Consider the following 114,245-nt stretch of genomic DNA (forward strand, 5'->3'; position numbering starts at 1 on the left):
TGACGGTGGCACGCAGGCGGAGGTACTCCTCGACGCCGCCGGGCAGCTGTCGGACCCGCCCGTCGCCGAGCAGCGCCACCTGCTCGTCGGCGACGCGCTCGAGCAGGTAGCGGTCGTGCGAGACGACCAGCAGCGTGCCGGCCCAGCCGTCGAGGACGTCCTCGAGCGCGGTGAGGGTCTCGATGTCGAGGTCGTTGGTCGGCTCGTCGAGGAGGAGGACGTTGGGCTCGTCCATGAGGATGCGCAGCACCTGGAGCCGGCGGCGCTCGCCTCCGGAGAGGTCCCGGACGCGGGTCTGCTGGCGGGTCCCCGGGAAGCCGAGCCGCTTGGCCAAGGACGACGCGCTGACCTCCTTGCCGGCGAGCAACGTGACCTTGCGGACCTCCTCGACGGCCTCGATGACCCGTGCGTCGGCGAGCCGGTCGAGCTCGCGCACCTCTTGGGTGAGGTGGCCGATGCGGACGGTCACGCCTTCCTTGCGCTTGCCCGCGGAGAGCGGGACCTCGCCCGCGAGCGCCCGCAGCAGGGTGGACTTGCCGGAGCCGTTGACCCCGACGATCCCGATGCGGGCTCCCGGCGCGAGGTGCCAGGTGATGTGGTCGAGGAGCACCCGGTCGCCCGCCGACACCGACGCGTCGAGAAGGTCGATGACGTCCTTGCCGAGGCGGCTCGTCGCGAACGCCATGAGCTCGACGTCGTTGCGCAGCGGCGGCACGTCCTCGATGAGGGCGTTGGCGGCATCGATGCGGAACTTCGGCTTGGTCGTGCGCGCCGGCGCACCGCGACGCAGCCAGGCCAGCTCCTTGCGGAGCAGGTTGTTGCGGCGCTCCGCCGTGACGCGCGCCATCCGCTCGCGCTCGGCCTTCGCGAGGACGTATGCCGCATAGCCGCCGTCGAACCCGCCCACCTGGCCGTCGACGACCTCCCACGTGCGGGTGGCGACGGCGTCGAGGAACCAGCGGTCGTGGGTGATGGCGACGAGGGCGTTGTCAGGGCGCGACCGGTGCTGCACGAGGTGCTCGGCGAGCCAGGCCACGCCCTCGACGTCGAGGTGGTTGGTCGGCTCGTCGAGGAGGAGGACGTCGGGGTCGTCGACGAGGAGCTTGGCGAGGCCGAGCCGTCGCCGCTCACCACCGGACTTGCCCTCGACGACGGAGTCGAGACCACCCACGGCCGGGGCGTCGATGCCGCCCAGCAGTCCGGTGAGGACGTCACGGATGCGCGAGTCGCCGGCCCACACGTGCTCGGCCCGGCCGCCGAGGACCACCTCGCGGATCGTCGCCGAGGGGTCGAGCGAGTCGTCCTGGGTGAGGACGCCGACGGTGGCGCCGCCGAGTCGCGCCACGCGCCCGCTGTCGACGTCGAGCTCCCCGGCGAGGACGCGGAGCAGGGTGGTCTTGCCACCACCGTTGCGGCCCACGATGCCGATGCGGTCGCCGCCGGAGACACCGAGGGAGACCCCGTCGAGCACCTGGGCGGTGCCGAGCGCGAGGGCAGCGCGCTCGACCGAGATGAGGACGGCCACTAGTCGACCCGGGCAGGGATGACGTGGGCGCCGTGCACCGGGCCCACGGCCTTGCGGACCTCGCGTGCCGCACCGGTGGCGGTGAGCGCGACGGTGAGGTCGATCGCGGCCTCGACGTCCTCGACGAGGAAGGCCACCGTCGGGCCGGACCCGGAGACCACGCCACCGAGCGCGCCGAACTCCATGCCGCTCGAGAGCAGCTCGCCCAGCTCGGGGCGCAGCGAGATCGCGGCGTCCTGGAGGTCGTTGGTCAGCTGCGGCGCGAGGATGTGCGGGTCGCCGGTGCGCAGGGCGCTCATGAGCTCGGAGTTGGGGACCGGCTGGGGCACGGAGGCCTTCGCCTCGGCGCGCAGCCGGTCGCACTCCGCGTAGACCTCGGGGGTCGACAGCCCGATGTCGCTGATCGCGAAGACCCAGTGGTAGCTGCCGCGAGCGAGCACCGGGGCGAGCCGCTCGCCACGCCCGCTCCCCATCGCCGTCCCCCCGCGGATGAGGAAGGGGACGTCGGAGCCGAGCTCCGCGGCATACTCCTCCAGCTCCTCGGTCGACAGGCCGAGCCCCCAGAGCCGGTCGCACGCGACGAGGGTCGCGGCGGCGTCGGCCGACCCCCCGGCCATGCCGCCGGCCACGGGGATCGACTTGGCGATCGTCACGTGCACCGGGGTGTCGATGGCGGTCTCGTCGGCCAGCAGCCGGGCGGCGCGCAGCGCGAGGTTGGAGGAGTCGGTGGGCACGACGTCGGCGTACTGACCGCCGACGCTGCAGCCCCAGTCGTCGTCGAGGGCGACCGTGACGTCGTCGTGGAGGTTGACGGCCTGGTAGACCGTCGACAGCGTGTGGAAGCCGTCGTCGCGCCGCGGTCCGACAAGGAGCTCGAGGTTGACCTTCGCGGGGACGCGCACCGTCACGGGCGCAGGGTCCGTGTGGGCCGAGGTCATGCGGCCACCCTAGTCATGGCCCGGGCGTCCCCCGACATCCACGCTCTGCGCGAACACGCTGGCGGTGGGCCCGCAGCGCGGGTTCCACTGACGACATGCGACTTCTCGTGCTCGGTGGGACGGCGATGCTCGGGCGCGCGGTGGCGGCACACGCGGTGGCCGGCGGCCACGACGTGACCTGTCTCGCTCGCGGCGTCTCAGGCGAGGTGCCCGAGGGCGTGACCTGGGTGCAGGGCGACCGCGACACCGACGACGGCCTGGCCGCGGTGACCGACGGTGGCGCGCGCTGGGACGCGGTCATCGACGTCTCGCGGCAACCCGGTCAGGTCCGGCGTGCCGTCACGGCGCTCGAGCCGGTCGCCGAGCGCTTCGTCTTCGTCTCGACGGGCAACGTGTATGCCGTCCACTCCGGTCTCGGGACCGACGAGAGCGTGCCGCTGCTGCCACCGCTGCAGGGGGACGTCATGGAGGACATGACGACCTACGGCGAGGCCAAGGTCGCGTGCGAGGCCGCGGTGCTCGAGGGGTTCGGGCCCGACCGCAGCCTCGTCGCGCGTGCCGGCCTCATCGGCGGGCCGGGCGATGCCTCGGGTCGCTCGGGCTGGTGGCCGTGGCGGTTCGCCCACCCGGTCGGCGCCCACGGCGCGGTGCTCACCCCGGACGACCCCACGTTGCCGATGGCGATCGTCGACGTGCGTGACCTCGCCGCCTGGCTCGTACGCTGCGCCGCGACGGGGACGTCCGGGGTGTTCGACGCCGTCGGCGAACCCGACACCCTCGGCGGCCTCATCGCCACCGCACGCGAGGTGGCCGGTCACAACGGTCCGGTCGTCAGTGCGCCGGCGGAGTGGCTCGGCGAGCACGGCGTGAAGGAGTGGATGGGTGAGGACAGCATGCCCCTGTGGATCTCCGACCCCGAGTGGCGCGGGTTCGGCGCCCACACCGGAGCCGCGGCCCGGGCCGCCGGGCTGTCCTGCCGACCGGTGGCGGAGACGCTCCGGGACGCCGCGGCATACGAGGAGGTCCGGGACCGGACCGACCCGCGACGGTGCGGGCTCACGGACGAGACGGAGCGGCGGCTACTCGCGCTGCTCGGCCACTGAGGCGGGAGACCCGGCTGCCGCGGCGTGGGAGCTCGCGATGGCCGCGAACTGGTGCACGTCGAGCTGCTCACCACGGGTGCGTGGGTCGATCCCGGCGGCGACGAGCGCGGCCTCCGCGGCCTGGGCCGAGCCGGCCCACGAGGCGAGGGCCGCTCGCAGGGTCTTGCGGCGCTGAGCGAAAGCGGCGTCGACGCACGCGAAGACCTGCTCGCGGGTCGCCGACGTCTCCGGCGGCTCCCGGCGGGTGAGTGAGACGAGGCCGGAGTCGACGTTGGGCATGGGCCAGAAGACGGAGCGACTGACGTTGCCGGCGAGTGCGACGTCGGCGTACCACGCCGCCTTGACGCTCGGCACCCCGTAGATCTTCGAGCCGGGCGTGGCCGCGAGCCGCTCGGCCACCTCGAGCTGGACCATGACGAGGATGCGCTCGATCGACGGGAAGCGCTCGAGGAAGCTGAGCACGACCGGGACCGACACGTTGTAGGGCAGGTTGGCGACGAGGGCGGTGGGCGCCTCACCGGGCAGGGACTCCACGCGGAGAGCGTCGGCGTGCACGACGGTGAGCCGGTCCGCCACAGCCGGCGCCACGGACTCGACGGTGCCGGGAAGCGCCTCGGCGAGCACCGGGTCGACCTCGACGACGGTGACGTGGCGGGCGACCGGGAGGAGAGCCAGGGTCAGCGAGCCGAGCCCGGGACCCACCTCGACGACGACGTCGTCGGCGCCGATCCCGGCCACGCGGACGATGCGCTGGACCGTGTTGGCGTCGATGACGAAGTTCTGGCCCCAGGTCTTCGTGGGACGGATGCCGAAGCGCGCGGCCAACTCGCGGATCTGGGAGGCGCCGAGGAGCCCTGACGTCGACATGGGCGCAACCCTACGGCCGGGACACGGCTGAGGCCGGACCCCCTCACACGGGGTCCGGCCTCAGTCGGTGTGCCTGACGGGTCAGGCGGCGTGCGCGCAGCCCCACGGCTGGAGGCCGCGGTCGGCGTACACGCGGTTCGCGACGGTGATCTGCTCAGCGCGCGAAGCGAGGTCGGCGCGGGAGGCGAAGTCGCCACCGCCGGCACCGAGCCACGTCTGGATGTCGAACTGGAGGCCGCCGTAGTAGCCGTTGCCGGTGTTGATCGACCAGTTGCCACCGGACTCGCACTCGGCGATGCGGTCCCACATCGCGGCGTTCGAGAGGTTGATGCCGGCACCGGAGGTGTTGCCCGCGCTGGGCGCCGGAGCGCTGGGCGCCGGGGCGGGCTTGGCCTTGGTGCCCACGGCGACGACCTCGGCGACCGCGGCCTTGAGGACCTTGGTGCTGAGGACGCTGCTGGTGGTGACCCGGCCGTCGACGAGGGTGCGGCGCACGGTCACGGACTTGAGGCCGTCACGGCCCTCGGTGATGACCTTGCGGGTGCCCTCGAGGAGGGTGGAGTCCTTCTTGGTCGTCGTCGCGTGGGAGACGGCCTGGGTGCTCGTCAGCGTCTGCTGGTTGACCCGCTGCACGGTGACACCGAGGCCGTTCTTGAGCGGCGTGGTGGCGGCCGGGAGGATCCGGTCGTCCTTGTCGACGGTCACCTTGAGCTCGCGCAGCGCGTCGGCGACGGTGGCGGCGGTCGAGACGTGCTCGACCCGCTTCTTGTCGACCATGACGATGACGGTCTTGGGGGTGGTCAGCGCGAGCGAGAGGCCCTGGCGGCCGATCGGCTGCGAGCGCGACGTCGAGAGCTTGGCGTTGCTGCCGGCGCGGATGTTGAGGTCGCGGAGCGCGGCGTCGACGGTGGTGGCCGTCGTCCAGTACTCCTTGGCGACTCCGTCGATGTTGACGGTCAGCTTGCGGCCGTAGCGCACGGAGATGGTGTCGCCATCCTCGATCGGGGTGCCGACGGAGGGGACGACCTCGTCGTGCTCGCCGAGCGTGATGCCCTTCTTGGAGAGCGCGTCGCCCACGGTCGAGCCGAAGACGTGGAGGGACGAGGACTTGCCGTCGACCGAGAGGCCAACTGCCTTGTCGAGGTGGGCAACGCCGAACGAGCCGGCAGCCACCGTGAGTGCCGCAGCACCCTGGGCAGCAAGACGCAGGGGACGAGAAATCAAGAGTGCTCCGATGATCGAACTCTCCGGACACCGAGGGCGGGCGACGGTCCTCAGGGGTGGACCGCGGGGCCCCACAGGGGAGGGGTCCCGACAACAGGAGAGCGAGGTGCGCGCGGTAGGGGTACCGGCGTCCTCGCCCCTGTCTTCACCCGGAGCCCAGCTCCGGCCAACACAACAACCATCCCGAGAATCACCGCGAAGGTCAAATTTCGGTAACGGTGACGTGGCCCACGGGTGTCGCTGATGTGGCTCCTGTGACGGATGGGTTCAGGCCCAGGAGCCGTAGACCCGCTCCGAGTTCTCGGACAGGGCCTGACACAGGGTCGGCACCGCGACACCCAGCGTCGCGGCCATCGCGCGCACCGTGAGGGGTACGAGGTGGGGGGCGTTGACGGCACCTCGATGGGGGTGCGGGGTGAGGTAGGGCGCATCGGTCTCGACGAGCAGCCGGTCGAGGGGGGTCACGGACAGGGCGTCCCGGAGTCCGTGCGCGTTCTTGAAGGTCACGGTGCCGGCGAAGGAGAGGTAGTAGCCGCGCTCGGCACACTCCTGAGCCATCGGCAGGTCACCCGAAAAGCAGTGCAGCACAGTGGATTTCGGCGCGCCCTCCTCCTCGAGGATGCGCAGGACGTCGGCATGGGCGTCGCGGTCGTGGATCTGCAGCGCCTTGCCGAGGCGCTTGGCCAGGTCGATGTGCCAGCGGAAGCTGTCCTGCTGCACACCCTGCCCCTCGGGCCCGGTCCGGAAGTAGTCGAGCCCGGTCTCCCCCACGACCCGGATCCGCGGATGCCGCGCCAGCTCCTCGATCTCGGCGTATGCCGCGTCGAGACCTCCGCTCGCGACCAGCCCGGGGACCTCGTTCGGGTGCAGGGCCACACCGCCGAGCATCTCGGGGAATGTGTCGACCATCACGACGGTCTCTCGCGCGGCCGGGAGGTCGCAGCCGATCTGGACGAGCCGGTCGACCCCGACGGCCTTGGCCTTGGCGACGAGGTCCGCGACGTCGACCTCCACGCCTTCGCGCTCGATGTCGAGGTGGGTGTGGTTGTCGACGACCGCGATCGGCAGGGGGTCGGGCAGGTCGGGGACCGCCGAGCGGCTGGACGCGGTCACGACTGCCGGAGCCGCTCGAGCTCCTCCTCGACGACCGACTCGTCGAGCTTGACGAAGACACCCGTGGGCTTGGCGATGGGCGCACCGACGGTCACGGGCCGTGACTCCCATCGGGGCGTCGTCGAGTACTCCCCCGTGATGATCGGGTACGTCCGGTCCGCGTCGCCCTCGTCCAGGCCGTTGACCTCCTCGAGGACCGGCATCGGGGTGAACTCCCCCTCGCCGCCGATGAACGCGTGCACCCGGTTCGAGGCGTGCGGGAGGAACGGCGCGAGGATCGTGTTGAGGTCGCTCACGCACTGGATGAGGGTGTGCAGCACGGTGGCGAGGCGCTCGCGCTGGTCGCCGCCCTTGAGCTTGAACGGCTCGGTGTCGGTGACGTACTTGTTGACGTCGCCCACGGCCCGCATTGCCTCGCCCACAGCGGCCTTGATCCGCTGCTTGGCGAGGAGGCCGCCGACGGTGTCGAAGGCCTTGAGCGTCGCCGCCCGCACCGCCTCGTCGACCGGCTCGAGGGCGCCCGGCTGCGGGATCTCGCCGAAGTTCTTGGCGATCATCGCGCCGGTGCGGTTGACGAGGTTGCCCCAGCCGGCGACGAGCTCGGAGTTGTTGCGCTGGACGAACTCGGCCCAGGTGAAGTTGCTGTCCTGGTTCTCGGGACCGGCGGCGCAGATGAAGTAGCGGATCGGGTCGGGGCCGTAGCGGTCGAGGACGTCACGGATGTAGATGACGTGTCCGCGGCTCGAGCTGAACTGCTTGCCCTCCATCGTGAGGTACTCGCTGCTCACGACCTCGGTCGGCAGGTTGAGCTCACCGAAGGCCCCCGGCTCGCCGCCCTTGGCGCCGTGACCGGCATACGCGAGGAGCTCGGCCGGCCAGATCTGGGAGTGGAAGGTGATGTTGTCCTTGCCCATGAAGTAGTAGGACAGCGCCTCGGGCTCGTTCCACCACTCCCGCCACCGCTCGGCGTCACCGATGCGCCGGGCCCACTCGACCGACGCCGAGAGGTAGCCGATGACCGCGTCGAACCACACGTAGAGGCGCTTGGCCTGCTGGTCCTCCCAGCCCGCGAGCGGCACGGGGATGCCCCAGTCGATGTCGCGGGTCATGGCGCGCGGGCGGATGTCGTCGAGGATGTTGAGGCTGAACTTGATGACGTTCGGACGCCAGGTCCCGCTCGCCTCGCGTCCCTCGAGCCACTCGCGCAGGGCGTCGGCGAGCGCGGGCAGGTCGAGGAAGAAGTGCTGGGTCTCGATGAACTCCGGCGTCTCGCCGTTGATCCTGGACTTCGGGTCGATGAGGTCGGTCGGCTCGAGCTGGTTGCCGCAGTTGTCGCACTGGTCGCCGCGCGCCTCGGCGTAGCCGCAGATCGGGCAGGTGCCCTCGATGTAGCGATCGGGCAGCGTGCGACCCGTGCTCGGGCTGATCGCTCCGCGCGTCGTCTGCTCGATCATGTAGCCGTTGGCGTGGACCTGCCGGAAGAGCTCCTGGGCCACCGAGTAGTGGTTGGCGGTGGTCGTCCGGGTGTAGAGGTCGTAGGAGCAGCCGAGGTCGGCGAGCTCGCGGGCGATGATCGCGTGGTTCTTGTCGACGAGCTCCTGCGGCGTGACGCCCTCCTGGTCGGCGAGGACGAGGATCGGGGTGCCGTGCTCATCGCTGCCGCTCACCATGAGCACGTCGTGGCCGGCCATCCGCATGTAGCGGCTGAAGACGTCGGAGGGCACACCGAACCCGGCCACGTGGCCGAGGTGGCGCGGACCGTTGGCGTACGGCCAGGCGACAGCAGACAAGATTTTGCTCACCGGTGAATCCTAGGCGGCGCGCGCACCCGGGTTCGGCGCGATCCGGCGCTCGACCGCTTCCGAGACGGCGTCAGCCTCGGATTCGCGTGAGGATGGTGTCGATTCCACGGATGCTCGCGCGTCATCGAGAGTGAGGCGGGCACCGGGTCCGCCACCACCCAGGGAGCTGTCATGGCCGAGTACCTCATCTACTTCAACCAGCAGTGGGTCGGGGAGCACCCGCAGGAGTGGTTCCTCTCGCGCGTGGAGCCGTCGATGGCCGTCATCCAGGAGATGAAGGACGCGGGGGTGTACGTCTTCGCCGGCGGGCTCGAGGAGAACGGCCCCGTCCACTCCGCCGACGCCACCAGCGGCACGACCACCGTCACCGAGGGGCCCTTCGCCGAGACCACGGAGGTGCTCGGCGGCTTCACGGTCATCGACGTGCCCGACGAGGAGGCCGCGAAGTACTGGGCGGGGCGGCAGGCGGAGGGCTGTGGCTGGCCCCAGGAGCTGCGCCGCTTCGGGGCCAAGCCCGAGCTCTGACCCGCGCCTGATCGCTGGTGGGCGACGCGTTTCCAGTAGACATGTCCTGAGACGGCGCACGACCTGCGCCGCCGGACCAGGAGGTCGACACGTGATCGCCGCACTCACCGGGATGGGGCTCTCCGCGGCTGCGGGGCTCAACGCCTACATCCCGTTCATGATCGTCGCGCTCATCGCGCGGTTCACCGACGTCATCACGCTCCCCGAGAGCTTCGCGTGGATCGAGTCGCCCTGGGCGATCGGCGTCGGCGCGGTCCTCCTGCTCACCGAGCTCGTCCTCGACAAGATCCCTGCGGTCGACACCGTCAACGACGCCATCCAGACCTTCATCCGCCCGAGCATGGGCGGGTTGATCTTCGCCGCGACGACGGCGGCCGAGGACCTCGACCGGTCGACGTGGATGGGCGAGAACCCGTGGGTCGGCGTCGTCCTCGGCATCGCCGTGTCCGGGCTCGTCCACTCGGGCAAGATGGCGGCCCGCCCGGCGATCAACGCCGGCACGCTCGGCGCCGGTGCGCCCGTGGTCTCCACCGCTGAGGACGGCGCCTCGCTGGGCCTGTCGCTCGTCGCGATCTTCATCCCGATCCTCGTGATCTTTGCGCTCATCGCCCTCGGGTGGCTGCTCATCTGGCTCTGGCTCAAGGTCCGCAGGTGGCGCCGGAGGCGAGAACCGCGCGTCGGGCCGGACACGGCATACCCCCGCGTCTGACCGGCTCCCAGCGCACGTCCACGTTCGCTGCATAGGCTGCGCGGCATGGAGGCACCGGTCGAGCAGCGCGCCCTGACCCGTCGTGACCTGCTCGCCGAGACGTGGCTCGTCCTCGGCGTCTCCCTCGGGGCGTCGGCGATCTGGAGCGCGCTCTCTCTCGTCCGCAAGCTCACCGCCGGGCGCCCGCTCGGGTCGCAGACCACGGCGATGAACTCGTCGGTCACGCCGGACCGTCCGTGGCTCGACCTCACCTACCAGCTCGTCGGCATCGCCCTTGCTCTGGTGCCGGTCGTGCTGGCTCTGCACCTGCTGTCGCGCGGCGACGTGCGAGCGAGGTTCGCGATCGGCTGGGACTGGACGCAGCCGGCGCGAGACCTCGTGCATGGGCTCGGTCTCGCGGCCCTCGTTGGCATCCCCGGACTCGGCCTGTATGCCGTCGCCCGCGCCCTCGACCTCAACACCACCATCGCCGCGGCGAACCTCACCGACGTCTGGTGGGCCGTGCCGGTGCTCGTGCTCGCGGCGGCGCAGAACGCCGTGCTCGAGGAGGTCGTCATGGTGGGCTACCTCTTCACCCGCTGGTCGCAGGCCGGGTGGTCGACGTCGCGAATCCTGGTGTCGTCAGCGCTGATTCGCGGCGCGTACCACCTGTACCAGGGGTTCGGCGGGTTTGTCGGCAACGCGGTCATGGGGCTGCTGTTCGGGTGGCTCTACACGCGGACCAAGCGGGTCGGCCCGCTCGTCGTCGCCCACACGGTGCTCGACGTCGTCGCCTTCGTGGGCTACGCCCTGCTCAAGGACCGCATCGGATGGCTCTGACCCGGAGCGCCTGACTGTCGGGGTGACCTCGCGGTGTCGGGTGCAGCTGCGCGCCCGAGAACGCGAGATGGGCCCGACAACGGGAGCACCCGGCATACCGAGGCTTCTCGGTGTGCCGGGTGCGTCCGGAGTGGGTCAGTGGCCGTGCCTGAGGGCCGTGCGCAGGTCCTTGTTGAGCTGGCTGATGACGTCCTGCGGGATGCCCTTGGGGCAGGCCTGGGAGCAGGCGCCGATGTTGGTGCAGCCGCCGAAGCCCTCGTGGTCGTGCTGGTTGACCATCGACACGACGCGGGCGTCGCGCTCGGGCTGGCCCTGGGGCAGCTCACCGAGGTGGGTGATCTTGGCACCGAGGAAGAGCATGCCGCTCGCGTTGGGGCAGGCGGCGACGCAGGCACCGCAGCCGATGCACTCGGCCGCCATGAACGCGCGGTCGGCGTTGTCCTTGGGGACGGGCGCCGCGTGCGCGTCGGGGGCCGAGCCGGTGTTGGCCGAGATGTAGCCGCCGGACTGGATGATCCGGTCGAAGGCGCCACGGTCGACGACGAGGTCGCGCACGACGGGGAAGGACTCGGCCCGCCACGGCTCGACCGTGATGGTCTGGCCGGACTTGAACGAGCGCATGTGCAGCTGGCACGTGGTCGTGCGCTCGGGGCCGTGCGCGTGGCCGGAGATCATGAGACCGCACATGCCGCAGATGCCCTCGCGACAGTCGCTGTCGAACGCGATCGGCTCCTCGCCCTTGGCGTTGAGCTCCTCGTTGAGGACGTCGAGCATCTCGAGGAACGACATGTCGGGGCTGATGTCGCTCACCCGGTAGGTGACGAACCGCCCGGCGTCGTCGGGTCCGGCCTGACGCCAGATCTTGAGGGTCAGGTTCATATGGCTCACTTGTAGCTCCGCTGCTTCAGCTCGATGAACTCGTACACGAGGTCTTCCTTGTGGAGGACGGGTGCGCCCATGCCGGCGCCCACACCCTCCTGCTCGCCGTCGGGCGAGGTGAACTCCCAGGCGGCGACGTAGGCGAACTCGTCGTCCTGACGCAGCGCCTCGCCGTCCTCGGTCTGCGACTCGGCCCGGAAGTGGCCGCCGCAGGACTCACGGCGGTGCAGGGCGTCGATGCACATGAGCTCACCGAGCTCGAGGAAGTCGGCGACACGGCCGGCCTTCTCGAGCGACTGGTTGAGCGTGTCCGCGGCGCCGAGCACGCGGACGTTGCGCCAGAACTCGTCGCGCAGGCCACGGATGAGGTCGATGGCCTTGAGCAGGCCCTCCTCGCTCCGCTCCATGCCGCAGTACTCCCACATGATGTTGCCGAGCTCGCGGTGGAAGCTGTCGACGCTGCGCTCACCGTTGATCGCGAGGAACCGCTCGGTCCGCTCGGTGACGGCCTGGCGGGCCTCGACGACTGCCGGGCTGCCCTCGTCGAGGTCCGACTTGGGGACCTTGGCGAGGTAGTCGCGGATCGTGTTGGGGAGGACGAAGTAGCCGTCGGCCAGACCCTGCATGAGGGCCGAGGCGCCGAGTCGGTTCGCGCCGTGGTCGGAGAAGTTCGCCTCACCCGTGACGAACAGGCCCTTGATCGAGGACTGGAGGTCGTAGTCGACCCAGAGCCCGCCCATGACGTAGTGGACGGCCGGGTAGATCCGCATCGGGACGGCATACGGGTCCTCGCCCGTGATCCGGGCGTACATGTCGAAGAGGTTGCCGTACTTGGCCTCCACCGCGTCGCGGCCGAGGCGCTCGATCGCGTCGGCGAAGTCGAGGTAGACGCCACGGCGGAAGTCGCCGACGACCGGGCCGACGCCGCGACCCTCGTCGCAGACGTTCTTGGCCTGGCGGGAGGCGATGTCGCGGGGCACGAGGTTGCCGAAGGAGGGGTAGATCCGCTCGAGGTAGTAGTCGCGGTCCTTCTCGGCGATCTCGCGCGGGTCCTTGTCGCAGTCCTCGCGGTTCTTGGGCACCCAGATGCGGCCGTCGTTGCGCAGCGACTCGGACATGAGCGTGAGCTTGGACTGGTGCTCACCCGAGACCGGGATGCAGGTCGGGTGGATCTGCGTGTAGCAGGGGTTGGCCATGTAGGCGCCCTTGCGGTGCGCACGCCACGACGCGGTGACGTTGGAGCCCATCGCGTTGGTGGAGAGGAAGAAGACGTTGCCGTAGCCGCCGGAGGCGAGCACGACGGCGTCCGCGAGGTGGGTCTCGATCTCGCCGGTGACGAGGTCGCGCACGATGATGCCGCGGGCGCGACGCTCGGCACCCTCGCCGTCGACGATGACCTCGAGCATCTCGTGGCGGGTGTACTGCTCGACCGTCTTGGCGGCGACCTGGCGCTCGAGGGCCTGGTAGGCGCCGATGAGCAGCTGCTGCCCCGTCTGGCCACGAGCGTAGAAGGTGCGCGACACCTGGACGCCACCGAAGGAGCGGTTGTCGAGCAGCCCGCCGTACTCGCGGGCGAAGGGGACACCCTGCGCGACGCACTGGTCGATGATGTTGGCGCTCACCTCGGCGAGCCGGTAGACGTTGGTCTCGCGCGAGCGGTAGTCGCCGCCCTTGACGGTGTCGTAGAAGAGGCGCTGGACGGAGTCGCCGTCCTCCTTGTAGTTCTTCGCGGCGTTGATGCCACCCTGCGCGGCGATCGAGTGCGCGCGGCGCGGGGAGTCCTGGAAGCAGAACGACTTCACGTGGTAGCCGGCCTCACCAAGGGTCGCGGCGGCGGCGCCGCCCGCGAGCCCGGTCCCGACGATGATGACCGACATCTTGCGCCGGTTCGCCGGGTTGACCAGGGCCGCCTCGAACTTGCGGCGGGTCCACTTCTGCTCGATGGGTCCGTCGGGCGCCTTGTGGTCGGCGATCGGCGAGCCCTCGACGTACATGCCGTTGAAGGGGCGCGTGGCGTAGGAGCCGGTGGCCTGCTTCGAACCGGTGGTCTTGTCAGTCATTTGTCAGCGACACCTTCAGTCGATCAGGCCGAATGCGATGGACAGCGGCGGGATGAGGAACCCGACGACGATGAGCGCGGCGGTGACGATCCCGATCGTCCTCGCCCGGGCGTGCGCCTGCGGAGACCCGGTCCAACCGAGGGTCTGCTGCGCGCTGTAGACGCCGTGTATGAGGTGCATGAAGAGGGCGACCATCGCCGCGACGTAGATGAGCACCATCCACCAGACCTCGAAGCTCGCCACGACGAGCTTGTAGGGGTTGGCGGTGATGTCGACGCCCTGCTTGTCGCCGTTCGGCGACACCTTGACGATCGTGAAGTGGATGAGGTGCCACACGATGAAGAGGAGGAGGAACGTCCCGCCCCAGCGCATCCACGCCGACGTGGCCGCGGTCCTGACCGCGGCGTACTTCGTGCGGCGCGCGGAGCCGGCGCGGCTCCAGAGGGTGTAGGCGGCATACGCGTGGCCGACGATCGAGACGAGCAGGACGACGCGCACGATCCAGAGCAGCCCGCCGTACGGGAGCATCGGCTCACCGAACGTGCGCAGGTGCTCTGCGTAGGAGTTGAACGCCTCCTCTCCCTGCAGCGCCTTGAGGTTGCCGTACATGTGGAGCAGGAGATATCCGACGAAGACCAGGCCGGTCACTGCCATGAGCAGCTTGAGCGCGATCGTCGTGCTCCGCGCCGTGGTCCCGCGCGGGGAGAGCGTCGTCGTGGGCATGGACGAAAGGTACCCCGACCTGCGAGCGGTCTCTCGCTCAGGCCGACCTAACTCACGTGTGAGATATGCACGTTACCGACGCGTATGCCGGCCCACGCAGAGCGTGGGACCCGCGCTCCCCTTCCGCTCCTGGTTCGCGTCCCCGGGTGGGCTCACCCGTCGAGCCGGGACAGCTCCTCGTCGGTGAGCTCGAGGTCGGCAGCGGCTGCGGAGTCGGTGATCGACTGGGGCCGCTTCGCTCCCGGGATGGGAATGACGACCGGCGACTGGGCGAGCTCCCAGCCGAGCGCGACCTGCTGAGCGCTGACCCCATGAGCCTGCGCCACCTCGGCGAAGGCGGGGTACTTGTCGGCCAGCCCCTTGGCGTCGCCCAGGCCACCGAGCGGGCTCCACGGGAGGAACGCCAGGCCCAGCTCCTCGCAGACGTCGATCTCGGGACGGCTGCTGCGGAAGGCCGGGCTGAACTGGTTCTGGACGCTCGCGAGCGCCTCGCCGAGCACGAGGTGCGCGGCGCGGATCTGGTCGGGGTTCGCGTTCGAGAGGCCGACCATGGCGACCTTGCCGGTGTCGGCGATCTCCTTGAGGGTGCCGATGACCTCGTCGTAGGGAACCTTCGGGTCCGGGCGGTGGTGCTGCCAGAGTGCGAGCTGCTCGACGCCCAGGCGCTCGAGGCTCGCGTCGACGGCGCGGTGCAGGTGCTCGGCGGAGCTGTCGAGGTCCCAGCCACCGCCGTCGGTGCGGACGTGACCGCCCTTGGTGGCGAGCAGGACGCGGTCGCGCACCCCGAGCTCGTCGAGGATCGAGGCGATGAGCCGCTCGTTCTCACCCTGCGCGTCGATGCCCTTCTCGTCGCCGCTGCCGTAGGCGTCGGCCGTGTCGAAGAGCGTCACGCCGGCGTCGAGCGCGGCGGTCACCGTGTCGAGCAGCTGCTGGCGCGGCTGGGAGCCGGTCTGGTCGAAGGTCATGAGCCCGAGGCCGATCGCGCCGACCTGGGTGTTGCCGAGGGTGCGTGTCTGCATGACGTCCAACCTAGCTGCCGGGACCTCGGTGCTATGGCGCAGGTCACAACCCTGCTGACATGCTGTCGCTTCGAGGCAGTGCTGCCTCTCCGGCGAAAGGCGTCCCCATGCTCGCTGTCCCGACCCCCGCTCCCCGACGCACGACGCGCCGCCGCGCCACGCTCGGCGCCGCCCTCGTCGGCGCCCTGTGCGCGGCACTGCTGGGAGTGCCTGCGGCCGCGTCGGCACCGGCGGCATCGCCGACAGCCTTGGCATCGACGGCAGTCGCGGCGCCGGCAGCACCGAAGGCCCCACCGGCGGCTGCGGTCGACCTCGGGCCACGGGTCGTCGTCTTCGACCCCTCGATGCCGGTCGCCGAGATCCAGGCACGTGCGGACGCCATCCACGCCCAGCAGGTCGACGCCGAGATGGGCACCGCGCGCTGGAGCCTGCTCTTCCGCCCCGGCACCTACGGCACCGACACCCAGCCACTGCAGATCAAGGTCGGCTACTCGACCGAGGTCGCCGGGCTCGGCGCCTCACCCTCCGACACCGTGATCAACGGCAAGGTCGAGGTCTACAACCGGTGCCTGACCGACGCACCCACCCAGCCCTACTGCGTCGCCCTCAACAACTTCTGGCGGTCGATGTCCAACCTCACGATCCAGGTCAACGGTGCGGGCCAGGACGGGTGCCGGGCCTCCGCGAACTTCTGGGCCGTCTCGCAGGCCTCGTCGCTGCGCCGGGTCGACGTGCGCGGCGGGAACCTGTCGCTCATGGACTACTGCACCGACGGTCCGCAGTTCGCCAGCGGCGGCTACCTCGCCAACTCCCGCGCCGCCTTCATCATCAACGGGTCGCAGCAGCAGTGGATCACCCGCAACTCCGAGGTCGGCGGCTGGTCCAACGGTGTGTGGAACCAGGTCTTCGCCGGCACCATCGGCGCACCCTCGGAGGCCGGCTTCCCGAGCCCGCCCTACACGACCCTGGAGAACACCCCGGTGAGCCGTGAGAAGCCTTTCCTCTTCGTGGACGGAGCCGGGGCGTGGCAGGTGCAGGTCGCCGACGCGCGCACGAACTCGCTGGGGACCGACTGGGTCGGCGGCTCCGCGGCGGGGCGCACCCTGCCGCTCTCGGCGTTCCACGTCGCGAGCCCGTCGGACTCGGCGACCCAGCTCGCCAGCCAGCTCTCGCGCGGCAAGCACCTGCTGCTCACCCCGGGCGTCTACGACGTCGACCGGAGCCTCGTCATCCGTCGTGACGACACCGTAGTGCTGGGCATGGGGCAGGCGACGCTCACCGCGGTCGGCGGCGCCGTCCCGGTCGTCGTCGACAAGCGCGCCCACGGCGTCGTCGTCGCGGGTGTCACCATCGACGCCGGCACCACCCTGTCGCCGGTGCTCATGCAGGTCGGCGACTCCGGACCGGCAGCTGCCTCCGGGACGGGGGCGCGGGTCCCACGCTCTGCGTGGGCCGGCATACCCAGCACGACCCTCAACGACGTGTACTTCCGCGTCGGCGGGCCGCACGTCGGCAAGGCCGACGTCTCGCTCCAGGTCGACGCCGACGACGTCCTCATCGACCACGCCTGGGTGTGGCGGGCCGACCACGGGGTCGAGGGCTTCACCGCAGGAGTCAGTGGCGACACCGACCGGTGGCTGACCAACACCGGGCGGGTGGGCCTCGTCGTCAACGGCGACCGGGTCAGGGCCACGGGCCTCTTCGTCGAGCACTACCAGCAGCACAACACCATCTGGAACGGTGAGGACGGCGAGGTCGTGCTCTACCAGAACGAGCTGCCCTACGACCCGCCCTCGCAGGCCGACTGGAACCGGCCGGACGGCACCCGCGGCTGGACGGGCTACAAGGTCGCGGACGACGTCACGAGGCACCACCTCTACGGCGGCGGGGTCTACGTCTACAACCGCAACGACCCGTCGATCGTCACCGAGCGCGGCTTCGAGGTGCCCGAGCGCGACGGTGTGCGGCTGCACCACATCCTCACCGTCAACCTCGACGCGGGCGCGATCGAGCACGTCGTCAACGACACCGGCGACCGGGTCGACAGCACGCACCCCGGCATCCCGAGCTACGTCGTGGACTACCCGGCCCCCTGAGGATGTCGGGGCTGCGTGACAGCCTGAGGTGATGGTGCTGATCCGTGACGTCCTCGAGGCGGACCGCCGGGCCACGCTCGAGCGGCTCGCGGCGCTGAGTGGCGACTTCGACCGGATCGTCGACGCCTCCCGCGACAGCAACGCCGACGACGAGCACGACCCGGAGGGCGCGACGATCGCCTACGAGCGCTCACAGCTCGACGCCCTCGTCCAGCAGGCGCGGGTGCACCTCACCGAGGTCGAGGCAGCCCTGGCGCGGGTCGAGGACGGCACCCACGGGACGTGCGAGCGGTGTGGTGGCGAGATCGCGGCCGCGCGCCTCGAGGCGCGCCCGACGGCGAGGACTTGCGTCACCTGCCCGTCGCGCTGACCGCGTGCCCCGAGCGGCGGTCGGCGTCGCAGTCGAGCACGCCGACCAGGCGTCGAGATCGGGGAGACTGCACCCGATCGCGGCCGAAAGGTGCCGGCCGCCCGATCTCGACGCGCGCACACCACCCCGACGCGGCGCTCGGCGGCGCTCGAGGCGCTCGAGGCGCTCAGCGGGTCCCGGTCAGCGCTGGGCGGCCAGCGCCGCGTCGTACAACGCCTTCTTGGACAGACCCGTCGCCGAGGCGACGTCGGCGCACACGTCCTTGAGCCGCTCCCCCGCGGCGACCCGGTCGAGGATGCCCGTGAGCTGGCTGTCCACGTCACCGACGGTCACGTCGGCCCCCGCGACGACGACGGTGATCTCGCCCTTGACGCCGTCGTCGGCCCACGCGACGAGCTCCACGAGCGACCCCCGCCGCACCTCCTCGTAGGTCTTGGTCAGCTCGCGGCACACCGCCGCCCGGCGCTCCCCACCGAACACCGCCTCCATGTCGGCCAGCGACTTCGCGATCCGGTGCGGCGCCTCGAAGAACACCATCGTCCGGTGCTCCTGCGCGAGAGCCCGCAGCGCCCGCACCCGCTCGCCGCCCTTGCGCGGCAGGAACCCCTCGAAGCAGAACCGGTCGACCGGCAGCCCGGACACCGCCAGCGCCATGAGCACCGCCGACGGGCCCGGCACGCACGTCACCCGCACGTCGATCCCGACGGCCGCCGACACGAGGCGGTACCCCGGGTCGGAGACGGACGGCATACCGGCATCTGTGACGACGAGGACGCGAGCGCCCTCACGAAGTCGCTCAACGAGGTCAGCGGTCCGGGCCGCCTCGTTGTGCTCGTGGTAGCTGACGACCGAACCGCGCGGGTTGACGTCGAGCGCCTGGCAGAGGCGGCGCAGGCGGCGGGTGTCCTCGGCCGCGATGACGTCGGCGCCCGCGAGCTCGTCGCCCAGCCGTGGCGCGGCGTCGCGGGCGTCCCCGATCGGCGTCGCCGCGAGGACGAGCACTCCCTCACCCGGCACCAACGCAGTCATGGCGCGATCCTCCCACGCGTCCTCACAGTTGCGGCTGCCTACGATGTGCCGGTGACCCGGACCGACGAGCTGCGCGCCCGCCTGCTCGGGACCAGACCCACCGACACGCTCTGGGGCTGGGTGGGGCCGCTGGCCATCGCGGCGATCGGCGGGTTCCTCCGCTTCTGGCAGCTCGGTCGCCCCGACTCGCTCGTCTTTGACGAGACCTACTACGTCAAGCAGGGCTGGTCGCTCATCCAGCACGGCGTCGAGCTGCGCGTCGAGGGCAAGAACGAGGACGCCGACAAGCTCTGGAACGCCGGCAACGTCGACGTGTTCTCCGACCAGGGCGACATGGTCGTGCACCCACCCGTCGGCAAGTGGCTCATCGGCGCCGGGGAGTGGCTGTTCGGGCCGGGGAGCGCCTTCGGGTGGCGCTTCGCCGTCGCCCTCCTCGGCACCCTGTCGATCCTCATCGTCGGACGGGTCGCCCGGCGGATGTTCGGCTCGACCGTCCTCGGCTGCATCGCCGCGCTGCTCCTCGCCGTCGAGGGCACGCACTTCGCGCTGTCCCGCACCGGCATCCTCGACATGGTCGTGTCGTTCTTCGCGCTGGCCGGCTTCGCGGCGCTCGTCGTCGACCGCGACCAGAGCCGCGCCAAGCTGGCACGTGTCGTGGGGAGGCGCACACCCGGCATACCCCTCAAGAGAGGGCCGTGGCTGGGAGTCCGGCCCTGGCGCTGGGTCGCGGGGCTCTCGCTCGGGCTCTGCGTCTCCACGAAGTGGTCCGGGCTGTTCTTCCTGGCCGTGTTCGGCCTCATGACGGTGTTCTGGGACATGGGCGCGCGACGTGCGGTCGGCGTGCCCTCGTGGTGGCGCGAGGGCGTGCTCAAGGACGGCCCGTATGCCGCGGTGCAGCTCGTCGTGACCTCGGCCGTCGTCTACGTGGTGTCGTGGTCGGGATGGTTCGCGTCGTCGAAGGGCTACCACCGGCAGTGGGACACGTTCCACCCCGGCGAGGGGATCCAGTGGCTGCCGGCGGTGCTGCGCAACTGGGTGAAGTACCACCAGGACATGTGGCAGTTCAACACCACGCTGACAACGCCGCACTCGTACTCGTCGAACCCGTGGGGCTGGATGATCCAGGCCCGGCCGACGTCGTTCTTCTACGTCGGCACCAAGGACGGCGAGGGCGCGTGCACCGTCGAGTCGTGCTCGCAGGCGGTCCACACGATCGGCACCGTGTCGGTGTGGTGGGCGGGCATCGTGGCGCTGCTCGTCTGCGCGTTCTTCTGGGTCGTGCGCCGTGACTGGCGGGCAGGAGCGGTGCTGGCCGGGGTGGTCGCCGGGTACGGACCGTGGTTCCTCTACCAGGAGCGCACGATCTACGCGTTCTACACGGTCGCGTTCGTGCCGTGGGTGGTGCTCGGCGTGACGTTCTGCCTCGGGATGATCCTCGGTGGGCGGGCGGCGTCGAGGGAGCGACGGCGGATCGGGGCGCTGGTCGTGGGGACCTACCTCCTCGTGACGATCGCGCTGTTCGCGTGGTTCTACCCCATCTACTCGGGGCAGGTCGTGCCGTACGCGGACTGGCTGCGGCTCATGTGGTTCCGATCCTGGATCTGAGCCCGGTTCCGGGTCGCTCCACGGACGTGTCGGTGGGCGTCCCTATCGTGGGATCCATGTTCCTCCTCCGCGACGACGCGCGCCTGGTCCTCAGCCCGAGCGACCTGCGCCTCGCCTCCCAGTGCGAGTTCGGGCTCGTGCGCGAGCTCGACGTCGCGCTGGGTCGCCTCGCTCGGAGCGACGAGGCCGACGACCTCATGCTGGAGCGGCTCAAGGAGCTGGGCGACGCCCACGAGCGGCAGGAGCTGCTCCGCCTCTCCGCGGCGTACCCGGGTCGGGTGCGGCAGTTCCCGCGACCGGCCTACGACCTCGCCTCCCTCACGGCGGCGCACGAGACGACCATCGCGACCCTGCGCGGCGACGACACCGACGTCGTGTTCCAGGCGACGTTCTTCGACGGCGGCCTCGTCGGCCACGCCGACTTCCTCGAGCGCACCGCCGACGGCTGGCTCGTCTGCGACACCAAGCTCGCGCGTCACGCGTCCGTCCCGGCGCTGCTCCAGATCGCTGCGTATGCCGCCCAGCTGCGTGCCGCTGACATTCCGACTTCTCCCGTGGCCCGGCTCGTGCTGGGCAGCGGGCTGACGACCGACCACCTGCTCGACGACATCCTCCCGGTCTACGCCGCACGACGGGCTCGTCTCGAGGACGTGCTGGCCGTGCACCGGGCCGAGACCGGGCCGGCTGTCTGGGGCGACCAGCGCTGGCTCGCGTGCGGCCGCTGCGAGGTGTGCGAGGCCGAGGCCGAGGCGGCGCGCGACGTGCTGCTCGTCGCGGGGGTCCGTCTGCCGCAGCGTCGTCGCCTGCTCGAGGCGGGCGTCACGACGATCGACGAGCTCGCGGTGCGCACCGAGCCCGTGCCCGACGTGCGTGAGTCGACGCTAGCTCGGTTGCGCGAGCAGGCGCGCCTCCAGCTCGTCCAGGAGTCCGACCCCGAGGGCCGGGTCGTCGCCGAGGTCGTCTCCGGTGCGGCGCTGCTGGCGATGCCCGCCCTCAGCGACGGCGACATCTTCTTCGACTTCGAGGGCGACCCGCTGTGGTCCGAGCGCGGCTCCCACGACTGGGGCCTCGAGTACCTCTTCGGCATGGTCGAGGTCGACGGTGTCGATGTGGCCGCCGGCGAGAAGCCGCGCTTCCGCACCTTCTGGGCGCACGACCGCGCGCAGGAGAAGCAGGCACTCATCGACTTCGTCGCCTACCTGCACGAGCGGCGCCGGCAGTGGCCGGACCTGCACGTCTACCACTACGCGCCCTACGAGAAGAGCGCCCTGCTCCGCCTCGCCGCCCGCCACGGGGTGTGTGAGGACGACATCGACCAGTTCCTACGCGACGGGGTCTTCGTCGACCTGTATGCCGTGGTGCGCTCGGCCGTCCGCGTCTCTCAGCGCTCCTACTCGATCAAGAAGCTCGAGCCCCTCTACATGGGGCAGCGCACCGCGGGGGTCGCCAAGGGCGACGACTCGATCGTGGCCTACCACCGGTTCGCGCTGGCTCGCGAGATGGACGACGTCGAGACCGCCCGGCGCGAGATCCAGGACATCGCCGACTACAACGAGGAGGACTGCGTCTCGACCCTGCTCCTGCGCAACTGGCTCCTCGCACGGCAGGCCGAGTCGACCGCCGCGGCTGGCAGCGCCAGCGGTGCGACCGTCGCGCCACTGGCGGGTGACGGGTCGCTGCCCAACGCCGACGCGCAGGTGCCCAACGACGCGCGGCTCGCCCTGCTCGATCTCGAGCGGGTCCTCCGGTCGACCATCGACGAGGTCAAGCCGCAGGACCGGACGCCGGAGCAGCAGACCGTCGCGATGGTCGCGGCGACGCTGCTCTTCCACGCCCGCGAGGACAAGCCGTTCTGGTGGAAGCACTTCGACCGGCTGCGCCTCCCCGTCGGCGAGTGGATGTCCGACCCCGGCGTCTTCGTCATCGAGGACAGCGAGGTCGTCGAGGAATGGCGCCGCGACACCCCCCGCCAACGGCCTCGCCGCACGGTCGTCGTCAAGGGCGAGCCCATGGGTGGCGTGCTCCTCGGCCCGGGGTCCGAGGTCTCCGCTGTCTACGCGTGCCCGCCTCCGCTCGGCGTCGAGGTCCTGCCCGGCCACCTCAACGCCAAGTCGTCGGCGTCCGTCCGAGTCCTCGAGGCCGACGACGTCGTCGCGCCCAACGGGCACATCCACCAGGTCCTCACCCTCGAGGAGCTCATGCCCAAGGACGGCGACGAGCACGACTGCGTCCCGGTTGCGCTGGTGCCCGCCGGGATCGTGCGCACGACCAACATCGACGCCGCTCTCGAGCGGCTGGCCCGTCGGGTGCAGGCGTCCCTGCCCGAGCTGCCCGCGAGCGCCGGGGTCGACGTCCTGCTGCGACGCCCTCCACGACTGCGCTCGGGCGGCACGCTGCCAGAGGTCGGCGCGGGCGACGACCGCTACGTCCGCGCCATCCAAGCGGCGCTGCTCGACCTCGACCGCTCGGCTCTCTCGGTGCAGGGGCCGCCCGGGACGGGCAAGACCTACGTCGCTTCACAGGTCATCGCCCACCTCGTGCGCGACCACGGCTGGCGCGTCGGGGTGTGCGCACAGTCGCATGCAGCGATCGAGAACGTCCTCGCGGCCGTCGTCGCGGCGGGGGTGGCCCCGGACCAGGTCGCCAAGATGACCAAGGAACGGGTCGACCCGCCGTGGACCGACCTGGCCTCTGCCGACGACCTCGCCCGGTTCGCCGCGGAGCAGGAGGGCGGCTACGTCATCGGCGGCACGGCCTGGGACCTCACCAACCCCAAGCGGGTCCAGCCCGGCCAGCTCGACCTCCTCGTCATCGACGAGGCGGGCCAGTACTCCCTCGCCAAGACCCTGGCGGTGGCCGAGGCCGCCGACCGGCTCCTCCTCCTCGGCGACCCGCAGCAGCTGCCCCAGGTCTCGCAGGGCACGCACCCCGAGCCGGTCGACGCCTCGGCACTGGGCTGGGTGATCCGGGCCGAGCGCGACGACGAGCGTGTGCTCCCCGCCTCGCACGGCTACTTCCTCGAGACGACGTGGCGCATGCACCCCGCCCTCACCGAGCCGGTGTCGCGCCTCGCCTACGAGGGGCGGCTGGTGTCGCACGAGGACCGCACGGCCAAGAGGTCCCTGGAGGGCATCGAGCCCGGCCTGCACGTCCGGATGGTCGAGCACCGCGACCGCGCCCAGTGGTCACCCGAAGAGGCCGAGGTCGTCGTCGACCTCGTCCGTAACCACCTCGGGCGCTCGTGGCAGGTCTCCCCCGAGGACGCTCCCCGCCCGCTCGGGCAGAAGGACATCCTCGTCATCACGCCCTACAACGCCCAGGTCGGCACCCTGCGCGCTGCCCTCGACGCCGCCGGGTTCGACGACGTCGCGGCCGGCACCGTCGACAAGTTCCAGGGTCGCGAGGCCCCGGTGGCGATCGTCTCGATGGCCGCATCTGCCCACGCGGACGTCCCCCGGGGCATCGGGTTCCTCCTCGACCGGCACCGCCTCAACGTCGCGGTCTCGCGAGCCCAGCACGCGGCATACCTCGTCCGTTCGACCGTGCTCACGGACTTCGCGCCCCGCACCCCGGGCGACCTCATCGCGCTGGGGGCGTTCCTGGGGCTGTGCGAGCGGGCGGTGAGCACGACGTCCGGTGCAGTGACGGCCAGCCACCGCTGACCCGATCCGCGACCCGGGCCGTGGTTCCGACAGGTGACCACGGCCCCTGACGCCTTCACCCACGGTCCATGACGCGGGGACCGCGCACATTTGCGCTCGGGTGCGGTGGGGCTCGTGCTCGATCCGAGCTCCGGCTCGATCCTCGAGCCAGCGGTCTCGCGTCATGTGACCGAGGCATCGGAGTCTTCATCACCGTGACGGGATGCAGTGCAACCGCATGCTGCGACCGACACGACGGAACCCCAACGCACGAGGCCCCATCGGGCCCCACGAAGGAGCACGTCATGCTGAAGTCCAAGATCATCGGTACCGGTACCGCCGTCCTACTGGCGGGTGCTCTGGGCATGGTGCCGGGCGCCGCCTCGGCCAGCGCCGCACCTGTCTCCACCGCCAAGGCCGTCGCCGCCGCGCAGCCGGCCGCCACCACGCTGCCTGTCACCGGAACGCTGCCGGACGGCACCGCGTTCACGGGCGCCTTGAGCAACCTCACCACCTCGGTGGTCGACGGGGTCGTGCAGCTCACCGGCACCATCACGGGGACGGGACTGCCGACGGGCGGCACCGAGTTCACGGCGCCGATCCAGGACCTCGCCGCCACGGCGGGGTGCAAGATCCTCACGCTGGACCTCGGTCCGCTGAACCTGGATGTTCTCGGGCTGGTCGTCGACCTGGCACCGGTCTCGCTCGACATCACCGCCGTCCCCGGCCCGGGCAACCTGCTCGGCAACCTGCTCTGCGCCGTCGCGGGTCTGTTCGACGGCCCGGGCAACGCTCTCGGTGGCATCACCGCGCTGCTCAACCGGATCCTCAGCGGTCTCGGCCTGGCTCTCTGAGCCACCGACCCTGAGCCAGTGGCGCCCTGCCCATCACCCCAGGGCGCCATTGGCGCACCTCCCCATCGACAGTTCCGCGCAACGCTTGGAGGCACCCGATGACGGTGATCGCCTTCCGACCCCGACCCGGTCACGGAGAGACCTCCGTCCCGGACCCGCACGCCACCGCATTCAGCGGCGTGTTCCGCTCGCCACGCGGACGGACCGGGACGATGGCTGGGGAGCTGCGCATGCATCGGCTCGTCATCACCCCTCGCGGGGCCTTCGTCACGGGGGTGTTCACCGGGACCCTGCGTGACTTTGACGGCACCGTGGTGGGCGCGGACAGCCGACGACGCACCGTCCGCGCAGACCTCCGCCGCGGTGACGACGGCCTCCACGCCGTGATCCGGTCGATGCAGCTCGACCTCATGGGACTCTCCGTCGACATCGACGCCTTCGAGGTCGCCCCCACGGTCCCGTTCCACACGTCACCCCTGCGTCTTGACCGCGCGCGACGCGCGGTGGCGACCGGGCCCAGCCCGCTGCGCCCTCGATGAAGGCCGCAGCGCTGCTCACGCCGTTCCTCGTGCTCGGACTGCTCCACGTCCTGCAGCGACTCGAGGTCTGGACCGGGAGCTCGGGCGACACACGCCCCCCACGGAGGAAGGAACCGAGAATGACCCAGCAGCACGAGGGGCAGACCGAGCCGACCGGGGAGTCACCCCTGCTTCGCGACCCTCCGCCCCCGCCGGGCTACGTCGAACCCCTGGCGGGCAGCAGCGCCGAGGATGCCCTCCCCGCCCCGGCGGACGACGGTGCGCCTGACGACACGGCGACGGACAGCTCCGCGAACGGTCTCCAACCGCTACACCGGGCTGCGCGCTGACCCCACCGTCCCGACATCGCAGCGTAAGGTCACAGGCGTGACTCAGGCGCAGGCTCACGACGAGCCGGAGCGGGTCGACGAGGCTGCGCGCGTCGCTGACCTCATCCCCATGCTCCGGCGCATCGTGGGCGCTCGCATCGGTGCGCATCCCGCGGCGGAGGACATCGTCCAGGAGACGCTCGTGCGGGTTCTGGACGCCGAGGAGCGCATCGAACCGGGGATGCTCGAGCCCTATGCCATCACGACGGTGCGCAATGTCATCGCCACCATGTGGCGGCAGGACGACCGCGACGCTCGCAACCAGCACCGCCTTCACGACCCCAGCGAGCCCGAGGACGCGGAGCACCGGGTGGTGGCGACCGAGGAGCAGTCCGCCATCAGCGAGGCCCTCGGTCGTCTGAGCGACCGGGAACGCCAGATCCTGCTGGCGCACGAGGTGAGTGGCCAGCCCACGCAGACCTTGGCCGACGAGACCGGCAGCACGGCGGGGGCCGTGGCCGCCCAGCTCAAGCGAACTCGGGCGCGCTTGCGCGTCGAGTACGTTCTGGCCCTCGAAGGCGTCGAGCCTCCGACAGACCGGTGCCGGCCCGTGCTGCTCGCCCTGAGCAGCGCCGACCGTCGCCGGCAGCGTGAGCTGGACGCCCCCCGGCACCTCCTCGACTGCCAGGTCTGCGCTCGGCTGAGCGAGCCGCTGCTGAGCAGGGGGCCGCTGCGTCAGGACGAGATCCACGTGGCGATCAGCGCCGATCCCGACATCGTGGCTGCGCGCCAGGCAGCGCGCGAGCTCGCGGTGCGCGCTGGGTTCGTGGGTACCGACCTCACGATGCTGGCCACCGCGGTGTCGGAGGTGGCACGCAACATCGTGCGGTTCGCCTCGAGCGGCGAGGTGAGCATCGAGCTGCTCGACGGGCCACGGTCCGGCATACGCGTCGTGGCCCGGGACAGCGGGCCCGGCATACGGGACGTCGACCGTGCGCTCGAGGACGGGTTCAGCACCTACAACGGCCTGGGCCTGGGACTGCCCGGCTCGCGACGCCTGATGGACGAGTTCAGCATCGAATCCCAGCCCGGCACGGGCACGACGGTGACGATGACCAAGTGGATCGAGAAGAAGGACTGAGCATGGACGCCGACAACACCGAGGGCCTTCCTCCGCACGCAGACCAGTCGCCGACCGGTGACGACATGCTGCTCCCCCAGCTCGTGGCACACCTGCGCGAGCACCGGGCGACGCTACGCGACGACTGGGCCTCCCGGATCCACGACGCCCATCTGCTGGAGGCGATGACGCCGCAGGAGATGGTGGCCGAGACCACCTCCGTCTACGACAACTACGTCGAGGTCCTCGAGACCGGCAGCGTGGAGGCTCTGCAGCACTACGCCCGCGACCTGTCCGAGCGCATCATCCCTCGCGGGGTGGAGACCCACGAGGTCGTGGGAATCGTGCTCCTGCTGCGTGACGTCCTGGCCCGGTCACTCTTCGAGAAGTACCAGGGCGACGTCGGCCTCCTCAACCGCGTCCTCGACGCGTACGAGCCGGCCGCCAACCGCATCGCCAACACGGTTGCGGTGAGCTTCGTCGACGAGCGCGAACGCGTGATCCGTCAGCAGCAGGACGCCATCCGGGAGCTGTCGACGCCGGTCCTCCCGGTCCGCGAGCGGCTGCTCATCCTCCCGATCATCGGCGTCCTCGACAGCGACCGTGCCAAACAGCTCACCGAGCAGCTGCTGGGCGGGATTCGCACCCACCGCGCCAAGGTCGTGGTCATCGACATCACCGGCGCACCTGAGGTCGACGAGGCGGTGGCCAACCACCTGGTGCAGACCGTCGACGCGTCGCGGCTCATGGGCGCCAGTGTCATCATCACCGGCCTCTCCCCGACCATCGCGCAGACCCTGGTCACGATCGGCGTGGACCTCAGCAAGATGAACACGATCGGAGACCTCCAGGGTGGTCTCGAAGAGGCAGAGCGGCTCCTCGGCTACACCGTCACTCGCAAGGAGGTGACGGACGGATCGTGAACTCCGGACCGGCTCTCGTCTCCATCCTGCGGCAGGGTGACACCCTCGTCGCGTCGGTCCACACTGCCCTGGACGACTCCGAGATGGTCCGGTTCCAGAATGACCTCGTCCGCCAGATCGGTGAGTACCGAGCCCGCGGCGTCATCATCGACGTCGCGGCCCTCGACGTCATCGACAGCTTTGCCTCACGAACTCTCCAGTCGATCGCAGACATCTCCCGTCTGCGGGGGGCGGTCACGGTGATCGTCGGGATCCAGCCCGACGTCGCCTTCGCGATGGTCCGCCTCGGCATGGGGATGGGCGAGGTCGCGACCGCCCTGGACCTGGAGGAGGGCATGGCCTACCTCGCGCAGGTACGCGACGCTCGCGACCGTCGATGAGCGACCTCGAGGGACTGACGCGGGACTACCGAGTGGCCTTCCAGCGGTACCTTCCCCGAGGGAGCGAGGCCGCCCTGACGTCGGGCTACGAGATCGGCCGACGGGCCGTCGAGGAAGGCGTCAGCCTCCTCGATCTTGTCGGCGTCCACCACGTCGTCCTCGCCGAGGTCCTCGATGACCGCCCTACCGACGACACCGGGATGGTCGTGCGGTCCGCGTCGGACTTCCTCCTGGAGGTGCTGTCCACCTTCGACATGGCTCATCGAGGCCTCGCTCGCGGTCACGAGGACGTCGGCCTCGCGGAGTGACGACCGCGTCCGTGCGCGTGCCACGGCAGCCCGCAGCTCACGTCGGGGTGGTCGGGGTCTCGCGGGGCGGCTCGCCGACCGGCGGGTCGACGGGTCGTTCGAAGTCGACGTCGATCTGCTGGTACTGCTTGAACCTCCCGATGCGCGCCTGCTGGGCGTAGGCCCGCCGGTCCCCGTCGGTGAGGTCGACGTTGTCGGTGAACGGCGTGAGCAGCGCCCGCGGGTGCAGGCGGTTGGCCCGCACCACGTCGGCCTCGGCGAAGAAGACCGCGCCGAACGCCGCGAGGTGGAAGAACGCGAAGAGGCCGATGACGAGGCCGAAGACACCGTTGGTCGCTGAGGTCGAGCTCACCGCACGCTCGACGAAGCCGACGCCGTAGTACTGGAGTGCCTGCCAGGTGACGGCCGCACCGAGCGCACCGACGGCCACATGGCGCAGCTTGAGGTCGAGGGCGACGGCCCGGCGCATGCCGAGGGCGAACGCGAACGCCGTGCCGAGGAAGGTCGCGACGGTCACAGCGACCCGGGTGGTCAGGGGGTAGGTGCTGATCGCCCTGGCGCTCACGATGGTGAGCGCGGTCGTGAGGATGACGAAGGCGAGGATCGTCAGCAGGAGCAGGAAGCTGCGGCCCCGGGCGTGGAACGGGTTGGGTCGTGCGTTGCGGGGCACGCCCCAGACGGTGTTCATCGCGTACTGGAAGGCCTGCCCGACACCGAGGCCGCCATAGAGGGCGACGATCCCGCTGACGAGAAGCCCGGTCCCGCTGCCACGAAGGGTCTGCGGCTGGCCGAGCTGCTCACCGATGACCGGGATCTCTGACATCGCCGAGTCGATGACGCGCTGCTGGAGGTCCGGGTAGTTCGAGAGGACGACGCTGAGAGCCGTCGTGAAGATGAGCAGCAGCGGGAAGAACGAGAGGAATGCGTAGTAGGCGATGAGGCCGACGAGGTAGCCGGCCTGGTCGTCGAAGAACTTGTAGACGACCGCGAGGGGGTAGCCCACCACGCGGTGCTTGCGCTGGAACCGGTCCAGGCCGTCGACGACACCCACGCCCGCATCCCACCACACCATCCGGTGCGGTCGAGCCATCTTCAGGCCCCCGGCGATCGGAGCCGGCCGCCCGGGTGGCCCGTTGGTGTGCCTTGGGTGCCATGGACCTCGCCGCACTGCGGCTGGAGACTGAGCGAGGTGAAGGCGAAGCAGCTCGCATGTCGGTTGCGCGGTCACCGCTGGAGGCGCTGCCGCGCCAATCCCTCCCCCGCCCCCCCTGGCGGCGAACCTCACGGGGAGGGTTCAGCGCTTGGTGGGTATCGCCTGCAACCGGAACAGGCCGGCTGCCGAAGCCCCGGCCAGCATGACGAGGACGGCGCCGACGCGCAGCAGCGACTGCCGCCCGGACACGTCTGCGGCATAGACGGTGAGGATCGCACCGAGGACGCCGTACCCGAAGCCCATCCACAGGGCGACGACCATGACCCGCGTCATCGCGCGCTGGGCCTCGGTCGGTCGACCGCGGTGGGGCTGTCCAGTGGTCATGTCATCCACCGTGTCACGGCACCGTGACTCGTGGTTCGCAAGAGCCGGGCCATCTGTCGACCGGCCCACCCGGCCCAGCCCATTCCGTGGATGCACTAGTCGATCGGCGTCGGCGCACACCGCCGGTTGGTGCCCGTCCTCACGCTTCCGGACGCGAAAGGTCAGCGTGACTCGACGTTCCGCCTGGCCGGAGGCTCACCTGTCAGCGTGTCGGGGCGCCGAATCCAGTCTCACGAACCACCTTGGCAGGCACGCCGGCCACGATGGTGTGGGCTGGCACGTCCTTGGTGACGACCGCGCCCGCGCCGACGATCGCTCCGTCGCCGATCGTGACGCCGGGGACGACGGTCACCGACGCGCCGACCCAGACCTTGCGGCCGATGACGATCGGTGCGGGCACCATGTCGGCGCGCCTTTCAGGATCCGGGCTGTGGTTGAGCGTGGTCAGGGTGCTGCCGTGGCCGATGAGACTCCCGTCGCCGATGGTGATTCCACCGGTGTCCTGGAAGCGGCAGCCGATGTTGATGAAGACGCCCTTGCCGATGGTCAGGTTCTTCCCGAACTCGCTGTAGAAGGGTGGAAAGACCATGACCGACTCATCGACCTCCTTGCCGGTGAGCTGAGTCAGCAGAGCCCGGATCTCTGCCGGGGTGCGGTATCCGCCGTTGAGCTCGGCCACGATCAGCAGTGCGGCCTGGGCTGCGCGCTGCATGAAAAGGTGCTGGCGCGACCCGCCTACGATCAGTGCGCCACCGTTCACGTGCTCCAGGAACTCCGTGAGCTCCCGAGTGGGGGCAAGGTCAGTCATCATGTGCCTCGACCTTCGCAGTGACTGGACCGTCGACTCGTGCGAGGCGCTGCGCCGCGTCACCGTCGAGCTGGCCGAGGATGACGATGCCGGGGAAGAAGGACTGGTCGCCGTAGTAGAGGACGAGGTCGTTGCCGGGTGCGTAGTAGCCGACGTCGCCCACGTCGGGGTCCGCCCCGTCAGGTTGCCCTTCCAGGGAGAGCGGTGACGGCAGCCGGCCTGTCTTCTCGACCTGACCGTGGTCGACCATGTCGATGCTCACCGGAAGCTGCGCGACGAGGTCCCGGACCGCCGCGCTGTCCGAGAGGGTCGCGGTGAGGCGTTGCCCTCCGATGGTGATCTGGACCTTCATCCTGTCCTCCTGGGGTGTGTTCTTGCTCGAGGTGGGGCTCGGTGACGACGTCTGGCTGCTGCGGACGGTCGTGGCGGGCAGGTCGGTGTCGTTGGTGGGTCTGGGTCCACCACACCCGGCACCGAGCGTGGTCAATGTCGCGGACAGCGCCACGATCAGCGCCGGGTGAGAGGAGGAGGGCGAGGTCATCGTTCGCATGAAGTCTCCGCATGCGGCCGTCCGTACCTGACCACCTGACGCATCGCCATGGGCTCCTGTTCCTCGTGGGCTTCTCGAGCTGCCGTGCCACCGACACGGGCCACGACATCGAGTCAACTCGCTCGCCCGTCGTCATGGAAGTCACTGTCGATGGGTGTACTGAGAGGGCATGTCTCAGGAGAGGAGCCGGGACCGGGCTCGGCCTAGGCTCGATCTCGTGGACAACCGCCGAGAGCTGCGCCAAGAGGTGAGTGAGTTCCTCACCACCCGTCGTGCTCGCCTCACCCCGGACCAAGTGGGCCTGCCGGCCACCGGCAGCCGCCGTGTGCCCGGACTACGCCGCAGCGAGGTCTCCTCATTGGCCGGCCTGGTGTCGAGTACTACGCGCGCTTGGAGCGCGGGCAGATCGCCGGTGCGTCTGCCGGAGTGCTCGACGCCCTGGCCCGGGCCCTGCAGCTCGACGAGACGGAGAGAGCGCACCTGCTCGACCTCGCTCGCGCGGCCGACGGCATACCGACCTCGGGCCGACCGCGGCGCCGAACCGCCAGCAGGGCGGCGAACCGGTTGAGCCTGCGGTGGACCCTGGAGGCAATCACCGATGGAGTCGCGTTCGTCCGCGATCCCCGCCAGAACCTGCTCGCCACGAACGGCTTGGGCCGTGCGTTCTACTCGCCCGTCATCGGCGCCGGTGGCCGAATGCCGAACCTGGCGAGGTTCCAGTTCCTCGACCCCGCCTCGCGCGACTTCTACCCCGACTGGGAGCTGTTCGCCCAGATGTGCGTCGGAATCATGCGGACCGAGGCGGGGCGCGACCCGCACGACCGCGGACTGCAGGATCTCGTCGGGGAGCTGTCCACCCAGAGCGAGACGTTCCGGCGCCTCTGGGCAGACCACGACGTCCGCACCCACGGTGCAGGCTCGAAGCGGTTCCACCACCCCGTCGTCGGCGAGCTGACCCTCGCCTACGAGGAGCTGGCCATCACCGCCGAGCCGGGCCTGGTGCTGATGGTCTACACCGCCGAACCGGGCTCGCCCTCGGCCGAGCGCCTTCGTCTGCTGGCGTCGTGGGAAGCACCCACTGAACGACCCGCCACGTCCCGCGGACTCGTCGATCGAACCTGAGGCAGCTGGCGAACATGACTGCCTTGCCTCGGAGTACACGGGGGGTCGACGAACAGGTTCGGTCCGAACGAGAAACCCCGTCCGACCAGCACCGAAGTGCTGGTCGGACGGGGTCTTCGTCGGGTGGAGCTGAGGGGATTCGAACCCCTGGCCTTCTCATTGCGAACGAGACGCGCTACCAACTGCGCCACAGCCCCAAAGCGGGGATCACGATAACACCGGGGACGGCCCCGGACGAAACCGGTGCGGGCCCGGCATACGCTCACACCCATGCGACTTCGTATGCCGTCCAGCAGGGCCGGTCAGGCCGACCCCGCGGACCTCCCCCGACTCGGGGCTCCCCCACCCGCGACCAGCCCGACGACCGAGCCGGTCGACCCCGATCCGGCCCACCAGCCCGCGGCCTGGCAGGTCCCGATCGGGGTGCGCACCGCGAGCGAGTGGGCCTGGCGGCTCATCGTCGTCGGCGCGGCCCTCTACGGCGCGTTCTGGCTGTTCGCCTACCTGTCCGAGGTCACCGTCCCGCTCGTCGTCGCGCTCCTGCTCGCCGCCCTGCTCCACCCCCTCGTGCACGTGCTCTCCCGGGCGCTCCCCCGCGGAGCAGCCGCCGGGCTCACCGTCGTCGGCACGCTCGCCTTCATCATCGGGATGCTCAGCTTCGTCGGCTCGCAGTTCACCTCGCAGTTCAGCGACATCAGCGACCAGGTGGCGCAGGGCGTCAACGAGGTGCGCAGCTGGTTCCGCGACACGTTCGGCATCACCGACACGCAGGTCGACGGCTACATCGACCGTCTGCGTGAGGAGCTCAGCTCGGACAACGGCAACATCGGTGAGACCGCCGCGCAGGCCGGGCTCACCGTGACCCACCTCGTCGCCGGCTTCTTCATCGCGATGTTCGCGCTCTTCTTCTTCCTCTACGACGGTGAGCGGATCTGGGCGTGGATCGTCCGCCTCTTCCCGCGCACCTCGCGCGACCGCGTGCACACGTCCGGGCTCATCGCGTGGGGTCAGCTGTCGGCCTTCACCCGGGCCACGATCCTCGTCGCCGCCGTCGACGCGCTCGGCATCGGCATCGTGGCCGCGGTGCTCGGTGTGCCCTTCGCCTCCGGCGTCGCGGTGCTCGTCTTCTTCGGCGCATTCGTGCCTGTCATCGGCGCCCTGATCTCGGGCGCGGTCCCGGTGCTCCTCGCCCTCGTCGCGTTGGGCCCGGTCAAGGCGCTCATCATGCTCGGCGGGGTCATCGCGGTGCAGCAGCTCGAGTCGCACGTGCTGCAGCCCTTCCTCCTGGGTCGCGCGGTGCGCGTGCACCCCCTCGCGGTCATCCTCGGCATCGCTGCCGGAGTCGTCGTCGCCGGCATCATCGGCGCCCTCATCGCGGTCCCGCTCGTCGCCGTGCTCAACGCCGTCGGGCACCACCTGCTCGACGACCACGACGTGCCGGACTCGCTCGAGGACGAGGTCGAGGAGGCCGAAGCCGAGAAGTAGCCCCGCCACCGGCACCCCCACGCACGAGAGCGCCGGTCCCGAGTCGGGACCGGCGCTCTCGTGCGTGGGGGTGGCGGTCAGAGACCGCTGATCCGCCGCTGCGGGAGCTCGTCGTATGCCGTCCGCTCGCCCTCGTCGTCCGCCTCCACCTGCGTGGCCGGCGCGGGACGATCGGGCGCCTTGGCCTTCATCGTGTAGGTCGGGCGGGGCACCGGACGGGGGTCCCACGTGAGCGGGATGTCGTCCTCGTCGACCTCGGGCAGGGCGACCTCTAGCACGGCGGCCGGCTGCTCGACAACCGGCTCGGCAGCGGGCTGGACCTCGGCGGGCGCGGGAGTGCTCGTCGGTGCGGCGACGTCGAACGGGGCCGAGGCCACCCGGGTCGTCTCGGCGACCTCGTGCTGCTCGACCGCGGTGGCGGCACCGGACTCGTCGCTGGCTGCCTCACCTGCGACCTCGTGCTCACGCGCCGGCGAGGCCGAGCGCGTCGGCGAGGACGAGCGCGTCGGCGAGGCAGGTGCGAGCTCGGAGCGCGAGGACGTGGGACGCACCCGCTGGCGTGCAGCGGAGCCGGCCTCGTGCCGGGCCCGGATCTCGGAGCGGACTCCGGCGCGCAGCCACGCGAAGCCTGCCGCCGCCATGACCAGCGGCACGAAGGGTGCCCACAGGACGAGGACCCCGAAGGCTGCCAGGGCACCGAAGACGAGGGTCCCGAGGAGGCCGACGAGCAGGACGATGCCCCGGGTGGCGCGGCTCGGGCGCATCGTGGCGACCTCGGGTTCGACGTCGTGGACGGGCAGGCTCCGGCGCGCCGGCATGGCCGACGTGGTCGGCGCACCTGATGTCGTGGCCGCAACCGGGGGCGCGACAGCCGGCGTCTCCGCCCGCTGGCTCTGGACGGCATACGCCTCGGCGCGCTTGACGGTGACCTGGGGGCGCATCGCGCGGGCGGGGCTCACGGCATACGTGCGCGGAGCCTGGCTCCCGGAGTCGAGCGAGGGCAGCGGAGCGCGACGCTGGAGGACCCGCATCGTCTCGGAGAAGGCGTCCACGGACTGGATCGTGGCGAGGTGCTCGCGGCGACGGACCCAGTACTGGACGAAATAGGCAGCCCAGATCCCGATGATGACCAGGAAGATGAGGCTGCTCGGCTGCACGAAGACGACGTTATGCGTGCGGGAGGTCAGGCAGTCGGACCCTCAACGGTGTGTCGCCCAAGTGACTGCTGTGACGAGTGGGTCAGACGGTCCATGACCGACTGGTTGTCCAGATCCTCCGTCGTCAGAGCGAACGACCGGTGGTCGCGCCAGTCCCCGTCGATGTGCAGCATCCGCGGCCTCAGGCCCTCGTCGCGGAACCCGAGCTTGCGGACGACGGCCAGGCTGGCGACGTTCTCGGGCCGGATGTTGACCTCGACCCGGTGCAGGCCGAGCGCGGCGAAGGCGTGGTCGGCGGCGAGCGCCAGCGCCGTGGGGACGATCCCGCGCCCTGCCAGGGACTGCGCGACCCAGTAGCCGACCGTGCACGAGCGGAAGGACCCGAGCACGATGTTGCTGACGTTGACCTGCCCGACCAGCGCGCCCTCGACCTCGACGACGAACGGCAGCATCCGTCCGGCCAGCGCCTCCTCCTGGTAGAAGTCGACGACGTCGTCGAAGGTGCGCGACCCGGAGACCGGCACCGGCGACGTCGCGTCCCAGGGCCCGAGCCAGTGACGGTTGCGGGCGCGGACCGAGACGTACTCCTCGGCGTCCTCGGGGCGCAGCGGTCGCAGCAGGATCGGGAGCCCGCCCGGGGTGGTGCCGGTGAGCACGACCGTCCAGCTCTCACGCCGCCTGCCCCACAGCATCAGTGGTCGCCCCCGGCGAGCTGGCTCAGCGCGTGGGCCAGCACCGGCTCGAGGACCTCGAGGGCGTCACGCACCCCGCCGCTCGAGCCGGGGAGGTTGACGACGAGGGTCGACCCGGCGACTCCGGCGAGGCCGCGCGACAGCATCGCGGTCGGCACCCCCGCCGCCACGCCCGCACCCCGGATCGCCTCGGCGATGCCCGGGACCTCGCGGTCGAGCAGGGCCGCGGTCGCCTCGGGCGTGCGGTCCGTCGGGCTGATCCCGGTGCCCCCGGTGGTGAGCAGCAGGTGTGGCCGCAGTGCCAGCGCCGCAGAGAGCGCGGTCGCGACCTCGGCGTCCGGGACGACGGTCGCGTCGTCGACCTCGGCGCCCCAGGTCCGCAGGCTCTCGACGATGAGCGCGCCTCCCTTGTCGGGGTAGACCCCCTGCGCGGCGCGGGTGGACGCAGTGACGACGACGGCCCGGCGCCCGCTCAGCGGCCCGCTCACGGCTCGACCCAGTCGCCCGACCGGCCGCCGGACTTGGCCGTGACCCGGACGTCGGTGATGCGGGCGTGCTTGTCGACGGCCTTGACCATGTCGATGAGGGCGAGGGCGGCCACGCTCACGGCGGTGAGCGCCTCCATCTCGATGCCGGTGCGGTCGGCGGTGCGGACGGTGGCGGAGATGTCGACGCCGTCGTCGGTGACGTCGAGGTCCACCGAGGCCGCGTGCACGGCGACGGGGTGCGCGAGCGGGATGAGCTCCGGGGTGCGCTTGACCGCCTGTATGCCGGCCAGCCGAGCCACCGCGAGCGCGTCACCCTTGGGGACGGTTCCGTCCCGGAGGGCGGCGACGGCGTCGGCCGAGAGCAGCACCCGCCCTCGTGCGCTGGCCTCGCGGGCGGTGACGGCCTTGGCGGACACGTCGACCATGTGTGCCGACCCGTCGGCCCGGACATGCGTCAGACCGCGACCGGCCCCGCCTGCCGCATTATCGGGTGACCCGATAATGGGCCGCTCGACCCGAGGTGGCGGCTCGGGTGAAGCGGGACCTTGTCGGGTCGAGCTCGGGTCGGGGAGGGCCACATCGTCAATCCTGCCCCACGAGCGGCAGCAGGTGGACGGGGTCCCCCGGCCGGATCTCCGTCGTCCGGGCGTCCACCACGGCGAGGTGCGTCGCCTCGGCCAAGGCACCGAGCATGTGCGAGCCCTGGCCGCCGGAGGGACGGACGCCGTCGCCGTCGAGGACGACCCGGGTGAACTCGACCTTGCCGGACACCGACGACCAGCCCTGCGCGGCAACGCCCCTGATCAGTGCGACCTCGGGGTCGAGGCCGGCCAGGGCGCGCAGGACGGGAAGCACGAAGACGTGGAACGACACGAACGAGCTCACCGGGTTGCCCGGCAGGGTGATGATCGGCGTGCGCCGCGGACCGACGACCCCTGCACCCTGCGGCATCCCCGGGCGCATCGCCACCTTGACGAAGTCGACGGTGCCCGTCCCCGAGAGCACCTCCTTGACGGTGTCGTACGCACCCATCGACACCCCACCCGTGGTGAGGAGGAGGTCCGGCTCGCCCGGCACGTCGGCGAGCAGGGACGCCCAGGCGTCGGCGTCGTCGTCCAGGTGGCCCACCCCCACGAGGTCGCCACCCGATGCCCTGACGAGCGCCGCGAGCATCGACCCGTTGGAGTCGACGATCTGTCCGTGGGCGAGCGGGTGCCCGACGGTGACGAGCTCGTCACCGGTGGAGAGGACGTGGACGCGCGGTCGCGCCACGACCTCCACCGCCGCGACGTTGCTGGCCGCCACCAGCGCCAGCCGTCCGGGGGTCACCCGGACTCCGGCCCGCAGCACCACGTCTCCGGCACGCACGTCCTCACCGCGTCGACGCAGGTGCCGGCCCGCCTCGGCCGCGAGTGTCAGGGCCACCCGCTCCACGCCGCCGTCGCCCTCCTCGACGGGCACGATCGCGTCGGCACCCACGGGCATCGGCGCGCCCGTCATGATCCGCATCGTCGCCCCCGGCCTGAGCGTGTGCTCACGCGTGTCACCCGCGGCGATGTCGCCGTCGACGTCGAGCAGGACGGGAGCGGCGGCACTGGCGCCGGCGACGTCGGCCGAGCGGACGGCATACCCGTCCATCGCGCTGTTGTCGAAGCCCGGGAGGTCCACGGCCGCGACCACGTCGGCAGCCAGGACGCGCCCGAGTGACTCGGACAGGGCGACGGTGACCGGCGGCAGCGCCGAGACGAGAGCGACGAGCGCCGCACGGTGCTCCTCGACGGTCCTCACGCGTCGCCCTCGAGGCGGGTGCCGTCCGCGATGGTGCGCGGCGAGTCGGCGTGCACGGTGACGTCCCCGACGCAGACGACGTCTCGGCCGAAGGTCACGTCGCCGTCGACGGAGAGCGAGTGCGCCTCGCGGATCGAGGGCACGCCGTGCGGGAAGCGCGCGTCGAAGTCCTGGACGAACCTGAACTCGCCGGACAGGTCGACGTAGGGCTCCTCGTGGTCGATGAGCGAGACGACCTGGCTGTCCCCGTCGAGCTCGTAGAGGTCGGAGCGCACAAGGAGCAGCTCGTTGGTCGTCTTGACGGGCCGGAAGCGGTCACGCGGCACGAACAGCGCCTGGGATCCCTCGAAGACCTCGACGGCCGTGCCCATCGAGGACTCGATCTGGATGACCGGCGTGGAGTCCTTGCGGGTCGGGTCGACGGTCTTGCGGTTGACGATGATCGGCAGCTCGAGCACGCCCGCCCGCTGCGCCAGCTGGTCGGCGAGGACGTCGAGGTCGACCCAGAGGTTGTTGACGTGGAAGAACTCGTGGCGCTCGTTGTCCTGGAAGTACTCCTCCTCGCCCGGTGCGACCTGGGCCGAGTCACGCAGCACGAGCCGGCCGTCACTGCGGCGTCGCGCGAGGTGACCGCCCTTGCGGTCGTTGCGGGTGCGCTCGCACACCTCGGCCACGTAGGGGATGCCATCACGGGCCATCCACGCGGGGATCCGCGGGTCGAAGGTCGCGCCGAGGTTGTCGCCGTTGGAGAGGAAGAGGTAGCGGACACCCCTGTCTCGCAACGTGTCGAGCAGTCCGCTCGACTGTAGCGCGATGTAGACGTCGCCGTGCCCGGGCGGGCACCACTCGAGCTCGGGGTCGTCGGGCCACGAGACCGGCGTGAGGTCGTCGGCGCGGAGCTTGGGCTCGGCGCTCTGGAGGAACGACAGCGGCAGCCCGTCGACGTCGAGACCGGGGTACGCGGCGAGCATCTCGAGCGTCTCGGCCTGGGTGCGGAAGGAGTCCATGAAGACGACGGGCAGCTCGACGTCGTAGCGCTCGCGAAGGGCGAGGACCTGGCGGGCGATGATGTCGAGGAAGGTCAGGCCGTCGCGGACGGGCAGGGCGGTCTTGGGACCGGAGATGCCCATCGACGTGCCGAGCCCGCCGTTGAGCTTGAGCACCGCCGACCTCGCCAGCGCCTCCGGCAGCTCGACCTCGTCGACCTCGAGCTCGGCCAGCGACCGCACCTGCCCCAGCGGCTCGATGGAGTCCTCGTGGATGTAGCCGGTGGCCTCGGCCTCGAGCAGGCCGTAGAAGCGGGTGAACGCCCCGATGGCGCGCGCATCGACGCCCCGGTCGCGCATCAGGTCGGTGGCCTGTCGAAGCCCGTCGTCACCCATGCCGGCAACCCTAGGCGAGCGAGCCGCGCCTCTGCTGTGCGATCCGGCGGCGACACTGGTGCGATGGCGCAGACACCGACGGCCCACGACAAGGCCACCCTCCGGCCGGCGCTGCTGGCCGCCCGGCGCGAGATCGTCGCCGTGCGCGACCGCGCCGTGGACGACCTGGCGCTCGCCGGCCACGTCCTCGCCCTCGTGCGCGAGCTCGGCCTGCCCGAGGGTGCCACCGTCGCTGCCTACGAGGCGATGCGCACCGAGCCGCCCACGGCGGCGACGATCGAGGCGCTGGCGGCACACGGCATACGGGTTCTCGTGCCGATCACCTTGGCGGACAACGACCTCGACTGGTGCGAGGCGGAGGACGAGCGGCGTATGCCGGTCGGTCCCGACGCGATCTCGGCCGCCGCCCTCGTCCTCACTCCCGGCCTCGCGGCCGACCACAGCGGCACGCGGCTGGGGCGTGGCGGCGGGAGCTACGACCGCGCACTGCACCGACGAGGGGCCGGCTCCCGAGTGCTCGTCGTGCTGCACCCGGGAGAGGTCAGCGAGCAGCCGCTCCCCCGCGACGAGCACGACCGCCCCGTCGACGGCGTGCTCACCGCCGACGGCCCCACGTGGTTCTGAGGCCGACGGTCAGCTGTCCGGCAGCAGCGCGAGCTCCTCGTCGGTCGCCTCGCGCACGGCCTCCTCGGTGAAGGCCCACGGCTTCTGACGACCCTCGACCCAGTCCTCGGTCTGGTCGTCGTAGTGCCCGTTGAATGCGTGACCGCTCACACCGGTCTGGTTGATCCACGTCGAGCGGTCGAGGTCGTCGAGGTCGACGACCATCCGCATCGACGGCGCCCAGGTCGTCTCGTAGCCGAGGTTGGCCCGCCAGCCGTTGGCGTTGACGATCGAGGAGCCGCCGGGCATCTCGAAGCCGCCGCGGTTGAAGATGCTGCGGACCACGCCCGGGACGGTCTCGCCGCCGAGCACCTGGTGGGTCAGGTCGAGGGTGTGGAGCGCACCCCACCGCCAGTCGTCGGGGTCCTTGCCGAGCGACCTCGTCAGCTCGAGCCGCGCCTCGACCTGGGCCTGGCGCAGGATCTCGTCACGGCTCTCGGTCACCCCGGCGGTCTGGCGGTTGTCCCACCACGCGCTCCTGGGGTTCTCGAGCAGCCGCGTCACCGCGGCCATGTGCCGGCTGTTGCCGTCGGCCTGGAGGTCCTCGGGCACCTCGTCGTCGAAGAGCAGCCGGAGCAGGTTGGCCCACACCGCGTTGTAGTAGGCCGCGGCCGCACCGGCACGTGAGTCGTCGGCGGGCGTGGTGAAGTCCCAGTCGCGCAGCAGGTCCTGCGCCTCGCGGGTGAAGGCCACCTCGGCGTCAGAGTCACCCGGTCCGGCGAGCGGCACGGCCAGCAGTGCCTTGACGAGCACCGGGGCGAACTGGTTGCGCGAGTCCATCTGGATCCCGGCCATCGTCGCGGCCGTCACCGTGGCGCCACCCTTGGTGGCGTCGGTGAGACGGTCGCGGATCCGCTGCGCCCGGTAGCCGTAGTCCCACTCGGTGGTGAGGAACGGCGTCCGGCTCATCGTCACGGGCTGGTTGGCGGTGACGATGAAGCCCTCGTCGGGGTCGAGCACGGTCGGCATCGAGTCGAACGGCACGAAGCCCTGCCAGTCGTAGGCCTCGTCCCAGCCGGGCGCCGGCCAGAACCCGGGCGGCGCGCCCTTGAATGCCGAGGCGCGCACCGGCACCTGGCCCGGCGCCTGGTAGCCGATGTGGCCGTCGACGTCGGCATAGATGAGGTTCTGCGCCGGCACGGCGAACGACTTCGCGGCCTGCCGGAACTCGGTGAAGTCCTGCGCGACGTTGAGCGCGAAGATCGCGTCGGCGGTCTTGCTCGGCTGGAGCCCGGTCCACGCCATCGAGACCGCGAAGTCCTGCTGGCCCGTCGGTGTCTGCCCCTCGGTGGCCGGCACCGGTGAGTGCTCGCCGGCGTCGTCGAGGGCGGGCAGGACGTCGGACATGATCGGGCCGTGGCGGGTCGACCTCACCGTGATCGTCTCGTCCGGCTTCCCGGCCACCTTGATGACCTCGCGACGTGTCTCGACCGGCTCCCAGGTCTGCCCGCGCAGCACCCGGTTGCCGTCGACCCTCTCGAGGTAGAAGTCGCTGACGTCCGGGTCGAGGTTGGTGAAGCCCCACGCGATCTTGTCGTTGTGGCCGATGACGACGCCCGGGACGCCCGAGAACGAGAACCCGGCGACGTCGAGCGGGCACTGCTCGGTCTTCTCGCGGCAGTGCAGGCCGACCTGGTACCAGATGCCGGGGACTCCGGGAGAGAGGTGCGGGTCGTTGGCGAGCATCGGCTTGCCCGTCGCCGACTTCTGCGGCCCGACGACCCACGAGTTCGACCCGATGTCCTCACCGCGGCCCATGAGGGCCGGGATGGCATCGAGCGCGCGGCCCACCGCGGCATACGCCTGCTGGGCCGAGGTGCTGCCGAGGGCGTCGGCGACCTCGCGCGCGGACGCGCCCACGGCGCTGGAGCCGAGGGCTGCGGGGACGCTCGACGAGACCTGGCCGGCCGGTCGGCGCGGCGCCCACTGCTCCGCGGTGAGAATCGGGGTGTTGGCGACGTCGTAGGCCGGGTAGAGCTCGGAGATCTGCGCGCCGGTGATCCGTGTCGAGAGACGGGCGCGGGCCAGCTCGTTGGAGTAGTCGCCGCGCAGGTCCCACGCCATCGCCTTGAGCCAGGCGAGCGAGTCGGCCGGCGTCCACTCCTCGATCCGGTAGTCGGAGACCCGGGTGCCGAGGACGACGTACTCGAGCGAGGCCTGCGACGGCGAGCGCCCCCGGAGGTAGGCGTTGACGCCGTCGGCGTAGGCCTGGAGCGTCGTCCGCGTCTGCGGGTCGAGGGTGGGCAGTTCGGCCTCGGCGACGCGTCGCCAGCCCATCGTCCGGATCGCCCGGTCGGTCTCGAGACCGGCGTCGCCGACGAGCTCGGAGAGGCGGCCGGCGGTCACGTGGCGCCGAAGATCCATCTCGAAGAAGCGGTCCTGTGCGTGGACGTAGCCCTGCGCCTTGGCGATGTCCGTGACGCTGTCGCCGTAGATCTGGGGGATGCCGCGGTCGTCACGCAGCACGTCGACCCGGGCCGCGAGTCCCTGCACCTTGATCTCGCCCTCGGTCTGGGGGAACGATCGCCGGACCAGTGACACGCCGACGACCGACAGGACGAGGGCGGCCACGACGAGGACACCGACCAGGGCCAGGGCAGCACGGCGCGCAACGCGGAGGGGACTCACCCTGCGAGACTAGGACAGACATCCGCAGCACTTGCAAGGACGGGCCGTGATCACGACTTCGGGTATGCCGGGTGCCGGCCTGACGTCCCGGGTCACCGCTGCCGGAGTGGTCGCGGCCGAACCGGACAACCTGCACTCGCTCTCGATCGCGCTGCTCATCGGCGCCGCGGTGCTCATCGTCGCGATCGCCGCGGTCAAGCTGTCGACCCGCTCGGGCCTGCCCTCGCTGCTCATCTACCTCGGCATCGGACTGGCCCTCGGCAACCGCGGCCTCGGCATCGACTTCTCCGACGAGGAGCTCACCCAGGTCCTCGGCTACGCCGCCCTCGTCCTCATCCTCACCGAGGGCGGGGTGACGACGAAGTGGGAGACGATCAAGGGCTCGCTGGCTCCCGCGGCCACCCTCGCCACCGTCGGCGCCTTCGTCTCCATCGTCGTCGTCGCCGCTGCCGCCCACTACGTCCTCGAGATGCCGTGGAACACCGCGCTGCTCATCGGGGCCATCCTCGCCTCGACCGACGCCGCGGCCGTCTTCGCCGTGCTGCGCAAGGTGCCGCTCCCCCGCCACGTGAGCGGCATGCTCGAGGCGGAGTCCGGCTTCAACGACGCCCCCGTCGTCATCCTCGTCACGGCGCTCGCCACGGGGTCGGCGGCCGGCACGGGGGTCGAGTCGTGGTGGTCCCTCGCCACGCTCATCAGCCTCGAGCTCGTCGTCGGGTCGGCCGTCGGCCTCGGGGTGGGGTGGCTCGGCGGCCGCCTGATGGCCCGCGTCGCGGGCGGCTCCTCGGCGCTGTTCGCGATCGGCGTCGTGTCGGTGTCGGTCCTCGCCTACGCCGCCGCCGACGTCGTGCACGCCTCGGGGTTCATCGCGTGCTACCTCGCCTCGCTCGTCCTCGGCAACATGGGCCTGCCGCACCGTGCCCCCGTGGCCGGCTTCGTCACGGCGCTCGGCTGGCTCGCCCAGATCGGCCTCTTCGTCATGCTCGGCCTGCTCGCGGACCCCGCCCATTTCCCGGACCAGATCGTCCCCGCGCTCGTGCTCGGCCTCGTCCTGCTGCTCCTCGCGCGGCCCCTGTCGGTCATCGCGTCGTGCACCCCCTTCGGGATCGGGTGGCGCACCCAGGGCTTCCTCTCGTGGGCCGGTCTGCGCGGCGCCGTCCCGGTCGTGCTCGCCACGGTGCCGATGACCGTGGGGACGGGCGGCGTCGAGTGGATCTTCGACCTCGTCTTCGTCCTCGTCATCATGTTCACGATCGTCCAGGCGCCGACGCTGCCGTGGGTCGCCCACAGGCTCGGGCTCGACCGCTCCCACCACACCTACGACCTGGCCCTCGAGGCGACACCGTTCGACGACATCGGCGCGCACCTCCTCGAGGTGACGGTCGGGCCGAGGTCCCGCCTCGCTGGCGTCCAGGTCTACGAGCTGCGCCTGCCCCCGGGGGCCAACGTCGCCCTCGTCGTGCGCGAGGGTGCGTCGTTCGTCCCGAAGGAGACGACGCCGCTGCGGCGCGGCGACCAGATGCTCGTCATCACCCCCGCCGCGGTGCGGGCCGTCGTCGAGAAGCGCCTGCGCGACGTGAGCCGGCAGGGCCGCCTCGCCGGGTGGTCGACCCCGGACTGACCCGCTCCGGACCCTCGCGTCCGCCAACTCGACGGCATGGCCACCGAAACGGCGGATGCAACGCCCCGTGGGCGGACGGCATACCCCTGCGTCCGGCAACTTGCCGGCATGGCCACCGAAACGGCGGACGCAACGCCCCGTGGGCGGACGGCATACCGGAGCATCCCCGGGCGTTCCGTATCCTTGAGACCGCTCACCCGCATTGCCCAGGAGGATTCCCGTGCCCACGTACGCCTACGCGTGCCGCGACTGCGACCACCGCTTCGAGGCGGTCCAGTCCTTCAGCGACGACTCGCTCACGGTCTGCCCCGAGTGCGAGGGGTCCCTCCGCAAGGTCTTCAACTCGGTGGGTGTGGTCTTCAAGGGCGGCGGGTTCTACCGCAACGACTCGCGTGCCACGTCGAGCAGCACCTCACCGGCGACCCCGTCCTCGGACTCGTCGTCGAGCACGAGCGGGTCGGCGAAGAAGGACTCGTCGACGAGCACGTCCTCGACCCCGGCGGCCTCCTCCGCAGCCTCCGCCTGAGCCGACCCGTCCCTCTGGGTCCCCCCGCCCGTCGGCGTCAGGCGCGCGGGCCCTTGCGGTGCGGCTTCCGCTCGGGGCGGCCACCGCGCTCGCTCGACTCGCTCAGCTTGATGAGCTGACCCGAGATCCGGGTGGCGCGCAGCTTCTCCCACGTGCCCTCGGGCAGGGTCGCGGGCAGCTCCACCAGCGAGTACTCGGTGCGGATGTCGATGTGGCCGAAGTCCTGGCGGCCCAGTCCACCCTCGTTGGCCAGCGCCCCGACGATCTGGCGGGGCTCGACCTTGTGGCGCCGGCCCACGTCGATCCGGTAGGTCGACATCGGTCCGCCGGAGCCGCGGTGCGGACCCCGCTCCTGGCCACGGTCGTGGCGACCGCCACGGTCGTCGCCGTCCCGGCGCGGTCCCCGGTCGTCACGGCCGCCGTCGCGCTCGCGTCGCGGCGGACGGACGGGGTCGGGTCCGAGCAGCATCGGCTCGTCGCCCTGCGCGACGACGGCGAGGGCGGCCGCGACGTCGGCCTCGGGCACGTCGTGCTCGCGGACGTAGTGGGCGATGACGTCGCGGAAGGCGTCGAGGTCGCTCGAGGCGAGGGCCGCGGTGATCCGGTCGTCGAACCGGTTGAGCCTGGTGGCGTTGATGTCCTCGACCGAGGGCAGCTGCATCTCGGTCAGGGTCGTCCGGGTGGCCTTCTCGATGGCCTTGAGGAGGTAGCGCTCTCGGGGCGTGACGAACGAGATCGCGTCACCCGTGCGGCCGGCTCGACCGGTGCGCCCGATGCGGTGGACGTAGGACTCGGTGTCGGTCGGGATGTCGTAGTTGACGACGTGGCTGATCCGCTCGACGTCGAGCCCTCGGGCGGCGACGTCGGTCGCGACGAGGATGTCGAGCTTCGCGGCCTTGAGCTGGGCCACGGTCCGCTCGCGCTGTGCCTGGGCGACGTCTCCGTTGATGGCGGCTGCTGAGAAGCCACGGGCGCGCAGCTTCTCGGCGAGCATCTCGGTCTCGTTCTTGGTGCGGACGAAGACGATCATCCCCTCGAAGTTCTCGACCTCAAGGATGCGCGTCAGGGCGTCGATCTTCTGCGGGTAGGACACGAAGAGGTAGCGCTGGGTGATGTTGGGCGCCGTCGTCGCCTTGCGCTCGACGGTGATCTCAAGGGCGTCGGTGAGGTACTTCTTCGAGATCCGGCGGATCTGGCTGGGCATCGTCGCCGAGAACAGCGCGACGTGCTTCTCCTCCGGGGTGTCCTTGAGGATCGTCTCGACGTCCTCGGCGAAGCCCATCTTGAGCATCTCGTCGGCCTCGTCGAGGACGAGGAAGCGCAGCTCCGAGAGGTCGAGCGTGCCCTTCTCGAGGTGGTCCATGATGCGTCCGGGCGTGCCGACGACGATGTGGACGCCACGGCGCAGTGCGCTGAGCTGGACGCCGTAGCCCTGTCCGCCGTAGACGGGCAGCACGTGCACCCCGGGCATCCGTGATGCGTACTTCTCGAACGCCTCGCAGACCTGGAGCGCCAGCTCACGGGTCGGAGCCAGCACGAGGGCCTGAGGCGTCTTCTGCTTGAGGTCGAGCCGGCTGAGGATCGGCAGGGCGAAGGCCGCGGTCTTGCCGGTGCCGGTCTGCGCCAGGCCGACCACGTGCCGCCCCTCGAGCAGCGCCGGGATGGTCGCTGCCTGGATCGGCGAGGGCGTCTCGTAGCCGACGTCCTTGAGTGCCCTGACCACACGCTCGTCCAGACCGAGGCCGGAGAAGGTGGGCTGCTCGGGCTCTGCGGGGGTCGCGTCGTCGTCACTCACAACCTGACCGTAGTGCCGCGAGGCCCGCGACGGCGAGTCGCTGACTCGTCCACAGGCGGTCCGAGGCGGCGGCACCGTCCACAGTCCGGCCTCCGGCGATCGCGGTCGAGCCCGCGCCTGCCTAGCGTCGAGCCCATGCCCCGCTTCCACCTTGCCGCGCTGCGCCGACCCGAGATCCTCGGCCCGTCCCGACGTGCCCGGTGGCGACGCTGGGCGCTGCGCCGGGCCCTGGCCGCGGCGTGCGCGACCGCCGCGACACTGCTGCTCGTCGGCGTGGTGCGACCCCCGCCGCCTCCCACGACCCGGGTGGTCGTCGCCGCCGAAGCGCTGCCGGGCGGCGGTGTCCTCGGGGAGAAGGACCTGCGTGTGGTGCAGGTCGGGCGCGACTCAGGGTTGGTGGCGACCGTCGCGGACCTCCGCTCCCTGGTCGGGCGACGCCTGGCGTCACGCGTCGAGCCCGGTGAGGTCATCACCACCACACGCCTGGTCCCGCGGTCGCCCCTTGACGGCGCTCCGCCGGGCACGGTGGCCGCCCACCTCCTCGTCGCCGACGCGCACGCACTCGATCTCGTCTCGGCCGGCCGAAGGGTCACGCTCTACCCGGACACGGGTGGCGCCGCCCTCGCCCAGGACGTCCTCGTCCTCGGTGTCGACACGCCCGGCAAGGCCTCCTTCACCGGATCGTTGCCCGGGGGCGACGACGGTGCGCGCGGGCTGGTCACGGCCCTCGAGCCCGCGGAGCTCGAGCGCATCTTCGCAGGTCAGCGTCCAGACGGCGGTCCACCCAGGGTGCTGGCCGTCGTCACCGGCTGAGCGGGGCGTGTCCCGGTGGGCAGGTGGCCCGTCGCTGAGCCGCGCGGGTCCTCCGGGCAACTTGTACGGTGGCACCGCTTCGGCGGAAGGCACGTCGGGCAGCGTGACTCCGACAGAAAGGCGCTGATTCCATGAACGGTTTCAAGGACTTCGTCCTCAAGGGCAACGTCGTCGACCTGGCGGTGGCGGTCGTCATCGCGACCGCTTTCGGCAAGGTCGTCGAGGCCATGGTGAAGATCATCATGGAGATCGTCGGCAAGATCGGCGGGACCCCCGACTTCTCCAACTGGACGCCGGGTGGCCTTTCGATCGGCGCATTCCTCACCGTGCTCATCTCGTTCCTCATCCTCGCCGCGGTGATCTACTTCTTCGTCGTCAAGCCCTACACGGGCGCCAAGGCGCGCTTCTTCCCGGACGAGCCGGACGCCGAGACGGTCGACCCCAACACCGAGCTCCTCAAGGAGATCCGCGACAGCCTGCGCGCCCGTCCCGGTCTCTGACCGAGCGCGACGCTTCGGGGTTCCAGACCCGTACCGCCACGGGGCGGGAGCCAGCACCGCTGGTTCCCGCCCCGAGTCACGTCTCAGGACCAGTGGGGCGGGCGGTTCTCGCGCAGCCACCGGGCTGCGGCGTCATCGTCACCGGGCTCGCCCCAGCCCTCATCGGTGTCGTCCTTGGTCTGCTCCATCTTCGGTGCCGTATGCCGTCCGCTCACCTCGGGCTTTCGTGCCTCCGACTCCGGGGTCGCCCTCTCACGCACCTCGGCCTCCCCAGCCTCGGCGTCCGCCGCGTCGGCTTGGCCGGCGTCGGCCCCGTGTGCGGAACGCTCAGCTGACGGCTGCGCCTCCGGCTCGACACCCGACTCGGGTGCCGGGCGACTGGAGGTGAGACCCTCCTCCGAGCCCACCCGCTTCGGGGCGCTCGAGGCGCGACGGCGGCGTCGGGTCACGGCGCGCCGCGCTCGGCCAGGGCGTGGATCCGCGCCACGTCGCGCGCCGGGTCGCGGAAGGCGTCACGTGTCCACACGCGCACGTGCTTCCAGCCCAACCGACCGAGGTGCTCGGCACGCAGCCGGTCACGGTCGCGGGCACTGGACATCGCGGCGTACTCCGGCCCATCGGACTCGACGGCGACGACCATCCGGCCGCGGTGCCGCGGGTCCTCCACGGCGAGGTCGATCGGGTCCGCCGACGAGCCGTAGCGCTCGTGGACGACAAGGCCGCTCGCCCGCAGCCGTCGGGCGAACTCCGCCATGACGACCGACTGGACCGGCGCGGTGGGTGCGACGTCGGCAGGTCCGCCGGTGGTCTCGGCGGCTGTCGAGGCGGCGGCGTGGGCGAGGAAGTCGCGCAGCATCTGGGCGCCGCGGGCCTTGAGTCGCGAGGGCTCCAGCTCGTCGGCACCGATCGAGGACACCACGGTCATCCGACGCTTGGCCCGGGTGATCGCGACGTTGAGGCGGCGCTCGCCGCCCTCGGTGTTGAGCGGGCCGAAGCGGTGCAGGACGCGGCCGTGCGGCGTCTTGCCGTAGCCGACCGACAGGATGATGGCGTCGCGCTCGTCGCCCTGGACGCGTTCGAGGTTCTTGATGAAGAAGCGCTCGTGCACGTCCTCGGTGAAGAAGGCCGCGGCCTGGGGGTCGAGGCCCTGCAGCGCCCGGCGCACGGCGTCCTCGAGTCGCTGGGTGTGGGCCAGTCCGAGGGCGATGACGCCCAGGCTTTCGCCGGGTCGGGTCCGGGCGTGCTCGAGGACCAGGTCGACGACCTTCTCGACCTCGGCCTGCGTCGTCTCGACGCTGGCGGCTCCCTCCTCGACGACACCGACGCCATCGACGAGCTCGTGGCGCAGCACCGGTGCAGAGCCGGTGCCAGGGAAGGTCACGAGGGATCCGTCGTAGACGTGCTCGTTGGCGAAGGCGATGAGGCGCTCGTCCTGGGAGCGGTAGTGCCAGGACAGGTGCCGGCTCGGCAGCGTGGCCGCGAGGACGTCGAGGATCGACTCCACCCCCTCGGTGAGCGAGTCGTCGGGCGAGGCGTCACCGCCCTCGGTGACGGTCGTGAAGAACGACGTGGGCGGGAGCTGCCTGGCGTCGCCGGCGAGCACGACCTGGCGCGCGCGAGAGATGGCGGAGACCGCCTCCGCGGGCGGGATCTGTGAGGCCTCGTCGAAGACGACGACGTCGAACGAGACCCCCGGGGGCAGCACGGACGCGACGACGAGAGGGCTCATGACCCAGCACGGCCGCGCGGCCGTGAGCAGCTCACCGGCGACCGGGAGCAGGTCACGCAAGGGGCGGTGGCGGCGGGACTTCGCGCCCTCGGCACGCACGATGCTCTCGAGCTCGGGCGAGTCGCCGAGCACGCGGTCGACGTTGGCCCGCACGGCGGCGCGCACCCGGGAGGCGTTCTGCCGCAGCACCTCTCGGTCCGCGCCGGCGAACTCCGCCACGGTGCGGCGCAGGTCCTCGCCGTCGTGGGCGCCGACCCGCGCGTCGCGCAGGGCGATGTCGTCGAGCACCGAGCTCCACCACACGAAGTCGGCTTCGGCCGCCACGTGGTCGGCGGGCACGCGACGCCCGGCCAGGTCCTCGAGCAGGGGCCCGAGCCCGGCGGCGCGCATGGACTCGACCGGCCCGATGATCGACGGGACCACGGCCAGCCGGTCGGGTGCGTCGGCCAGGGCCTGCAGCCTGGTGGCGAGCTCGTCACGGGGGACGTCGAGCAGCGAGTCGGAGTCCTCGGCTCGGGGCACGCGCTCGTCGAGCCAGGCCAGGTCGGCCGCGAGGACGGCATACGCCTCCATGGCACGGTCGAGGTCGGCCGGCATCTCGGGGCGCCCACCGGCACCGGCCATCTCCTTCCACGCGCTCCGCTGCTCGCTCGCTTCGCGGAGCGCGGCGTGGAGGTCGGCGGGCGGGCGACCCGGGCGGACGTAGCGACGCACCTGGCGTCGCAGCCCCCGTCGCTCCCACCAGCCGAGGTCCGCACCGACCGACGAGCGGTACTCGGGCGTGCCGGTCGCGGCGACGAACTCACCCAGCGGCACGTCGAAGATCTCGGGCCGGAACGTCTCCAGGGTGTCGCGGACCTGGGCGACGGTGTCGAGGATGCGACCCCAGTCGCGCACGGTGCGCGAGGTCGGGAGCCGCAGCCCGGTGAACACGTCGGTCAGCGTACGGCCCACCTCGGCGATGGCCGGGCCGGACCAGCGCTCGACGAGCTCGCGGGCGCGCACGGCGTCTTCGGGCGTGCGCACCGTCGCGCCGTACCAGGGGTCGGAGCCGTGGTCGGTGCACCAGGCGCCGAGCGAGGCCACCCGGGTGAGCTCACGGGTGAGCACCTCGTAGCGGTCGCGCGGCAGGGACTGCAGCGCCTCACCCCGGATGCGGACCCGCGAGTGCGGCGGGCGCTCCGACGAGCCCAGTGCACTGATCGCCTCCTGCACGTCGTGCACCGACACACCCCACGGGTGACGGGGCTCGTGCATCGCGCTGCGGTGCTCGAGCAGGGTGGCGGCGGTGGTGCGCAGCCGGTCGACGTCACGGCTCGGCGGGTCCGCCGGGCGGGGCGAGCGGCCGGGCAGGGCGGACACGAGCTCGTGCGCGATGCGGCGCCGGCCCCGTGCGCCGTCGTGCAGGTCGAGCACGAGGTCGCCGAGTCCGACCCGGTCGAGCCGTCCGACGACGGCATCGATGGCTGCGCGCTTCTCCGCGACGAAGAGGACGCGCTTGCCGTCGGCAGCGAGGGCGGCGACGAGGTTGGCGATGGTCTGGGACTTGCCGGTGCCGGGTGGACCGTGGATGACGAGGTGGGCACCCGAGCGGGCGGCCTCGATGGCCTCCTGCTGCGAGGAGTCGGCGTCGAGGACGAGGAGCCCGCTCGCCGGGTCGGGCACGACGTCCAGCGCGCGGCTGGGCAGCTCGTGCCGGACCGAACGCAGCGCCGTCGGGTCACCGGCGATGGCGGCGATGACGTCGTGGTCGGCGAGGGCGTCGCCGTGCGCGGCGAGGTCGGCGACCATCGGCAGCTTCGCGTAGGAGAACGTGCCGAGGACGATGCGGGGCGCCACCTCGAACTCCGGCACCGACGCGCACTCCTGCGTGAGCGCGGCGTAGGCCGGGTAGGGGTCGAAGCCGTTCGAGGTGTGCGCCAGGCCCTCGAGCCTGTCGGAGTCGATCGTCAGGCCCTGCTCGGACGCGAGGTAGTGCTCGAGCACGGGGTTGAGCTCGATCTCGTCGCCGAGGTCGAGCTCGTAGTCGTCGTGCTGGGGCGTCGTCGGGCGCAGCGTGCAGCTGCGCAGCAGCACCGGCGCGGCCGGTTGGCGGGCCGCGGCCGCGCCCCCTCGTCCCAGGCTCCACGTGGCCATCCCCACGGCGACGAAACCGGTGTCGATGCCGCGCTCCTCACGCAGCTCGCGGGTCTTGGCCGCGATCGTGCGGGCGCGCCGCCGGGCCTCGTCGAAGGCGGCCGGCTCCCGGACCAGGTCGCTCAGCCGCGTCGGCCTCCCCGCCAGGAGCATCGCGACGCCGCCGGGATGCGCCGTCGTGAGGTCGAGCGTGCCCGACGGGAGGTCGCGGTACCAGAGCAGCGTGTTGCGCCCACCGAGGTCGACGAGGTGCCGCGTCCAGCCCGCGACGGCGTGGCGGACCCGCTCGGTCCGCGAGTCGATCTCTGACTGCGGTCCGGATTCGCTCACCTCCGCAGGCTAACAACGACAGTCCCGTATGCCGGGTGCCGCCACTCGTCGCGACGCTCTCGGTCCGTGGTCGCCTGTCGGGGCGAGAGGCGATCGGGGAGGATGGCGCCCATGTCCCAGGATGCAGCGCAGCAGCCCATGTCCACCGACCTCGTGCAGGTGCTCCGCGACGACTCGGGTGTCGTCGAGCTGGTGCTCAACCGCCCGGAGGCGATGAACGCCGTCTCGACCGCGATGGCCCGGGCCCTCACCGACGCAGCCCGCTCCGTCGCCGCCGACGACACGACCCGGGCCGTGGTCGTGTCGTCCTCACACCCCAAGGCGTTCTGTGTCGGCGCGGACCTCAAGGAGCGCAACACCCTCACCGACGACGAGCTGCGCGCGCAGCGGCCGGGGAACAGGACGGCATACCGGAGCGTCCTGGACCTGCCGGTCCCCGTGATCGCGGCCGTGGCCGGCTACGCGCTCGGCGGCGGCTGCGAGATCGCCCTGTCGTGCGACCTCATCGTGGCCTCGCCGGAGGCGACGTTCGCGCTGCCCGAGGTGTCGGTTGGCGTCATCCCCGGTGGTGGGGGCACGCAGCTGCTCACCCGCCGGATCGGCTGGTCCCGGGCCGCCGACCTCATCTTCACCGCTCGCCGGGTCGGCGGCGAGGCCGCCCTCGCGCTCGGCATCGTCGACCGCGTCGTCGACGACCCGCGAGCCGCCGCGCTCGAGCTCGCCGGGCGGATCGCGGCGCACTCCCCCGTCGGTGTGCGCAACGCCAAGGCCGCGATGCGTGGCGGCATGGACGTGTCCCTGGCCGAGGGACTCGACATCGAGGACGCGCGGTGGCACGACACGGCGTTCAGCGCGGACCGGGCCGAGGGCGTCGCAGCCTTCGCCGAGAAGCGCAGCCCGAACTGGCCGGGGCTCAGCGGGCGCTGACCGGCCGGCGCTCGCGCAGCACGAGGGCGGCGACGCCGATCGTGACGGCGATGACGAGTGCCCCGAGGGCTAGAGCTTGGAAGCTCGCGCGGTCGACGACCACACCCGCGAGCGCACCCCCGGTGCCGGCCGCCAGACCCATGACGAGGTCGCTCGCCCCCTGGGCGCCGGGTCGCTCCGCGCTGGGCACCGCGGCGGTGAGCAGCGTGGATCCCGACACGAGCGTGCACGACCAGCCGAGCCCGAGGAGGAAGAGCCCGGCGAGCAGACGGTTGGAGTGGCCCATCGGCGCCGACGACGCCAGGAGCGTGGCGACGACGAGGATGCCCGAACCGACCATCGCGACGGCGCGCCCGCCGAGCCGGTCGACCGCCATGCCGGTGAGCGGCGAGAACGCGAACATCCCGAGGATGTGCATGCTGATGACGAATCCGATGATCGTCAGGTCCGCCTGGCCGTGACGCATGTGCAGCGGCGTCATGACCATGACGCTCACCATCGTCACGTGGCCGAGTGCGAGGGTGACGAGGCCGAGCAGTGCCTGTGGGCGGGCCGCGACGACCCGCAGCCCGCGCCCGACCGAGCCGTGGGTCGGCCCGACGGCGTCCGGGTCCAGGTGGACGGCCCGACGGCGTGCCTCGACGAGCGGGTCGGGCCGCAGCCTCCAGAACAGGACCGCGACGGCCAGGACCAGCCCCACGAGCGAGAACACGAACGGTCCGGTCAGCCGCGGGATGCCGAGCACGCGCGACACGGTCTCGCTCGGGCCCACGAGGTTGGGACCGAGGACGCTGCCGATCGTCGTCGCCCACACGACGAGGCTGAGGTCACGCCCACGGTGGGCCGGGTTCGCGAGGTCGGCCGCGGCATACCGGGCCTGGTTGTTCGAGGCGGTCGAGCCGCCGAAGAGCAGGCTGGCGACGAGCAGCAGCGCGAAGCTGCCGACGATCCCGGATGCGATGAGCCCGAGCGCCCCGACGAACGACAGCACGTAGCCCAGGGCCAGGCCCGGACGACGCCCGCGTGCGGCGCTGAGCCGGGCCATGGGGACGGCGATGAGCGCCGAGCCGATGACCTGGAACGTCGAGCCGAGCCCGGCGTAGGTCGGCGACCCCGACACCTCCTCGGCGAGGAGTGCGCCGACGGCGACCCCGCTCGCGAGCGAGATGCCGCCGAGGACCTGCGACATCGACAGCGTGGCGACGGTGCGCCGCTGCACGGGGTCGTCGTGCGTGCCAGCCGCTGGCTCCCGGGTCGACGTCACCCGCCGAGTATGCCGTCCCGCTCAGGACGCGGTCGCGCTCACCCGGCCCGCCAGCCGGGCGGCCCGGGCCGCCACCTCCTCGTACACCGCGTCGAAGGCGGCCGCGCCGCCGTGCGGGACGGGGTCGGGGACGGACCAGTGCGCCCAGTCCCGGCCGTCGAGGTCCTCGTGCGCGCGGTCGCACACGGTGACGACCAGGTCGTGGGCACCGTCGTCCGGGCCCAGGGCCACGGGCGCGACGTCGGGGAGCCGGAGGCCGTGGCGCTGCGCGGCTGCGATGGCGCCGTCGTGGATCCGGTCGCCGGGGTGCGTGCCGGCGGAGGAGGCGGGGACGGGGCTCACGCGCCTCCACGCGGCGGCCGCGAGGTGCGAGCGCGCGGTGTTCGCGGTGCAGACGAAGACGACCCGGGAGGCCCGCACCGCCCCGTCGTTGCCCGCGGTCTCCCGGAGCAGCCACTCGTCGTGGGCGTTGAGCGAGAGGTAGGAGCGGCGGGCGTCGCCCTCGGAGCGACGTCGCGTCACGAGGTCGGCCGACTCCAGGGCCCTCAGGTGGTGCGCGAGCAGGTTGGACGCGATGCCGAGGCTCGCCCCGAGCTCGCCCGCCGACCGGTCGCTCACGGCGAGCAGGTCGACGATCCGCAGGCGGGTGACGTCCGCAAGCGCCGCGTGGACCGAGGCCCGGCGCTGCAGCATTGCCGTTTGCTCAGTGTTCATTGACTCAAGTTTGACTGAGCGAGTGGTGCTGCGTCAACATGGTCCGGTGACCCGCTCCGACGTGCCGCCCCTCCCCCGTCGACTCCTCGCCGAGCTCCTCGGCACGGCCCTGCTCGTCGCAGTGGTCGTCGGGTCCGGGATCGCGGCGGAGCAGCTGTCGCCCGGCGACGTCGGACTGCAGCTCCTCGAGAACAGCACCGCCACGGTGCTCGGCCTGACCGTGCTCATCTTGCTCTTCGGACCCGTGTCCGGGGCGCACTTCAACCCGGTCGTCTCGCTCGCGGACTGGTTCATCGGGCGACGTGCCGGCACGGGCCTCCCGCTCGCCGAGGTCGGCGCGTATGCCGTCGCGCAGGTCGTCGGAGCCGTGCTGGGCGCGGTCCTGGCCAACGCGATGTTCGGCGTCTCCATGGCCCTGTCGGCCAAGGACCGGGCGACCGGACCGCACCTGCTCGCCGAGGTCGTCGCCACCAGCGTGCTCGTCGCGCTCATCTTCGGTCTCGCGCGCACCGGGCGCGGTGCCGTCGCCGCGCCGGCCGTCGGCGCCTGGATCGGGGCCGCCTACTGGTTCACGAGCTCGACCTCGTTCGCCAACCCGGCCGTCACGGTCGGGCGCGTCTTCTCCGACACGTTCGCCGGCATCGCCCCGGGTTCGGTGCCGGGGTTCGTCGGGGCCCAGGTCGTCGGCCTCGCCGTCGGCATCGGGATCACCCTCGCGCTCTACCCCGACGCGGCGGCCAACGCGGATGACGTCGTCGTCCCGCACCCCTCGACCGACCTCACCCGGGCCACGCACGCCGTGGACGCACCCACCTCGAACCGTCAGGAGACGCTCCCATGACCAGCCCCGCCAAGCCCTCGGTGCTCTACGTCTGCATCCACAACGCGGGCCGCTCCCAGATGGCGGCCGCCTTCACGCACCACCTCTCCGGTGGCGCGGTCGAGGTGCGCTCGGCCGGCTCCGCGCCGGCCGACCAGGTCAACCCGTCCGCCGTCGAGGCGATGGCCGAGGAGGGCATCGACATCACGGCCGAGACCCCGAAGATCCTCACCGTGGACGCCGTGCAGTCCAGCGACGTCGTCATCACGATGGGGTGTGGCGACACCTGCCCGATCTTCCCCGGCAAGCGCTACGAGGACTGGGAGCTCGAGGACCCGGCGGGCAAGGGCGTCGACTCCGTGCGCCCGATCCGCGACGACATCAAGCGGCGGGTGCTCAGCCTCCTCGACGAGCTCGGCGTGACGCCGGTCGCCTCCTGAGGCCGCGCGGCATACGCGGAGGCTGAGCCGCGGGCAGACGAGAAGGCGCCGTCAGAAAGAGGGCTGGAGCAGCGCCGACATCGCCGAGAGGACCTCGGGCGACACGCGGTAGTGCACCCACGTGCCTTCCTTCCGGCTCGTGAGCAGCCCTGCGGTCCGCAGCTTCTTGAGGTGGTGGCTCACCGTCGGCTGCGAGACCCCGACGTCGGGCAGGTCGCACACGCAGAGCTCCCCTTCGGGTGACGAGGCGATGACCGAGAAGATCCGCAGCCGGACCGGGTCGCCGAGCGCCTTGAACATCGCTGCCGCCGTCCTGGCCGACTCGGCGTCGAGCGCCGTCCGGCTCAGGGGCGGGCAACAGGCGACCGCCCGGGCCGGTTCGGTCCCAATCTCGATGGCCACCGATGTCGTCATGCACATATCTTGACATCTGTCGATATACGGGAGCAAGATGCCCATAAATCGACATTCATCGAATCAAGGAGCTGCGTGATGACCTCCATCGCCACCACCCACCCCGTCGTCGTCATCGGTGCTGGCCCGGCCGGCCTTGCCGCCGCAGCCAACCTCCTGGAGCGAGGACTCGAGGTCGTCGTCCTCGAGCGCGGCGACCGGGCCGGCGCTGCCGTCCGTGAGTGGGGACACGTCCGTCTCTTCTCGCGCTGGGCCGAGCTGGTCGACCCGTCCGCGCGGCGTCTCCTCGAGCGCGCCGGATGCATGGCGCCCGACCCGGACGCCTACCCGGTCGGCGCCGAGTGGGCGCGGGACTACCTCCAGCCCCTGGCCGACACTCTCGGCGACCGCGTCCGCTACGGGGTCACGGTGACCGGGGTGGCCCGCCGCGGGCGCGACCGGGTCGTCGACTCGGGCCGCGAGGACCAGCCGCTGACCGTGCACCTGACGACGCCGAGTGGCGCCGCACGCCTCACGGCCCGCGCGGTGATCGATGCCTCCGGCACCTTCACGCAGCCGAACCCCCTCGGTGGTGACGGCTACCCCGCCGACGGTGAGCACCTGGCCTCGGACCGGATCGCCTACCGGGTTCCCGACGCGGCCCACCCGGCCGACCTCGCCCGCTACGGCGGTCGCACCACCGCTGTCGTCGGAGCCGGGCACTCGGCCCTCACCGCCCTCGTCGCGCTGGCCTCCATGGCCGAGGACCTCCCCGGCACCCAGGCGGTCTGGGTCCTGCGGCGCGGCGCGGTGGGAGACGCCTTCGGAGGTGGCGACGCCGACGGGCTGCCCGCCCGCGGCGCCCTGGGCCAGCGCGCCCGCCAGGCCGTCGAGGCCGGACGCGTCCGCGTCGTCACCGGGTTCCGTACCGCCTCCGTCGAGCGGCACGGCGAGACGCTGACGCTCCGGAGCGAGGACGGCGACGCGATCGAGGGGCTCGACGGGGTCGTCGGCCTCACCGGCTTCCGTCCCGACCACTCGATCATGACCGAGCTGCGGCTCGACCTCGACCAGCGGCTCGAGGCCCCGGTCCGGCTCGCCCCGCTCATCGACCCCAACGTGCACTCCTGCGGCAGCGTCCACCCGCACGGCGTCGCAGAGCTGGCGCACGAGAGCGAGCCCGGCGTCTACCTCGTCGGCATGAAGTCCTACGGGCGGGCGCCGACGTTCCTCGCCATGACGGGCTACGAGCAAGTGCGGTCCGTCGTCGCCTCGATCGCCGGCGACCACGACTCCGCGGCTCGCGTCGAGCTCACCCTGCCCGAGACGGGAGTCTGCGGCGGCGCCGGCCTCTTCGACACCAACGAGTCGGCCGAGGCCGCGGCCGGAGGATGCTGTGCTCCGGTAGGCACCCAGCTCGTCCAGCTCGGTGCGGGTGTCGGTGTTGGCGCTGTCGGCGCCGGTGCCGGTGCCCGCGGAGGCTCCTGCTGATCAGGCTCTCCACGCGCGGCACCGGTCACCCTCGCCGGCGCACTGGCACCCTGGGCAGGAGCGGCTACCGGACGACACGGCATACGAGTTCTGGAGGCGGCCCGCGTTCAACTAGGCTGGCTCGCGGCCTTCGGGCCTCCCCGCCCTCGTAGCTCAGGGGAAGAGCACTTCTCTCCTAAAGAAGGTGTCGGCAGTTCGAATCTGCCCGAGGGCACCCTGTCTGACCTGCGGAAACACGACGGCGCGGTTGTCTGACCCGCCGCCGAAGGCCCGAAATGGGCACCAAATGGGCACATCTCAGATCTCCCGCGCCTCTCGGCCGGCCGCGTAGAGGCCGTCGAGTGCGGCCGCGATGGTGTCGAGCTCGTCGTCGTAGAGGTGTGCGTAGATGCGCGCCGTCGTGGTGATCGACTCGTGACCCATCGCCTTCTGGATGAAGCGCAGGTCGGCGCCCGCCATCCGCGCGAGGCTCCCGAAGGTGCGCCGCAGGTCATGGGGAGTGGCTGCCATGCCGAGCTGCTCGAGGGGCCTGTTGAAGCCCGCTCGGCGACGCCAGTTGCGCACGCGCAGGTACTCCCCCTCGGGCGGGGCGAAGACGAGTGCATCCCTCGGCCGGCCGGCAAGCCTCGCCGTCAGTGCTGGAAGGAGAAGCTGCGGGATCGGAACGTAGCGATGCCCGGCTCGGCGCTTGGGCTGGTCGACGTCGATCCGGCCATCGACCTCGGTGGCGCGTTGCACGACGTGGACCCGTCTGCGCGTGAGGTTGACCTTGCGGGTCAGGACGGCGGTCGTAAACGTCCGGAACTGCCGATGAGGGTGAATGAGGCACCCGGTGTGTCGAAGGCTGTCAGGCTTGGTCCATGAGCAGTCCTGGGCGACCCGCGGACGATGACAGGATAAGACGGATGGCGGCTAAGGCGCGACGTCGCGCAGCGACCGCGGACAAGAGAGAACTGGTCCAAGCCGTCTCGGAGGCTATGTTTCGCGCCGACCCCGTTGGCATCAACTTCGAGACCAACACAGATGAATACGACCCCGAAGCCGAGACCCTAGTGATCGCCTTGCCCGAGGCGAAGGGTCCCGAAGACGTCATGGTCCTGACACACCAGTGCTTCGTCGAGTGGTTCGACGATGAGACGGCCGGACCACCCAGCCGCTACACGGCTGTCGCTGAAGAGATCTGGGACCTCTGGCAACGCTATACGCAACACGGGCGCTAACTGACGGGAACTCGCTGACATGCCGGAGGCAGTGCGCATCAGCGTCCGAAGCGAGTGCGTTTCCCAACCGGGGTCAGGGGCCATGGATTGCGGTCATGCAACGTGCCGCGGCTGAGCGGGACGGGCGGTGCACAATGAGTCATGGCGAAGAAGGGGATGCACGGTTGGGCCAGACTCCCCAACGGCGAGGTGGCTGCGTACTTCAACGCGACCAACCTCGACACGGACTGCGGCGAGGTCGACATCCTGCTGCGTGCAAGCACTCGTTCGGAGGCTGTACAAATCGCGAAGGGTCTTGGGCTCCATGGGGTCGACCTCAAAAGCAATCCCAGTCCGCCACGTAAGGACGACCTCGCGGCCCTGTTAGCGTCCGACCAGCCTCTGCTCTGGAGGGAATTCGCTGAAGGCAGCGAGTGGCAGCGCCAGCCAACTCTGCCCCGGGTCAAGTAGACGCGCTGACGTCCGCTTCTGCCGCGCGTGGTGCGATTCCTTGACCGTCGCATGTCCCGAGCGGACCCTGCGGAATGGTTACTTCCCAGATTCTGATTCCAGTCGTCCTGCCTCCTGTCTCGGACAGTCTTCGTCGCGCCGTCGCGGCCTACCTTGCCCGGTTCAAGGGGCAGTCTCGGGTGCACAGTGAGTCCGACCTTCGCTCCTTTGTCACGTGGTGCGACGAACGCGGTTTGGAGCCCTTGGGCGTGCAGCGGCCGCACATCGAGCTCTACGTGCGTTGGATGCAGGAAGTGCGCCGGTACAAGCCGTCCGCGATCAGCCGCAGGGTGGCTGTGGTGGCCGGCTTCTACCGGACCTGCGTTATTGACGAGGTGCTGGCGCACTCCCCTGCGGAGTACGTCCGCCGCCCGAACGTTCCGCCCGAGTCACCCACCCTGGGTCTGACGCATCTGCAGTTCGAGGCGATGCTTGCCACCGCCCGCACCTCGTCGAACCTCAACGACTTCGCCTTGGTAGCGATGCTGGGTCTGCTCGGGCTGCGGATCTTCGAGGCTTGCGGCGCGAACATCGAAGATCTCGGCGACGAGCACGGCCACCGGGTACTCAAGGTTCGCGGCAAGGGCGGCAAGGTGGTGCTGACCCCGCTGCCGCCGGCGGTGTCCCGCGCCATCGAACGAGCCGTCGCCGAGCGAGCGTCCGGGCCCATCCTGCGCACAGCACGTGGCACCCGGATGGACCGGCATTGCGCCACTCGCCGCCTGCACCGCTTGGCACAAGCTGGCGGTGTGCACGCCGCGCGAATGCACCCGCACATGCTGCGGCACACCTTCGTCACCACAATGCTCGACGCCGGAGTCGACCTGCGCGACGTCCAGATCGCGGCCCGCCATGCCGATCCCCGCACGACCATGCGATACGACCGGGCCCGCAAGAACTTGGATCGCCACCCCAACTACATCCTGGCTGCGTACATGGCCTCCGGAACATGAACACTTGGCTGACCGACGACATCCAACTCTTCGGCAGAGTCCGTGTCGCCTCCTATTCCAGGAGGGGTACCTCAAGGTCGTAAGCCAACACCACGGCACGCGCCAGCTGAGCCTCTTGATCCGCGTGCAGGTAGCCAATGGTGCGTCCAAGCGCAGATGCAGGGACGGTGAGGACGTTGTCCAGGGACACAGCACATCGCCGCTCCAACCCGTTGTCAGGCCCGACCAGGACTTCGCTGGACAGGCCTTTTACGGTGCTGGTGATCGGGGCGACCGTCACCTTGTTCATCGCGCCCCGAGCAACCTCTCGAGTCAGCACGAGGGCTGGCCGCGTCTTGTCGAGGCGAACCAGAACGATCTCTCGCACCCGATCAGTCCTCCACAGTTGCGTGCGCGCCGGTCCATTCGACCAAGTCGTCCAGCTCGTCCGCCGCGCCCTCGGAGCGAAGGATGTGTGCGTCCTGCTCTGCCGCGAGACGTCGCATCTCACGCTCAAGGGCGGAGGCAACGAGCGCCGCCCTGCTGGGCGCCTTGCCGGTAGAGACGCTGCGGTCCAGGAACGCGACCATCTCATCGGGCAACCGGACTGCGATCTGCGTGCTCATGGCCCAATGCTACCGCGCGTGCATCCCAGATCGGGATGCAAGCACATTGCGCCCGGTGAGAATTCTCTGTACTCCGTCAAGGGCGGGCCTTCCGCCCGCCGCCGCGCCGGGCGTGCGGCCTGGCGGCCGGTCCCGGCACGCCGCGACGCAAGGCGACCACACGGCATACGAGGAAAAGCACCGGACCCCACGATCCGGTGCTATCCCCCTCAAGCGGTCAGCTCACCACCGCCGCCGACCCGACGCTCCACTTTCCGGCCCGACTCCGGGCGGATCTGCTCCGCTGTCGGCTCGGTGGCTCCGCTCTGCCGGAGGCCATTCCGTGGGCACATTTTGGGCGCCATTTCCGTGCAGAACTCCTCCACGGCCGTATCGAGCCCACACGGTTTCCCGCACAAACCCGGTTCTTGGCCACCCTCTCGGAGGCCCCGAGGAATCACCTGAAGAAGGTGTCGCAGGTTCGAATCCTGCCGAGGGCACTTTGTCTGTGTATGACTTCGCCTGATGTTTGACGTTTGGGCTTCAGCTGATGCCTGACAGTGTTCCGGGTGATGGTTGACAGCTGCTTCGGCTGATCCTTGACACTCCCTCGGCGAGGGAGATGAACGTGGCTGAAACTGCATGACAGGGCCGTCCTGGCGCGACCGTGGACATGCTTTCCAGCCGGCGCAACAATGAGCCATGGACCAGTCCACGAGCATCAGGTGCACCATCGGGTGGCACCGCTGGCACGTCGCGGCCGAGGAGGGCATGCGGGTGCGGATCTGCACAGACTGCGGCCGTCGCCGGCACCACGGGCCACAGATCAGCACGAAGGACAGTCCGGCCACCAACTGGGGCCTGAACTACACCGGTGGAGGTGGCTTCGGTGGCGAGGGGGGCTGATACCCGGCTCCAGCAGTCGCGTGCATTCCAGTCAGCACCTGGTCCGGGCCACGCGTACCGGGACCGAACTCTCTCAGGTCGCGGCAACGACGAGGACTGGAACGGCCGCCCCCTGACGCCCGGAGGGGTCATCGTCTGCCTGTCGTCTGCAGTCACGGGATGTGACAGGCATTGACGTCTCTCAATATTGACGCAGGTCGATATTGTTGGGAGGCTGGTGGTGCCCGAAAGGTGCTCGACTCGAGGAGGCAACCCAGCAGCATGCAGGCCACACTCCAGGACGAACCCGCCGCCACGTCGGTAGCGCGGAGTCACCGTGTCTGAGCACCCGTTCCTCGACAACCCGCCGCGGTTCCTCTTCTTCACCGGCAAGGGCGGGGTCGGCAAGACCTCGCTCGCCTGTGCCACGGCCGTGCGCTTCACGGAGGAGGGTCACCGCGTGCTGCTGGTGAGCACCGACCCGGCGTCCAACGTCGGGCAGGTCTTCGGCCTCACCATCGGCAACACGATCACCCCGGTGCCCGACGTGCCGGGCCTGTCCGCGCTCGAGATCGACCCGCAACAGGCGGCGGACGCCCATCGAGCCCGGATCATCGACCCGGTCCGTGACGTGCTGCCCGCGGCCGAGATCGAGGCGATGACCGAGCAGCTCTCCGGTGCGTGCACGACGGAGATCGCCTCCTTCAACGAGTTCGCCTCGCTGCTCGCCGACCCGGAGGCGACCGCGGGCTACGACCATGTCCTGTTCGACACCGCCCCCACCGGTCACACGATCCGACTGCTGCAGCTGCCCGGCGAGTGGACGACGTACCTGTCCGACGGCAAGGGCGACGTGTCCTGCCTGGGTCCGGTCGCGGGTCTGGACCGGCTGCGCCAGGACTACCGTGGCGCACTCGAAGCCCTCACCGACCCCGCGCGCACCCGGCTCGTCCTCGTCAGCCGGCCCCAACGCTCTGCGCTGGGCGAGGCGGCCCGCACCCACGCCGAGCTGCTCGAGCTCGGGATGAGCGACGCCCACCTCGTCGTCAACGGCGTCATGCCGCACGACGTCGACGGTGATCCGCTCGTCGCGGCCATCGCCTCCCGCGAGAGCGCTGCGCTCGACCACCTCCCCCCGAACCTGCGCGCGCTGCCCCGCACCACCATCGCCTTGCTCCCGTTCAACACCGTGGGAATCGCGGCGCTGAGGACCCTCCTCGATTCCGCTTCACCGCGACTCCCGGACCGCACTGGAGCCGAGGCCGTCGACGCCGACGTGCTCGACGGGTTCGGTGACCTGCGCACCCTCGTCGACGGCATCGAGGCGGACGGGCCATCGCTCGTCATGTGCATGGGCAAGGGAGGGGTGGGCAAGACGACCGTCGCTGCTGCCATCGCGCTCGAGCTCGCGCACCGTGGACACGACGTGATGCTCTCCACCACGGACCCGGCGGCCCACCTCACGGAGATGCTGCAGGAGGACGTGGCGCACCTGACCGTGTCGCGCATCGACCCGCAGCACGCGATCACCGAGTACCGGGAACGGGTCATGGCAGGCAGGGGAAGCGCTCTCGACGACGCCGGGAGGGCCGTGCTCGCGGAGGACCTCAAGTCGCCCTGCACCGACGAGGTCGCCGTCTTCCAGCAGTTCTCCCACCTGGTGTTCCAGTCCCGCCGCACGTTCGTCGTCCTCGACACAGCGCCCACGGGACACACCCTGCTCCTGTTGGACGCCACCGGTTCCTACCACCGGGAGATCACCCGGCAGATGAGCGAGGGCACCCGCTACACCACCCCGCTCATGCGCCTGCAGGACCCGCACCAGACCAAGGTCGTGCTCGTCACGCTCCCCGAGACCACCCCGGTCCAGGAGGCCGAAGGGCTCCGCGACGACCTGGCCCGCGCCGGCATCACGCCCTACGCCTGGGTCGTCAACAACAGCCTTGCGGCCACGTCTCCCGTCTCGCCGTTCCTGCAGGCCCGCAGCCGCGCCGAGCTCCCCTCCCTGGTCCGCGTCAGGGCGCTGTGCGACCGGGTCGCCCTCCTGCCGATGCTCGCCCGCGAGCCCGTCGGCACGGCAGCGCTGGCCGCGCTCACCCGACCGGCCGCCGACAGAGGTCGGCTCGCGCCTGCCCGTTGAGCCGAGCGACTACGCCCCTTCGCGCAACCCCTTGTCGATGAGCGTGAGGTAGTCCTCGATGCTTGCCGGCCCGCCGAGACCCAGACGGTGGTCCACCACGAGGTAGGGCGTCGCGGCGATCCCGAGCTCTCGAGCAGCCGCCTCGTCCGACGCCAGGTCGGCCGCATGGTCCGAGGACGCCAGCACCGCCGCGACCCGGCGCTCGTCGAGACCGGCCTCCGCCGCGAGCCGCTGGAGCACCTTGGTGTCGCCGACGTCGAGCGCCTCGGTGAACACCGCGGCATACAGCCGTTCGAGCATCGCGCCCTGGAGCGCGGGTCCGCCGAGAGCGAGCGCGAGCGCGACGAGCCGGTGCGCGTCCGTCGGGTCCGGGTCGGGTGGAGAGGTCACCTCGATGTCGATGCCGTCGGGGCGCGCAGCGACCGAGACCTCCTCGAGTGCCTCAGGTGAGATGGGAGCACCGGGCAGGGCGTGGTGGCGCAGGACGACGTCGTGGGGATGCGCAGAGGCAGCCACCGCTGCTTCGACACGACGCTTGGCGACGTGGGACCACGGGTCCCTCACGTCGCCCCAGAGATCAAGGACGAGCTCGGCCATCCCCACACTCAAGCACATCGACAGCGAACGCCCTCGACCCGTGGCGGGTCGAGGGCGTTCACTCAGGGCGTGTGCGCCGGCTGGTGCTTGTCAGTAGCGGCGGAACTCGGTCGGCGTGCCGAACATGTTGCGCTCGCTGCTGTACTTCCCGGGGCGGGGCGAGTCGATCATCATGTCGCCACCGGTGTAGATGCCGACGTGCCAGGCAGGGCTGCCGTAGAAGACGAGGTCACCGGGCTGCGGGTCGCTCACGCGGGTGCCCTCGCGCTGCTGCTGGGAGGCGGTGCGGGGGATGGAGATGCCCGCCTTGCGGTAGACGTACTGGGTCAGGCCCGAGCAGTCGAAGCCGGACGGGTCGTCGCCACCGTAGACGTAGGCGATGCCGAGGAGCGTGCGCGCGATGTTGACGATCTGGCTCGAGGACTGCTTGACCGACGTGGTCGAGATCTTGGTCCGGGTCGTGCTGCGGCTCGCCTGGTCGCTCGACCGCTCGGCTGCGGCCACGAGGTCGCCCTCGCGGGTGTCCTCCTTGACGACCGGCTTGGGCTTGGGCTTCGGCTTGGGCTTCGCGACGGCCGTGACACCGGCGACGCCCACGAGGTCGGCCTTGGCCGGGGTGGCGACGGCCGGGGCCGTGATCGCCGGCGCGGCCGGAGCGGCGACCGGGGCAGCCACGGGAGCTGCGGGGGCAGACGTCCTGGCGTCCTTCTTGGCCGACTCGGGCGCGGCCGAGGCGGGGAGCGCGAAGGCTGCGACGAGGCTACCGGAGGCTGCGAGGACCGCGGATGCCTTGGCGCCGGTCACGCCTGCGCGCGACGCGATCTCGGACAGTTCGGAGACAGGGTTGTGTCGCCCGGGCGCGCGGTGACGCCCATGAGTGGAGTGAGCCACGGTAAACCTCTCGATGCCTGCGGGGTGAGCTGTCGGGTTCGGGCGGGAGGTTCTGCCCGGCCAGTCGGAACTGGCTTAACCCCAAGGGACGACCCGGAGGTCGACCCAGAATTGGGTCCCCCGCTCCTGCCAAGCGGTTTGCGTTGCAGTCGGTGACGGTGGCAGGACTCAGCAGTCCGTCACGACAGCCCACCCCAGGGGAGGACGAGCCGACGCCACCGTACCGGACCCCTCGGGCAAAGTCACGTTTGGGTCACGGCGACGTAGGAGGGGGCTGGGGACGGCGGCGCACCACGCGCTCACCACGCGCTCACCACGCGCCCGGCCCCAGACCAGACCCACCCGAACAAACGGTGAGGGCGGGTGGGGCCGACTAGGCCCCACCCGCCCTCACGTGACAGCAGAGGTCACTCCACGGAGATGTGCACGTGGTCGTAGTGGTTGGCCGTCACGGAGCCACGGTCCTCCATCGAGCGCCAGCCCGACGAACCGGCGAGCCAGATGCGCTGCTTCCAGATGACGTAGGTGATGTTGTAGGCGCTCATGTTGTCGATCGCCCACTGCGCGACGGCGTCGCCGCGCGAGCCGGTGACCATGACGTCGACGGCCTTGCCTGCGCCGTGGTCCCCGGCGCCGGCGCGGTAGCCACCGATGTCGGTGATCCCGAAGTTGGAGCGGACCGCCGAGCAGACCTTGGACGCGTTGCCGCCCAGGCCCTTGCCCTCACACCAGCCGTAGAAGGCCATGGAGACGCCGCTGCCGACGACGGACGACGAGGAGGAGGAGGAGGACTCCGAGGACTCGGACGACTTCTCGGCGGCCTTGGGCTCGGCCTTCTCGGGTGCCTTGGTCGGGGTCGGCTTGGGCGCGGGCTTGGCCACGGCGGTCACACCGGCGGGGCCGGCAGACACCGCGGCGGCCTGCGCGGCCGCAGGAGCGGTGAGGGCGACGCCTGCGCCGGACACGGAGGTCCGGGCGCTGCTGCGCGAGGTCGTGCCGTCGACGGCCTGGACGCGGTCGCGCGCCACGAGGGCGCTGGTCTGGTTGCCGAGCTCGAGCTGGCCGGGGGCGGCCTGCACGGGGATCGCCACGGCTGCGGCCACGCTCGAGGCGAGGCCGAGGCCGACGAGGCCCTTGACGAGGGTCGGACGGGACAGGGAGGAGAACGCGGCGGTCAGGTCGGGCAGGCGACGAGTCGTCTGCGCGCGGCGTCGACCGGCGCGGGTGTCAGGGGAAAGCACGAAAGAGAACCTCTCGGTGGATCAGGGGTGGACCCACCGTAGCGGCGACGGCACCCGAAGTCACATTCCGGTAACGGCCATTCCTCGAGAGGCTTCGCAGCTGCCGGTCGGCTCTCCTCATGCAGCCGTGCGTGGCCGAGCACGAACCGGCAGACCGCCGAGGGCGACGATCCGGCTCAGGTGTGACCTACGGCACGTGCGACGAAGACGTGCGTGGCGATGTCGTCCGGGAGCGAGACGCCGCTCGCCTCGTCGGCTCCGTGCAGGGCGGCGATGACGCGGTTGCCCTCACGTCGCACGACCGCGAGCTGCCCGGGCAGCAGCCCGGCCGCGGTGATGAGCCCGAGGGCCTCGTGGTCGACCTGGGCGGGCTCACCGATCCGGCGCACGGTCACCGTGACCGGCTCGGACACGGCGACCTCGGCCAGGGTCGACAGCCCGGTGCGGAAGTCCTCCGCGAGCGCCTCGCCGAACTCCTCGAGCCCCGGGATCGGGTTGCCGTAGGGCGACTCGGCGTGGTCGGCGAGGAGCGCGAGGATCTTGCGCTCGACCCGGTCCGACATGACGTGTTCCCAGCGGCAGGCCTCGTCGTGGACGTACTCCCACTCGAGGCCGATGACGTCGACGAGGAGCCGCTCGGCGATGCGGTGCTTGCGCATGACCCGGGTGGCGAGACGGCGACCTTCGTCGGACAGCTCGATGTGACGGTCGCCGGCGACGGCCAGCAGCCCGTCACGCTCCATCCGCGCCACCGTCTGCGAGACGGTCGGTCCGGAGTGGCCGAGGCGCTCGGCGATGCGGGCCCGCAGAGGGGTGATGCCTTCCTCCTCGAGCTCGAAGACGGTGCGGAGATACATCTCCGTGGTGTCGATGAGGTCGGTCACGGGCCCAGTCTCTCATTCACCTCACCGCGGACGGGACGCCTGCACGACGAGGGTCGTATGCCGGGAGCCACCGCGCGAGCCACGGCGCACCTCCCAGCACGAGCAGGCCCAGGACCACACAGGCGGGCCCGAGCCCGGCCAGGGCGGTCACCCCGCTCACGAGCAGGGGCGCGCCGTTCTGGCCGAGGAGCGACAGGAAGCGCCACACGGAGAGGAACTTGGCCCGTCCCGCCACCGGGGCGGCATCCGCGCCGAGGGTCTGGACGATGCCCGACCCGATCCCGTTGCCGACTCCCATGACGGTCGAGACCACGGCCACCGCGGCGAACCCGTGGGTGAGCGGGAGCAGCACCATGCCCACGCCGAGGACGAGGAGGAAGGGGACGGCGACCCACACCCGGCCGAACCGGTCCATCACCGAGCCGGCCGGGTAGAAGAGGAGGACCTCGGCGCCGCCGGCGATGCCGAAGATCAGCGCGGTCTGGCTGTCGGTGATGCCGACCGACTCCGCCCACAGCGGGACGATGACGAAACGCCCCTGGCGCGCCGCACCGATGACGAGGACCCCCAGCCCGATCGTCAGGAGCACCCGCCGGTGGCTGCGGACGACATCCCTGAGCCCGACCCTGTCCGGCGCAGCCCCCGCGGCACGCACCGCTCCCTCCGGACGCGCCACGCCGCCGGAGGCCACCTCCCCCGCGAGGGACACGCCCTCCTCGGGATCGCGCAACCCGAACCAGGCCCAGACCGCGGCGAGCAGGCCCGCGACGACGGCGACGGCATACGCGGCCTGTGTCCCCCACACCGCGATGATCGGAGCGGACAGGAACGGGCCGACGAAGAGGCCGACCCGCTGGACCCCGCCCATCGTCGACATCGCGCGGGCCCGGCTGCGCACCGGGGCACGTGCGGTGAGCCAGGACTGGCGGGCGAGGAGGAAGACCGAACCCGTCGTGCCCATGAGCCCGATCGCGATGCCGAGCGTCCAGAGGTTCGGTGCCACGACCGCGAGCAGCGCCCCGAGGGCGTCGACGACGGCCGCACCGGCCAGGGCGCGCCGCTCGCCGATCCTGGCCACGAGGGAACCCGCCGGCAGGGAGGACGCGAAGGCGGCCATCCCCTCGATGAGGACGAACGCGGCGGCGACGGCGACGCTGGCGCCCAGGTCGCGAGCGCTGAGCGCCACGACCGGCAGTGCCGCACCGACGCCGACCGACCACACCGCGGTCGGCCCGAACGCCGGCAGCGCGATGCTGCGCAGCGAGAACTCGTCGGCGGCGGGCACGTTCGCCACCCTGACACGTAGGTTGTGACGGTGCACGTGGTGATCCCGGGTCGGTACAACGGCCCCCCGACGTCGGGCAACGGTGGCTGGGTGAGCGGGCTCGTCGCGAGCCACACCCCCGTCACGGCCGACGCCCCCGCCGTGTCGGTTCGCCTGCGCCTGCCGCCTCCCCTGGACCGGGAGCTCACCCTCGACGTCGGCGAGACCACGGTCCTGCACGACGGCGACGACGTCGTCGCGAGCGCCGCCGCCGCTCCCACCCCGGACGGCCCGCTCCCGGAGATGGTCTCGGTCGAGCAGGCCAGGGCGGCCGAGGACCATGCCCTCTCTGCGGCCGAGCACCCCTTCCCCACCTGCTACGGGTGCGGTCCGTCCCACCCGACCGGCCTGCGGATGCGGTCCGGACCGCTCGCCGACGGCAGCGGGACGTATGCCGCGACCTGGACGCCACGGGACGACTCGCCTCCCGAGGTGTGGGCCGCGCTGGACTGCCCCGGGGGCAAGGCGGCCGGGTTCCCGACCACACTCATGGTCCTCGGGACGATGACCGCGCAGATCTTCACGCCTCCCGCGATCGGTGAGGAGCACGTCGTGCTCTCATGGTCCCGCGGCGACGACGGACGCAAGCGGCACGCCGCCTCGGCCCTGTTCACCGCCGACGGGCGGCTTCTCGCCCGGGCCGACCAGACGTGGATCGCCCTCGACCCGCCCACCACCTGAGACAGTCCTGACCACCCACGGATAGCCACCGACTGACCCACCCGCCCCGGTGATCGGCGTGCACAATGTTGCTGCCCGACACCGGAAGAACCCGAGACGAGGGAACTTGTGACACCGCAGTCCGAGACCGCCACCACCTCAGCAGCCACCGCGCAGGTCGCCCCCGACCCCGACTTCCGTCCGGGCCTCGAGGGCGTCGTCGCCTTCGAGTCCTCGATCGCCGAGCCGGACAAGGAGGGTGGCGCGCTGCGGTACCGCGGCGTCGACATCAAGGACCTCGTCGGCCGCGTGAGCTTCGGCCAGGTGTGGGGCCTGCTCGTCGACAACGAGTTCGACCCCGGCCTGCCGCCGGCCGAGCCGTTCCCGTTGCCGGTGCACACCGGTGACATCCGGGTCGACGTCCAGTCGGCGCTCGCGCAGCTCGCGCCGGTGTGGGGCTTCAAGCCGCTGCTCGACATCGACGAGTCCGAGGCACGCGACAACCTGGCCCGGGCCTCGGTCATGGCGCTGTCGTTCATCGCCCAGTCCGCCCACGGCCAGGACACCCCGATGGTCCCCCAGTCGCGGGTCGACGAGGGCCACACGATCGTCGAGCGCTTCATGATCCGGTGGCGCGGCGAGCCCGACCCCAAGCACGTCGAGGCCATCGACGCCTACTTCATCTCGGCCGCCGAGCACGGGATGAACGCCTCCACCTTCACAGCCCGCGTCATCGCCTCGACCGGCGCCGACGTCGCGGCCTGCATGTCCGGTGCCATCGGCGCCCTGTCCGGTCCCCTCCACGGCGGCGCACCCTCGCGTGCCCAGCACATGATCGAGGGCGTCGAGCGGACCGGGGACGCGACGGCCTACGTCGCCGACGTCCTCGACCGCGGCGAGCGGCTCATGGGCTTCGGGCACCGCGTCTACCGCGCCTACGACCCCCGCGCCGCCGTCCTCCGCGACACCTGCAAGCGGCTCGGCGCACCGCGCTACGAAGTAGCCGCCGAGCTCGAGAAGGCCGCGATCGCCGCCCTCGCCGAGCGCCACCCGGAGCGGCGCATGGAGACCAACGTCGACTACTGGGCGGCCGTGCTGCTCGACTTCGCCGAGGTCCCCGGCAACATGATGACGCCGCTGTTCGTGGCCGCCCGCACCGCCGGCTGGGCTGCGCACATCCTCGAGCAGAAGCAGACCGGCCGGCTCATCCGGCCGAGCTCGCGCTACATCGGTGAGCCCAGCCGCGGCATCGAGTCGGTGGCCGGCTTCCGCCAGGGCTGAGCGGCCCGCGCGCAGGCGATGGCACGGCATACGGACTCTTTCTCCGTATGCCGTGCCGCTCTCGTCGGTGCCTCGGATCCGGAGGTTCGCGCGGCGTCCGGTCGGTGGGCACACGTCCGGTGGGTGAACTCACCCGCGAGGGCCCGACGCCCGTGCGGGAGGATGGCCCGGTGACTGACGCAGCGATCACCATCCCCTCAGACCTCCTCCCCGCCGACGGCCGCTTCGGCTCCGGCCCCTCCAAGGTCCGCCCCGAGCAGGTGGAGTTCCTCGCCTCCCTCGGCACCACCGTCCTCGGCACGTCCCACCGCCAGGCCCCGGTCAAGAACCTCGTGAAGTCGGTCCGCTCCGGCCTCGCCGACCTCTTCTCGCTCCCCGAGGGCTACGAGGTCGTGCTCGGCAACGGTGGGGCGACGGCCTTCTGGGACATCGCCGCCTTCGGGCTCGTGCGCGACCGTGCCCAGCACCTCGCCTTCGGTGAGTTCTCGAGCAAGTTCGGTGCCGTGACCTCGAACGCGCCCTTCCTCGGCGAGTCCTCGATCATCAAGAGCGAGCCCGGCACCCGGCCCACCGCGGTCGCCGAGGACGGCATCGACGTCTACGCGTGGGCGCACAACGAGACGAGCACGGGCGTCATGACCGACGTTCGTCGTGTCGACGGTGCCGCCGACGACGCCCTCGTCCTCATCGACGCCACCTCCGGCGCCGGCGGCCTGCCCGTCGACGTCGCCGAGACCGACGTCTACTACTTCGGCCCGCAGAAGTGCTTCGCCGCCGACGGTGGCCTGTGGCTCGCCCTGTTCTCGCCCGCCGCGCTCGCCCGCGTCGACGAGATCGCGGCGACCGGCCGCTGGGTCCCGGACTTCTTCAGCCTCCCCACGGCCATCGACAACAGCCGCAAGGACCAGACCTACAACACGCCCGCAGTGGGCACGCTTGCCCTGCTCGACTCGCAGCTGCGCTGGCTCAACGAGCAGGGCGGGCTCGACTGGGCGACGGCCCGGACCAAGGACTCGTCCGACCGGCTGTACACGTGGGCCGAGTCGGTCGACTACGCCACGCCCTACGTCGCCGACCCCGCGGCCCGCAGCCAGGTCGTCGCCACGATCGACTTCGACGACGCCGTCGACGCCTCGGTCATCGCCAAGACGCTGCGCGCGCACGGTGTCGTCGACGTCGAGCCCTACCGCAAGCTGGGCCGCAACCAGCTGCGCGTCGCGACCTTCCCGGCGGTCGAACCCGAGGACGTCAGCAAGCTCATCGCGTCGGTCGAGCACGTCGTCGCCGCCCTCTGAGACCGCTCCCTCTCGGCGTGCGTCGTTAACCGAGCACGACCGAGTCTGACGTCAGTGAGCCGACCACCCATGGTGGTCGGCTCACCCATTCCTCCGTCGCTCGGTGGCGGGGGCTGGGGCTGGGGGTGCAGCTGGGGCTGGGTGCAGCTAGGGCTGGTGGTGCCAGTGAGTCCTGCCCGACCTCCTGTGACGGCCGGGATGCAGCCTGGTGTGGGGTCGCTCACGGCTAAGTGTCACGATCCGGTTTTCTCCGGGTAACCTTGCCCGTGGACTTCACGACGACGTGAGCACAAGGAGGCTGGCAATGGGCATCGGTACACACCGGGCAGCTCTCTCCGCACTGCGGACCACTACAGGCAAGCGCGTCGCCGGTGCCGTGGCAGCCATCGCCGTGACCACGACCGGCGTCGCCGCCGTCGCGGCCACCGAGCCGCAGGACCGGGACCGGACCCGCCTCGTCGTCCCGCCCGTGGCCGTCGAGCAGGCAGGTGGCGTCCGGTCCCTCCCGGCCCTGCCCGCCCTCCCCCCTCTGGACATGCCCGAGGCCAACGCGTCCATCCCGCCGGAGTCGCTGCCGCTCGAGCCCCAGACCTGGGGCATGACCAGCGTCGCCAGTGGGATCCCAGCCCAGGCCCTCGCGGCCTACCAGGCCGCGCAGCGCCTGCTCGCCGAGGCCGACCCCGACTGCAAGGTCGACTGGGCTCTGCTGGCCGGCATCGGCAAGGTCGAGAGCGACCACGGCCGCTGGGGCCGCAACCTGCTCGACGCCGCCGGCACGGCCGTGCCCGGCATCTACGGCATCCCGCTCACCGGTGACGGTGTCGCCCGCATCACCGACACCGACGGTGGACGCTACGACCGCGACGTCGTCTACGACCGCGCCGTCGGGCCCATGCAGTTCATCCCCGGCACTTGGAAGTCGGTCGGGGCCGACGGCAACAACGACGGTCGCCGCGACCCGCAGAACATCGCCGACGCGGCGACAGCCGCGGGCGTCTACCTCTGCTCCGGCTCCGGTGACCTCACCCAGCCCTCGGACCTCACACGAGCCGTGCTCCGCTACAACTACTCGACGGACTACGTCTTCAAGGTGACGAGCATCGCTGCGTCCTACCGCGCCGGACACTCCGTCGTCCCCGCGACGGCCCTGCCGCCCGGGTATGCCGGGCGCTCGCCCTACCTTCCCCCGGCCGGCACCCAGCCAGGCCCGAGGGCGAGCGCCTCCCCCGGCGCGTCCACCGCTCCGTCGTCCTCCCCCGGCGCCAAGCCGGCACCGGCGCCGCGCTCGTCGTCGCCGGCACAGCCTGCCCCGAAGCCGACGGCCGTGGCTCCGGCACCCCAGCCCCCGGCGGCGCCGGCACCGCTGCCCAAGGCGCCCGCTCCGCTTCCGAAGGTCACGGCGACGCCGCTGCCGTCGACGACGGTGGCTGTCGATCCCGACCCCTTCTCGGTCGGTGACACGGTTCTGATCAAGGTCGGCCCGTACTCCGGGGTGACGACGAAGATCACCAAGGTCGACACGGTCAAGAACACCGTGACCGTCTCGGTCAAGTCGGGGCTGCTCACGGTTCCCGTCGTGCTGCCCTACGGATCGGTCGCCCTCGTCCCCTGACGCGTCACCCGCCTGGCCTCCCGCCTCGGGACGTCAGGAACCGACCCGGCACCAGCAGGAGGGGTGTCGGGTCGGTCAGGTGAGGACGGCAAACGCCTCAGGTGAGGACGGCATACACGATCGCGACGACGACGAGGACCGCGAGGACCCCGAGCGTCATCCGACGGCGGAAGGCCGGCGTCATCGCGCCGCCTCGGGCGCGGGCTCGGTCACGGTGTCACGCACCGGGACGGCCTCGATGGTGATGCGCGGGGAGCGCTGCGACTCGTAGCTCACCCGGACATTCTGCTGGCGGGCGATCCACCACATGACCGCGACCAGCGTGAAGGCCATGGCGATGGGCCCGATGGCGATGGTCCAACGCGCCCCCCAGACCTCGCCGATCCAGCCGATGATCGGGGCGCCGATGGGCGTGCCACCCATGAAGATCGCCATGTAGAGGGCCATGACGCGGCCGCGCACGAGCGGGTCGGTGCGCAGCTGCACCATGGCGTTGGCCGTGGTGAGGGCGGTGAGCGCGGCCAGCCCGGTGGGCACGAGCGCGAGCGCGAAGAGCTCGTAGGTCGGCGCCAGCGCTGCTGCCGCCGTCGAGAGCGTGAACCCCGCGAGCGAGAGCAGCAGGACCCGCAGCCGCGGCTCGCCGCGCCGGGCGCTGAGCAGCGCGGCTGTGAGCGAGCCGATCGCCATGATTGAGCCGAGGACGCCGTACTCGGTCGGGCCCTTGTGGAACTCCTGCGTCGCCATCAGCGCGGTCGTCACCTGGAAGTTCATCCCGAACGTGCCGAGGACGAAGACGAGGAGCATGACGACCTGGATGTCCGGGCGGTTGCGCACGTAGTGGATGCCCTCGCGGATCGCACCCTTGCCGCGGGTGAGCGGCGCCGGGATGAGCTCGCCCGTCCGCAGCAGCGCGAGGGCGACGAGGACGAAGACGAAGGTCGCCACGTTGACCAGCAGGGTCCAGCCGGTGCCGTAGCCCGCGATCATGAGGCCGGCGACACCGGGACCGATGAGGCGGCCGGCGTTGAACGACGCGCTGTTGAGCGCGACGGCGTTGGCGAGCTTCTCGCGCGGAACCATCTCGGACACGAAGGACTGGCGGGCGGGGTTGTCGATGGCGGTGATGACGCCCTGGAGCAGAGCGATGGCGTAGACCTGCCCGAGCGTCGCCGCGTCGAGCAGGACGAGCCCGGCGAGCAGGAGGCTCGTGACGAGCAGCAGGGCCTGGGTGACGAGCAGGATCCGACGCCGGGGGAACCGGTCGGCGATCGCGCCGGCCCACGGGGCGAGCACGAGGAAGGGCAGGAACTGCAGGCCCGTGACGATGCCGAGCGCCTGGCTCGAGTGGTCGGTGAGCTCGGTGAGCACGAGCCAGTCCTGCGCCACGCGGCCCATCCAGGTCCCGACGTTGGACACGAAGGACCCGGCGTAGAAGATCCGGTAGTTGCGCTCGGTGAACGAGGTGAAGGTGGGGCTCACTCGTTGGCCACCTTGGTGAGGATCTCGGACGCCCGCAGCAGGATCGCCTGCTCCTCGGGGTCCAGGTGGCTGACGCGGACCGACATCCAGGCGTCGCGCTTGCGGCGGGTCTCCTTGAGGACCTTGCGGGCGTCGGCGGTGAGCGCGACGATGACCTGCCGCTTGTCCGTGGGGTCCGGGGTGCGCTCGACATAGCCGAGCTCGACCAGGCCGGCGACCGTCCGGGTCATGCTCGGGGCGCTCACGCGCTCGATCTCGGCGAGCTCGCCGGGGGTGCGCGGCGAGTCCTCGAGCCGGCACATCACCGAGAAGTGGTGCGGGGCGATGAGGTCGGTGCTCTCGTAGCGGACCCGCCGCGAGATCCTCATGCAGGCCAACCGGAGCTCTCCTGCGAGGGCGGACACAGCGGCAGGCCGCAGCGCGGCATACGAACGCGTGGTGTCTCCAGTCATGGTACTTAGCCTAACTCATTACGTCTGCTAAGTATTTCCCCGCGTCCGCGGCGTGGTCGGGGGCGGACGCTGTATGCCGTACGCCCACGTCCCTCGCTATGGTTCCGCCATGCCGACTGCCACCTCAGCCGAACCACGTACCCGGTCCTCAGCGATCGACCAGTTCTTCAAGATCACCGAGCGCGGCTCGTCGATGGGCCGGGAGGTGCGGGGCGGGGTCGTCACGTTCTTCACGATGGCCTACATCGTCGTGCTCAACCCGCTCATCCTCGGGTTCGCCCCGGACGCCAACGGCGACTTCCTCGGAGGGGGCGCTGGCGACGGGTCCAACCTCCCGGCGATCGCCGCAGGCACCGCCCTCGTCGCCGGGCTCCTCACGATCCTCATGGGCGTCGTCGCGAACTTCCCGCTCGCCCTGGCCACGGGGCTCGGGCTCAACGCCTTCGTCGCGTTCGCCGTCGCGTCGCAGATGACGTGGGCCGACGCGATGGGCCTCGTCGTCCTCGAGGGCCTCCTCATCCTCGTGCTCGTGCTCACCGGCTTCCGGCAGGCGGTCTTCCACGCCGTGCCCAAGCAGCTCAAGGTCGCGATCTCGGTGGGCATCGGCCTCTTCATCGCCCTCATCGGCTTCGTCGACGCCGGGTTCGTGCGCCGCACGGCCAACGGTCCCGTGCCGGTGCAGCTCGGCGTCGACGGGTTCCTCGGCGGCTGGCCGACGCTCGTCTTCGTCGCCGGGCTCGTCCTCATCATCGTGCTCTGGGTGCGCAAGGTCCGCGGCGCCATCCTCATCGCCATCATCGCCACCACCGTCCTCGCAATCCTCATCGAGGCCATTGCCAAGATCGGCCCGATGGTCGCCGGAGACAAGGTCAACCCGACCGGCTGGGGCCTCATCGTCCCGGAGCTGCCGGACCAGGTCATCGACACGCCGGACTTCGCGACGGTCGGCCAGTTCTCGCTGCTCGGCTCGTTCCAGTCCGTCGGCATCGTCGCCGCCGCCCTGCTCATCTTCACGCTCATGCTCGCCGACTTCTTCGACACGATGGGCACGATGACGGCGATCGGCCACGAGGCCGACCTTCTCGACGACGAGGGCCTGCCGCCCCACACCGACCGCATCCTCGTGGTGGACTCGCTCGCCGCCGCCGCCGGTGGCGCCGCGGGCGTCTCGTCCAACACGAGCTACATCGAGTCGGCCTCGGGCGTCGGTGAGGGCGCACGCACCGGCCTCGCCTCGGTCGTCACCGGGCTGCTCTTCCTCGCCTCGATGGTCTTCGCACCGCTCATCAAGGTCGTCCCCTCCGAGGCGGCCGTCCCGGCGCTCGTCCTCGTGGGCTTCCTCATGATGCAGCAGGTCAAGGAGATCGACTGGGACGACGTCGAGATCGCCATCCCGGCCTTCCTGACGATCGTGCTCATGCCGTTCACGTACTCGATCACCGCGGGCATCGGCGCCGGGTTCGTCGCCTACGTCCTCATCAAGCTCGTGCGCGGCAAGGCTGCGGCGATCCACCCGCTCATGTGGCTCGTCGCCGGGCTCTTCGTCCTCTACTTCGCGATCGACCCGATCAAGGACGTCTTCGGCGTCTGACGCCCCTCGCCCGACTTATTGCGCTTTCCAGCGGAGGAGCGCAGCGACGAGCGCTGGAAAGCGCAATAAGTCGGGGTGTCAGCCGGCGTCGTGGGCGTTGCCGCGGCCACGACGGACGTAGGCCAGGCCGATCGAGCCGAGCACGAACCCGGCCACGCAGCCCCACGGCCACCACGAGCGCTCACCCTCGTGCAGGGCCGGCACGAGCAGCATGACGACGAGCGCGACGGCCCAGAGGACCAGGCCGATGGCGATGATCCGCTGTGTCGGGACCTGCATGGCCCGGATCACCTCGACCTCGCTCTCGGTGACGCCCTCGGGCAGGTCAGAGGCCGGTATGCCGTCCACCCGCGACTCGTTCCCGCCGCCGGACTCGCTCATGGCCGGGTGTCAGACCGTCTCGAGGCGGAAGTCGTCGAGCACCGGGGGTGCGACGACCTCGGGCTCGGGGGCATCGATGTCGACCTCGGAGTGGGCGCCGCAACCGTGGTCAAGGCTCACGACGCGACCGTCGGAGGGAGACCAGGCGTTGGCGCACACGCCGAAAAAAGACCGCAGGGCACCCGCCATCGGGATGAAGAACCCGCAGGACGAGCAGGGGGCCGGCGCCTTCTGGGCGGCCGGGGCCTGGGGGCCGTGGTCGCCGTCGTACCAGCGCTGCGCCGCCGCCTCGCGGCCCTCGGCGGAGAGCACGCGCGGACGGCCGAGCCCCAGCTCGTGGAGCGCCACCTGATCCACGTCCTCGTCACCCGTGGCCTCGAAGCCCGCCTCGAGCAGCGGGTCGTCGTCGACCCTGGGCGTGACGTCGCCGGGACCGATGTCCCCGGGAGCCAGGCGGTCGGCATACGGGACCCACTCGGGCGACAACAGCGCGCCGTCACCGGGGACGAGGTTGGTCTCGGAGACCGTGACGACCTTGGACCGCGGCACGCGGGCGACGGTGATGGCCCAACGCCAGCCGGGGTACGCACCTGCGGTGCAGGCGAAGTAGTGCGTGCCGACGCGGTCCTCGACCATCTCCATGCCGAGGTGGTCACCGACGGTGCCGGTCTCCGCGATCGACTCGGCCGCCTCGCGGGCGAGGTCGACCGCACCCCTGAGGGTGGGATCGGGCTTGACGGCGGCCATCAGACGTCGAGGTCGTCAGCGACGGCCCGGAGCACCTGGGCGACCTTGCCGCCGTGCCCCTTGTCCGGGTAGTGGCCGCGGCGCAGCGAGCTCTGCACCGAGTCGAGCAGGGTGATGAGGTCCTCGACGATGACCACCATCTCCTCGGCGGGCTTGCGGTCGCGGACCTTGCGGTTGGCCGTGACACTCGCAGTGGGCTCGAGGAGGCGCAGCGAGAGCGCCTGCGCGCCGCGGCGGCCCTCGACGATGCCGAACTCGACACGGGCACCGTTCTTGAGGGACGTCACGCCCTCGGGGAGGGCGCTCGCGGGCACGAAGACGTCGCCGCCCTCGGTGGGGTCGTCGGTCGACACGAACCCGAAGCCCTTGTCGGAGTCGTAGAACTTCACCTTGCCAGTCGGCACGGGGCACCTCTGTCACTGCTGTGGGTGGTCCGGAGTGCGGGCGTCGCACCTCCGGGCTAACCCGCACAGGCTATCCCGGACGCAGTCTGCGATGCGCACGCCTTTCCCGCACGGACCGCCCTCCACGCCCGACCACCGACTTATTGCCCGTTCGGGCGCCACGTCGCTGGCGCTCGGCCGGCCGTACGGGCAATAAGTCGGTTGGGCGCTGTCGTGCCTCCCTGCGAGAGTTGTCCGGTGAGCACGACGACCGAGCGACCCAAGGTGAGCCTGCGACAGTTCTGGGCCGACCTGCCGACCCCGGGCCGGTGGCTGCTCTCGACCGTCGCGATCCAGACCCTCGGGCGCGGGCTCACCCTGCCGTTCACGGTCATCTACATCAACGAGGTCCGCGGCATCGGCCTCGGCACCGCCGGCACCCTGCTCGCCCTCATCGCCGTCGTCGCGCTGCTCGTCACCGGCCCCGGTGGGTCGCTCACCGACCGCCTCGGCGCCCGGCGCATGCTCATCGCGGGCACGAGCGCCCAGCTGGTCGGCTGCACCGTGCTGGCCTTCGCCACGACGGTGCCGATGTTCGTCGTCGGGTTCGTCCTGCTCGGCTTCAACTTCGGGGTGTCGTGGCCGGCCTTCAACGCCCTCATCGCCTCTGTGGTCTCGGGTCCCCTGCGCCAGCAGTACTTCGGGGTCAACTTCGCCCTCGTCAACCTCGGCATCGGGCTCGGCGGGGTCGTCGGTGGCCTGTTCGTCGACGTGCGCGAGCCGATGACGTTCACGCTGATCTTCCTCGCCGACGCCGTGAGCATGCTCGTGCCGCTCGGGCTGCTCCTCGGCCCGCTGCGCCGGGTGCACGGGCGCGCCGAGCGCCCGGCCGACACCCCGACCGTGGGCTACCTCGACCTGCTGCGCCGCCCGCCGGTGCTCTGGCTGACGTTCATCACCTTCCTCTGCACCTTCATCGGCTACGGCCAGATCGAGTCCGGCTTCCCGGCGTTCTCGCGACAGGTCGGCGAGGTGTCGACCCAGGTCATCGGCTTCGCCTTCGCCATCAACACGCTCGCCATCGTGGCGCTCCAGTTCACCGTCCTCAAGGCCGTCACAGGGCGGCGCCGGACGCGGGGCCTGCTCGTCATGGTGGTGCTGTGGGTGGTGTCGTGGCTCGTGCTGTCCGCGGCCGGACTGGGTCCGGCCATCGTCGCGGCCGTCGCGGTGGTCGCGTTCATGGGCGTCTTCGGGCTCGGTGAGATCTTCATGCAGATCGCGATCCCCGCGATCACCAACGACATGGCCGACGACCACATCCGGGGACGCGCCAACGCGGTCAACGCCGGGGCCTTCCAGGGCGGGGCGATCCTCGGACCGATCGTCTCGGGCTTCCTGCTCGAGCACGACCTTCCGGCCGTGTTCATCGCAGCGATGGTCGGCGGGCTGGTCGTCATGGCCGCCGCGATCCTCGCCCTCGAACGCCGGCTGACCCCGGCCGAGAACGGCGCCACCTCCGCCTGACCCCGTTTCTCCTCGGTCGGGAGTGGGTTTCGTCTACCCTGACCTTCTTCGGCGGCACGGGACCGCCGCCTCGAAAGGACCACTGGGGTGTCTGTCCGCATGCGCTCTTTCGCGCTCACCGGCGCCGCGATCACGTCGCTCGCCCTCGCCCTGCCCACGGCATCTGCCATGGCCGAGCCCAAGCGGCCCGGCAGCGCACCATCACCTGACCACGCGCGCGCGAAGTCCGCGAGCGACCGGCTGGCGCGCACGGCGACCGTCGTGCCACGCCCCGACGGGGAGACGAGCCGGCTGCCCCACGGCGCGCTCGGGGCGACCCCCCGGCTCAGTGCGCAGCAGCAGGCCGACGCCAGGGCGGCCCTGGCCGTCGGCGCCGGCTCGGGCCATGTCTCGGCCTCGACCGACACGGGCACGTGGCACTTCGGCTACGACGACGGGTTCTGGAACCCGAGCTTCGTCGAGGGTGAGCTCAACTCGACGTGGAGCCCCGGCGGTGACCGCTACGTCTGGGGTTCGGCCGCCGGTGGCACGTGGGTCGACCACCTGACCGACCCGCGGACCGGCGAGACGCTCGAGTACACCTCCGACCTGCTGCAGCCGGCTCCACACGGCGCGATCTCCTGGTCCTCGATCGGCGACTCGTGGCTCTCGTACGTCCAGCCCTTCAAGGAGGCACCCGGCGCGTACTCGACCCGGTCCACCACCCCGCGGTTCGCGACCCACCACCTCGTCGAGCCGGAGTACGGCCCGGCGGTGACCCACCCGCTCGGGGGTGAGGCCTACGCCAAGGTCGTCCTGTCGAAGACGTCGAGCGACATCGTGTCGTGGCCGCACTCGGACAGCGAGCCGGTCGAGGACCCGGTGCCGACCCGCCTGGGCTACGACGCCTACCGGCCCGGCAACCCGGCCCTGGCGCAAGCGGCCCCGGAGGCGCTGGGCGGAGCCGGCCCCACGGACTTCCTGTCGCCGACCAACCTCGCGTTCCTCGGCGTCGACCCTTCGGACCCGACCCTGGGTCACCTCTACGTCGACCACAACGAGAACCCGCAGATCACCCCCGAGCCCGTCGCCGACTTCACGGCGCACCCCGAGTGCGACCTCCCGGCACCGGCCTTCTCGCCCGACCGCCGCACGATCTGGTTCGTCACCGCCGAGGGCGAGATCGATGCGCCGTGCGACCGGACCGCGCTCAGGTCGCTCACCGCAGGCTCGAACGGACGCTTCTACGCGTCCGACGCCACCGAGACCCTGCGCTGGTGGAGTGACTTCGGTGAGCCCTACCGGACGCTGTCCGTGCGCCAGGACACCATCCCCGTCGTCGACGCCTACCGCTTCTCCGGCAGGAACCGCTACGAGGTCGGTGTCGAGACGAGCTGGAACTTCTACGACGACGGGTCCGCCGACGCGGTCGTCGTCGCCGGCGGCCTCGCCTACGCCGACGCCCTCGCGGGCGGCCCCCTGGCCACGAGCCTGGGCGGGCCGGTCTACCTCACCTACCCGAACGCGCTCCACTCCGGCGTCGCGGCCGAGATCGACCGCGTCCTCGCCCCCGGTGGCACCGTCTACATCACCGGCGGCACGGCGTCGGTCTCGAACGCCGTGCAGGCGGCCCTCACCAAGCCGGGGCGCGAGGTCAAGCGCCTCGCGGGGTCCAACCGCTACGCCGTGGCCGTCGCCATCGCCAAGGAGATGGACGCCCTCCGTGGCGGGATGCCCGGCTCGGCGTTCGTCGCGGGAGGCACCGCGTTCGCGGACGCCCTCGTCGCCGGCCCCGCTGCCGCCCACGAGGGTGGCCCCATCCTCCTGAGCAACGGCGACCTGCTCCCGGCCGCGACGCTGTCGTACCTCGACTCGATCGACGACCACGCGGACTTCCGGGTCTACGGGGTCGGAGGCGCAGGCAGCCGGGCCGTCGCCTCGCGTCCCAACGACGTCCCGGTGACGGGCCGGTCGCGCTTCGATGTCGCACGAGCGGTCGCCGACCACTTCTTCACCGGCGAGCACTTCTCCGGTCTCGCCGACGGACGCAACTGGCCCGACGCGGTCTCCGGCGGCGCGGCGATGGCCTCGATGGGCATGCCGATCATGCTCACCAACGGTGACGTCCTGCCGGTGCAGACCGCGGGTCGGATCAGCCAGTCCGCGGCTGCCGTCGACGCCGTCCTCGGCTTCGGTGGACCGGCCTCGATCCCGGACGGCGCCCTCCTCGACGCGGCCGACCTCGCGGGGACCCAGACTCCGCTCTGGGGCCCGGACTCGCTCCCGTGACGCCGGTGACGTGGGGGGTCAGCGCGGGCTGATCCCCCACGTGCCCGTCCAGGCCTCGCCCGGCCCGAGCTCGCGCAGCGAGGTCCCGGACCGGAAGGCGTCGGGCGGGCACGTCATGGGCTCGACCGCGATCCCGTGCTCCCCGCTCTGGTCGGCCTCGGCCTTGCCCGAGAACACCTGCGCCCACGGCAGGGCGTCGGCGTCCGCCCACACGTCGACGACGCCACGGCCGGGCGTGGCCACCGTGACCGTCCAGCGTCCGTCCACGACCTCGAGATCCGTGTATGCCGTGTCGAGGCGCCGCGCCCCGATCACCCTGGGTGCCCGGAAGTCGAAGGGGGAGCCCTCGACCGGGTGAGTGCCCTTGGGGATGAGCCGCTCGTCCACCTCGACCCACGTGGCACCGGGGATGGTCACCTCGACGTCCTCGACTCGGGCGTCACCGATGGCGACGTAGGGGTGGGCGCCGAAGCCGAAGGGCGCCGTCCCCTCGCCCACGTTCTCGACGCGGACGGTGACGGTGAGGCCGTCCGGGGCCACGGCATACGTCGTCGTGGACTCGAGGTGCCAGTCCCAGCCGGGTTGGGGAAAGAGTCTGTGTGCCACGGTGATCGAGGAGTCGGTGCGCTCGACGAGGCGCCACGGAGCCCAGCGGACGAGGCCGTGGCTCGCGTTGCCGTGCTCGACCTCTGTGAGGGGCAGCTGGTGGTCGACGCCTCCGAAGCCGTAGCGGCCGTCGCGGATCCGGTTCGGCCACGGGATGAGCTGCTGGCCGCGGCCGCTCGTGCAGGGGGCGTCTGCGGGGTAGCCCGCGAGGACGTCGACGCCGTCGCGGGTCCAGCTGCGCAGCCCGCCGCCGACCTCGACGACGACGAGCTCGTCGGTCCCGGTGGACAGCTGCCACTGCTCGCCGGTCGGTGACGGTGTCGGTGTGCTCATGGAAGGCGAATCTACGCGGGCCGCAGCGGGACTACGGTGGTGCAGTGCCGCCTGCTTCCCCCGCCCCGAGCCGCTCCCTGGCCGACGACATCCGGGGACGCTCCGCCGAGGAGCTCACCGCCCTGCTCGCGGCCCGGCCCGACCTCGCCCGGCCCGCGCCGAGCGACCTCACCGCTCTGGCGTCCCGCAGCTCCACGCGCGCCAGCACCCTGCGGGCGGTCGACGGCCTCGACACGGCACACCTGCAGACCCTCGAGGCCGCCGCGGTCGCCGGCGACACCGTCACTCCTGACGAGCTCGCCCGCCTGCTGGGTGGCATCGACCCATCGACCGCCGAGGACCTGCTGGACGACCTCTGGCGACTCGCCCTCGTGTGGCGGGCGCCGGAGGGCACGGTCGTGACGCGAACCGCCAAGGACGTGCTCGGCGACGGCGTCGCCGGTCTCGGACCGAGCGGGGACGACCTCCCCGGGGGTGACGCCGTCGACGAGCCCGCGATCCGGTCGGCGGTGGCCGACGCGCCTGCTCGGGCGCGGGCGGTCCTCGACCGGCTCACGTGGGGTCCGGCGGTGGGGATCGTCGCCGCCGAGGACGCGCCGGGTCGCCCCGGGCCGGCCGACGACGGCCCGCGATGGCTCCTCAAGCAGGGTCTGGTGCGCGCCGTGGCGGCCGACCAGATCGCACTCCCACGCGAGGTCGCGATGGTCCTGCGCGATGGCCGGGTGCACCGCGAGACCCAGCTCGCACCACCTGCCGTGACCGGGTCCGAGCGCAAGGTCGAGGCGGTCGACGCCGCAGCCGGTGCGGCCGCGTCCGAGGTGCTCGCGCTCCTCGACGAGCTGCTCGACACGTGGTCGCAGTCCCCGCCGCGGGTCCTGCGCACCGGTGGCCTGGCCGTGCGTGACCTCAAGGCCGCGACCGCCCGGCTCGACACGGCACCGGAGCACACGGCATACCTCGTGGAGCTCGCCCTCATCGCCGACCTCGTCGCGGACGACGGAGAGGTCGACCCGCACTGGGTGCCGACCGCCGAGTACGACGTGTGGCAGACCGAACCCGGTGGCGAGCGCTGGGCCCGCCTCGCGCAGTCGTGGCTGTCGACGACGAGGGCGCCGCATCGGGTCGGCTCGCGCACTGACGCCTCGTCGGTGGTCAACGCGCTCGGCGCGGAGGTCCAGTGGCCACCGATCCGGTCGCTGCGACGTGGAGTCCTCGACCTGCTCGCGAGCGCGCCGTCCGGTGTCGCCCCCACGGCCGGAACGCTCGCCGCCGCAGTGCGGTGGCGACGTCCCCGCCGGGTGCCCCGCACCCTCGAGCGCGTCGTCGAGGCCGTCCTCGCCGAGGCCGCCTGGCTCGGTGTCACCGGGCACGGGGCCCTCAGCGTGGCCGGGCGTTCACTGCTCGCGAGCGACGGTGACATCGCGGGCGTCGCGGAGTCGATCCACCCGCACCTGCCGGCGCCGGTCGAGGCCGTCCTGCTCCAGGCCGACCTCACCGCCATCGCCCCGGGGCCGGTCACGGGTTCGCTCGCGGCGTTCCTGCGGCTCGTCGCCGACGTCGAGTCCCGTGGCGGCGCGACGGTCCACCGGTTCAGCGAGGACTCGATCCGCCGCTGCCTCGACACCGGATGGACCGGCGACGACATCCTCGCGGGACTGCGCGACGCGAGCAGCACCCCTGTGCCACAACCACTCGAGTACCTCGTGCGCGACGTCGCCCGACGCCACGGCACCGTCCGCGTGCGGGGCGTGAGCTCGGTCATCCGCAGCGAGGACGAGGCCGGGCTCGACGTCATGCTCGCCCACCGGCAGCTCTCCGCACTCCAGCTGCGCAAGATCGCACCGACGGTGCTCACCTCACCGGTCCGCCCCGACGTCGTCCTCGAGGTGCTCCGCGAGGAGGGCTTCTCCCCCGTCGCCGAGTCGGCCGCAGGGACCGTCACGGTGCCCACCAGGCCGGCGAGGCGCGTCGTCCGGCGCAGCTCGGTCGACCCGGCGCTCGTCCAGGCCATGGACGACGCGCAGGTCACCTCCCTCGTCGCCGGACTGCGTGCGTCCGAGTCCGAGGCCCGCGCCCGCGCCGCTGCGGCACCCGGCGGTCGCACCGGCCCGCCCATCCCCGCCAACGACCCGACGACCTCTGTGGCGGTGCTGCGCGAGGCCATCGCCGACGGCCGGGCCGTGTGGCTCGGCTACTCGGACGGCGTCGGGCGCACCCAGCGCATGCTCTTCTACCCCGAGCGACTCGACGGCGGCCGCGTCACCGGCGTCAGCGAGGGCGTCACTCGCACGCTGTCGGTCCACCGGATCACCGGCGTCGTCGCCGACTGACCCTCGCGACGTTGTGTCCGGCCCCCGCTGGGGGCCGCTCCACGACATCGATTCGCCGCAGTCCCATCCGCGCTGCGCGCGCTGCGCGCGCTGAGCGCGCTCCGCGCTCCCGCCAGACCCAGCCAGCGGCGAATCGACGTCATGGCTCGGCCCTGGGGACCGGTGTGAGCCGGGTGTCAGCCGGCGGCGGGGATGAGGGCGCGGACGACGGCAGAGGGCGAGGGACGCCCGAGCTGCTGCGCCATCCAGGCGCTCGTCGCCAGCAGGCTCTCGAGGTCGACGCCGGTGCGGATGCCGGCGCCCTCCATGGCCCAGACGAGGTCCTCGGTGGCGAGGTTGCCGGTGGCACTCTCGGCGTAGGGGCAGCCGCCGAGTCCGCCGGCGGAGGAGTCGACGACCGTGATGCCGTGGCGGAGGGCGACGAGGGTGTTGCTCAGGGCCTGGCCGTAGGTGTCGTGGAAGTGCACCGCCGTCTGGTCGACGCCGATACCCCTGTCCTGCAACGCATCGAGGAGGCGGGAGACGTGGCCGGAGGTGGCGACGCCGATGGTGTCGCCGAGTGAGAGCTGGTCGCAGCCGAGGTCCATGAGGCGCGCGCACACGTCGACGACCTGCGGGACCGGCACGGGGCCCTCCCACGGGTCGCCGAAGCACATCGACACGTAGCCGCGCACCCAGAGGCCGGCCTCCCGCGAGCGCTCGACGACGGGCCGGAACATCTCGATGGACTCGTCCACGGTGCGGTTGAGGTTCTTGCGAGCGAACGTCTCGGTGGCGCTGCCGAAGATCGCCACGGCACCGACACCGGCCTCGAGCGCACGGTCGAGACCGCGCTCGTTGGGGACGAGCACGGGACGGCGTGGGCCGAGCCCCTCGTCGCCGAGCAGGTCGAGCACCTCCCCCGCGTCGGCGAGCTGGGGCACCCACTGGGGGTTGACGAACGACGTGGTCTCGATGGTCCCGAGCCCCGCGGCAGCGAGACGCCGGACGAACTCGGCCTTGACGTCGGCCGGGACGACCGCCTTCTCGTTCTGGAGGCCGTCGCGGGCACCGACCTCGTAGATGGTGATCTCCGCCGGGAGCGTCGGGTCCGCCTCGACCTGCGGGGTGCGCATGCTCATGCCTCATACTGACACGCAGCACGGGCGAGTCCGTCGGACCACGGCACGCACCGGCACCCCGGCGGGATACCTTGTCGCCATGAGCGAGAACGACAAGGACCCGCAGCAGGGGGAGTTCACGGATCCGACGGCCAGCCCGGACTGGACGGCCCCGTCGTCCTCGCAGGAGCCGCCCGCACCCGAGCCCGACGCGCCTCAGCCGTCGGCGCCCACGGAGCACATCCCCCAGGGCGGAGACACGCAGGCAGCACCGCAGGCGCCACCCGTCCCGCCCGTCCCACCGGCACCGAGCTATGACGCGCCCTACGTCCAGCCGCGCGGCGAGAGCAACCCCTACGCCGGCTCGAGTGCGCAGCCGACGAACCCGTATGCCGCGACGCCGCCACCGCCTCCGGCCGACCCGTACGGCGTGCCGCAGCAGCCGGCATACGACCCGTATGCCGCGAGCGGCCAGGCGCAGCCCGGCGGCTACCCGGCCTACCAGGGCCCCGGGCAGTGGCAGGCGCCGCCGGCCGCCTACGGCGCCCCGCCGCCCCAAAACACGAGCGCGCTCGTCCTCACGATCATCTCGGGCATCATCACGGTGAGCTGCTGCATCCCCGGCATCGTCCCGCTCATCCTCGGCATCATCGCGCTGACCAAGAACTCCACGGACCCCGAGGGTTCTCGTCGGCTCACGAAGTGGGGCTGGATCGCGTTCGCGATCTCGATGGCGCTCGTCGTCATCGGCGTCATCATCTTCATCGCGGTCGGCGCCGCCGGTGGGTTCGACAGCGGCAGCACCTACGACTCCGACTACTCGTACTGAGGTCGCGTGACTGACGGCGCACTCATCGTCCAGAGCGACAAGACGCTCCTCCTCGAGGTCGACCACCCCCGATCCGCGGAGGCGCGGCGGGCGATCGCACCGTTCGCGGAGCTGGAGCGAGCACCCGAGCACATCCACACCTACCGGATCACCCCGCTGGGACTGTGGAACGCCCGGGCGGCCGGGCACGACGCCGAGCAGGTCGTCGACGCCCTCGTCACGCACAGCCGCTACCCCGTGCCGCACGCGCTGCTCATCGACGTCGCCGACACGATGGCCCGCTACGGCCGGCTCACGCTGACCAAGGACGCCGAGTCACGTCTCGTCCTGCGCACCACCGACCGGGCGGTGCTCACCGAGGTGTTGCGGCACAAGCGGATCAAGCCGCTCATCGGTGAGCGCCTCGACGACGACACGGTGGTGGTCCACCCCAGCGAGCGCGGCCACCTCAAGCAGGAGCTGCTCAAGGTCGGGTGGCCGGCCGAGGACGAGGCGGGCTACGTCGACGGTGAGGCGTACCGGATCGACCTCGACCAGAGCGACGGCTGGAGCATGCGTCCCTACCAGGAGCAGGCGGTCGACGGCTTCTGGGACGGCGGCTCAGGCGTCGTCGTCCTCCCCTGCGGCGCGGGCAAGACTCTCGTCGGCGCCGGCGCCATGGCCAAGGCGTCGGCGACGACGCTCATCCTGGTCACCAACACCGTCTCGGCTCGGCAGTGGAAGGACGAGCTGATCCGCCGGACGAGCCTGACCGAGGACGAGATCGGCGAGTACTCCGGCGCCCGCAAGGAGATCCGCCCCGTCACCATCGCGACCTACCAGGTGCTCACGACGCGTCGCAAGGGCGTCTACACGCACCTCGACCTGCTCGACGCCAAGGACTGGGGGCTCGTGGTCTACGACGAGGTGCACCTCCTCCCGGCGCCGATCTTCCGGATGACCGCCGACCTCCAGGCCCGTCGCCGCCTCGGACTCACCGCCACCCTCGTGCGCGAGGACGGTCTCGAGTCCGACGTCTTCTCGCTCATCGGCCCCAAGCGCTTCGACGCGCCGTGGAAGGACATCGAGGCGCAGGGCTACATCGCTCCCGCGGACTGCGTCGAGGTCCGGGTCACGCTCCCGGACGGACAACGCATGGCGTATGCCGTCGCGGAGCCGGAGGACCGCTACCGCCTCGCCTCCTGCTCGGACTCGAAGCTGCCGGTGGTCGAGAAGCTCGTCGCCCGGCACCGCGGCGAGCCGACCCTCGTCATCGGCCAGTACCTCGACCAGCTCGACGAGCTCGCCGGCCGCCTCGACGCCGACGTCATCACCGGCGAGACCTCGGTGACGGAGCGACAGCGCCTGTATGCCGCGTTCCGCGAGGGCGAGATCAGCCTGCTCGTCGTCTCGAAGGTCGCGAACTTCTCCATCGACCTGCCCGAGGCCAGCGTCGCCATCCAGGTCTCCGGCACCTTCGGCTCCCGCCAGGAGGAGGCCCAGCGTCTCGGCCGCGTACTCCGCCCCAAGGGCGACGGCCGCACCGCGCACTTCTACACCGTCGTCGCCCGCGACACCGTCGACGCCGACTTCGCCGCCCACCGCCAGCGCTTCCTCGCCGAGCAGGGCTACGCCTACCGCATCATCGACGCCACCGACCTCGACTAGGCACGAGCGCCTCGGGAGCCAGCGGCGCACACCGTGGTGACAAGCTCAGCGACGGGTGCGCCGGTGAGCAGCCTCGGCGCCGGTCGCGCGAGCGGCGCCGACGTGAGAGCCTCGGCCACCCGGAGCGCACGACGTCCTGTTCGCCGCTGGCTGGGCCTGGCGGGAGCGGGGAGTGCGCGCAGCGCGCGAGCCGCGGATGGGACTGCGGCGAACAGGACGTCGAGCGCGACGACAACGCGAACGGGGCGGACGGCATACGCAATCGCGGAGCGTGTGTGAGAGTGGCGCCATGACGCAACCGCCGCAGGGCACCCCGATCGAACCCACCGCCCAGCCGACCCGCTTCCGGGTCCGCCAGAGGGTGACGATGATGGTCAACCGCTACGAGGTCCACGGCGTGGGGCCCGACGGGACCGAGGTCGGCCTGTGGGCGTTCGCCGAGCAGAAGCGCATGGCGTTCAAGGAGCAGGTGACGTTCTTCGCCGACGCGGGCAAGAGCCAGCCGGTCTTCGGGTTCAAGGCGAGGACCCGGATGGACCTCGGCGCGACCTACGACGTCACCGACGCGGCGGGTCAGCCGATCGGCGAGTTCCGCAAGGACTTCGGCAAGTCGCTGCTGCGCTCGACCTGGCACCTCACCATCCCGGGTGGTCGGGTCGCACTGGGCCAGGAGCGCAACCACACCGTCGCGATCGTCCGGCGCGTCTGGGACTTCATCCCGGTCGTCGGCGACATCCCGGTCCCGTTCCTCTTCCACTTCGACTTCACGCTGCCCGACGGGCAGGTCGTCATGAGCAGCACGAAGAAGCCGGCGCTGCGTGACGTCTACGAGGTCGAGCTGCCGCCCGTCGACGGCCACCCGATCGACTGGCGGATCGGCGCCGCCATGGCGGTCGCCCTCGACGCGCTCCAGTCCCGCTGACACCGGGACGCAAGCACGCCCCACACCACGACCACCACCATGCCACAGTCGTGGCATGGTGGTGGCATGGCACGGATTCGAGTGAGCACGACGGTCGATGACGAGCTGCTGCGGGCAGCACGCAGGACGATGCCGGAGGCCCGGGACAGCTCCCTGCTGGAGGCGGCGCTGGAGTCGCTCATCCGCGCCCACCGCAGCACCGAGATCGATGGCGCCTACGCGGACGCCTACTCCAGATTGCCCCTCGACCAGCCCGACGAGTGGGGCGACCTCGCCGGGTGGCGCGCGGCGGTGAGCACGTCGTGAGCGCGCCCGGTCGAGGCGACGTGTGGTGGTGCGAGACTCCCAGCTTTCCCCGCAGACCCGTCGTCGTGCTGTCACGGTCGGCGGCGATCGCAGGGCTGGGGCGCGCCCTCGTCGCTCCCTGCACGACGACGGTTCGCGGCCTCCCGAGCGAGGTCACGCTCGAGCCGGGCACTGACCCGGTCCCACGGGAGTGTGTGGCCAACCTGGACTCCGTCGAGTCCGTGTCCGTCTCCATGCTCGTCGACCGGCTCGGCCGCCTGAGCGACCACCGCCTGCACGAGATGTGCCGGGCGCTCGGCATCGCCGTCGACTGCGCCTGAGCAACCCAGAACGCCCCGCAAAGGCGATGGGCGTTGGCGGCGCGCGCCATCCACGACGTCGAGCCCAGGACCGCCCCTCGCGCGACCGAGGACCCGGTGGGCCGAACACACGGCATACGTCCAGACAACTCCCAGACTCCGGCGCGACACTGGACCCGTGAGCGCCAACCCAGCAACCCCCGAGGCCACGCTGCTCGTCGTCGAGGACGAGCCCAACATCCGTGAGCTCCTCGCGACCTCCCTGCGGTTCGCGGGGTTCGAGGTCGTCACCGCCGCCACCGGCGGCGAGGCCGTGAGGCTCGCCGACGAACGCCATCCCGACCTCTGCGTGCTCGACGTCATGCTGCCCGACATGGACGGCTTCGACGTGACCCGCCGGCTGCGCGAGTCGGGTCGTCACGTGCCGATCGTCTTCGTCACCGCCCGCGACTCCGTCGACGACAAGATCAAGGGCCTCACCGTCGGCGGCGACGACTACGTCACCAAGCCGTTCAGCCTGGAGGAGGTCGTCGCCCGCATCCGCGCCGTGCTGCGCCGCACCCGGGGCGACGTCGACGACAGCGCTTCGCTGCGCTTCGAGGACCTCGAGCTCGACGAGGACAGCCACGAGGTCCGCCGCGCCGGCCGCGTCATCGAGACGAGCCCCACCGAGTTCAAGCTGCTGCGCTACCTCATGCTCAACCCCAACCGCGTGCTCTCCAAGGCGCAGATCCTCGACCACGTGTGGGAGTACGACTTCCGCGGCGAGAGCGGCATCGTCGAGTCCTACATCTCCTACCTGCGCCGCAAGATCGACACCGAAGGTCTGCCGCCGCTCATCCACACCAAGCGCGGTGTGGGATACGTGCTGCGCCTGCCGCCCCAGACCTGATGACGACCAACGCCGGGTCGCAGGCGGTCGTCAAGCGGCTCGAGGCGATGCCGCTCCGGGTCCGTCTCGTCGCCATCGTCCTCGTCGTTCTCGCCGCGGCGCTGCTGGTCTCCAACCTCGCCACGGCCTACCTCATGCGTCGTGACCTCCTCGGGAGGGTCGACACCGAGCTCAAGGGCGTCGTCGAACCCGTTGCGACACAGGCGTTGACGGAGCTCTCCAAGGGCGGCACGGGGACCACTCCCACGAACTACGCCTTCGTCCTCTTCCCTGTCGACGGCCGGACCATGAGCGTCAACCCCACGAGCGAGCGCCTCCACCCCGACGTCCCGCGGCTCGCCCTCGACGACCGGCGCGTCGTCAGCGGCAAGCCCTTCACGGTGAGGTCCGTCGACGGCGAGATGGACTGGCGCTTCATCGCCGGCAGGGTGAACAAGGGCGAGGCGACGTTCGCCCTCGGGGTGCCGTTGCGGTCGGTCAAGCAGACGGTGACGCGACTCCTCGTGACCACCGGTGTGCTCAGCGCGTTCGTCCTCGCCGGGTCGGCCCTGCTCGGCTGGTATGCCGTGCGCCGCGCCTTCCGTCCGCTCACCCAGATCGAGGACACCGCCGCCGCCATCGCCGGGGGCGACCTCACCCGGCGCATCCCCGTGCGCGCGGCCGACGACGAGGTGACGTCGCTGTCGCGCAGCCTCAACGCCATGCTCGCCCAGATCGAGGCGTCGTTCGCCGTGCGCGAGGCGTCCGAGGACCGCATGCGCCAGTTCGTCGCCGACGCGAGCCACGAGCTCCGGACACCGCTGGCGACGGTCCGTGGCTACGCCGAGCTGCACCGGCAGGGCGCCATCTCGAACCCCGACGACACCCGGGCCGCCATGGAGCGCATCGAGTCCGAGTCGGGTCGGATGAGCGGGCTCGTCGAGGACCTGCTCACCCTCGCCAGGCTCGACGAGGAGCCCACGACCGCCATGGGCGAGGTGGACCTCACCGTCCTCGCCGCCGACGCGACGGCCGACGCCCGGGCCCGCGAGCCCGAGCGACGCGTCACCCTCGTCGGCCTCCACGGCCCGGTCGACGCCACCGTCGTCTGGGGCTCGGAGTCGCGGCTGCGGCAGGTCGTCACCAACCTCGTCGCCAACGCCCTCAGGCACACGCCCGCGGGTACGCCGGTGGAGCTCTCGGTCGGCGTCGACGACGCCGACGGAGTGTTGGAGGTCCGCGACCACGGCGCTGGAATCCCCTCTGGCGCAGCGCATCGCGTCTTCGAGCGCTTCTACCGTGCCGACCCTTCCCGCGGACGCACCGCCGGAGGTGGCAACGGTCTCGGGCTCGCGATCGTCGCCGCCATCGTCGCTGCTCACCGGGGGCGCGTCGGGGTCCAGGAGACCCCCGGTGGGGGCGCGACGTTCGTCGTGCGGATTCCCACAGGCGCCTCACAGGCACGGCCCAGCACCTCTTGATGTCGAGGCACTTGAGTGTGGAGTGCCAGCCCGACGAAGGAGTACCCATGAGCGACCCGCAGCCCGGACCGACCGGACAGCCCACCGGCACGAACCCCGAGGCTCCGAAGGCTCCCCAGGCCTCCGCCCCCACCCGCGACGACCGTCACGACGGCGACACCGGTCGCGGCCACGACTACGGCTACGCCACCAGCAGTACCGCCACCCAGACGCTCCCCCAGCAGTCCACGGGTGAGCACGCCGCGTCACAGCAGGCCCAGCCCGCGTCGACCACCTGGTACGGCGCCCACGAACCCGCCGGTCCGGTGTTCCCCCCGCCCCCGTCCCCCTCGGCGGCCCCGCAAGGATCCCGTCCGGAGCCGCGTCCGCGGCGCCGGGTCGGCGAGCTCTTCACGGTGGCTGCGCTGACCGCCGCACTCGCGTCGGGCGGCACCTATGCCGTGACCCAGCTGGGGTCGCAGGACGCGCAGACCCCCTCCGCTGCGTCGTCCTCCTCCAGCCTGGGTCGCGGCGCCCAGACGGCACCGGTCTCGCAGAGCGACCCCCAGTCGCCGAACTGGACCGCCACGGCCGCCGCCGTCTCGCCCAGCGTCGTCGCGATCCGCACCGTCAGCGGCGAGGGGTCCGGCGTCATCATCGACGACTCCGGGCACGTGCTCACCAACAACCACGTCGTCGCCGGCGCCCAGGAGCTCACGGTGACGCTGTCCGACGGGCGCACGTTCAAGGGCAAGATCCAGGGCACCGACCCCTCCACCGACCTCGCGGTCGTCACCATCCAGGGCATCCCCGACGACCTCGAGCCGATCTCCCTCGGCGACTCCGACGCGCTCAAGGTCGGCGACCCGGTCATGGCCGTCGGCAACCCGCTCGGTTTGGCCGGCACCGTGACCACCGGCATCGTCAGCGCGCTCAACCGCCCGGTGACCACGGAGGCGGCCGAGGAGCAGCCCCAGCAGCAGAACCCCTTCGGACAGCCTCAGCAGCAGCAGTCGAGCAGCGAGCCCGTGGTGACCAACGCCATCCAGACCTCCGCGGCCATCAACCCGGGCAACAGCGGTGGCGCCCTCGTCAACGCCAGCGGCCAGCTCGTCGGCATCAACTCCTCCATCGCCTCGCTCGGTTCGTCCAGCGGGTCGAGCGGCAACATCGGCATCGGCTTCGCGATCCCGGTCAAGGAGGCGGCCTCCATCGCCGAGCAGCTCATCGCCGACGGCACCGCCGAGCACGCCTACCTTGGCGTCGGGCCCACCGACGGGACCGCCTCGGACGGCGGCGCGACCCGCGCGGGAGCCCAGATCCGCACCGTCTCGCCCGGCACCCCGGCGGCGAAGGCCGGCATCGAGGTCGGCGACGTCATCACCGAGGTCAACGGTGAGCGCGTGGACTCCGCGGAGTCGCTCGTCGCCCACATCCGCGAGTACGCGGTGGGCGACTCCGTGAAGCTCACGGTGCTGCGCGACGGCAAGAGCCAGGAGCTCTCGGCGACGCTCATCGCCTCCCCGAGCAGCTGACACCCAGCAGGCAGACCACCCACCTGAGTGTCCCGGTGAGTACCCCGACTCATGGAGTCGGGGTACTCCTCGTTCCACGCTGTGTCCATGAGCACTCAGCTGCAGGACGTGCGGCGCCTCGAGAACGAGTTCGCCGACGCGATGAACCGCATGTATGCCGTGGGCAACGGGCTCGCCCGGATGCGCGCGGCTCTCGAGGTCGAGACCTCCACGTCGCCCGACTCCTGGGCCGCCCACGCTCCTGCAGTGCCCACCGCCCCGGGGCCGGCGACGACGCCGAGCGTCCCGGCCACGCCCCTCCCGGAGCCCGCAACCGCACCCGCCCGCCGGCCTGTCGACCTCCGGCGTCCGGAGCCCCTGCCCTCCTGGTGGCAGCGCGAGGGCGCCGTCACGCGCGTCCTGGCCCTCGCCGGCGCCGTCGTCACCCTCATCGGGGTTGCTCTGCTGCTCGCCCTCGCCATGCAACAGGGCTGGTTCGTCCCCGAGCTGCGGGTCGCCCTGGGTGTCCTCCTCGCCGTGGGACTCGTCGTCGCAGCCCACGTCGTCCGCGCCCGTGAGACGAGGGCGGGTCGCTCCAGCGCCGCTCCGGTCGCCATCGCGGCCACCGGGTATGCCGCGGGCTACCTCGACGTCGTCGCCGTCACGACCGTCTACGGCTGGGTTCCCCGCGTGGGCGGCCTGGCCATCGCCGCCGTGGTGGCGGTGAGCGGGCTGCTCCTCGCACGCCGTTGGGACCGCCAGCTCCTGGCCCTCATCACCGTGCTCGGTGCCACCCTGCTCGCGCCCGTGGTCGCCGAGAACGTCGGCGACGAGGTGTCGCTGTTCGTCGTCGTGCTGTCCGCGGCCGCGCTGCTGGCCCGCGGCGACCGCGGCTGGCCGATGCTCGCGCTGGCGCGGACCGTCCCGGCGGCAGGTCTGGTGCTGCTCGGCGTCGCAGCGGAGAACGCCGACGACGGCAGCCCGTCACGCGTCGCCATCCTCGCCGCGGTCGCGCTCTCGGTGCTCGCCCTCGTCGGCGCCGTGTCGGCGGCACGTCACCGCCGCGACGACCTCGTCGGCAGCGCCACGGTCGCGGTGGCGTCGGTCGCGCTGCTCGTCGCCTTCGGCGTCCACGGACAGACCCTGCGCACGACCGGCTTCGCGATCATCGCGGTGGCGTTCGCCGTCGCCCTGGCGGTCACGTCGCGCTCCCCCATCGGCCCCGTGCCCACTCCGCTGGCCACGACGATCGGCGCCGTGTCCGGTCTCTCCGCACTCCTCGCGGTGACCAGCGGCGCCCCGGAGCGCTGGGTCGTCACCGGCATCATCCTCACGGCCCTCGGCTACGCAGCCGCCGCCGTGACCACCCGCTCCCGCGTCACCCTGTGGGTCGCCGCCGGGACCACGGTCGTGGCCTCCGTCGCCTACCTCACCCACCCCACGGCATACATCGAGCTGTGGAGCGCACGCGACCACGACGCGACGACGGCGCTGCTCGACAGCGTCCTCGCCGGAGGCGTCGCGGCGCTGGGCGCCTGGGGCGTCGACGTCGTCCGAGGCATCCCGGCGCACGTCCGTCGGCTGGCCCGGGTGGCTGCGCTCATCGCCGGACTCGCCACCTCGGCCGTCGCGGTCATCTCGCTGGGCCTGCTGTTCGGCGACGCGGTCGGTGCCACGTCGGCGGGCTTCCTCGCCGGGCACGCCCTCGCGACGGTCCTGTGGATGGTGACGTCGGCCTGGCTGCTCCTGCACGGCCTCAAGGCCGAGTCACGCCGGGCCCTCTCCGTACGGCTGGGGCTGGGCCTCGCGGCGGTGAGCGTGGCCAAGCTGTTCCTCTTCGACCTCGCGACCCTCGACGGGGTGTGGCGCGTGGCGGCCTTCATCGTGACCGGGCTGCTGCTCCTCGCCAGCGGGACGGCATACGCCAGGGCTCTGGAGCGGACGCGAGCACCGGAGGCGACCGCCTGAGAGACTGCCCGCATGATGCGGGACGAGATGTGGGAGGAGGCTGCGCGAGTCGTCAGGGGTGACGTGCGCAGCCTCCTCTCCGTCCGCGCGGACCTCGAGCGCCGGTGGTCCGAGCCGCACCGTGGCTACCACGACCTCCGTCACCTCGACGAGGTCGTGGTCGCGCTGGTGGAGCTGCGGGGGTCGACCCTTGACACGGACGCCGAGTGGGCCGGCGTGGTGTTCGCCGCGTGGTTCCACGATGCCGTCTACGACGTGGCGGAGCCGGGCGAGAACGAGGGGCGCAGCTCCGAGCTCGCCCGAAATGCGCTGTCGGAGAGCGGGATCCGGGACGACGTCGTCAGGCTCACGTGTGCCCTGGTGGAGGCGTCGGCCACCCACCACGTGGCCGAGTCACGGGGGCCGCAGGCGGCCTTCCACGACGCCGACCTGTGGATCCTCGGCGCTCCGCCCGAGCGCTTCGACGACTACTGCGCGGACGTCCGGCGTGAGTACGCCGCGGTGCCGGACGACGCCTACGCCGAGGGCCGCGGGGCGATCCTGCGCCCGTTCCTCGCCCGCGAGAGCATCTACCGGTCCGAGCACGCGCGGCACCACTGGGAGCCCGCGGCCCGCGAGAACCTGCACCGCGAGCTGGCTCGGCTCACGCGCTGACCGGTCACGGACGCGCCGCCCGCTTCGCGCGCTGCAGCACGCGATCGACGACGAGCCCGAGTCCACCGGCCAGGGCGATCCCGCCGACGGCGCCGAGCAGCGGGTTCTGCTCGACCCAGTGTCCGGCGAGCGCGCCGATGCCGACGGAGTACGCCGCCCAGCTGGTCGCCGCCAGGGCCGTGAGCAGGACGAAGCGCCGGTGCGAGAAGGTGCCGGCTCCCGCGGTGACGTTGACCGCCACACGGCCGACCGGGATGTAGCGCGCGACGACGATGGCCAGCCCGCCCCGTCGGTCGAGCTCGCTCTCGGCCCGCAGGAAGGACTCCCGCACCTTGGGCCTGCTGCTGGACCGCAGGCCGGCCAGGCCCGACCGTCGGGCGACACCGAAGGTGAGGTTGTCACCGATGAACGCACCGGCAGCCGCGACGACGCCGAGGGCGAACAGGTGGGGTGAGCCGGAGGCGGCCCCGAACGCGGCGAGCGTGATGACGACCGACTCGCTGGGGACCGGTGGCAGCAGAGCGTCGAACGTGGCGAGCAGGAAGATCACGGGCAGCACCCACACCGCTGCGGCGTTCTGCTCGATGAGGGTGCTGACGGCCTCGAACACGCGAATCTCCCCTCGGCACAGGGAGTTCGGACTCGGCGTCGGTCGCCGGGCACCCCGTGGACCTCCATCGTGCGAGAGGGCGCGACATCGCGACATCGGGTCCTCCACCCGCTCGCCCCTGAATTCGGTGCCTGTCCCTCAGGGGTGGCCGTGGCCCACGGCCCCCTGGGCGTCGGGGTCGACGAGCGGCCACCAGTGGCGCTCCCCGAGCTCGTCGCGCTGCATCGCGGGCGGGCACCACGTCCCGACGACGCCGTTGGCCGACGGCAGGGTGAAGAGACTGAAGCACGCGAACGGCACCGGCCACGGGTAGCCCGGATCAGGCTCGCGCACGACGTTGCGCACGTAACCGAGCAGCCGGGCCCCGTCGCGCCTGACACCGAGGTCATCCGCGAGGGCCCTCAGCGAACCCTCGGCGGTCTGGCCGGCTTCCACGGCCCGGGTCGGCAGGTCCGCTCCCCAGCCGTCCGGCCGGGTCATGACGAGCAGGCCGCGCTCGTCGCGGACCACCGCTCGCACCACCACCGTGTTCGGAGGCGCACCGTCCTGGCGCGACGCGATGACGTCGGCACGACCACCTGGCGGCAGCCACGGAGCGTCCGGGGTGCTCCTCACGACCCGCTCGTGCTTGCGCTTGGAGATGCGAAGACCGCTGTGCTGCAGGCGTCTCAGCAGCTCGCGACCGTCGATCGGGACGGCACCGGCAGCGACCACGGCGGCGTAGCGCTCCTCGGGGACGTCGTAGTGGTCACCCTCGAAACCACGAGCCGGTATGCCGGCGCGCTCCGCGAAGTCGTGCAGCTCGCGGTAGGAGGTGTCGCTCACGAGGTGCGACCACAGGCGCCCGTGGGCCGGCCACGCGGGAGGGTCGATGAGCAGCACCCCGTGATCGTATGCCGCACGCTCACCGAGAGCCTGTGGACAACTCCGCGGCGGTTTGCCGCGTCGTCCCTACGGTCGGAGGACGAGGTCGCACCACCGGGGTGCGGCTCGGACAGAGGGGACCCGACATGTCCACGCAGTTCCAGGTCGACACCGAGCGGATCCAGGCCGCCTCCGGCGACATCGCCCGCATCTCCGGCGAGATCGAGGGCCAGGTGGCCCAGATGCTCGCCCGCCTCACCGCACTCCAGGACGCGTGGAAGGGCGGGGCCGCCACCCAGTTCCACGGCGTCGTCACCCAGTGGCAGGGGACGCAGCGCCAGGTGCAGTCCTCACTCGACTCGATCGGTCAGGTCCTCGCCGCCGCTGGAGCGCAGTATGCCGAGACCGAGGCGCAGAACATGCGCATGTTCTCGTGAGCGCCGACCACTGAGACCCCGACGGCGGGCACGACACCCCTGAGGTCGCGCCCGCCGCCGGTCCGGTCATCCCTGGGTCACTCGGTGGTGATTGCCCTGAGGATGTCCAGCCTGGAGGCCCGCCAGCCCGGCCACCAGGCCGCGAGGATCCCGACGAGGCCGGCGATCCCGACGAAGAGCGCGAGCTGGGGCCACGGCACCGACAACACGTCGATCCCGTCGTCGGCGAGCGAGCGCTGCAGTGCCACACCGAAGACCACGCCCAGACCGACACCGAGCGCTGCACCGAGCAGGGCGATGACGATCGACTCGAGCCGGAGCATCCGCTTGAGCTGGCGCCGACTGAGGCCGACGGCGCGCAGCAGGCCGATCTCGCGGGTCCGCTCGATCACCGACAGGGCGAGGGTGTTGATGATGCCGAGGATGGCGATGACCACGGCGAGGCCGAGCAGTGCGTAGATGAGGTAGAGCATCTGGTTGATCTGGCTGCGCTGCTCGTCGGCGAACTCACCCTGGTCCTTGACCGTGACGACGGGCAGGTCCGCCAGCGCCGTGTCCAGCGCCCGCCCGACCTGCGCCGGCACGGTGCCCTCCTCGCGGGTCACGAAGACGAAGGAGTCGGTCTTCGGCCCGCCCAGAGACTCCAGTGCCGGGAGGCTCAGGAGGAAGTCCGAGTCCAGCAGCGCCGACTCCCCGTGGACGGCCGCGACCCGGAAGGGCTTGGTCGTCCCGGCACGGGTGAGATCGACCGTGGAGCCGACCGCCAGGTTGTCGGCCGTGGCGCGCTCCTGCGAGATCGACACGGTCGTCGGGGTGAGGTCGGCGAGGCGGCCGGTGACCATGGGGGTCGGGCCGAGGACGCCGACGTGGCCCGGGTCGATGCCGATGACGCCCCGGCGCTCACCCTTGACCATGAGCCCGTCCCAGCGGAACGCCGCGACCTCGTCGACGCCGTCGACGCCGGCGAGCTCCTTGGTCACCTCGGCGGAGAAGGGCGTGCCGACGGCGCTCGAGACGACGTAGTCGGCCACGAACTCCGCCTCGACCGCCTTGTCGATGCTCGCCTTGGCGCTGGCACCGAAGACGGCCATCATCGACACGAGCGTGACGCCGATCATGAGCGCAGACGCTGTGGCGGCGGTACGACGTGGGTTGCGCTGGGCGTTCTGCTGGGCCATGAGCCCGACCGTCCCGAACACCCTGCGATAGATCCAGCCGATGCCGGCGATGACCGGGCGACCCACCAGTGGGCTGATGAGGGCGACGCCGAGGACGACACCGAGGATCCCGGCGCCCACCCAGTAGGTCGGGTTCGGCACCTCGGCGAAGAGTCCCGTGCCCAGGAGCGCCGCGCCGGCCGTGGTGAGGATCCCGCCGACGATGATGCGACCACGCATGCCGCTCTCGGCGAGGACCGCGTCGTCACGCATGGCCGCGACCGGTGGCACCTTGCCCGCCTTGCGGGCCGGCAGGTAGGCGGCGATGAGGGTCACGAGGAGCCCCACGGCGAGGGAGACGACGACCGTCCGCGGCGCGAGGATCAGCGACTGGCCACTGAGGTCCAGCCCGAACTGCCCGAACAGGGTCCGGATGAGCATCGCGATGACGATCCCGAGCCCGAGGCCGATGGCCGACCCGATGAGCCCGATCACGGTGGCCTCGAAGAGGACCGAGCGGGCCACCTGACGACGGGTGGCCCCGAGGGCACGGAAGAGCGCGAGCTCCCGGGAGCGCTGGGCCACGAGGATGCTGAAGGTGTTGATGATGAGGAACGAGCCGACGACGAGGGCCACCCCCGCGAAGACGAGCAGGAACGTCGTGATGAAGCCGAGCGCCTCCTGGATGTCGCTCGCCGCGGCCTTGGCGGCAGAGTCGCCGGTCACGGCCTCGACTCCCGCAGGCAGCTTCGCGGCCACGGCGTCGCGGAGCTCCTCCTGGGACGTTCCGTCCGCCGCTGTCACCCAGATGTCGTTGTAGGCGTCCTTGCCCTCCATGAAGAGCGTGCGGGCCTCCGCCGTGTCGAAGATCGACAGGCTGGCGCCGGCCGTGCCACCGGCCATCGTCACGATGCCGACGAGCCTGGCCTCGATGCGGGGCTGGGCGCCGGAGCTGACGATGTTGACCTTCTCGCCGATGAGGTAGCCGGCCTTGTCCGCGGTCTTCTCGTCGAGGACGACCTCACCGGTCCCCTCGGGCCAGCGCCCGGCGTGGAGCGAGAGTGGCTGCAGTCCCTTGGCCGCCGGTCCGTCGGTGTAGTTGGCCCCGATGCCGGGGGGCCCGAACCCGCCGATGAGCTTGCCGTTCTTACCGACGACGAACGTGCCGAAGTTCGTGATGTTGCCGTCGGCCCGCGCCGCGCCGGGGGTGTCCGCCAGCTCGGTGACGAGTGACCCCGGCAGGGTCTGGGACGTCGGCTGCTGCTCGAGGTCGACCTCACCGGAGACGGGGCGGACGACGACGTCGCCGACCGTGCTGTTCATGATCGAGTCGAAGCTGCGACCGAGGGTGTCGGTGAAGACGAAGGAGCCGGCGACGAACGCCACTCCGAGGATGATCGCGAAGGCGCTCATGAACAGCCGCAGCTTGCGGGCCATGAGGCTCTTCCAGCTGGCACGCAGCACGGCTCAGCCCTGCACCTTGGAGTCGAGGCTCTTCATCGTCTCGAGGATCCGCTCGGGGGTGGGCTCGCGCAGCTCGGTGACGATCCGGCCGTCGGCGAGGAAGACGACGCGGTCGGTCCAGCTCGCCGCGCCGGGGTCGTGGGTCACCATGACGATCGTCTGGCCGAAGTCGTCGACCGAGCGCCGCAGGAAGCCGAGGACCTCGGCGCCCGAGGTCGAGTCGAGGTTGCCGGTCGGCTCGTCGGCGAAGATGATCTCGGGCCGGCTCACCAGGGCCCGGGCACACGCGACGCGCTGCTGCTGGCCTCCGGAGAGCTCACCGGGGCGGTGGCCAAGGCGGTCGCCGAGCCCGACCGTGGCGATGACGTGGTCATACCACTCGCGGTCGGGCTTGCGACCGGCGATCGACAGCGGCAGCAGGATGTTCTCGGCCGCGTTGAGCGTCGGGATGAGGTTGAAGGACTGGAAGACGAAGCCGATGTGGTCGCGGCGGACCTTGGTGAGGTCCTTCTCCTTGAGGGTCGTGAGCTCGGTGTCACCGAGGCGCACCGAGCCTCTCGTCACCGAGTCGAGCCCCGCAGCGCAGTGCATGAGCGTGGACTTGCCCGAGCCGGACGGGCCCATGATCGCGGTGAACTCGCCCGCGGTGATGTCGAGGCTCACGCCCTTGAGGGCGGTGACGGCGGTGTCGCCGGAGCCGTAGGTCTTGACGAGGTCGGTGACGCGTGCGGCCACCTTCGGCGGTGCCGCCGTGTCGCGGCGCTCTGGAGCGAGGTCTGTGGTCATGCCGACAACGCTAGGGGTGGGGACGGCATACGGGGAGGGGGTTTCCCCCCGAGGGAACCCTGAGCCGACCCCGACCACGACCCCGGACCGGACCCGACGCGGCACGGACGAAGGGCGGCCCCCCTCTCGGGAGACCGCCCTTCGACGTGGCGTGTGCCGGTGTTCCTGATCAGGAGATCAGAAGCCCATGCCGCCCATGTCGTCGCCGCCACCGGGCATCGCCGGGGCAGCCTTCTCGGGCTTGTCGGCGATGACGGCCTCGGTGGTGAGGAACAGCGCGGCGATCGACGCGGCGTTCTGCAGCGCGGAGCGCGTCACCTTGGCCGGGTCGATGATGCCGGCCTTGATGAGGTCGACGTACTCGCCGGACGCGGCGTTGAGGCCCCATCCGGACTCGAGGTTGCTGACCTTCTCGGTCACGACGCCGCCCTCGAGGCCGGCGTTGATGGCGATCTGCTTGAGCGGGGCCTCGATCGCGACACGCACGATGTTGGCGCCGGTCGCCTCGTCACCCTCGAGCTCGAGCTTGGCGAACGCAGCCTTGCCGGCCTGGAGCAGGGCCACGCCACCACCGGCGACGATCCCCTCCTCGACGGCAGCCTTGGCGTTGCGCACGGCGTCCTCGATGCGGTGCTTGCGCTCCTTGAGCTCGACCTCCGTGGCCGCGCCCGCCTTGATGACGGCGACGCCGCCGGCGAGCTTGGCGAGGCGCTCCTGGAGCTTCTCGCGGTCGTAGTCGGAGTCCGACTTCTCGATCTCGGCGCGGATCTGGTTGACGCGACCCTGGATCTGGTCGGCGTCGCCCGAGCCCTCGACGATGGTCGTCTCGTCCTTGGTGACGACGACCTTGCGGGCCTTGCCGAGCAGGTCGAGCTCGGCGGTGTCGAGCTTGAGCCCGACCTCCTCGCTGATGACCTGGCCACCGGTGAGGATGGCGATGTCGGCGAGCATGGCCTTGCGGCGGTCACCGAAGCCGGGAGCCTTGACGGCGACCGACTTGAAGGTGCCACGGATCTTGTTGACGACGAGCGTCGACAGGGCCTCGCCCTCGACGTCCTCGGCGATGATGAGCAGCGGCTTGCCGGACTGCATGACCTTCTCGAGGAGGGGCAGCAGGTCCTTGATCGAGCCGATCTTGGAGTTGACGACGAGCACGTAGGGCTCGTCGAGGACGGTCTCCATGCGCTCGGCGTCGGTGACGAAGTAGTGGCTGATGTAGCCCTTGTCGAAGCGCATGCCCTCGGTGAGCTCGAGCTCGAGCCCGAAGGTGTTGCTCTCCTCGACGGTGATGACGCCTTCCTTGCCGACCTTGTCCATGGCCTCGGCGATCATCTCGCCGATCTGGGGGTCAGCAGCGGAGATCGAGGCCGTGGCAGCGATCTGCTCCTTGGTCTCGACGTCCTTGGCGTTGTTGAGCAGCTCGTCGGAGACGGCCGCGACGGCCTTCTCGATGCCGCGCTTGAGCGCCATCGGGTTGGCGCCGGCGGCCACGTTGCGCAGGCCCTCCTTGACGAGCGCCTGGGCGAGGACGGTCGCCGTCGTCGTGCCGTCACCGGCGACGTCGTCGGTCTTCTTGGCGACCTCCTTGACCAGCTCGGCGCCGATCTTCTCGTAGGGGTCGTCGAGCTCGATCTCCTTGGCGATGGACACACCGTCGTTGGTGATCGTGGGGGCTCCCCACTTCTTCTCCAGCACGACGTTGCGGCCCTTGGGGCCCAGGGTGACCTTGACGGCGTCGGCGAGGATGTTCATTCCTCGCTCGAGACCGCGGCGAGCCTCTTCATCAAAAGCGATGATCTTGGCCATTCGGGTGGTTCCTCCCACACGACGAAGGGGCTGACCAGAGGGGTGCCCGCGACGGACGAGCCTGCGCGCGCGCCTCATGTCTGCGCTCGTGCCGACCCTCACCGGACTGGTCAGGTTCTGTCACTCTCATGTCGAGAGTGCTAACCCATTATTGGCACTCTCGATCAGAGAGTGCAAACGCCCCCGTATGCCGGGGGCCGCCCACGCCGGCTTCGTCTCCTAGCCAGCCTCGCAGGGGTCGACGCCCGGCGTGCCGGGACGCTCGATGCCGCGCTCGTCGAGGATCGACTCGAGCAGCGTGGGCTTGGCCGGCATGATGCCGTCGGCGCAGGTGTCGATCATGGCGTCGTAGGTCGCGGCGTCGTCCGGCGCCGATCCCGAGAACCAGACGTGGACGGCATACCCATCGGCGTGTGCGCGCTGCACGAAGGCGCGCGTGGCGACCGGGATCCCGGCGAAGGTCACGGGGATCTGGAAGGCGACCGTCCCCGCAGGTGGCTTCACGCCGGCCAGGAAGTAGCCGAGCATCGCGTTGCGAGCGGCCGACATCGGCACCTGCGGAGCGCGCGCGTGGAAGTCGGCGAGCGCCGCGTCGTTGAACGAGCCGACGATGAGGTCGGTGCGACCGCTCTTGGTGAGCAGGTCGGCGAGCAGCGTGCCGGTGCGGATGAAGGACGCGGTGTCGGCGTCGCTCGTCCCCTTGATCTCGATGTTGATCGGCGTCGTCGGGAAGGCCTTGAGCACCTCGCGCAGCGTGGGGACGGTGAAGTCCTTGGGCTTGTGTCCCTCGACCTTCAGCGACCCGTGCCGCGCTCCGCGCAGGGGGTATGCCGTGTCGTCGAGTCCGTGGACCGCGCTGCGCCCGGGGACGAACCAGTACGCGGCGTCGAGCTCCTTGACCTCGTCGAGCGTCATGTCGACGACCCTGCCGGTGCCGTCGGTCGTCTCGTCGACCGTCGCGTCGTGGATGACGACGACCTGCCCGTCGGCCGTCGACTGGACGTCGAGCTCGAGCATGTCGGATCCGAGAGCGACCGCGCGCTGGAACGCGTACATCGTGTTCATCGGGGCCTCGTGCTCACCACCGGAGTGCGCCATGTTGAGGACCCGTTGCTCGAGCCAGGGGTTGGCGGGTTCGGCACCGCTGGTGGTGGGTGCGACGCCGACGCCTGCGGTGAGGGCGGCGGCTGACAGGAGGAACGGCATGAAGCGACGACGTTGGCGCATGCTCGTGAGGTTAGCCGCCGGGCCCACCTCGAGGGGCACTTCGCTGACACGTCACTCACAGGTGTCAGAGGGTCGGCGCGTGCCCCTCGAACGTCGCGCGCATCGAGCCGTCGGCCTCGGAGGACACCGGGTCGTCGAGGTCGGCGACGAAGACGGCGACGAGGGTGCGGGCCGGGTTCGACGCCGCCTCGGCCAGCGCCTCACGCCAGGCGGCGAGGTTGGGGTGGTCGAGGGTCGTGCAGGCCTCGGCCGGTTCGAGCGACTCGACGGCGGCGGCGAGCTGGGCGGTCGTGAGGTCGAGGGTGGCGGTGGACCCGTCGTGCCCGAGGATCGTGGCGAGCACCACTGCCGGCAGGCCGTGCCGGCCGCCGGGGGTGTTGACGTGGGCGAAGCCCCACTCGACCGAGCTGGAGGCGGGACTCAGCCCCACGGCATACGCGACTGGCTGCTGCCATCCGGGGATGGCAGCAGCCAGGGCGTCCTTGATGTCGTTCAGGCCTTCGGGCGTGCTCCATTCGGGGCTCATCCGCCCATCCTGCCCCAATGTCACCGGGCAGCCCGGCCCCGGCCGGTCAGGGAGTGGTGCCGCGATCCATGACCCGGAAGGTCCCGAAGTAGCCCGAGGAGACGTCGTCGGCGTCGTCGTCGAAGCCCATCGCGCCGATGCGGCCGGACACCGTGCCCTCCCGCGACGTCTCGGTGCGCTTGGTGTAGTAGCGCGTGCCGTTCGGGTCGGTGAAGGTGTCCTGCACGGTCGAGCTCGCCGTGCCGCCGACGCCCGTCCACGTGATGTCGACCGGCGGGCTGGCCGGGGTGCCCTCGCCGCCGTGGTTCTCGACCGTCAGGGTTCCCGTGAGGCGGGCGGTGGACAGCTTGCGATCCACGGCCAGCGACAGGCCGTCACCGAACATGAAGCGCTCGGCGTCGAGGGTGCAGTTCGTCTCGGCGGGCGGCTCCTCACCGTGGCCACCGCCCCCGGCCGGCGGCATCTCGCCCTCGGGGCAGGTCCAGTCGAGGACCTGACCGAAGGCCATGACGTTCTTGTCACCCTCCGCGCGCAGGAAGCCGACGTGGACGTTGCCCGGGACGCCACCGGGCAGGGTGCCCATCTCGACCCAGTCGGTCTGGGCGAAGGATCCGGTCGACCGCTGCTGCCAGCGGGTGCCGGCCTCTGCGGGTGCCGCGACCGCGACGAGGGGCACGACGGCGCAGACGGCCGCCGCCAGTCCTGAGGTGATGCGCTTCATTGCTGCTTCCCTTCGAGAGCCCACCGGGATGCGGTGGGAGGTGCTCCGGCCGGCCCGTTGGCGGCGGAGGGTGTGTTGGGGGTGGAGGAGGACGTGAGTCGGGAGACAGCCGCGCCTCATCGACGGGTGTGAAGTCGCGCCAGGACGAGGTCGCCGACGGCGTCGCCCTGGACCTTGCCGTTCTCGATCGCCATGACGTAGTGGATGCCGCCGTAGAGCCGTGACCGGGCCGCCTCGTTCGCCGCGTCGTGGAACGACGTGAAGCTGCGGGCCGGCAGGTTGCGGTCCCGGTGGCTGTCGTCGACGTAGGCGAAGCTGCCGAGCAGGTCGGTGAGGACCGTCGACGCGGCGCGCGAGGCGACGGAGTGGCCGGAGGTGTACTCCGGGAACTGCGGGCTGTTGACGAAGGTGACCCAGGTGGGGTCGATGTGACGACGCACGTAGGTGCTGGGTCGAAGGAGGTTGAAGCGGTACTTCCACGTCCAGCAGTCGAGGAACGCGTCGTGCAGGGTGATGCCGAGCCGGGCATAGGCCTCGAGCGCCTGCCCCAGGGACAGCCGACGCTGCACCGCCACCTGGCTCACGACGAGCATCCAGTGGCCGGAGGGCAACCCGGACAGCAGCGGGTTGTCGGTCCAGAACCGCGCGAGGGCGCGCTGGTCGTCGGTGAGGTTGGAGCCGGCGTGCCCGCTCGTCGTGTAGACCGTCATCGCCTCGTTCCAGAACGCCGAGCCGTGCTCGGTCGAGAACGGCACGTGGTCCACCGGACGCACCTCGTCCGCCGACCGGAGCACCATCGGCCGGATCTCGGACCAGTAGGGCTCGACGGCGGGTCGGAAGTTCGGGTGGGTCGGCTCCCAGTTCGCCTCCCCGGGGACGGGCGCGTAGCTCCGCCCCTGGATTCCCGCCCAGCCATCGGAGGCGATCCACGCGACGAGGGCGTTGCCGACGGCACGTCCGTGCTTCGCCGAGCCCGAGATGATCCCCGGGGCGACACCGGCAGCGGCCCGCGCCGCCACCTGCCGGTCACGCAGAGCGGTGAGGGTGTCGCGGTTGGCCGGCGTCGCAGAGGCGTGCACGGCCTGGGCCACGGTGTGCGCCGAGTGCGCGAGAGCGACGACCCCGTCAATCTCGCCGGGACCGTGGGGCAGCGGGGCGAGACCGGTCAGCTGGCCACCCACGCTGCGGTGCAGCGGCATGGCGCCGACGCACGCCTCGTACATCGCGAGCGCCACGTAGTTGTAGCAGCGAGCGGCCTGCGTCGGTGACGGACCTTCGCGCCAGGTGACGTCGAAGCAGGTCTGGATCCACTCGGCCGCCCAGTGCGGCGAGTGCCTGTACATGGCCGCTCGAGGCGTCCCGGCGGCAGCCGAGCCGGCGCCGAGGCTCTGGGCGATCCCCGCCGACAGGACGCCCGCACCCCCGATCAGGGCGCGTCGCGAGAGCGTGCCGTGGTGCTGCTGTGCGGACGACTGCGACACGTGGTCCCCCTGACCGAAGGGCACCGTTGCCCGAGCGACATCAGAGCGCATCCGCGACCTCGGGGGGAGGCATATCGCCGAAAATGGCGAGAAGTCGTCACGGCGCGAGGCCGTGGCGACGCGGGACTCAGCCCTGCGGCTGCAGCCCGAGGCGACGGGCCGAACGGGCGCGCTGGCGGGTCGCCCGCTGGCGGCGGAGGCGCTTGACGAGCATCGGGTCGTGCTCGAGGGCGACCGGGCTGTCGATGAGCGCGTTGAGCACCTGGTAGTAGCGCGTCGGGCTCATGTCGAAGAGCTCCTTGATCGCCGACTCCTTGGAGCCGGCGTACTTCCACCACTGGCGCTCGAAGTCGATGATCCGGCGGTCACGATCGGAGAGCCCCTCGACCTCGGGCGCTGCGGAGTGCTCTTCGTGGACGGCGTTCACGGATTCGACCCTTCTGGTGCGACGGCTGCGACTGTCACCCTATCGGGCGAATGACACGGCTGTCATTAGGGTCGGCGTGTCCGCTGGACACCTCTCCCGGAGGTCTGCTCACGCGCCTCACGAGTCACGGGCGTCTCGCCGAGGAGGTATGCCGTGAGCTCCTCGACCGTGTCGACGATCGTCTCCGGGCGGGTTGCCTCCAAGGCGTGGCGCTCGCCGGCGCCCCACGTCACGGCGACGCCGGGCATGCCGGCCGCCCGGGCCGCGAGGATGTCGACGGTCGCGTCGCCGACGTAGACCGCGGAGGTCGGGTCCACGCCGACCGCCTTCGACGCCGCCAGCAGCGGCTCCGGGTGCGGCTTGTGCCTCGTGGTGTCCTCGAGGGCACCCACGACGTCGATGAGGTGGTCGATGCCCACGCCGTCGAGCGCCAGCCGTGCGGTGTCGCGTCGCTTGCTCGTGACGACGTGGAGGTCGGCACCGGCGGAGGTGAGGGCCTCGAGCATCTCCGGCACCCCGGCATACCTCTCGATGAGGCGTGCGGTGTTGGCGAGGTTCCACTCGCGGTAGGTCCGGTCGAGGTCGTGACCGCGCTCGGGGTCCTCCTCGAGCAGGGCCGCCAGCAGGGGACGACCGATCCAGGCGCGGGCCCGCACCTCGTCGATCTCCTCGCCGCGCACCTCGCGGAACGCGTGCTGGTAGCTCGCGACGATGAGCGGGATGGTGTTGGCCAGGGTCCCGTCGAGGTCGAAGAAGATCGTCTGCCAGTGCGGTCGGGTCACGCGCGCCATCATCTCCCGCGCGCAGTCTCGTCGGGCTCGAGGGTGTCAGGCGGCGTCGGCGACGAGGGCCTCGTCGAGCTGGCCCACCGCCTGCGTCAGGCCCTCCGCCATGCCCATGTCGATGACCTTCTGGAGGTCCTCGGCCGAGCCGTAGACCGTGGTGGACGACACCCGGGTGCCGCCGTCGTGCTCGGTGAACTCGACGACGGTGTCGCCGAGCGGCATCCCCTCGGAGGCGTTGCCCTCGGCGTCGGCGAAGCCGTCGACGTAGGCCAACCGGCTCGTGGGCTCGACCGCGCGGACGTCCCAGTAGCCGCCGAACCTCTCACCCTCGGGCGAGGTCATGTAGTAGTTCACCCGGCCGCCCGGGCGCAGGTCGTGCTTGGTGACCGTGAGCGGGTACATCGGCGGGCCGAACCAGCGCTCGAGCTGACGAGCGTCGGTCCAGAAGTGCCAGATCCGGTCGACGGGGGCGGCGAAGTCGCACGTGACGACGATCGAGCGCTCGTCGCTGTTGGTCGTGATGTCGGTGACGGGCATGGAGCTACTCCTTCTCCTGGGTGGGATCTTCCTGGGTGGTGGCGGTGTCGATCTCGGCGAGCAGGTCGTCGATCCGGCTGATCCGGCCGCGCCACACGGCCTCGAGCTCGGTGAGCATCGACGCGACGGAGCGCAGTGCCTCGACCTCGCCGCTGGCGAGGGCCTCGCGGCCGGCGCGGCGCTTGCTGACGAGCCCGGCCCGCTCGAGCACCGCGACGTGCTTCTGCACGGCGGCGAAGCTCATGTCGTAGCCGCGAGCCAGCGTCGACACCGAGTGCTCACCGGCCAGGACGCGACGCAGGATGTCGCGCCGCGTCCTGTCGGCGAGAGCGTGGAAGAGGGCGTCTGCCCGGTCCTCCTGCTCCTCGGTGGTGGTCATGCGAACAATGTACAACCATCCGGTTGTACATTGTCAAGCCCTATCTTGGGGCACATGCCCACCCGCCCCCTCGCCGAGCTCGTCCACCCGTCGTGGGCCCGCGCGCTCGCCCCGGTCGAGCCCGCGATCACCGCGATGGGCGAGTTCCTGCGGGCCGAGGTCGCGGCCGACCGCGGCTACCTGCCCGGCGGCGCCCACGTCCTGCGGGCGTTCGAGCAGCCCCTGGACGACGTGCGGGTGCTCGTCGTCGGTCAGGACCCCTACCCCACGCCGGGGCACGCGATCGGGCTGAGCTTCGCCGTCGCGCCGGACGTGCGGCCCCTCCCCCGCAGCCTCGTCAACATCTACACCGAGCTGCAAAGCGACCTCGGGCTCCCGGCCCCGACCACCGGGGACCTCACGCCGTGGGCCGAGCACGGCGTCCTCCTCCTCAACCGCGTGCTCACCGTGCGCCCCGGCACCCCGGCGAGCCACCGCGGCAAGGGCTGGGAAGAGGTCACCGACTGCGCCATCGACGCGCTCGTCGCCCGCGGCGGACCGCTCGTCGCCCTCCTCTGGGGCAGGGATGCGCGCTCGCTGCGGAGCCGGCTCGACGGCATACCGTGTGTCGAGAGCCCACACCCCTCACCCCTGTCGGCCCACTCGGGGTTCTTCGGGTCGCGACCGTTCAGCAGGGTCAACGCCCTCCTCGAGCAGCAGGGTGCCGCACCGATCGACTGGAGGCTGCCATGAACCTTCCCCCCTCGACACCAGGCCGCGTCTGGAGCACCTACGTCGCGATCGGCGACTCGTTCACCGAGGGGCTCTCCGACCCGGACCCCGAGAACGGCGATGCCTGGATCGGCTGGGCCGACCGCCTCGCCGAGTCGCTGAGCGACCTCGCGCAGGTCGAGCACGTACCGTTCCGCTACGCCAACCTCGCCGTCCGGGGTCGGCTGCTCGCCGATGTCGTCGGGCCGCAACTCGACCGCGCGCTGGAGATGTCCCCCGACCTCGTGTCGCTGGTCGGGGGCGGCAACGACCTGCTACGGCCGAACATCGACACCAACCGGATCATGGAGACACTCGAGAAGGCCGTGATCCGGTTGCGGCAGAGCGGTTCCGACGTCCTACTTGCGACCCCGGTCGATCCGCAGGAGGCCGGACTGCTCAAGCCGCTGCGTGGTCGCCATGCCGTGCACGCCGCCAACATCTTCACCCTCGCCCAGCGACACGGCTGCTACGTCCTCAACCTCTGGGGCATGCCGGCGCTGCGCGACTGGCGACTGTGGGCCGACGACAGGATCCACCTCACCACCGAGGGACACCGGAGGGTCGCGCTGGCCGCGCTCACGGCACTCGGCCACGCGACCGACGAGGAGGACTGGCGCACACCGCTTCCGGCCGGCGACGCATCGACGAAGAGGCAGGAGCTGCGCGCGCACGCGGCGTGGGCACGCCAGCACCTGGCACCGTGGGTGCAGCGGCGGATGAAGGGCCAGTCGAGCGGCGACCACGTCGACCCCAAGCGCCCCGAGCTCTCACCGATGCGCCCGTTCGTCGACGGTCCCTGAGGCCCGTCCGGTCCCTCTGTGGCTGGCGTTACAGTCGCGGGTATGCCGGTCAACCGCCTCATGCCCTCCGAGGAGGGCCAGGACCTCATCGACCTCACCCGCGAGATCTGCGACAAGGAGCTGCGCCCGCGCGTCGACGACGCCGAGCGCGCCGCCGCCGAGGGTGAGTCGTTCCCGACCGAGGTGTTCCGCACGCTCGGGCACGCCGGGCTGCTGTCCCTCCCCCACCCCGAGGAGCACGGGGGCGGCGGCCAGCCCTACGAGGTCTACCTCCAGGTCGTCGAGGAGATCGCGTCGGCGTGGATGAGCGTGGCCGTCGGGGTGTCGGTGCACTCGCTCACCGCCTACCCCGTGACGACCTTCGGCACGTCCGAGCAGCAGGCGGCGCTCCTGCCCGGCATGCTCTCGGGCGACCAGCTCGGCGCCTACTGCCTCTCCGAGCCGCTGGCCGGCTCCGACGTCGGCTCGATGACGACGCGCGCCAGACGGTCCGACTCCGGTGACGGGACGGCATACGCGATCAAGGGCCGCAAGGCCTGGATCAGCCATGCCGGGCACGCCGACTACTACACGACGTTCGCTCGGACCTCCGACGACGGCGGTCGCGGCATCTCGTGCTTCGTTGTCCCGGCCGGGTCGGACGCCATGACGTTCGGGGCGCCGGAGAAGAAGATGGGCCTGCACTGCGACACGGTGCGCGAGGTGATCTTCGACGGCGTGCCGGTCGAGGAGGCCAACCGGATCGGTGACGAGGGGCAGGGCATGGCCATCGCCCTGTCGGCGCTCGATGCGGGACGACTCGGAATCGCCTCTGCGGCAACGGGACTCGCACAGTCGGCTCTCGACGTCGCCGCCGGCTACGCGAAGGAGCGGCAGCAGTTCGGGCGCGCGATCGCCTCGAACCAGGGCCTCGCGTTCATGATCGCCGACATGGAGGCTGCCGTCTCCGGCGCGCGGGCGGCCTACCTGTATGCCGCACGCCTCAAGGACGCGGGACGCCCCTTCTCGAAGGAGGCAGCCGTCGCCAAGCTGCTCGCCACCGACGCCGCGATGAAGGTGACGACGGACGCGATCCAGGTGCTCGGTGGGGCCGGCTACACCGCCGACTTCCCTGTCGAGCGGATGTTCCGCGAGGCCAAGGTGACCCAGATCTTCGAGGGGACCAACCAGATCCAGCGGCTCGTCATCAGCCGGCACGTCCTGCGCTGACTCGCGCGGATCGGGCGGCGGCCGGTCGGGCTGTCGAAGGAGGACAAAACGCCGGCGCCAGTCGGGCCTCGTCGGCGTGTCCTGCTACCTCGACCGCGGCACCGCGACGCATACCCCCGGGAACGTCAGACCGGGCCGTCTCATACACGGCCCGGTCACCTCTTTATAGGTGGGCGAACCGGCCCGGCCGGTGACCGACACGCGTCGTGAGGGCAAACGCGCGCAGATCAGTCGGGGTCGCGCGAGATGCCGGGCAGGAGGGTGTGGCCCGCACGCAG

109 protein-coding genes, 2 tRNA genes, 1 pseudogene and 1 riboswitch (2 of these 113 cut by a window edge) are annotated in these 114,245 nt (G+C 71.3%); of the genes and pseudogenes, 54 read left to right on the forward strand and 58 right to left on the reverse strand.

Translation table 11 applies throughout. The features are described 5' to 3' along the window. Together LL946_RS03375 and LL946_RS03380 are read right to left on the reverse strand one after the other, a co-directional pair. Window positions 1-1,525, reverse strand: partial view of an ABC-F family ATP-binding cassette domain-containing protein gene (locus LL946_RS03375; protein ID WP_404384785.1) — the 5' portion only. Its footprint begins 314 nt before the window's first position; only the first 1,525 of its 1,839 coding nucleotides appear in the window; its start codon is at window positions 1,523-1,525; its stop codon lies beyond the left edge, outside the window. Next, the gene (locus LL946_RS03380) at window positions 1,525-2,463 is read right to left on the reverse strand and encodes a 4-(cytidine 5'-diphospho)-2-C-methyl-D-erythritol kinase (RefSeq protein WP_404384787.1); all 939 of its coding nucleotides are present in this window, start codon (window positions 2,461-2,463) and stop codon (window positions 1,525-1,527) included. Before LL946_RS03380 ends, LL946_RS03375 begins: the two co-directional genes overlap by 1 nt. A gap of 95 nt (window positions 2,464-2,558) precedes the next feature. On the opposite strand from LL946_RS03380, the gene LL946_RS03385 reads away from it, so the two are divergent. Beyond that, window positions 2,559-3,566, forward strand: a complete 1,008-nt coding sequence (locus LL946_RS03385; protein ID WP_404384789.1) for an NAD-dependent epimerase/dehydratase family protein — start codon at window positions 2,559-2,561, stop codon at window positions 3,564-3,566. On the opposite strand, the gene rsmA is transcribed toward LL946_RS03385, so the two are convergent. The 4 genes from rsmA to metG form a co-directional block, all read right to left on the reverse strand. Further along, window positions 3,543-4,433: a 16S rRNA (adenine(1518)-N(6)/adenine(1519)-N(6))-dimethyltransferase RsmA gene (gene rsmA / locus LL946_RS03390; RefSeq protein WP_404384791.1), complete on the reverse strand. Its 891-nt coding sequence runs from the start codon at window positions 4,431-4,433 to the stop codon at window positions 3,543-3,545. The genes LL946_RS03385 and rsmA overlap by 24 nt on opposite strands. An 81-nt stretch (window positions 4,434-4,514) precedes the next feature. Next, window positions 4,515-5,657 carry a ubiquitin-like domain-containing protein gene (locus LL946_RS03395; protein WP_404384793.1) on the reverse strand — a complete coding sequence of 381 codons (1,143 nt, stop codon included), beginning with the start codon at window positions 5,655-5,657 and terminating at the stop codon, window positions 4,515-4,517. Between the two features lie 267 nt (window positions 5,658-5,924). Continuing rightward, window positions 5,925-6,770: a TatD family hydrolase gene (locus LL946_RS03400; protein WP_404384795.1), complete on the reverse strand. Its 846-nt coding sequence runs from the start codon at window positions 6,768-6,770 to the stop codon at window positions 5,925-5,927. Further along, window positions 6,767-8,572, reverse strand: coding sequence for a methionine--tRNA ligase (gene metG, locus LL946_RS03405; protein WP_404384797.1), 1,806 nt, complete (start codon window positions 8,570-8,572; stop codon window positions 6,767-6,769). The genes LL946_RS03400 and metG overlap by 4 nt, the downstream gene beginning before the upstream one ends. A 171-nt stretch (window positions 8,573-8,743) precedes the next feature. Here metG and LL946_RS03410 point away from each other — a divergent pair, with 171 nt between their 5' ends. From LL946_RS03410 to LL946_RS03420, 3 genes are all read left to right on the forward strand, one after another. Then, window positions 8,744-9,097, forward strand: coding sequence for a YciI family protein (locus LL946_RS03410; RefSeq protein WP_404384799.1), 354 nt, complete (start codon window positions 8,744-8,746; stop codon window positions 9,095-9,097). Between the two features lie 91 nt (window positions 9,098-9,188). Next, window positions 9,189-9,806: a DUF4126 domain-containing protein gene (locus LL946_RS03415; protein WP_404384801.1), complete on the forward strand. Its 618-nt coding sequence runs from the start codon at window positions 9,189-9,191 to the stop codon at window positions 9,804-9,806. Window positions 9,807-9,851: 45 nt separating this feature from the next. Continuing rightward, on the forward strand, window positions 9,852-10,625 hold the full coding sequence (locus LL946_RS03420) for a CPBP family intramembrane glutamic endopeptidase (RefSeq protein ID WP_404384803.1): 774 nt from the start codon (window positions 9,852-9,854) through the stop codon (window positions 10,623-10,625). 135 nt (window positions 10,626-10,760) lie between these two features. Here the strand turns inward: LL946_RS03420 and LL946_RS03425 are convergent, their stop codons facing one another. From LL946_RS03425 to LL946_RS03440, 4 genes are all read right to left on the reverse strand, one after another. After that, complete coding sequence (locus LL946_RS03425) at window positions 10,761-11,504, reverse strand: succinate dehydrogenase/fumarate reductase iron-sulfur subunit (RefSeq protein ID WP_404386779.1); 744 nt, start codon at window positions 11,502-11,504, stop codon at window positions 10,761-10,763. A 5-nt stretch (window positions 11,505-11,509) separates the two neighbouring features. Next, window positions 11,510-13,564, reverse strand: coding sequence for a fumarate reductase/succinate dehydrogenase flavoprotein subunit (locus LL946_RS03430; protein ID WP_404384805.1), 2,055 nt, complete (start codon window positions 13,562-13,564; stop codon window positions 11,510-11,512). A gap of 15 nt (window positions 13,565-13,579) precedes the next feature. Continuing rightward, window positions 13,580-14,287, reverse strand: coding sequence for a succinate dehydrogenase cytochrome b subunit (locus LL946_RS03435; RefSeq protein WP_404384807.1), 708 nt, complete (start codon window positions 14,285-14,287; stop codon window positions 13,580-13,582). 152 nt (window positions 14,288-14,439) lie between these two features. Then, entirely contained in the window at window positions 14,440-15,306 is an 867-nt protein-coding gene (locus LL946_RS03440; RefSeq protein ID WP_404384809.1) for an aldo/keto reductase, read from the reverse strand. Between the two features lie 107 nt (window positions 15,307-15,413). Here LL946_RS03440 and LL946_RS03445 point away from each other — a divergent pair, with 107 nt between their 5' ends. Both LL946_RS03445 and LL946_RS03450 read left to right on the forward strand, forming a co-directional pair. Then, on the forward strand, window positions 15,414-17,402 hold the full coding sequence (locus LL946_RS03445) for an adenylyl cyclase (protein WP_404384811.1): 1,989 nt from the start codon (window positions 15,414-15,416) through the stop codon (window positions 17,400-17,402). Between the two features lie 31 nt (window positions 17,403-17,433). Then, a complete protein-coding gene (locus tag LL946_RS03450) occupies window positions 17,434-17,772 on the forward strand; it encodes a TraR/DksA family transcriptional regulator (protein WP_404384813.1) in 339 nt (112 codons plus the stop codon). Between the two features lie 180 nt (window positions 17,773-17,952). Here the strand turns inward: LL946_RS03450 and rsmI are convergent, their stop codons facing one another. Then, window positions 17,953-18,801, reverse strand: coding sequence for a 16S rRNA (cytidine(1402)-2'-O)-methyltransferase (gene rsmI, locus LL946_RS03455; RefSeq protein ID WP_404384815.1), 849 nt, complete (start codon window positions 18,799-18,801; stop codon window positions 17,953-17,955). 51 nt (window positions 18,802-18,852) lie between these two features. Here rsmI and LL946_RS03460 point away from each other — a divergent pair, with 51 nt between their 5' ends. The 8 genes from LL946_RS03460 to LL946_RS03495 all read left to right on the forward strand — a co-directional run bounded on the left by LL946_RS03460 (window position 18,853) and on the right by LL946_RS03495 (window position 28,479). Then, entirely contained in the window at window positions 18,853-20,406 is a 1,554-nt protein-coding gene (locus LL946_RS03460) for a dolichyl-phosphate-mannose--protein mannosyltransferase (RefSeq protein ID WP_404384817.1), read from the forward strand. Window positions 20,407-20,462: 56 nt separating this feature from the next. Then, window positions 20,463-24,068 carry a TM0106 family RecB-like putative nuclease gene (locus tag LL946_RS03465; RefSeq protein ID WP_404384819.1) on the forward strand — a complete coding sequence of 1,202 codons (3,606 nt, stop codon included), beginning with the start codon at window positions 20,463-20,465 and terminating at the stop codon, window positions 24,066-24,068. 284 nt (window positions 24,069-24,352) lie between these two features. After that, the gene (locus LL946_RS03470) at window positions 24,353-24,901 is read left to right on the forward strand and encodes an ABC transporter substrate-binding protein (protein WP_404384821.1); all 549 of its coding nucleotides are present in this window, start codon (window positions 24,353-24,355) and stop codon (window positions 24,899-24,901) included. A 98-nt stretch (window positions 24,902-24,999) separates the two neighbouring features. After that, window positions 25,000-25,440, forward strand: a complete 441-nt coding sequence (locus LL946_RS03475) for a hypothetical protein (RefSeq protein WP_404384823.1) — start codon at window positions 25,000-25,002, stop codon at window positions 25,438-25,440. A gap of 366 nt (window positions 25,441-25,806) precedes the next feature. Further along, window positions 25,807-26,889, forward strand: a complete 1,083-nt coding sequence (locus LL946_RS03480; protein WP_404384825.1) for a sigma-70 family RNA polymerase sigma factor — start codon at window positions 25,807-25,809, stop codon at window positions 26,887-26,889. A gap of 2 nt (window positions 26,890-26,891) precedes the next feature. Then, the gene (locus LL946_RS03485) at window positions 26,892-27,791 is read left to right on the forward strand and encodes an STAS domain-containing protein (protein WP_404384827.1); all 900 of its coding nucleotides are present in this window, start codon (window positions 26,892-26,894) and stop codon (window positions 27,789-27,791) included. Then, window positions 27,788-28,171: an STAS domain-containing protein gene (locus tag LL946_RS03490; protein ID WP_404384829.1), complete on the forward strand. Its 384-nt coding sequence runs from the start codon at window positions 27,788-27,790 to the stop codon at window positions 28,169-28,171. The genes LL946_RS03485 and LL946_RS03490 overlap by 4 nt, the downstream gene beginning before the upstream one ends. Then, complete coding sequence (locus LL946_RS03495; RefSeq protein WP_404384831.1) at window positions 28,168-28,479, forward strand: phosphatase RsbU N-terminal domain-containing protein; 312 nt, start codon at window positions 28,168-28,170, stop codon at window positions 28,477-28,479. The genes LL946_RS03490 and LL946_RS03495 overlap by 4 nt, the downstream gene beginning before the upstream one ends. Before the next feature lie 37 nt (window positions 28,480-28,516). Here LL946_RS03495 and LL946_RS03500 read toward each other — a convergent pair whose 3' ends face one another. The 4 genes from LL946_RS03500 to LL946_RS03515 all read right to left on the reverse strand — a co-directional run bounded on the left by LL946_RS03500 (window position 28,517) and on the right by LL946_RS03515 (window position 31,176). Next, entirely contained in the window at window positions 28,517-29,530 is a 1,014-nt protein-coding gene (locus LL946_RS03500; RefSeq protein ID WP_404384833.1) for a YihY/virulence factor BrkB family protein, read from the reverse strand. Between the two features lie 243 nt (window positions 29,531-29,773). Continuing rightward, window positions 29,774-30,016 (reverse strand): hypothetical protein, encoded by a 243-nt coding sequence (locus tag LL946_RS03505; protein WP_404384835.1) that lies wholly within the window; start codon window positions 30,014-30,016, stop codon window positions 29,774-29,776. A 202-nt stretch (window positions 30,017-30,218) separates the two neighbouring features. Next, window positions 30,219-30,824, reverse strand: coding sequence for a DapH/DapD/GlmU-related protein (locus tag LL946_RS03510; protein ID WP_404386781.1), 606 nt, complete (start codon window positions 30,822-30,824; stop codon window positions 30,219-30,221). After that, on the reverse strand, window positions 30,817-31,176 hold the full coding sequence (locus tag LL946_RS03515; RefSeq protein WP_404384837.1) for a cyclophilin-like fold protein: 360 nt from the start codon (window positions 31,174-31,176) through the stop codon (window positions 30,817-30,819). The genes LL946_RS03510 and LL946_RS03515 overlap by 8 nt, the downstream gene beginning before the upstream one ends. Here LL946_RS03515 and LL946_RS03520 point away from each other — a divergent pair. Further along, the gene (locus tag LL946_RS03520) at window positions 31,157-31,345 is read left to right on the forward strand and encodes a hypothetical protein (RefSeq protein WP_404384838.1); all 189 of its coding nucleotides are present in this window, start codon (window positions 31,157-31,159) and stop codon (window positions 31,343-31,345) included. The two genes, LL946_RS03515 and LL946_RS03520, sit on opposite strands and share 20 nt — an antisense overlap. Before the next feature lie 246 nt (window positions 31,346-31,591). Next, window positions 31,592-32,496: pseudogene (locus tag LL946_RS03525) on the forward strand (helix-turn-helix transcriptional regulator). A gap of 124 nt (window positions 32,497-32,620) precedes the next feature. Here LL946_RS03525 and LL946_RS03530 read toward each other — a convergent pair. Further along, window positions 32,621-32,693 (reverse strand) — tRNA-Ala (locus tag LL946_RS03530). A 73-nt stretch (window positions 32,694-32,766) separates the two neighbouring features. On the opposite strand from LL946_RS03530, the gene LL946_RS03535 reads away from it, so the two are divergent. Continuing rightward, entirely contained in the window at window positions 32,767-33,981 is a 1,215-nt protein-coding gene (locus LL946_RS03535) for an AI-2E family transporter (RefSeq protein WP_404384840.1), read from the forward strand. Between the two features lie 77 nt (window positions 33,982-34,058). Here the strand turns inward: LL946_RS03535 and LL946_RS03540 are convergent, their stop codons facing one another. From LL946_RS03540 to LL946_RS03565, 6 genes are all read right to left on the reverse strand, one after another. After that, a complete protein-coding gene (locus LL946_RS03540) occupies window positions 34,059-35,138 on the reverse strand; it encodes a hypothetical protein (RefSeq protein ID WP_404384842.1) in 1,080 nt (359 codons plus the stop codon). 26 nt (window positions 35,139-35,164) lie between these two features. Further along, window positions 35,165-35,830: a GNAT family N-acetyltransferase gene (locus LL946_RS03545; RefSeq protein ID WP_404384844.1), complete on the reverse strand. Its 666-nt coding sequence runs from the start codon at window positions 35,828-35,830 to the stop codon at window positions 35,165-35,167. Beyond that, window positions 35,830-36,318 carry a molybdenum cofactor biosynthesis protein B gene (locus LL946_RS03550; protein ID WP_404384846.1) on the reverse strand — a complete coding sequence of 163 codons (489 nt, stop codon included), beginning with the start codon at window positions 36,316-36,318 and terminating at the stop codon, window positions 35,830-35,832. The genes LL946_RS03545 and LL946_RS03550 overlap by 1 nt, the downstream gene beginning before the upstream one ends. Beyond that, window positions 36,315-36,743 (reverse strand): cyclic pyranopterin monophosphate synthase MoaC, encoded by a 429-nt coding sequence (moaC, locus tag LL946_RS03555; RefSeq protein WP_404384848.1) that lies wholly within the window; start codon window positions 36,741-36,743, stop codon window positions 36,315-36,317. The genes LL946_RS03550 and moaC overlap by 4 nt, the downstream gene beginning before the upstream one ends. A gap of 157 nt (window positions 36,744-36,900) precedes the next feature. Continuing rightward, window positions 36,901-38,106, reverse strand: a complete 1,206-nt coding sequence (gene glp, locus LL946_RS03560; protein ID WP_404384850.1) for a gephyrin-like molybdotransferase Glp — start codon at window positions 38,104-38,106, stop codon at window positions 36,901-36,903. After that, entirely contained in the window at window positions 38,103-39,488 is a 1,386-nt protein-coding gene (locus LL946_RS03565; protein ID WP_404384852.1) for a UTP--glucose-1-phosphate uridylyltransferase, read from the reverse strand. Before LL946_RS03565 ends, glp begins: the two co-directional genes overlap by 4 nt. A 63-nt stretch (window positions 39,489-39,551) precedes the next feature. On the opposite strand from LL946_RS03565, the gene LL946_RS03570 reads away from it, so the two are divergent. Further along, window positions 39,552-40,112 (forward strand): 5-formyltetrahydrofolate cyclo-ligase, encoded by a 561-nt coding sequence (locus LL946_RS03570; RefSeq protein WP_404384854.1) that lies wholly within the window; start codon window positions 39,552-39,554, stop codon window positions 40,110-40,112. A 9-nt stretch (window positions 40,113-40,121) separates the two neighbouring features. Here the strand turns inward: LL946_RS03570 and LL946_RS03575 are convergent, their stop codons facing one another. Next, complete coding sequence (locus LL946_RS03575; protein ID WP_404384856.1) at window positions 40,122-42,779, reverse strand: penicillin acylase family protein; 2,658 nt, start codon at window positions 42,777-42,779, stop codon at window positions 40,122-40,124. Window positions 42,780-42,825: 46 nt separating this feature from the next. On the opposite strand from LL946_RS03575, the gene LL946_RS03580 reads away from it, so the two are divergent. Then, window positions 42,826-44,400 carry a potassium/proton antiporter gene (locus tag LL946_RS03580; protein WP_404384858.1) on the forward strand — a complete coding sequence of 525 codons (1,575 nt, stop codon included), beginning with the start codon at window positions 42,826-42,828 and terminating at the stop codon, window positions 44,398-44,400. Window positions 44,401-44,620: 220 nt separating this feature from the next. Continuing rightward, window positions 44,621-44,926 carry an FmdB family zinc ribbon protein gene (locus LL946_RS03585; protein WP_404384860.1) on the forward strand — a complete coding sequence of 102 codons (306 nt, stop codon included), beginning with the start codon at window positions 44,621-44,623 and terminating at the stop codon, window positions 44,924-44,926. A gap of 37 nt (window positions 44,927-44,963) precedes the next feature. Here LL946_RS03585 and LL946_RS03590 read toward each other — a convergent pair whose 3' ends face one another. Then, window positions 44,964-46,721 (reverse strand): DEAD/DEAH box helicase, encoded by a 1,758-nt coding sequence (locus tag LL946_RS03590; RefSeq protein WP_404384862.1) that lies wholly within the window; start codon window positions 46,719-46,721, stop codon window positions 44,964-44,966. A gap of 135 nt (window positions 46,722-46,856) precedes the next feature. On the opposite strand from LL946_RS03590, the gene LL946_RS03595 reads away from it, so the two are divergent. Together LL946_RS03595 and mscL are read left to right on the forward strand one after the other, a co-directional pair. Beyond that, window positions 46,857-47,534 carry an SAF domain-containing protein gene (locus LL946_RS03595; protein WP_404384864.1) on the forward strand — a complete coding sequence of 226 codons (678 nt, stop codon included), beginning with the start codon at window positions 46,857-46,859 and terminating at the stop codon, window positions 47,532-47,534. A gap of 131 nt (window positions 47,535-47,665) precedes the next feature. Beyond that, window positions 47,666-48,034, forward strand: coding sequence for a large conductance mechanosensitive channel protein MscL (mscL, locus tag LL946_RS03600; protein WP_404384866.1), 369 nt, complete (start codon window positions 47,666-47,668; stop codon window positions 48,032-48,034). 83 nt (window positions 48,035-48,117) lie between these two features. On the opposite strand, the gene LL946_RS03605 is transcribed toward mscL, so the two are convergent. Together LL946_RS03605 and LL946_RS03610 are read right to left on the reverse strand one after the other, a co-directional pair. Next, entirely contained in the window at window positions 48,118-48,483 is a 366-nt protein-coding gene (locus LL946_RS03605) for a hypothetical protein (protein WP_404384868.1), read from the reverse strand. Then, entirely contained in the window at window positions 48,480-52,229 is a 3,750-nt protein-coding gene (locus LL946_RS03610) for an AAA domain-containing protein (RefSeq protein WP_404384870.1), read from the reverse strand. The genes LL946_RS03605 and LL946_RS03610 overlap by 4 nt, the downstream gene beginning before the upstream one ends. A gap of 111 nt (window positions 52,230-52,340) precedes the next feature. Between LL946_RS03610 and LL946_RS03615 the strand changes: the two genes are divergently transcribed. Beyond that, complete coding sequence (locus LL946_RS03615; protein WP_404384872.1) at window positions 52,341-53,156, forward strand: enoyl-CoA hydratase/isomerase family protein; 816 nt, start codon at window positions 52,341-52,343, stop codon at window positions 53,154-53,156. Here LL946_RS03615 and LL946_RS03620 read toward each other — a convergent pair. After that, window positions 53,143-54,420, reverse strand: coding sequence for an MFS transporter (locus tag LL946_RS03620; protein WP_404384874.1), 1,278 nt, complete (start codon window positions 54,418-54,420; stop codon window positions 53,143-53,145). The two genes, LL946_RS03615 and LL946_RS03620, sit on opposite strands and share 14 nt — an antisense overlap. Window positions 54,421-54,441: 21 nt before the next feature. Next, window positions 54,442-55,134, reverse strand: coding sequence for an ArsR family transcriptional regulator (locus LL946_RS03625; protein WP_404384876.1), 693 nt, complete (start codon window positions 55,132-55,134; stop codon window positions 54,442-54,444). Between the two features lie 46 nt (window positions 55,135-55,180). Between LL946_RS03625 and LL946_RS03630 the strand changes: the two genes are divergently transcribed. After that, complete coding sequence (locus tag LL946_RS03630; RefSeq protein ID WP_404384878.1) at window positions 55,181-55,975, forward strand: aquaporin; 795 nt, start codon at window positions 55,181-55,183, stop codon at window positions 55,973-55,975. Next, window positions 55,972-56,394, forward strand: coding sequence for an arsenate reductase ArsC (locus LL946_RS03635; protein WP_404384880.1), 423 nt, complete (start codon window positions 55,972-55,974; stop codon window positions 56,392-56,394). The genes LL946_RS03630 and LL946_RS03635 overlap by 4 nt, the downstream gene beginning before the upstream one ends. 51 nt (window positions 56,395-56,445) lie before the next feature. Here LL946_RS03635 and LL946_RS03640 read toward each other — a convergent pair whose 3' ends face one another. Continuing rightward, window positions 56,446-56,808 carry an ArsR/SmtB family transcription factor gene (locus tag LL946_RS03640; RefSeq protein WP_404384882.1) on the reverse strand — a complete coding sequence of 121 codons (363 nt, stop codon included), beginning with the start codon at window positions 56,806-56,808 and terminating at the stop codon, window positions 56,446-56,448. Between the two features lie 78 nt (window positions 56,809-56,886). On the opposite strand from LL946_RS03640, the gene LL946_RS03645 reads away from it, so the two are divergent. After that, window positions 56,887-58,278 carry an FAD-dependent oxidoreductase gene (locus LL946_RS03645; RefSeq protein ID WP_404384884.1) on the forward strand — a complete coding sequence of 464 codons (1,392 nt, stop codon included), beginning with the start codon at window positions 56,887-56,889 and terminating at the stop codon, window positions 58,276-58,278. A gap of 142 nt (window positions 58,279-58,420) precedes the next feature. After that, a tRNA-Arg gene (locus LL946_RS03650) sits at window positions 58,421-58,492 on the forward strand. Between the two features lie 83 nt (window positions 58,493-58,575). Here LL946_RS03650 and LL946_RS03655 read toward each other — a convergent pair. After that, window positions 58,576-59,016, reverse strand: a complete 441-nt coding sequence (locus tag LL946_RS03655; protein ID WP_404384886.1) for a tyrosine-type recombinase/integrase — start codon at window positions 59,014-59,016, stop codon at window positions 58,576-58,578. 167 nt (window positions 59,017-59,183) lie between these two features. On the opposite strand from LL946_RS03655, the gene LL946_RS03660 reads away from it, so the two are divergent. The 3 genes from LL946_RS03660 to LL946_RS03670 all read left to right on the forward strand — a co-directional run bounded on the left by LL946_RS03660 (window position 59,184) and on the right by LL946_RS03670 (window position 60,940). Beyond that, a complete protein-coding gene (locus LL946_RS03660; protein WP_404384888.1) occupies window positions 59,184-59,498 on the forward strand; it encodes a hypothetical protein in 315 nt (104 codons plus the stop codon). A 141-nt stretch (window positions 59,499-59,639) separates the two neighbouring features. After that, window positions 59,640-59,948: a hypothetical protein gene (locus LL946_RS03665; protein WP_404384890.1), complete on the forward strand. Its 309-nt coding sequence runs from the start codon at window positions 59,640-59,642 to the stop codon at window positions 59,946-59,948. 179 nt (window positions 59,949-60,127) lie between these two features. Beyond that, window positions 60,128-60,940 carry a tyrosine-type recombinase/integrase gene (locus LL946_RS03670; RefSeq protein WP_404384892.1) on the forward strand — a complete coding sequence of 271 codons (813 nt, stop codon included), beginning with the start codon at window positions 60,128-60,130 and terminating at the stop codon, window positions 60,938-60,940. A gap of 52 nt (window positions 60,941-60,992) precedes the next feature. Here the strand turns inward: LL946_RS03670 and LL946_RS03675 are convergent, their stop codons facing one another. Next, window positions 60,993-61,307 (reverse strand): type II toxin-antitoxin system PemK/MazF family toxin, encoded by a 315-nt coding sequence (locus LL946_RS03675; protein ID WP_404384894.1) that lies wholly within the window; start codon window positions 61,305-61,307, stop codon window positions 60,993-60,995. Between the two features lie 4 nt (window positions 61,308-61,311). Then, window positions 61,312-61,545, reverse strand: a complete 234-nt coding sequence (locus tag LL946_RS03680) for a YlcI/YnfO family protein (RefSeq protein ID WP_404384896.1) — start codon at window positions 61,543-61,545, stop codon at window positions 61,312-61,314. 681 nt (window positions 61,546-62,226) lie between these two features. Between LL946_RS03680 and LL946_RS03685 the strand changes: the two genes are divergently transcribed. Both LL946_RS03685 and arsA read left to right on the forward strand, forming a co-directional pair. Beyond that, window positions 62,227-62,430 (forward strand): hypothetical protein, encoded by a 204-nt coding sequence (locus LL946_RS03685; RefSeq protein WP_404384898.1) that lies wholly within the window; start codon window positions 62,227-62,229, stop codon window positions 62,428-62,430. Window positions 62,431-62,746: 316 nt separating this feature from the next. Then, the gene (gene arsA, locus LL946_RS03690) at window positions 62,747-64,549 is read left to right on the forward strand and encodes an arsenical pump-driving ATPase (RefSeq protein ID WP_404384900.1); all 1,803 of its coding nucleotides are present in this window, start codon (window positions 62,747-62,749) and stop codon (window positions 64,547-64,549) included. A gap of 9 nt (window positions 64,550-64,558) precedes the next feature. On the opposite strand, the gene LL946_RS03695 is transcribed toward arsA, so the two are convergent. From LL946_RS03695 to LL946_RS03715, 5 genes are all read right to left on the reverse strand, one after another. After that, window positions 64,559-65,146: a DsbA family protein gene (locus LL946_RS03695; RefSeq protein ID WP_404384902.1), complete on the reverse strand. Its 588-nt coding sequence runs from the start codon at window positions 65,144-65,146 to the stop codon at window positions 64,559-64,561. A gap of 90 nt (window positions 65,147-65,236) precedes the next feature. After that, window positions 65,237-65,950, reverse strand: coding sequence for a C40 family peptidase (locus LL946_RS03700; RefSeq protein WP_404384904.1), 714 nt, complete (start codon window positions 65,948-65,950; stop codon window positions 65,237-65,239). Between the two features lie 89 nt (window positions 65,951-66,039). Then, window positions 66,040-66,202: riboswitch (cyclic di-AMP (ydaO/yuaA leader) on the reverse strand. 242 nt (window positions 66,203-66,444) lie between these two features. Continuing rightward, complete coding sequence (locus LL946_RS03705; protein ID WP_404384906.1) at window positions 66,445-67,278, reverse strand: hypothetical protein; 834 nt, start codon at window positions 67,276-67,278, stop codon at window positions 66,445-66,447. Window positions 67,279-67,454: 176 nt separating this feature from the next. Next, on the reverse strand, window positions 67,455-68,162 hold the full coding sequence (locus LL946_RS03710; RefSeq protein WP_404384908.1) for a metal-dependent transcriptional regulator: 708 nt from the start codon (window positions 68,160-68,162) through the stop codon (window positions 67,455-67,457). 16 nt (window positions 68,163-68,178) lie between these two features. Next, complete coding sequence (locus tag LL946_RS03715; protein ID WP_404384910.1) at window positions 68,179-69,447, reverse strand: MFS transporter; 1,269 nt, start codon at window positions 69,445-69,447, stop codon at window positions 68,179-68,181. A gap of 30 nt (window positions 69,448-69,477) precedes the next feature. Between LL946_RS03715 and LL946_RS03720 the strand changes: the two genes are divergently transcribed. The 4 genes from LL946_RS03720 (at window position 69,478) to LL946_RS03735 (ending at window position 74,334) form a co-directional block, all read left to right on the forward strand. After that, a complete protein-coding gene (locus LL946_RS03720) occupies window positions 69,478-70,167 on the forward strand; it encodes a hypothetical protein (RefSeq protein WP_404384912.1) in 690 nt (229 codons plus the stop codon). A gap of 108 nt (window positions 70,168-70,275) precedes the next feature. Continuing rightward, window positions 70,276-71,427, forward strand: a complete 1,152-nt coding sequence (locus LL946_RS03725; RefSeq protein WP_404384914.1) for a citrate synthase 2 — start codon at window positions 70,276-70,278, stop codon at window positions 71,425-71,427. Window positions 71,428-71,597: 170 nt separating this feature from the next. Continuing rightward, on the forward strand, window positions 71,598-72,722 hold the full coding sequence (gene serC, locus LL946_RS03730) for a phosphoserine transaminase (RefSeq protein WP_404384916.1): 1,125 nt from the start codon (window positions 71,598-71,600) through the stop codon (window positions 72,720-72,722). A gap of 304 nt (window positions 72,723-73,026) precedes the next feature. Next, window positions 73,027-74,334, forward strand: coding sequence for a lytic murein transglycosylase (locus LL946_RS03735; protein WP_404384918.1), 1,308 nt, complete (start codon window positions 73,027-73,029; stop codon window positions 74,332-74,334). Window positions 74,335-74,514: 180 nt separating this feature from the next. Here LL946_RS03735 and LL946_RS03740 read toward each other — a convergent pair whose 3' ends face one another. Beyond that, window positions 74,515-75,813 carry an MFS transporter gene (locus LL946_RS03740; protein WP_404384920.1) on the reverse strand — a complete coding sequence of 433 codons (1,299 nt, stop codon included), beginning with the start codon at window positions 75,811-75,813 and terminating at the stop codon, window positions 74,515-74,517. Beyond that, complete coding sequence (locus tag LL946_RS03745) at window positions 75,810-76,265, reverse strand: MarR family winged helix-turn-helix transcriptional regulator (RefSeq protein WP_404384922.1); 456 nt, start codon at window positions 76,263-76,265, stop codon at window positions 75,810-75,812. Before LL946_RS03745 ends, LL946_RS03740 begins: the two co-directional genes overlap by 4 nt. A 109-nt stretch (window positions 76,266-76,374) precedes the next feature. On the opposite strand from LL946_RS03745, the gene LL946_RS03750 reads away from it, so the two are divergent. Further along, window positions 76,375-77,856, forward strand: coding sequence for an NCS2 family permease (locus LL946_RS03750; protein ID WP_404384924.1), 1,482 nt, complete (start codon window positions 76,375-76,377; stop codon window positions 77,854-77,856). Between the two features lie 78 nt (window positions 77,857-77,934). On the opposite strand, the gene LL946_RS03755 is transcribed toward LL946_RS03750, so the two are convergent. From LL946_RS03755 to LL946_RS03765, 3 genes are read right to left on the reverse strand one after another with little or no spacing between them, the layout of a single operon-like run. Then, the gene (locus tag LL946_RS03755; RefSeq protein WP_404384926.1) at window positions 77,935-78,237 is read right to left on the reverse strand and encodes a DUF2530 domain-containing protein; all 303 of its coding nucleotides are present in this window, start codon (window positions 78,235-78,237) and stop codon (window positions 77,935-77,937) included. A 9-nt stretch (window positions 78,238-78,246) separates the two neighbouring features. Continuing rightward, window positions 78,247-78,984 carry a DUF3027 domain-containing protein gene (locus LL946_RS03760; protein ID WP_404384928.1) on the reverse strand — a complete coding sequence of 246 codons (738 nt, stop codon included), beginning with the start codon at window positions 78,982-78,984 and terminating at the stop codon, window positions 78,247-78,249. Next, the gene (locus LL946_RS03765; RefSeq protein WP_404384930.1) at window positions 78,984-79,388 is read right to left on the reverse strand and encodes a cold-shock protein; all 405 of its coding nucleotides are present in this window, start codon (window positions 79,386-79,388) and stop codon (window positions 78,984-78,986) included. Before LL946_RS03765 ends, LL946_RS03760 begins: the two co-directional genes overlap by 1 nt. A 237-nt stretch (window positions 79,389-79,625) precedes the next feature. Between LL946_RS03765 and LL946_RS03770 the strand changes: the two genes are divergently transcribed. Next, the gene (locus tag LL946_RS03770) at window positions 79,626-80,891 is read left to right on the forward strand and encodes an MFS transporter (RefSeq protein WP_404384932.1); all 1,266 of its coding nucleotides are present in this window, start codon (window positions 79,626-79,628) and stop codon (window positions 80,889-80,891) included. A gap of 87 nt (window positions 80,892-80,978) precedes the next feature. Further along, window positions 80,979-83,159 carry a cell wall-binding repeat-containing protein gene (locus tag LL946_RS03775; RefSeq protein ID WP_404384934.1) on the forward strand — a complete coding sequence of 727 codons (2,181 nt, stop codon included), beginning with the start codon at window positions 80,979-80,981 and terminating at the stop codon, window positions 83,157-83,159. Between the two features lie 18 nt (window positions 83,160-83,177). Here the strand turns inward: LL946_RS03775 and LL946_RS03780 are convergent, their stop codons facing one another. Continuing rightward, window positions 83,178-84,098, reverse strand: a complete 921-nt coding sequence (locus LL946_RS03780) for an aldose 1-epimerase family protein (protein WP_404384936.1) — start codon at window positions 84,096-84,098, stop codon at window positions 83,178-83,180. Window positions 84,099-84,142: 44 nt separating this feature from the next. Between LL946_RS03780 and LL946_RS03785 the strand changes: the two genes are divergently transcribed. Then, window positions 84,143-86,428, forward strand: a complete 2,286-nt coding sequence (locus LL946_RS03785) for a helicase-associated domain-containing protein (protein ID WP_404384938.1) — start codon at window positions 84,143-84,145, stop codon at window positions 86,426-86,428. 176 nt (window positions 86,429-86,604) lie between these two features. On the opposite strand, the gene LL946_RS03790 is transcribed toward LL946_RS03785, so the two are convergent. Beyond that, window positions 86,605-87,543 (reverse strand): hydroxymethylglutaryl-CoA lyase, encoded by a 939-nt coding sequence (locus LL946_RS03790; protein WP_404386783.1) that lies wholly within the window; start codon window positions 87,541-87,543, stop codon window positions 86,605-86,607. Between the two features lie 85 nt (window positions 87,544-87,628). Between LL946_RS03790 and LL946_RS03795 the strand changes: the two genes are divergently transcribed. From LL946_RS03795 to LL946_RS03840, 10 genes are all read left to right on the forward strand, one after another. Continuing rightward, window positions 87,629-88,357 (forward strand): hypothetical protein, encoded by a 729-nt coding sequence (locus LL946_RS03795; protein WP_404384940.1) that lies wholly within the window; start codon window positions 87,629-87,631, stop codon window positions 88,355-88,357. Window positions 88,358-88,363: 6 nt separating this feature from the next. Then, complete coding sequence (locus LL946_RS03800) at window positions 88,364-90,004, forward strand: DNA repair helicase XPB (protein WP_404384942.1); 1,641 nt, start codon at window positions 88,364-88,366, stop codon at window positions 90,002-90,004. Between the two features lie 289 nt (window positions 90,005-90,293). Next, a complete protein-coding gene (locus LL946_RS03805) occupies window positions 90,294-90,926 on the forward strand; it encodes a hypothetical protein (protein ID WP_404384944.1) in 633 nt (210 codons plus the stop codon). A 66-nt stretch (window positions 90,927-90,992) separates the two neighbouring features. Next, complete coding sequence (locus tag LL946_RS03810; protein WP_404384946.1) at window positions 90,993-91,232, forward strand: antitoxin MazE5; 240 nt, start codon at window positions 90,993-90,995, stop codon at window positions 91,230-91,232. Window positions 91,233-91,297: 65 nt separating this feature from the next. Beyond that, entirely contained in the window at window positions 91,298-91,552 is a 255-nt protein-coding gene (locus LL946_RS03815) for a type II toxin-antitoxin system PemK/MazF family toxin (RefSeq protein WP_404384948.1), read from the forward strand. 157 nt (window positions 91,553-91,709) lie between these two features. Then, a complete protein-coding gene (locus tag LL946_RS03820) occupies window positions 91,710-92,423 on the forward strand; it encodes a response regulator transcription factor (protein ID WP_404384950.1) in 714 nt (237 codons plus the stop codon). Continuing rightward, window positions 92,423-93,883 carry a sensor histidine kinase gene (locus LL946_RS03825; RefSeq protein WP_404384952.1) on the forward strand — a complete coding sequence of 487 codons (1,461 nt, stop codon included), beginning with the start codon at window positions 92,423-92,425 and terminating at the stop codon, window positions 93,881-93,883. The genes LL946_RS03820 and LL946_RS03825 overlap by 1 nt, the downstream gene beginning before the upstream one ends. A gap of 47 nt (window positions 93,884-93,930) precedes the next feature. Then, on the forward strand, window positions 93,931-95,397 hold the full coding sequence (locus LL946_RS03830; RefSeq protein WP_404384954.1) for a S1C family serine protease: 1,467 nt from the start codon (window positions 93,931-93,933) through the stop codon (window positions 95,395-95,397). An 87-nt stretch (window positions 95,398-95,484) separates the two neighbouring features. Continuing rightward, window positions 95,485-97,344 carry a DUF2339 domain-containing protein gene (locus LL946_RS03835; protein ID WP_404384956.1) on the forward strand — a complete coding sequence of 620 codons (1,860 nt, stop codon included), beginning with the start codon at window positions 95,485-95,487 and terminating at the stop codon, window positions 97,342-97,344. Between the two features lie 12 nt (window positions 97,345-97,356). After that, window positions 97,357-97,998: a hypothetical protein gene (locus LL946_RS03840; RefSeq protein WP_404384958.1), complete on the forward strand. Its 642-nt coding sequence runs from the start codon at window positions 97,357-97,359 to the stop codon at window positions 97,996-97,998. A gap of 4 nt (window positions 97,999-98,002) precedes the next feature. Here the strand turns inward: LL946_RS03840 and LL946_RS03845 are convergent, their stop codons facing one another. Together LL946_RS03845 and LL946_RS03850 are read right to left on the reverse strand one after the other, a co-directional pair. After that, window positions 98,003-98,608 carry a DedA family protein gene (locus LL946_RS03845; protein WP_404384960.1) on the reverse strand — a complete coding sequence of 202 codons (606 nt, stop codon included), beginning with the start codon at window positions 98,606-98,608 and terminating at the stop codon, window positions 98,003-98,005. A gap of 138 nt (window positions 98,609-98,746) precedes the next feature. Continuing rightward, complete coding sequence (locus LL946_RS03850) at window positions 98,747-99,490, reverse strand: DUF4031 domain-containing protein (protein ID WP_404384962.1); 744 nt, start codon at window positions 99,488-99,490, stop codon at window positions 98,747-98,749. Window positions 99,491-99,618: 128 nt separating this feature from the next. On the opposite strand from LL946_RS03850, the gene LL946_RS03855 reads away from it, so the two are divergent. Further along, the gene (locus tag LL946_RS03855) at window positions 99,619-99,909 is read left to right on the forward strand and encodes a WXG100 family type VII secretion target (RefSeq protein WP_404384964.1); all 291 of its coding nucleotides are present in this window, start codon (window positions 99,619-99,621) and stop codon (window positions 99,907-99,909) included. 77 nt (window positions 99,910-99,986) lie between these two features. On the opposite strand, the gene LL946_RS03860 is transcribed toward LL946_RS03855, so the two are convergent. From LL946_RS03860 to LL946_RS03910, 11 genes are all read right to left on the reverse strand, one after another. Then, on the reverse strand, window positions 99,987-102,530 hold the full coding sequence (locus LL946_RS03860) for an ABC transporter permease (protein ID WP_404384966.1): 2,544 nt from the start codon (window positions 102,528-102,530) through the stop codon (window positions 99,987-99,989). A gap of 3 nt (window positions 102,531-102,533) precedes the next feature. Further along, a complete protein-coding gene (locus LL946_RS03865; protein WP_404384968.1) occupies window positions 102,534-103,316 on the reverse strand; it encodes an ABC transporter ATP-binding protein in 783 nt (260 codons plus the stop codon). A 177-nt stretch (window positions 103,317-103,493) separates the two neighbouring features. Then, window positions 103,494-105,122, reverse strand: coding sequence for a chaperonin GroEL (groL, locus tag LL946_RS03870; protein ID WP_404384970.1), 1,629 nt, complete (start codon window positions 105,120-105,122; stop codon window positions 103,494-103,496). Window positions 105,123-105,341: 219 nt separating this feature from the next. Further along, window positions 105,342-106,349: a glycerophosphodiester phosphodiesterase gene (locus LL946_RS03875; RefSeq protein WP_404384972.1), complete on the reverse strand. Its 1,008-nt coding sequence runs from the start codon at window positions 106,347-106,349 to the stop codon at window positions 105,342-105,344. A gap of 64 nt (window positions 106,350-106,413) precedes the next feature. After that, a complete protein-coding gene (locus LL946_RS03880; protein ID WP_404384974.1) occupies window positions 106,414-106,875 on the reverse strand; it encodes a hypothetical protein in 462 nt (153 codons plus the stop codon). Between the two features lie 46 nt (window positions 106,876-106,921). Beyond that, on the reverse strand, window positions 106,922-107,596 hold the full coding sequence (locus LL946_RS03885; protein ID WP_404384976.1) for a hypothetical protein: 675 nt from the start codon (window positions 107,594-107,596) through the stop codon (window positions 106,922-106,924). 116 nt (window positions 107,597-107,712) lie between these two features. Next, entirely contained in the window at window positions 107,713-109,077 is a 1,365-nt protein-coding gene (locus LL946_RS03890) for a vanadium-dependent haloperoxidase (protein WP_404384978.1), read from the reverse strand. Between the two features lie 127 nt (window positions 109,078-109,204). Next, a complete protein-coding gene (locus tag LL946_RS03895) occupies window positions 109,205-109,504 on the reverse strand; it encodes a DUF3263 domain-containing protein (protein ID WP_404384980.1) in 300 nt (99 codons plus the stop codon). A gap of 65 nt (window positions 109,505-109,569) precedes the next feature. After that, on the reverse strand, window positions 109,570-110,286 hold the full coding sequence (locus LL946_RS03900) for an HAD family hydrolase (protein ID WP_404384982.1): 717 nt from the start codon (window positions 110,284-110,286) through the stop codon (window positions 109,570-109,572). 45 nt (window positions 110,287-110,331) lie between these two features. Continuing rightward, window positions 110,332-110,826, reverse strand: a complete 495-nt coding sequence (locus LL946_RS03905; protein ID WP_404384984.1) for an SRPBCC domain-containing protein — start codon at window positions 110,824-110,826, stop codon at window positions 110,332-110,334. Between the two features lie 4 nt (window positions 110,827-110,830). Beyond that, window positions 110,831-111,205, reverse strand: coding sequence for an ArsR/SmtB family transcription factor (locus LL946_RS03910; RefSeq protein WP_404384986.1), 375 nt, complete (start codon window positions 111,203-111,205; stop codon window positions 110,831-110,833). A 54-nt stretch (window positions 111,206-111,259) separates the two neighbouring features. Here LL946_RS03910 and LL946_RS03915 point away from each other — a divergent pair, with 54 nt between their 5' ends. The 3 genes from LL946_RS03915 to LL946_RS03925 are packed head-to-tail and all read left to right on the forward strand — an operon-like array spanning window position 111,260 to window position 113,967. Next, the gene (locus tag LL946_RS03915; protein WP_404384988.1) at window positions 111,260-111,937 is read left to right on the forward strand and encodes a uracil-DNA glycosylase; all 678 of its coding nucleotides are present in this window, start codon (window positions 111,260-111,262) and stop codon (window positions 111,935-111,937) included. Next, on the forward strand, window positions 111,934-112,758 hold the full coding sequence (locus LL946_RS03920; RefSeq protein WP_404384990.1) for an SGNH/GDSL hydrolase family protein: 825 nt from the start codon (window positions 111,934-111,936) through the stop codon (window positions 112,756-112,758). The genes LL946_RS03915 and LL946_RS03920 overlap by 4 nt, the downstream gene beginning before the upstream one ends. 42 nt (window positions 112,759-112,800) lie before the next feature. Beyond that, window positions 112,801-113,967, forward strand: coding sequence for an acyl-CoA dehydrogenase family protein (locus LL946_RS03925; protein ID WP_404384992.1), 1,167 nt, complete (start codon window positions 112,801-112,803; stop codon window positions 113,965-113,967). 227 nt (window positions 113,968-114,194) lie between these two features. On the opposite strand, the gene LL946_RS03930 is transcribed toward LL946_RS03925, so the two are convergent. Further along, a protein-coding gene (locus LL946_RS03930; protein WP_404384994.1) for a nitrate/nitrite transporter crosses the window boundary here: on the reverse strand, window positions 114,195-114,245 show its 3' end. The gene runs 1,293 nt beyond the window's last position; 51 of the gene's 1,344 nt are visible here — the last part of the coding sequence; its start codon lies beyond the right edge, outside the window; the stop codon is at window positions 114,195-114,197.

Source organism: Knoellia locipacati (assembly GCF_044791685.1).
GTDB classification, from domain to species: Bacteria; Actinomycetota; Actinomycetes; order Actinomycetales; family Dermatophilaceae; genus Knoellia; species Knoellia locipacati_A.

Coding starts and splice junctions, on each gene's coding strand:
- LL946_RS03380 (WP_404384787.1), bottom strand. CDS start 2,463: ATGACCTCGGCCCACACGGACCCTGCGCCCGTGACGGTGCGCGTCCCC.
- LL946_RS03385 (WP_404384789.1), top strand. CDS start 2,559: ATGCGACTTCTCGTGCTCGGTGGGACGGCGATGCTCGGGCGCGCGGTG.
- rsmA (WP_404384791.1), bottom strand. CDS start 4,433: ATGTCGACGTCAGGGCTCCTCGGCGCCTCCCAGATCCGCGAGTTGGCC.
- LL946_RS03410 (WP_404384799.1), top strand. CDS start 8,744: ATGGCCGAGTACCTCATCTACTTCAACCAGCAGTGGGTCGGGGAGCAC.
- LL946_RS03420 (WP_404384803.1), top strand. CDS start 9,852: ATGGAGGCACCGGTCGAGCAGCGCGCCCTGACCCGTCGTGACCTGCTC.
- LL946_RS03425 (WP_404386779.1), bottom strand. CDS start 11,504: ATGAACCTGACCCTCAAGATCTGGCGTCAGGCCGGACCCGACGACGCC.
- LL946_RS03430 (WP_404384805.1), bottom strand. CDS start 13,564: ATGACTGACAAGACCACCGGTTCGAAGCAGGCCACCGGCTCCTACGCC.
- LL946_RS03435 (WP_404384807.1), bottom strand. CDS start 14,287: ATGCCCACGACGACGCTCTCCCCGCGCGGGACCACGGCGCGGAGCACG.
- LL946_RS03440 (WP_404384809.1), bottom strand. CDS start 15,306: ATGCAGACACGCACCCTCGGCAACACCCAGGTCGGCGCGATCGGCCTC.
- LL946_RS03445 (WP_404384811.1), top strand. CDS start 15,414: ATGCTCGCTGTCCCGACCCCCGCTCCCCGACGCACGACGCGCCGCCGC.
- LL946_RS03450 (WP_404384813.1), top strand. CDS start 17,434: ATGGTGCTGATCCGTGACGTCCTCGAGGCGGACCGCCGGGCCACGCTC.
- rsmI (WP_404384815.1), bottom strand. CDS start 18,801: ATGACTGCGTTGGTGCCGGGTGAGGGAGTGCTCGTCCTCGCGGCGACG.
- LL946_RS03465 (WP_404384819.1), top strand. CDS start 20,463: ATGTTCCTCCTCCGCGACGACGCGCGCCTGGTCCTCAGCCCGAGCGAC.
- LL946_RS03470 (WP_404384821.1), top strand. CDS start 24,353: ATGCTGAAGTCCAAGATCATCGGTACCGGTACCGCCGTCCTACTGGCG.
- LL946_RS03475 (WP_404384823.1), top strand. CDS start 25,000: ATGACGGTGATCGCCTTCCGACCCCGACCCGGTCACGGAGAGACCTCC.
- LL946_RS03485 (WP_404384827.1), top strand. CDS start 26,892: ATGGACGCCGACAACACCGAGGGCCTTCCTCCGCACGCAGACCAGTCG.
- LL946_RS03495 (WP_404384831.1), top strand. CDS start 28,168: ATGAGCGACCTCGAGGGACTGACGCGGGACTACCGAGTGGCCTTCCAG.
- LL946_RS03505 (WP_404384835.1), bottom strand. CDS start 30,016: ATGACCACTGGACAGCCCCACCGCGGTCGACCGACCGAGGCCCAGCGC.
- LL946_RS03510 (WP_404386781.1), bottom strand. CDS start 30,824: ATGACTGACCTTGCCCCCACTCGGGAGCTCACGGAGTTCCTGGAGCAC.
- LL946_RS03520 (WP_404384838.1), top strand. CDS start 31,157: ATGGTGATCTGGACCTTCATCCTGTCCTCCTGGGGTGTGTTCTTGCTC.
- LL946_RS03515 (WP_404384837.1), bottom strand. CDS start 31,176: ATGAAGGTCCAGATCACCATCGGAGGGCAACGCCTCACCGCGACCCTC.
- LL946_RS03535 (WP_404384840.1), top strand. CDS start 32,767: ATGCGACTTCGTATGCCGTCCAGCAGGGCCGGTCAGGCCGACCCCGCG.
- LL946_RS03545 (WP_404384844.1), bottom strand. CDS start 35,830: ATGCTGTGGGGCAGGCGGCGTGAGAGCTGGACGGTCGTGCTCACCGGC.
- moaC (WP_404384848.1), bottom strand. CDS start 36,743: ATGGTCGACGTGTCCGCCAAGGCCGTCACCGCCCGCGAGGCCAGCGCA.
- LL946_RS03565 (WP_404384852.1), bottom strand. CDS start 39,488: ATGGGTGACGACGGGCTTCGACAGGCCACCGACCTGATGCGCGACCGG.
- LL946_RS03570 (WP_404384854.1), top strand. CDS start 39,552: ATGGCGCAGACACCGACGGCCCACGACAAGGCCACCCTCCGGCCGGCG.
- LL946_RS03595 (WP_404384864.1), top strand. CDS start 46,857: ATGCCCCGCTTCCACCTTGCCGCGCTGCGCCGACCCGAGATCCTCGGC.
- mscL (WP_404384866.1), top strand. CDS start 47,666: ATGAACGGTTTCAAGGACTTCGTCCTCAAGGGCAACGTCGTCGACCTG.
- LL946_RS03615 (WP_404384872.1), top strand. CDS start 52,341: ATGTCCCAGGATGCAGCGCAGCAGCCCATGTCCACCGACCTCGTGCAG.
- LL946_RS03625 (WP_404384876.1), bottom strand. CDS start 55,134: ATGAACACTGAGCAAACGGCAATGCTGCAGCGCCGGGCCTCGGTCCAC.
- LL946_RS03635 (WP_404384880.1), top strand. CDS start 55,972: ATGACCAGCCCCGCCAAGCCCTCGGTGCTCTACGTCTGCATCCACAAC.
- LL946_RS03640 (WP_404384882.1), bottom strand. CDS start 56,808: ATGACGACATCGGTGGCCATCGAGATTGGGACCGAACCGGCCCGGGCG.
- LL946_RS03645 (WP_404384884.1), top strand. CDS start 56,887: ATGACCTCCATCGCCACCACCCACCCCGTCGTCGTCATCGGTGCTGGC.
- LL946_RS03660 (WP_404384888.1), top strand. CDS start 59,184: ATGGCGGCTAAGGCGCGACGTCGCGCAGCGACCGCGGACAAGAGAGAA.
- LL946_RS03665 (WP_404384890.1), top strand. CDS start 59,640: ATGGCGAAGAAGGGGATGCACGGTTGGGCCAGACTCCCCAACGGCGAG.
- LL946_RS03680 (WP_404384896.1), bottom strand. CDS start 61,545: ATGAGCACGCAGATCGCAGTCCGGTTGCCCGATGAGATGGTCGCGTTC.
- LL946_RS03685 (WP_404384898.1), top strand. CDS start 62,227: ATGGACCAGTCCACGAGCATCAGGTGCACCATCGGGTGGCACCGCTGG.
- LL946_RS03695 (WP_404384902.1), bottom strand. CDS start 65,146: ATGGCCGAGCTCGTCCTTGATCTCTGGGGCGACGTGAGGGACCCGTGG.
- LL946_RS03735 (WP_404384918.1), top strand. CDS start 73,027: ATGGGCATCGGTACACACCGGGCAGCTCTCTCCGCACTGCGGACCACT.
- LL946_RS03745 (WP_404384922.1), bottom strand. CDS start 76,265: ATGACTGGAGACACCACGCGTTCGTATGCCGCGCTGCGGCCTGCCGCT.
- LL946_RS03750 (WP_404384924.1), top strand. CDS start 76,375: ATGCCGACTGCCACCTCAGCCGAACCACGTACCCGGTCCTCAGCGATC.
- LL946_RS03755 (WP_404384926.1), bottom strand. CDS start 78,237: ATGAGCGAGTCCGGCGGCGGGAACGAGTCGCGGGTGGACGGCATACCG.
- LL946_RS03760 (WP_404384928.1), bottom strand. CDS start 78,984: ATGGCCGCCGTCAAGCCCGATCCCACCCTCAGGGGTGCGGTCGACCTC.
- LL946_RS03780 (WP_404384936.1), bottom strand. CDS start 84,098: ATGAGCACACCGACACCGTCACCGACCGGCGAGCAGTGGCAGCTGTCC.
- LL946_RS03790 (WP_404386783.1), bottom strand. CDS start 87,543: ATGCGCACCCCGCAGGTCGAGGCGGACCCGACGCTCCCGGCGGAGATC.
- LL946_RS03795 (WP_404384940.1), top strand. CDS start 87,629: ATGAGCGAGAACGACAAGGACCCGCAGCAGGGGGAGTTCACGGATCCG.
- LL946_RS03805 (WP_404384944.1), top strand. CDS start 90,294: ATGACGCAACCGCCGCAGGGCACCCCGATCGAACCCACCGCCCAGCCG.
- LL946_RS03810 (WP_404384946.1), top strand. CDS start 90,993: ATGGCACGGATTCGAGTGAGCACGACGGTCGATGACGAGCTGCTGCGG.
- LL946_RS03825 (WP_404384952.1), top strand. CDS start 92,423: ATGACGACCAACGCCGGGTCGCAGGCGGTCGTCAAGCGGCTCGAGGCG.
- LL946_RS03830 (WP_404384954.1), top strand. CDS start 93,931: ATGAGCGACCCGCAGCCCGGACCGACCGGACAGCCCACCGGCACGAAC.
- LL946_RS03835 (WP_404384956.1), top strand. CDS start 95,485: ATGAGCACTCAGCTGCAGGACGTGCGGCGCCTCGAGAACGAGTTCGCC.
- LL946_RS03840 (WP_404384958.1), top strand. CDS start 97,357: ATGATGCGGGACGAGATGTGGGAGGAGGCTGCGCGAGTCGTCAGGGGT.
- LL946_RS03855 (WP_404384964.1), top strand. CDS start 99,619: ATGTCCACGCAGTTCCAGGTCGACACCGAGCGGATCCAGGCCGCCTCC.
- LL946_RS03865 (WP_404384968.1), bottom strand. CDS start 103,316: ATGACCACAGACCTCGCTCCAGAGCGCCGCGACACGGCGGCACCGCCG.
- groL (WP_404384970.1), bottom strand. CDS start 105,122: ATGGCCAAGATCATCGCTTTTGATGAAGAGGCTCGCCGCGGTCTCGAG.
- LL946_RS03875 (WP_404384972.1), bottom strand. CDS start 106,349: ATGCGCCAACGTCGTCGCTTCATGCCGTTCCTCCTGTCAGCCGCCGCC.
- LL946_RS03880 (WP_404384974.1), bottom strand. CDS start 106,875: ATGAGCCCCGAATGGAGCACGCCCGAAGGCCTGAACGACATCAAGGAC.
- LL946_RS03885 (WP_404384976.1), bottom strand. CDS start 107,596: ATGAAGCGCATCACCTCAGGACTGGCGGCGGCCGTCTGCGCCGTCGTG.
- LL946_RS03905 (WP_404384984.1), bottom strand. CDS start 110,826: ATGCCCGTCACCGACATCACGACCAACAGCGACGAGCGCTCGATCGTC.
- LL946_RS03910 (WP_404384986.1), bottom strand. CDS start 111,205: ATGACCACCACCGAGGAGCAGGAGGACCGGGCAGACGCCCTCTTCCAC.
- LL946_RS03915 (WP_404384988.1), top strand. CDS start 111,260: ATGCCCACCCGCCCCCTCGCCGAGCTCGTCCACCCGTCGTGGGCCCGC.
- LL946_RS03920 (WP_404384990.1), top strand. CDS start 111,934: ATGAACCTTCCCCCCTCGACACCAGGCCGCGTCTGGAGCACCTACGTC.
- LL946_RS03925 (WP_404384992.1), top strand. CDS start 112,801: ATGCCGGTCAACCGCCTCATGCCCTCCGAGGAGGGCCAGGACCTCATC.